Origin of the sequence: Herbiconiux sp. VKM Ac-1786, from assembly GCF_015350805.1 — a bacterium.
GTDB lineage: Bacteria > Actinomycetota > Actinomycetes > Actinomycetales > Microbacteriaceae > Herbiconiux.
Genome location: NZ_JADKSG010000001.1, coordinates 282143 through 393095 on the forward strand (window position 1 = coordinate 282143; position 110953 = coordinate 393095).

The window sequence follows — 110953 nt, forward strand, 5'->3', positions numbered from 1 at the left end:
GAACTCCCACCACCACGATCACGACGATCAGCACCCAGTAGTCGAGCGACAGCGGGAACGGCCCGTACTGCACGAGCCCGCCGCCCACGACAGTCGAGAGCACCACGCCCAGAGCGGTGGCGGCCGTGGTGACGGAGGCGGCCACCCGCGCCCGTCCGCGTTTGCTGAACTCCAGCACGGCCGCACTGGCGGGGCTGAGGGCGAGACCGACCCCGATGCCCATGAACGCTCGGCCGACGAACAGCATCTGCACGTCGAGGGCGACAGCGAAGAGCAGGGTGCCGACGAGCATCCCGGCTACACCGAGCAGAATCGCGATGCGCCGGCCGACGTGGTCGCTGAGGCTGCCCGTGAGGAGCAGGGTGACGACCAGGGCCACGGGGTAGGTGCCGAAGACGGCAGTGACGACGACCGGGCTGAGGTCCCACTCGGCCGAGTAGAGGGGGTACGAGGTGCTCGGTGCGCCGCTGGTCCAGAGGGCGATGAGGGCCACGGCGGCGGCGGTCCAGTAGGCGCCCGCGCGCCCCAGTCGGCGGTGTGCGCGTCCTCCCATGACCTCCACGCTAGAGGGGCGACGTCGGCGACGGCCCCGACAGGAGTCGGAATCGAGTGGGGCCGCATCCGTTCTCTGTGTGCATTCGCGGCGCACCTCGGGCACACTGGCCCAACACATCCCTGCGACGAGGAGTTCGACGATGAGCACTGACGAGATCATTCTGGGCGACCTGCCCGCCGGCATCGTGCGGGCCGACGAGGCGTTCGGCGGCCGCGTCTGGAACGTGCTGGGCCACACCTACACGACCAAGATCGAGAGCGCGAACACCTACTCCTGGCTCTCGTTCGACCCGGCCGGCACCGGCGTGCCGCCGCACGTGCACCCCACGCAGGACGAGTTCATCTACGTCTTCGAGGGCGTCTACACCCTCTACCTCGACGGCCAGTGGACCACCGCCGGCCCCGGCGACCTGGTTCAGATGCCCCGCAACCTCCCCCACGCCTACTACAACAAGCAGGAGACGGATGCGAAGTCGCTCTTCTGGGTGAGCCCCGGCGGCAAGCTGGCGAACCTCTTCAGCCTGCTGCACAACGTCACCGACCCCGACGAGGTCGTGCGTCTCTCGGCGGCGAACGGCGTCGACTTCCTGGCACCGGGCTCGGTCGAGGGCGCGTGACGGCGACGGATGCTCGTCCGCACGGCTTCCTCGAGGCCGACCTCGTGCGGCGGTACGGCCCGCACGCCGACCAGTGGGTCGAGCTCTGGAATCCGGATGCGCGTGCTCTCACCGGCTCGCCCGGCACCGTCGTTCTGATCCACGGCGGCTACTGGCGTGCGCCCTACACCGCCGAGCTCATGCGGCCGCTCGTGCCGCAGTTCACGGCCCGTGGCTGGACGGTGGGGAACATCGAGTACCGGCGGGGCGCGGACGGCTGGGGCGCGCTGCGCGACGACCTGGCGTCGGCGCTGACCGCTATCCGCGCGGAGGGCCCGACGTCGCGACTGGCTCTCGTCGGCCACTCGGTCGGCGGCCAGCTCGCCCTTCTCGGCGGCGAGGCGGGCGACGCGGTCGTGGCACTGGCTCCCGTCACCGACGTCGTCCGCAGCTACCACGAGGGCGTCGGCACCGGCGCGGCCGCCGAGTTCTTCCGCGGCGCCCCCGACGAGCTCCCCGACACCTACGCCGCGGCATCTCCCCTTGCCCAAGGGCCCCCACCTGCTGAGGTACTCATCATCCACGGCACAGACGACGCCCGAGTCCCCATCGCCCACACCCACGCCTACCTCGAGGCAGCCCGCGAGGCGGGCGGCACCGTGACGCTCGTCGAGCCACCGCACCTCGCGCACATGGACGCGATCGCCCCCGAGGCACCGCACTTCGCGGCCGTGCACGAGTGTCTCGACCGCTGGGCCGAGCGCTAGTGGCGGCAGCACCTCTCTCGATCTCGCTAAACGCCTCTCGAGCCCTCGTGCACCGTTAGTTCTAGATCGATGAACGCGGCGATCATCGCACGGTAGGTTCGCTCAACAACCTCGGGTGACGCCCCCGCCTCGTCGGCCAGGGCGCGCACCTTGTCAATGACCTTCTCCACTCGATCCGGCGCCCGCACAGCCTGACGATCCTGCTTCAGCGTGCCCGCTTCGACCACCCACTGCTGCCGCTGAGCGATCAGCTCCACGAGTTGCCGATCCAAAGCGTCGATGTCCGCGCGAACATCCTCGATCCCACGTTCAGCCATGCCGCAACCGTACCCACATACCTCCGCTGCCTTCAGACGCGTCCTGTATTGCGCCTCGACGGCCCCAGGATGACGCATGAACACTTTGGCCCTAGGCTGATCTGCTGCTCGATCGCGAACTGGGAGGTGAAGTCGTGCAGACCATCGTCACCGCGGAGTACGGCTCGCGCGCCATCGGCGTCGCGACTGAAGACTCCGACCACGACCTCATGAGCGTCTTCGTCGAAGCCCCCGAGTACATCCTCGGCATCGAGACGATCGACACCGAGGCATCCTCCACCGCACCCGCCGGCAGCCGTTCCACCCGCGAAGACACCGATACCACGCGATACCCGCTGCGGAAATGGTCCCAGCTCGCCGCCATCGGCAACCCCACTGTGCTGTCGCTGCTGTTCCTAGACCCCATCGAGAGCACCGAGCACTGGAAGCTCTTGAGAAGCATTCGGGATGCATTCATCTCACGCGAGGCCGGCCGGCGATTCCGGGGCTACTCGCTGGGACAGCGGCAGGCGATCGTGGGGGCGCGCAACAAGCGCACCAACAGGCCTGAGCTGATCCACAAGCACGGCTACGACACCAAGTTCGCCTATCACATGGTCCGCACCGCGATGCAGGGCATCGAGCTCATGACCACCGGCGCACTACGCCTCCCCATGGCGCCGAGCGACCTCGAGATTCTCCGCTCGATCCGCGCTGGATCCATCACCAAAGACGCCGTTCTCGCCCTCGCTTCTGAACTCGACGACAACCTCGCGGTCGCCATCGAGCGCACCGAGGCCAACGATCAGCCAGACCGGAGACTCATCAACTACACCCTTCGCCGCATCTACCTCGACTCGTGGGGCTCCCGATGAACCCCGCGGTCATCGTGGACGTCGACGGCACCCTCGCTGACGTGTCGGGCATCCGCCACTACGTCCTCGACAACCCGCACAAGAAGCTCTTCGCCAAGTTCCATGGGGCATCGGCACTCGTGCCCCCGATCGCCGAGGTCGCTGCCGTCACTCGAGCGCTCCACTCGGCCGGCCTCACGATCGTCGTCCTCACCTCCCGCCGCGAGCAGTGGCGGCACATCACCCGCCGCTGGCTCGCAAAGTGGGAGATTCCCTTCCACGCGCTCGGCATGCGGGCCGACCACGACAACCGCCGCGACGACGACGTGAAGCGCGACCTGCTCAGCCAAATGCGGCACCTGTACGACGTCGACCCCGTCCTTGCGATCGACGACAATCCCACCGTCATCGCCCTCTGGCGCTCCCTCGACATCCCCACCGTGCGCGTCCCCGGCTGGGACGAGCAACCGACCACTGCCATGCCACTGGGCCCCAATCACCGACGATAGCGAAAGGAGAGTCCCGATGGCTGCGGATGAGATCGACTACGAGGCCTTGGCAGCCCGGCTCACTGACCCCGAAGTTGAGACGGTAGCCCAGCGGGAACTGTATGGCGAAGAGGCGGCCGCTCATGGCCGGGCCCTCCTGCTGCGGGAGTACGGCTCCGAGGAAGCACTCAAGGCATCGTTGCGACCAGGCAGGCCCAAACTCAGCATCAGAAAGCCGTGACCTTCGCCAGCAGTGCGCACTCGCGCTACTCCGCGACGGCTTCCACTACCGCCCGAGGCCTCACCGAACCCAATGGTGCGACCCCTCCGCGACATCGTCCGTTTCCGCCGATCACGACATCCGTCGGTGAAATCGGCAACGAAGCCTCGATCGAGCGGCGACGATCAAAGCTCCTCGTCGCTTCAGACCGGGTCGAGGGGCCCTCAGGGCAGCAAGTCGAACATCTGCGGTCGAGCCTTCATCGAGTGGATGATGAGCTCGTTCCCACTGTCGAACCGCAGCACCACGAGTTCCAGCAATCGACCGCCGGTATCGAATCCGAGACGGAGCTGGCGGGCGGGACTGTCATCATCGAGGTCCTCGACCCACAACGGCCACGTCGCGGCCTGGATCGAATCATCAGGGTCCACACCATGCTTCAACGCGGAGGGATGAACTTTCATGCGGCCGACGCGGCCAGAGCCTCACGAACCACTTCAGACCGGGACTTCTGCTCGCGTGCAGCGCGTTCGTCGATCTCGGCGAGTTCCTCAGCGGTGAGTCGTATGGCAACGACCTGAGTGGGCTCCGCGCCGCGCCCTGGACGCCCGCGACCGCGCTTCTTAAGCGACTTCACGTCATATCCCGTCTCAGCCTCGGCTGCCCAGGCTTGGATCTGCTCCTCCGTGACAGGAACACCGTCGATCGTCTCTCGCTCATCCATATTCTTTATCGTAATACGAAATCCGCACCCGCGACAGCGCCGAGCGCCCGGGAAAAACCTCTGCCTTGGCGTGGCGCTCGAAGTTCGCCGTTTCGAATCGATCGCAGTAAAGCTGATGAGCATGCCGCCGACTCTATGTGCGCGACACCTGACGATGGCAGCCCCGAGCGCGGCACAGGGAGAGACTCGCCGACACACTTCCGCCCAAGCCCATCTTGAACAAGCGATTACATGCCGTCGGATTCCGTCTGGGCCTCGGTTTCCTTGGATACTGCCTTTTTGTCTACCCGTCGCCTGAAGAGCGACCCGAGCGCATCGTTGACGTTCGACGCTGCGCCCTTGACGGCAGCTCCAGCGTTCTCGGCCGCTACTGCAGCCCTGGCTTTATCCGGCACTCCATCGCCATCGGTGTCGACCGAACGGAACACACCGGATGCTCGGTCGAAGGTCTCGGCGCCGAAGCGTCCAGCGGCGGTGACGCCTCCGGATGCCGTGGAGACCGCCTTGTCTCTCACATCACCAACGGCCTGACCCCAGCGCTTTGCGACCTTCGATTCATGGCCAGACTCGATTCCCAACCGCTGGCGAAAATCGTGCACGCCCGTTGCAAGTTGGTTGCTCGACTTCACAGCGGCAGGGGCATCAAACGGGTTGAGAAGCACAGCGGAATTCGCTCGATGAACGGTCTCATTCATCTGAGTGAGAAGGCGTGCCGTACTGCGGGCGATGAGCTCGACACGATTCCGACGAGCCTTGGCCAAACCAACTCGATGGCTTTCCAGATCCGACGGCGCAGAGTCGAGCACTCGATCGAGTTCGAGGATGAAGACCCCATCCTGCAGCTGGACCGTGCGCGCCAAGACAGCAATCCACTCCTGAACCTTCGGCTCGGCGTCTTTAGTCGCCTTCGCGATGTCTCCGAGATCAGCCTTCTTCTCGAGCTTCTCTGCAATGGCATCAAGTTGACGAAGCGCGTACGCCTGGGTTCGTGCGAGCGTCATGCCGCTCGCCTGAACCTTCGACCAGGTGATCTCAGACACTCGCCCAACCTGGTCTCGCACGGTGAGGGCTTCTTCGATGATCAAGTCCACGCCGATCATGTCTGCCAACACGGCGTCTCTCTGCCCGCGCAAGATGTCATCGACCTTCTCGTTGATCTCCTGCAGGTACTCGACGATCTCATCCATCTGCTCCTGCATCGCGCGCTGCTGCATCATGGTGGACAGCGCCGTCAGGGCGAATGGTCCACTCAGCAAGAGCGTCGGAGCTTGTGCTATCTGAAGCCACTGCTTGATGTCGCCCGCATCTCCGATCATGGCGTGACTGACACCAGGGGTCTTCGTTGGCATCAACCCGAACTTCTTGACAGCCTCTGCCGACTCGGCCGTCAGCTTCACCCACCGTCCTGAATTCGCCGCGATATCTGCACCCACCTGAACCACTGCCGCGCCCGTCCCGGAGAGAGACCAAAGCCGGTGGAGATCTACTGGCCGTGACGGAACGGTCTCCAGTCCAGCCGAAAGGAAGAACCGCTCGACATCGGAGGGTGAGCCGATAGCCACGAGGCCGTCGCCGTCACTCACAAGCTCGACTTCGCCGCTCATCGTCACTCCTGTCGCAAATGAGCGCTCTGGGTGAATCAGCTTGATCCGCGCGTCTCGCTGCACTCTACTGTGACCCGAACGCCGTCAACGGGCTAGGCAATGTTGTTACCCGAACATCGCATTCCTGGCGGCCCACCAACGAACAACGGGGTGCACGAGCCGCCTTCGTGATCCCGCTCCTCCTCACCGGCGCTGACACGCACCGGGCTACGGATCGCCAAGTTGAGCTAACCGCTACGAACGCGGAAGAGCAGAAGCGTCATCCGCCGCACCGACTACAACGGCCCCCCAAGACGTTACCGCGGCAAGACGGAGGGGTTGTCTCATCCGCGTTGCTAGCTCGCACCGTTTGAAATGTGGGCAGTTTCGTCCGCATGCGCGCCGAGGAACTCGACTATTTCGTCATCAGCTACGACTTCGTTGGCGCCTTCCTCAAGTACCCCTGGTGCTCCGGATTCAACGTCGCGAAGCCTTCTCTCGACCGCGCGAGTGCGTGTGCTGACTTCGGTCACGGTGTTTTGAGCGGTTTGAAGCTGCTTACCCAGCTTCTCCCAAACCTTCCCGTACTTTGTAAATTCAACTTTCGCTGCGCTTAAGACTTGCCAAACCTCTGAGCTTCGCTTCTCAATGGCCAGCGTCCGGAAGCCCATCTGAAGACTGTTTAGAAGTGCCATCAACGTCGTTGGGCCAGTAATGAGCACCCGATGGTCATTCTGTAGTCGGCTAGCAAGTCCTGGCTGACGCAGCACCTCGGCGAAGAGCCCTTCGGTCGGAAGGTAAAGAATGGCAAAGTCTGTTGTCGTGGGCGGATTGATGTACTTATCTGCGATCGACTTGGCCTGGACCACGATCGCTCGTTCCAGTCCTTTACTGGCAGCATCGATATCGGCTTTGTCGCCCTTTTCCTGCGCCTGGAGGAGTCGCTCACAGTCTTCCTGAGGAAGCTTCGAGTCGATGGGAAGGTAGACGGTAGAGTCCTGATCTCGTCCGGGAAGGTGGATGGCGAACTCCACGCTCTCCCTCGTCGATGGCTTCACGACAACATTTCTTTCGTATTGTTCTACGGTCAGCGAGTCTTCAAGCTGTCGAGACAACTGCACCTCGCCCCACGTGCCTCGGCTCTTTACGTTGGTAAGCACTCTCTTGAGACCACCGACGTCTGACGCGAGACCCTGCATCTCGCCGAGACCCTTCTGGACCTGCTCTAGGCGTTCGCTGACGAGCGCAAAAGACTCGCCAAGCCGCTTTTCAAGAGTTCCCTGGAGCTTTTCATCAACCGTCTCGCGCATCTTCTCAAGCTTCGCCTCGTTGCCAGTGCGCATTTTTTCGAGTTCAGCTTGGAGCGCGGAGCGCAACTCCTGATGCTTCGTCGAATTGGATTCGATGAGAGCCTTGATTCTCTCAGCGTTGCCTTGCAGAGATTCCGAGTTGGCGGACTGAAGCCTCTCGATCGATTCACGAACTTGCTCCAGTTTCAGTTCGTTGCCGTTTCGTAGCTTTTCAAGCTCGGCACGAACTGAAGACTGAAGGTTGATGTGGTTGATCGCGTTGGCATCACCAAGGACCTTTATCTGATCGGTGCTGCCTTGAAGCGCAAAAGAGTTAGAAGACTCAAGCTTCTCGATGGCCTCGCGGATCTTCTCTAACCGCTCATTGTTAGCCGAGCGAAGCCCGTCAAATGTCTCCACAATCTCAAGTCTGAGCCGGGCGCTGGTCGCCTCTGCTCCCAACGCTTGCGCTTGCAGTTTTTCGTTCACTTTTCGGACTTCAGCGCCAAGCAGGTTCAGCTGGTCCGCTTGCGCCGTGACGGCATGCTGCATGCGAGTGTCGAGCTGATGATGCCCTTGTGAAGTTACCTCGCGCAGCTCGCCCCTTTGCGTGGTCAAATCTTGGCGGAGGTCTCCCGCCATAGTGCGAAGTTCACCCCGCACCACATCTTGAAGCGCGAAAGTGGATTCGGCCGGGCTGCCCTTTCGACCGCGGAAGGAGAGCAACGCGAGCAGCACGAGGCAGACTATGAGATTCCCCGCGATGAGTATGAGGACAAGAACTTCCATTTCAACCTTCCACATGCTGCAAATCGGTCGACCACTCAAGAAAGTGAATCGCCGCATCGAGGGGAACCGCACTAGGACCTCAGCGAGGGGTGCCGCGCGTGATATCCGTATCGCTAGTCGCGGACTGATTGATCGCCAGCGCCCAATTGCTCCTCACCAACCGGAGCGGTGGTCCTCTCATTCTTGATTCCGAATGGAACGTGAACGCTTGGCACCACTTTGGCGGCCGAAAGGAGGTGACCCTCCTGATCATCGAAGAATATGTGGGGTTTCAAGACCTTCAGAATCTCGGCCTTTTCAACGCCGCCAAGGAAGAAAGCGTCGTTGACGGTAACGCCCCACTTCTTGAGGCTCCGGATTGCCCGTTCATGAGAAGGGGCATTTCGTGCGGTAACAAGAGCCACATGCACGCGAATCCGGTAGTCGGGGTTCTCCTTTAGGAGCGCTTCCTCTCGACGCTGAATACGGTTGATGCCCTGCAATAGGTTCATCAGCGGCCCGGTTGGCAGCGGTTCATCGATGTGCTCGACTTCATGCTCATGAAACGCGACCAGACCGTTGCTCGTCATGAAGCGCTCCGATGAGTCATCGGCCAATACGCCATCGAAGTCGAATGCAATTCGGAGGTCGTCACCATTTTCCGACGCCGTCGACGTGTCGAGCACTTGGCCCGCCGGAAGATTCTCATCCACAGCTCTTCGCACATCGTCACCATCTGCCGACAGAAATAGCGACATGTTGAACGCGGGCATGAACTTATGCGGAGAACGCCCCTGCCGGAAGACCGCACGAGTGATCGCCAGCCCGTGATGTGCAACTGATCGCATGACTCGGAGACCCGTGTCTGGGTCATTCTTCGAGAGAATTACCACTTCCACGAATGGCTCTTCACCGACACCGGCGAGGTCGTTGAGCGAGAGCAAGCGCCGAATGAATGGGAAGGCTACGCCCGGTTCAAGAGCATCCGCGATGTGCGCTTCTTGATACTTCCGGTACGACTCTTCACCCTGAGTTCGAAACACTTTGTCCGACGCTCTCAGGTCGAACAAGGCGCTTGACGCTACCCCGATCACCAGCTGATTCGATAGGTCGTGTGGCACCCCAACACCCTCGTTTCGATTCGGATCAAACTGAAGACCGTTACGAGACTACGGTGACAGATGTAGATCAGTATTTGCTCAGGTAAGACGCAAGATTTGCGCACGTCGCCGCCGCAGTAGTGTTCACCTTTCGATAACTAGAACGGCAGCAGCAGAGGCCGAGGCAGCTGCGGACGGCCGCAGAGCTGACTCCGATAACGGCGATCGTGTCGAGAGCGCTCTCGACACGAGCCGCCGTGGCAAGGGTGAATCCATGACCCGGCGTCCTACGCGGACGAGCTGCGTGCATCCGCTGGACTCTCACCATGCACCAGCTCGACCCTGCCGTTGCGACGACGCTTTCAGCCGGGGGCCCGACTCGCTCGACTCGTCTCGGGTCGTGGCTGGTCGAGTTCGCCCTCGCCGTGCGGCTGTGTGCGGGACGCCACCTACACCTCCGATCAGGCGGAACCCATGAAGTCTTGACGCCCAGTTCCATGCGTCGAGTCAGTCCCACCCTGGACGTAGCGAGTAAGCGCGTCACGGACGACGTCACTGACCGTTCGCCCCTCATCTGCGGCCTTTGCCTGCGCGGCTTCGTAGAGATCAGTTGGAATGCGAAACCCTCGCTTGGGTGTCTTGGGCTGATTCGGCACGACGCCAGTCTCTCAGAAGCCGATCGAGGAATCATCATTTCATGCTTGTCAGGTGTGGCCACACCAGATAGAATCGCAGTATGACAGCCAACAGAGTGGAGCTAATCGCCGGGGTTCCCGACCAGCTCGAACGGACGGCTCGTCTTATTGCCGCGGCACGAGGCGAGGACATCAATGCAGTGGTCTGCGCGGCCCTGCGCGATTACATCGGGGCGGTGCCACTGTGAGCACGCACGAGCGGTTCGCCGGCCGGCTTCGGCGCTGCCGGCAATGCGGCATCCGGGTGCCCCGCAGCGAGATGGTCTACGGCCACCGCGCCTGCTCCGAAGACTGCGCCAACAACCTCTGGTTCAAGGAGACGTTCGACGCTTTCGTGGAATAGAGGAAGGACTTGGCGGCGCATCTGGCTCGGTAGCATGAGCGCATGATCGCTCTCGCCTCATCAGCACGAGCGCTCAGAGTGTTCCAAGTCGTGTGGGTGCTCGGCTTCCTCGTGGGAACAACCACTCACACGGCGGATCTGATCGTCGGCGGAGTGAACGCCTACAGCGACTTCCCGCTCGGCGTCAGGCTGTTCTGGGTGTCACTGACGTTCCTGGATCCGGCCACCGCTGCGCTGATCATCTTTCGTCGGCGCTCCGGCATCGTGCTCGGCATCGCCGTGATCGTCGCCGACATCGCAGTGAACTGGACCGTCTTCGTTGTCGTCGGTGGACTCTCGTTGTTCGGCGTCATCAGTCAAAGCCTGTTTGCGGTGCTCATCTTTGTCACGGCTCGCCCCCTGTGGAGATGGTTCGGGCGCATCGGGCGTGGCTCAGACATCTGAACCAGAAGGTCCGTTCTTATGAGTAACTGAGTTAGTCATAAAGTCGACTGATCGGCATTATGGGTAACCGCGGCTCCGATCGTCGCTCCGTGCAGTGTCCGATTCACGACAGCTGGTCGCCCAGATCGACGCGATCAGGAAGAGTTGGCAGAGCCGGCTGACCGCACGACGATCCAGCAACGCCTGGCCGTTGGTCGCCGTAATCGCTCAACGGCCGGTCATCGACTCCGCCACGACTGCCGTCATGAGACGCGAACGCAGCGGAGTGACTAAGTGGGCGCGTCCGAAGCGGCAGCTGAAGTTTCTGCTCAGCTTTTGCTCAAGACGACGGGGCCGACACGCGTGGCCCACTAGCGTTCAGGTGCTGGAGTGGGCCGCATCACCCGTGCGGCCCCGGCGCTGAGCATCCGAGGACCTATGTCGAGATCGACGAGACCGCCGTCCACGAGACGGCGGCAGTGGGGATCCGAGCGCACCCGCACTCCCCTGCCCACCGTGCACCGCCGCCCGAGCGACGCCAAGATCGTGTGGGGGCGCGTGGCCGTCATCGTCACCGTCACCGCCTGGCTGCTGTACCTGGTGACGACGATCGCGCGCCAGATCTTCGAGTACGGCAACCAGGACTTCCGGCTGTCGATGGAGGCGATCTTCTACCTGGTCGTCGTGACCTTCCTCACGTTCTCGGCGCTGATGTACCTCGTCGCCCGGCAGGGTGCGCTTCAGCGGTTCCGTGACCATGTGCGGGTGCCTCGGGCCGAGCTCGACCACCACTTCGCCGCCCCGCATCCCGACGGCATGACCGTGCTCGTGCCCTCCTACGCCGAGGAGCCGTCGGTCATCCGCAAGACCCTCTGGTCGGCCGCGCTGCAGGAGTACCCCGCCCTGCGCGTGGTGCTGCTGCTCGACGACCCGCCGACGCCGAGCGACCCCTTCGTCGCCGCCCGCCTCGAGGCCACGCGGGAGATCTCGGACGACATCGCCCGCGCCCTCGAGGAGCCGGCGGCCCGGTTCGCGGATGCCCTGCTCACCTTCGAGCACGAGCTGCTGCTGACCGGCCGTGTCTCGCTCGACGCCGTCGAGATCCTCGCTCGCGAGTACGAGGAGGCGGTGCGGTGGCTGCGGGCCATGGCAGAAGCCGAGCCGCACGAGGACCACGTCGACACCTTCTTCATCGACCAGGTGCTCGGCGGACTCGCCGACGACCTCGAGCTCACCGCGCTCGCCCTCGACGCAGCGCTGCTCGCCGAGACCGTCGACACTGCCGAGTCCAACGCCGACGCCGAGACCGCCGGGGCCCCCGAGTCACCCGTCAGCGGCGACCGGATGCTCGAACTCCACCGCCGCCTAGTCTGGATCTTCGGCGTCGAGACGGCCACCTTCGAGCGCAAGACCTACGCCTCGCTCTCGCACGAGGCGAACAAGGCGATGAACCTCAACGCGTACATCGGCCTGATGGGCGGCCGCTTCCGCGAGGAGCGGATCCCCGAGGGCGTCGTCCTGCGCCCGGTCGCCGGCGCGCAGTCGGCCGATCTCGTGGTGCCGAACGCCGAGTACCTGCTCACCCTCGACGCCGACTCCCTGCTGCTGCGCGACTACTGCCTGCGCCTGGTCTACCTGCTCGAGCAGCCCGACAACGCACGGGTCGCCGTGACGCAGACCCCGTACTCCTCGTTCCGCGGCGCACCGACCCGCCTCGAGCGGCTGGCCGGTGCGAGCACCGATCTGCAGCACATCCTGCACCAGGGCATGACCGAGTACGACGCGACCTTCTGGGTGGGGGCGAACGCGGTGATCCGGATGGAGGCGCTCGACGACATCCTCGAGATCGAGACCGCCGGCGGCTTTGAGGTGCGCCGCTACGTGCAGGACCGCACGGTGATCGAGGACACCGAGTCGAGCATCGACCTCGGCGAGCACGGCTGGACGCTGGTGAACTACCCCGAGCGCCTCAGCTACAGCGCCACCCCGCCCGACTTCGGCTCGCTCGTGGTGCAGCGCCGGCGCTGGGCCAACGGCGGCCTGCTCATCCTGCCCAAGTTCTTCCGGCAGATGAAGGCGCGCAAGCGTGCCGGCCACCCCGTGCGCCTGACCGAGATCATGCTGCGCGTGAACTACATGGCCTCGATCGCGTGGGCGAGCTTCGGCCTCGTCTTCCTGCTCGCCTACCCGTACGACAGCCGGCTGCTGAGCCCGCTGGTGCTCCTCGCCGCGCTCCCCTACTTCCTGGCGCAGGCCAGCGACCTCAAGGCCTGCGGCTACCGGTACAGCGACATCTTCCGCATCTACGGCTTCAACCTCATCCTCCTGCCCGTGAACCTGGCCGGGGTGCTCAAGTCGATCGAGCAGTCGCTGACGGGCAAGAAGATCCCGTTCGCGCGCACGCCCAAGGTGCGCAACCGCACCGCCACCCAGCTGCTCTACGTGGTGGCGCCCTACGGGATCGTGGCGTTCTCGGTGCTCACCGCCTGGCGCAACGTCATCGACCAGAACTGGGGCAACGCGGCCTTCGCGGCCTTCAATGCGTTCTGCGCCTCCTGGGCCATCCTCGGCAACATCGGCCTGGTCAACTCGCTCGCCGACGTCTGGCTGGGACTCACCGACTGGATGTGGGTCGACAGGAAGCGCCGCGACGACGACCACCACGCGAACGCGAACGCCGGGTTCGACTGGCAGACCGCGCTGTACCACGGACATGCCCCGGCCGGAGCTGCCGGCGGATCGCGGCGGGTGGCGCGGCTGGCAGACCGGCCGGCGCATGCCCGCGCATCAGCCGTACCGACCGCACCTCTCGCGCCCGCACCCCTCGCACCCGCATTCGTCGCGCCCGTCGCGCCGACGGCTTCCACCGCGCGGCATGCGGCATCCCCCACCCCGGGCGACCCGGCCGGCACCTTCCCCGCAGAGAACGAGACCCTACCCGCATGAGCACCCTCCCCCAGCCCGCCGGCCCGCACGCCGGCAAGCGCCTGTCGTTCTGGCGGGTGCTGCTCGGCCTCGTGGTCGTGGCGGCCGTGGCCGCGGTGGCGGTGTTCGGCTTCCGGTTCTTCGTCGTCGACCAGGCCAGGGCGAGCACCACCGCGCCGTGGTTCGCCGGCTATGTGGATGCGACACTCACCCCCGAGTACGCCTTCGAGACCCCCGAGACGCGAGCCCAGGGTGACGTGGTGCTCTCGTTCATCGTGGCGGCGTCACCGACCGACTGCACACCCAGCTGGGGCGCGGCCTACTCTCTCGACGCGGCCGCCGAGGATCTCGACATGGAGCGCCGGATCGCCCGCCTGCGCCAGCTAGGCGGCGACGTCGTGGTGTCGTTCGGCGGAGCGATCAACGCCGAGCTCGCCACCGCCTGCTCGAGCGTGGAGGATCTCACCGAGGCCTACGGCTCGGTCGTCGATCGGTACTCCCTCTCGACCATCGACCTCGACGTCGAGGCCGACGACCTGACCGACTCGGTCGCCGGCGAGCGCCGTGCGACCGCCATCGCGGCCCTGCAGGCCGAGCGGGCGAAGGGCGGCCACGACTTGGCGGTCTGGGTCACCCTGCCCACGATGCCCACCGGCCTCACCGCCGACGGCACCCACCTCGTCGATCAGATGCTCGCCGCCGGGGTCGACCTCGCCGGGGTGAACGTCATGACGATGGACTACGGCATCGACCTCGGCACCGAGACCATGGGCGACGCCGCCGTCGACGCGCTGAACGCCGTGCACGGTCAGCTGTCGCACGCCTACTCGGCGGCGGGCGAAGAGCCCACCGACGCGACCCTCTGGTCGAAGCTCGGAGCGACCCCCATGATCGGGCAGAACGACGTGCCGGGCGAGGTCTTCACGCTCGACGACGCGCACCGGCTGAACGAGTTCGCCCAGCAGCAGCAGCTCGGCCGCCTCTCGGCCTGGTCGCTCAACCGCGACCGCTCCTGCGGCCCGAACTACCTCGACACGATCACGGTGTCGAACCTCTGCAGCGGGGTCGAGCAGGGCGACGAGACCTTCGCCGAGGTGCTCGCCACCGGTCTTTCGGCGGGCGGGGAGGCAGGCACGCCGACCGCTTCGGGACAGCCCGCATCCGGCGACCTTCGCCCCACCCCGACGGCGACCACCGGCGGCACCGGGAGGGGCACGCCCGGCGAAGCGAACCCGGGCCACGAGGGCGAGCCCGCGGCGGACGACCCGGCCACCAGCCCGTACCCGATCTGGTCGCCCGGCACCGTCTATCTGTCCGGCTCGAAGGTGGTCTGGCACGGCACCGTCTACTCGGCCAAGTGGTGGACCAGGGGCGACCGGCCCGACGACCCCGTGGCCGACACGGCCGACACGGCGTGGACGCTGATCGGCCCCGTGCTCCCGGGTGAGACCCCGTACACGCCCCCGACCCTGCCCGCGGGCGCCTACCCCGAGTGGTCGGGCACGAGCATCTACGAGGAAGGCGATCGGGTGCTGTTCGAGAACATCCCGTTCGAGGCGAAGTGGTGGACGCAGGGCGACAGCCCGGCCGCGACCGAGCGCGACTCGGACGGCTCGCCGTGGGTGGCACTCACCGCGGCGCAGATCGCCGAGGTCGCCGCAGCGACCGCAACGCCCCCGGCAGGAGCACCCCCGGCGGGCGGCTGACCCTCGACCCCCACCGCTCGCCCCGATGATGTTCGTGGTCGGTGTTGCAGACGGCGCCTCCCGGAGCATGTACAGATCGAGACCGAGATCCGGTCGACCGAGGGGGATCATGTCCAGCGACGACAGTGCGGGCTTCACCGCCGCGTACGACGCGAACTACGCCGACGTGCTGAGGTACGTCCAGCGCCGCGCACCCGCCTCCCACGTCGACGACGTCGTGGCCGACACGTTCGCCGTGGCCTGGCGCCGCCGGGGTGCGCTCCCGCCCGAACCCCGGGCCTGGCTCTTCCGCACGGCGTCGAACGTGATGAAGAGCACCGCCCGCCGCGAATCCCGGCAGCAGACGCTCGCCGTCCGAGCCTGGGAACCGGGCGCGGGCATCAGCACGGGCGCCGGCACCGACGTCGACAGCAGCCTCGACCTCATCACCGCCTGGCGCGGGCTCTCCCGCAAAGACCAGGAGGCGATCGCCCTGCACGCCTGGGAGGAGCTCACCGACACCGAAGCCGCCACGGTTCTCGGATGCACCCGCGCCACCTACACGATGCGGCTCACCCGCGCGAAGCGGCGCCTCGCCCAGCTGATGAACCCCGCGCACGAACCGGCCATCGCCGAACGGCAGCTCCAGCCGAGAGAAGGAACGTCATGACCCCCTCCGACCTGATCGCCGACGTGCGGGCCCTCAACCCCGCACCCGCGACACCGTTGACCGCTGACGAAGAGCAGCGGATGCGCCACCTCCTCGAGCGCCTTCCGCACGACGCGAGACGGCCGAGCCGCCACCGCACCGCCGAGGCCGAGACCGAGACCCGACCCGCTCGCCGCCGCGCCCTGCCCGTGATCGGCTTCTCCCTCCTGGGAGCCGGTGCGCTCACGGTCGTGCTCGTCGCATCCAACGTCCTGGGTCTGGCCGGCTGGCGGGGTGGCGCCGACTCGGCCGCCGCCAGCGCTCTCGAGTCCGCAGCCGTCGCGTCCATCGAGGCGAGCGACCCGGTCGTCGGGCCCGGTCAGTACCTGCGGATCACGACGAACGCGGTGTACTCCGCCAGCACCGGCGACGGCGCGGGAGGCTTCACCTCGTTCCTCGACGGCTCCCGCGACGAGCTCTACGTTCCCTACGATCGCCAGGGCGACTGGGTCTGGATGCGGCATGCCCGCGAACCGGTGCAGACGTTCGGGCCGGCCTCCGAGGCGTTCGCGGCCGAGATGCACGCCCTGGAAGAAGACGAACTGCTGCGCGCCCCGGCCGGCACCTTCTACGGCGGCTCTCCCACCGAGATCAGCGGCGACTACGACGCGCTCCCCCGAGACCCGAACCAGCTCCTCAATGCGATCTACGCCAAGACGCTCACACAGGGGCAGTCCCGCGACGGGGCAGCCTTCGTCTGGATCGCGGACGTGCTGCGCAACGGCACCGTGCCGGCCGAGCTGCGCGCCGCCCTGTACCAGGCCGCGGCGCGCATCCCGGGCGTGACGATCACGGAGCAGCAGGCGAGCCTCGACGGCACCACCGGCATCGCGATCGGGCGCGTGGAGCCGAGCACGAACATCCGGCAGGACATCATCATCGACCCCGGCACCGGACAGTTCATCGGCGAACGCGAGATCAGCCTCGTCGCGAACAACGGCCTCCCCGCCGGCACGCCATCGGAATCCACGACGGTGTCGATCACCGTCGTCGACACCGCACCCGAGGGCGGCACCGTCTACGGCAACCACCCGCCGGGCGACCAGCTCTGATCGACGCCTCAGGCCGTTGCGGGGCGGTAGAGCAGGGCGATGGCGCCTGAGCGGAAGTCCTGGCGGTCGACGAGCTCGAGCTCGACCCTCTCGCGCAGGCCCGCGAAGAGGGTCGGGCCGTGCCCCGCGATCACCGGATGCACGACGAACGCGTACTCGTCGATCAGCCCCAGCTCGGCCAGCGCCAGCGGCAGCTGCACTCCCCCAACCGACAGGCTCTCCCCCGGCTCCTCCTTGAGCCGCCGCACGGCCTGCTCCAGATCGCCATCGCCCCGCACGAGTTCGGCGTTCCAGTCGACCTCGCCCAGGGTGCTCGACACGACGTACTTCTTGGTGCTGTCGATGCTCTCGGCGAACGGGATGTCGGACTCGCCCATCCAGTCCGGCCACGCGCCCGAGGCCGGCCGTCGCCAGGCGGACTCCATCATCTCGTAGGTGACGCGGCCGTAGAGCAGGGCGTCTGCTCGGTCCATCTCGTCGGCCCAGTAGCGCATCGACTCCTCATCGGGGGCGATGCCCGCCTCGTGATGCACGCAGCCGTCGAGGGTGATGTTGATCCCGTAGCGCAGTGACCTCATCCGTTGTTCTCCTCTGACGTCGGGGCAGTAGGCGACCTCTCGTCGAAGGCGCCCGATTCGGCCATCGCCGCGGTCAGGTCGAACTGCTTCATGATCAGCGCCACGGTGCTCGCGAAGGCGGCGGCGAGTGCGAGGACGATCGACGGGACGAACGCCGAGGCGGGCGGAACCCAGCCCCCGATCACCCACGGCAGCACCACCAGCACCACGACCGCCGCCGTGCACGCCCACTGGTTGACCACGAGGCCGATGGATTCGCCCGAGCCGCCGCGGGCGAGCATCCGTCGCCCCGTATCGATCGTGCAGAGCAGGACGATGACGCTCAGCGCGATGAAGGTCAGCGCGCCCCACAGCGGTTCGAACACCGCGAGAGTCAGGGCCACGAAGAGCGGGAGGGCGTAGACGGCGAACACCCAGCGCACGCTGGAGCGCAGGTAATGGTCGGCCGCGTCGGACGACATCATGACGCGGTGCAGATCGGTGTCGAGGTAGAAGAACACTCCGACGATGAACGTGCCGATCAGGGTCGCGGAGATCCCCGCGACCCCCAGCAGGAACTCGCTCGAATTCATCAGCATCGTCGTCGACCCGCTCACGCTAGATGTTCGGTTGTCGAGAAGGCTAGCGGGTCGTCGCCCTGCCCGGCAGAGCGATCAGCGACACGAGCGCCGTGAGGGTCGAAGCGCCGAGGACGATCCACGCCACCATCGATGTGCCGGCCGCGCCGACGACCACCCCCGCCGCGAGCGTTCCTGCCCCGACCCCGAGCGTCATGGCGCTGACGACCCAGCCGTTCGCCTCGGTGAGGGCGGCGGCGGGGCTGAGCTCGGAGATACGCTCGAAGACCTGGCCGAGCGTCGGCGGGAGCATCAGCCCCGAGATGCCGGCGACGACGACGTACGCCCAGGTGGGGAGCGCGGTCGCGGCGAGCGGGAGATAGCCGACGGCGAGGAGCACGCCGCACACGGTGAGGAGGCGCGCCGGCGTGGAACCGAGCGGACGGATGCCGACGACGGTCGCCCCGACGAGGGCTCCGAGAGCGTTCACGGCGAGCATCCACCCTGCAAGGCCTTCGCTCGAGCGGGCCGCCTCGGACGCCGTCGCGACGATGGTCAGCGCGCCGACGGGCACACCGATGCCGAATGTGAAGACGGCCACGCGCGCAACCGCGGGGATGAGGATGGGCGAACGGTGGTGGGGGCCACGACTCTGCCGGCTCCTCGAGGCCGCGCGCGGGGCGGCGTCGAGCACGAAGGCGACGGCGCCGACCAACCCGAGCGCGCCCGCGAACAGCAGGTTGCCGACCGGACCGAACACCGCGATGCCGACGACGGTGAGCAGCGGGCCGAGGATGAAGATGACCTCCTGCGCGCCGGCGTCCAGGCTGAAGGCCGCCTTCAGCTGCGGCCCGGGCGCCACGAGTCGCGGCCACAGTGCCCGCAGCGCCGGCTCTAGGGGCGGCGTGAACACCCCGGCGGCTGCGGCGAGCGCCACCGCCAGCGCCGGCAGTGGTTCGAGGGTCAGCGCCATGCCCGTGAAGGCGAGAAAGCTCAGGATGCCGCTGACGGTCAGAACGGCGACCTGCCCGAGACGGTCGATCAGTCGTCCGAGAAGCGGCTGCCCCACCGCGCCGGCGATGACGTAGACGGCGGTGATGAGGCCGGCGAAGGCGAAGTCGCCGCTGGTGGCGCGCACGAGCTGGACGATCGCGAGGGCGGCCATGGCGCCGGGGAGGCGGCCGAGCAGCGACGTCGCGAGCAGGTACCCCGTGTGCCTCGCGCGGAGAACGTCGACGACGGGGTAGGAGGTTCTCACGTAGGCAAGTGTGGCAGCAGCCGGCCTGGCGTCGACCGGTATCGGGATCCGATCGCCTCCGCCGCGCGCCTCTGGACGCACGGCGGAGGTGCGGATGCCGGTCAACGTCGCTCCGCAGACCGCCCGGCCGCGATCAGCCTTCGACCTGGACCTGGCCCTCTCAGCGCCGGCCGGAGGGGCGCAGCCGCCGCCGGGAGACGAGGAGCAGCGCCAGACCGGCGAATCCGAGCATCCCGATGCCCGCCACCTGAGCCACGACGGGGCTACCCGTCGCCGCGAGAGAGCCGCCCTTGCCGCTCGACTCGGGCGCCGGAGAGGACCCGGCGGCCGCCACGTCCACCGTCACCGAGACGGCGTTGGCCGGTTCGGAGAAGTCGATCACAGTGACGGAGGCCGAACCGGCGACGGTGGGCGTGCCGGTGATGGTGCCCGTGTGCGGATTCACCGTGAGACCCTGCGGAAGACCCGCCGAAGTTCCTGCGAGACCGAAGTTCGAACGGGTGCCACGGGCTTCGACGAGGTCGGCGCTGTACGGAGCGCCGACGGTCGCGCCCGGCAGCGCGGTGCCGCGGAAGGTCGTCGGGACCTCCGAGACTGTCATCGAGTACGACGCGAAGGTCTCGGGTGCTTCCTCGTCCATGAGGGAGAACTCGTAGCGTCCCCCGATGGTCGGGGTTCCGCTGAGCACTCCGGTGACCGGGTCGAGGGAGAGTCCGGCCGGGAGCTCGCCCTGCACGACCTCTAGTTCCATGCCCGACGGCACCTCCGGTACGAGCGCTTCGGAGAACGCCGAGCCCACGGTCGAGGTCAGGTCCCGGTCGTCGCCGAAGGCCGCGGCGACGTCGTGGACGTAGAGCACGACGGTCTGCTCCTGCGGCTCCCCGCCGTCGGAGGGCGTATCGGTCACGGTGACGCTGTACTGCCCAGGCGTGGTCGGGGTGCCGCTGATGACGCCCGTAGCGGGGTCGAACGTCAGACCGTCCGGAAGTCCGGATGCGACGCCCAGCTCCATCGCGCTCCCCTCGTTCGTGACGAGGTCGAAGCGGTAGGCCTCCCCGCGTCGGGCGTCGTCGGTGGTGCCCGCGAAATTCGTCGGGTAGACCGTTGCCGCCGACGCCGAGGCACCGGTCGTCGCACCGACCGTCACGAGTGGAACGGCTCGGACGGCATCCGACTGGAGTCTGTCCGGGGTTCCGGCCTCCACGATCTCGACGCCGAGGAACCGGGTCACCCCTGTGGACTTCTGCACGGTGAATGTCGAATCGGTGGCTCCTGCGATCTCCTGGGCCTCCTTGCCGTCGCCGTCGGTCACGTACCACTGGTACTCGAAGATCGGGTCGGTGGTTCCAGCGGACGCAGGCACGTCCCACGAGCCGGGACAGGCCCGCAGCACGGTGCCGACCGCGACGGTCGCGCTGGGGGTCGTCGGCGAGGTGCAGGACGAGGCGTCCGTGATCACCGGCTTCGATCCGGCACTCAGGGTGGCCTCTGGCCCGGCGTTGCAGTTCTTGCCGTGGTTCTGGCCCACGACGCGCAGCTTCATCACGTCGGCGGCGCCGACGTTCACCGGGTAGCTGCCGGTTGAGTTGACCTTCCACGAGATGGAGCGGTGCGCGGAGTCGAGGACGTCGATGTTCTTCGCGAACTGCCAATCTCCGGTCATCGTCCAGACGTTCCCCGTCCAGGTCGACATCAGCCACTTGCGGGGCTTGACGGGCAGTGTGAGCGAGCCGGTGCGCGTCTGGGCGTCGGCGTGGGTTATGACCTGTTCGCCGCCGAACTTGAACCCACCCTTGAGTGTGAAGCCCCAGACGTCGAGCACCTTCGACATGTACTCGGCGTCGCCGTGGATCTCCTCGGAGAATTTCAGGTCGAGGCCGTTGCTCACCGTGTTCGAGGTGCCGACACCGATCGTGAGGGTCTGGTCGAAGTTGCTGTTCTGGATCTGCGGGACCATGTTGCCGAACGCCGTTCCGCAGCCGAAGTTCCCTGAGGTCATGTGACCGAGCGCCGAGAGCGCGGAGGGATCCTGAGGCTCGTACCCGGCTGCGGAACCCGCGGCGGCGATGGTGCAGCTCTTCGCATCCTCACCGCAATGAGACGAGGCGTAGGCGGTGGCCAGGTTCAGGATGTTGCCCCACTCGCGGTAGATACCATCGGGGTTGGGGGTTTCGTTATAGATTCGGTACTCCTGGCCCGGGTCACCCTCGGAACAGGTCTTCAGCTGGGGCGTCTCGCGCAGGAAGTCCCCCGTGAAGTTCAGGCCACCGCTGGCACTCCAGACGCACTGGTGCGTCATCGCACTCACCACGTAGAAGTACTGCCCACCGCGATCCATCTTCGGCGCCGACGTGGGGTTGTGGTTCTGGGGCACGAAGTAGAACTTCTGCGTGGGGACGTTCTGGCACTGCGCGGCCCACAGCTGGCCCTGAGGGAACGGAGAGGGCATCACCTGCAGGCAGTCGCTCCCCATCTGGAGGAGCACCGTGTTGTCGCTCTGCACGCTGATGCGGTACGAGAGGTGCCTACCGCCCGGCTCGAAGGGATCGTTGAACCGCTCGAACTGCACGTCCTGGCCGAAGCTCCCGGTGGGAGGGGCGGTGATCGGCACGTCGGGCTGAAGAGGCGCTTCGGAGACCGCCGCAGCCTGGGCCTCGGTGATCGGAGCCACCGGCAGCTCGTCCGCCTGCGCCGTGGTCGGCACGGCGACGAGCGCGGCCGAGGCGAGGGCCAGTGCTCCGAGACCGGTGAGCAGTCGTCGGGCGAGTGATGGGCGTCGTTCGGGCACGGTGCCGCTCCGTTCTTGTGACGACTCGGCGCGCGTCGCCCGTCGATCGGCCCCCAGTGTGTCAGCGTCGCCGACGCGGGACCAGAGGCGCAGCACCCCCCGACGTGGGTAGCCGAGCGAACCGTCACCCGGTCAGTGCGCGGCCGCTCGCGCGAGCAGCGCGTGCACACCCCTCGCGATGGCGAAGAGTCCCGCCCGGCGAGCGCCCCACAGCCCAGCGGCGGCTAGGCGCCCCGCTCGGCCCGGCTGCGCAGGATGCAGAACTCGTTGCTCTCGGGGTCGGCCAGCACGACCCAGCCCGAGCCGTCGGATCGGCGGCGGTCGTCGACCTGCCGGGCACCGAGCTGCAGCAGGCGCGCCAGCTCCTCGTCGCGCGTGCTCCCCGCCTCGGGCTCGAGATCGAGGTGCAGCCGGTTCTTGAGCTCCTTCGCCTCGGGCACCTCGATGAAGAGCAGCCGCTGCGTGCCGTCGCTCGAGAAGATCATGCACTCGTCGTCGCCCGGCACGTTCGGGTCGTCGGGGTCCTCCGCGAAACCGAGCACAGCGCTCCAGAACACCGACTGCGCCAGGGCGTCGCGGCTGTCGATCGTCGTGTGTGAGATGCGGGCTGCCATGCGGCGAGCCTAGCCGCGAGAGCCCTCCAGCCCCAGGGTCAGGGTCACGCTCACGCTCACGCGAGCAGCGCGTGCACCCCCGTCGCGATCGCGAAGATACCGACCCCCGCGAGCGCCCCCACGACCGTCCCGTTGATGCGGATGAACTGCAGATCCCGCCCCACCTGCAGCTCGATCTTCTCCGTCGTCTCGCGCGCGTCCCACCGCTGCACCGTGTCACTGATCACCGACGCGAGGTCGTGGCGGTACTTCTGCACCGCATACCCCGCCGCGTCGGCGATCCACGCGTCGATCTTGGTGGCGAGCATCCGATCGCTGGAAAGACGCGCCCCGAGGTCGACCAGCGCCGACGTCGCCGCCGACCGCAGCTCGCTCGACGGGTCGGCCAGGGCTTCGGCGAGCGTCGTCTTGGCCGCTTCCCAGAGCTGGCCGGCGAACGAGCGCAGGCGCGGGCTTTCGAGGAACTCGGCCTTGATCTGCTCGACCCGCTGCGACATCGCGGGGTCGTGCTGCAGCCGGTCGGTGAGGTCGTCGAGGTAGCCGTCGATGGCCAGGCGAAGCGGATGCTCGGGGTCCTCCCTCACCGCCTGCAGCAGTTTGGTGAGCTCACGGTGCGCCCGGTCGTCGGCGAAGTCGCGGGCGAAGCCGGGCACCCAGCGCGGGATGCGGGTCGAGACGACGGTTCCGAGGGCATCCGGATGCTCTGCGAGCCATTTCTCGGCCGCCTCGACCAGCGCGTCCACGACGGCCCGCTGCTGATCGGCCGCCACGAGCTCGGACCCCATCCGCCCGAGGGCCGGCGCCCACTCCTTCTCGAACAGGTGCTCGCGGGCGAGGCGCTCGATGAGGCTCTCGACGTCGCGGTCGCTGAGGAAGCGGAGCAGGCCCTGCGCCATAACGGCGCCCTCGGTGCTCGCGCGCTGGGCGTTCGCGGGGTCGGCGAGCCAGGCGCCGAGCCGGTCAGCCACGCTGAAGGTCGCCAGCTTGCTGCGCACGACCTCGTCGGAAAGGAAGTTCTCCTCGACGAACTCGCCGAGGCTCACGCCGATCTCGTCCTTGCGGTTCGGGATGATCGCCGTGTGCGGGATGCGCAATCCCAGCGGGTGCCGGAACAGCGCCGTCACGGCGAACCAGTCCGCGAGGGCGCCGACCATCGCGCCCTCGGCGGCGGCGCGCACGTAGCCGAGCCACGGGTACCGGTCTTCGAGCGCGAAGGCGACGGCGAAGATCACGGCCGAGACGATGAGCAGGCTCGTGGCGAGCACCTTCATCCGCCGGAGCGCGGCGCGGCGCTCGAGGTCGGCGGGGCCCAGCTGGGTGGTCGTCGTCATCATGCTCCTCCCTTGTCGCGGCACCCACCACCGTACGCGGCCCGGCGGGCACCGCCGCTCCCGGATGGCCGCCTACGGCCCTGCTCTTCTCGGCCAGTACCCGGTCGCACTAAGGTGATGCCAGCAGCCGGGCCCGACCGGCTCAGGGGGAGGAAACATGAAGCGTCCTGGTGGAGTCACCCTCGTGGCCGTGATCGTCTGGATCTCGGGCGCACTTCAGCTGATCGGCGGCGTCATCGGCCTGATCACCGCCTCGACGACGGCCCAGGTGAACGGCGTCTCGGCCGGGTCGTTCACGACCGGCGCGATCGTGTCGATCGTGCTCGGCATCATCACGATCGTCGTCGGCGCCGCCCTCCTCCGCGGCAGCCAGCTCGCCCGCGTGCTGACGACCATCGTGCTGGCCCTCAACCTCGCGAGCGCGGTCTACACGCTCGTCGCCGTGCCGTCGACGCTCTGGCAGGGCGTCATCAACGCGGCCCTGGCCCTCCTCGGCATCATCCTCCTCTACACCCGCAGCGCGAACGCCTACTTCCGCCGCTGACCCCAAACGGCGCGGCGGCGTCACGCTATCTATTGTTATTTCGTCAGATGTGATGGAAAATCATCACAACCGACGAAGCAGCGAGAGGTGAGCGTGCAGATCCAGTCCCCGTTCCTGGCCGTCACGCGTTCGCTCGACGGAGCGGTCCTCGAGGCCCTCGTCGGAGCGAACGGATCGATGAGCATCGCCGAGATCGCGCGGTCGACCGACAACTCCTACGCCGGCGTACGCAGTTGCGTGCTGCGACTGACCGCTCAGGGAACCGTGGTGGCCAGCCCGGCGGGCAAGCTCACCATCTACGCGTTCAACCCCGAGCACATCCTCGCCCCGGCCATCCGCGAGATCGTCGGCGCGAAGGCCCGGCTCTGGGAGCGCACCTCGATCCTCATCGCCGACACGTTCACCGATCCCCCGGTCTACGCCGCCGTGTTCGGCTCGGCGGCGACCGGCACCATGCGGGAGGACAGCGACATCGACATCTACCTGGAGCGCGCCGAGGAAGCCGATGTCGACGCCTTCGACGTCGAAGCCCACCTGCTCGCCCGGCAGGTGTCCCTGCTGACCGGCAACGAGGTCCGTCCGCTCATCTACGGTGAGAACGAGGTCGCCGGTGAGATGGCCGATCAGCGCGTGCTCGCTGAGATCGCACGCGACGGGGTCACGGTGGCCGGTGACGCCGCCGAGTTCCGCAGCCGCCTGCGCCGCGGTGGCCGATCGCGGGCCCGCGATGTCGCGAGTTGACCGCGACCCTGCCGTCATCGACGGTCGCACCACGAAGATGCGCCAGTTCGTCGAGGCCACCGAGATCCTCCTCGAGCTGGCCGACGACGACGAGCTGCGCGACGCGGTCGTGACCCTCGCCGTGCATGCCGGCATCGCCGCCTCCGACGTCATCTGCCTGCGCCGCCTCGGCTACTACTGGCAGAGCGGCAACCACCACGAGGCCATCGAGCACCTGCAGCGGGCCGAACCGGCGTGTGCGCGGCACCTCACTACGCTCCTCGCCCTCAAGACCCGCGCGGGCTACGGTCACGATGCGATCTCGCCGAGCAACGTGGCGCGGTCCGTCCGCGCGATGCGGCACCTCGCCGACGCCGCCCGCGCTGCCTAGAGGGAGCAGCGCGGGCGCGGCGCCGAGAGGTCTACGGCCGGAAGACCGCCCGCACGCATCCGTCAGTCTTCTCCTTGAACAGCTCGTAGCCCTCGGGCCCCTGCGACAGCGGCATCACGTGGGTGGCGAGATGCTCGGTGACGAGCTCGTCCCGCGCCATCCGCTCGAGCAGCAACCTAGGGACGCGCCCAGCCGACCGCAGGGGGATTCACATCCGCGCGATCAGGAGAGACAATGCTCCGTGCCTAGGAGCGCGGCAGGTCGAACACCGCGTCGACCGCGAACGCCAGCGTCGCCGCCTGATGCACGAGGTAGTCGGGGCGGTGCGGCAGCGCGCGCTCGATCGAGAGGCCGTCGACGACCGTGAGCAGCAGGTGCACGCGCCGCTCGGTGTCGCCGGGCGGCAGCACACCCTCCTCCTCGAGGATGGCGAGCCACGCACCCACCCGGCGCTCGGCCTGCGAGACGATCAGGTCGTAGCCGGCGCGCGCATCCGGAGTCGTGTCGGCGCCCGGGAACGCCTGGAACAGGCTCTGCCAGACCGCGAAGGCATCGGCGTCGTTCGTGCCGAAGGGCTCGAACAGTCGCCAAAGGCACTCGCGCAGCCGTTCACGCGGCGGCAACGCTGTGTCGCGGATGCGCTCGTCGGGCATCGCCGCGTCGTACGTCGCGGTGAGGGCGGCGTTGATGAGGTCGCGCTGGGTGGGGAAGTAGTGGCGCAGCGTGCTCGCGCCGACCCCGGCGTGGGCGGCGACCGCGCGCACGCTGAGGCGCTCGACGCCGTCGCGCATCATCGCCGTGACCGAGGCGAGGATGCGGTCGCGCGTGCTCTCCATGTAGACCTCCGCGTCGAGTCTAAATGGATTTCGGGAAGTTAGCACACCGTACTAGTACAGTGTGCTAATCTCGAGGCATGTCCCCCACGAACCCCGCAGCGGCCGCCGGTGACCGGCTGATCGCCGAAGACGTCCTCCTCGTCCTCTTCCAGCCCTCGTCGGGCACCATCGCCGGCGAGAACACCCTCTTCTACGTGCTCGGAGGCGCCGTGCTGACCGAGCTGGGCCAGCGGGGCCTGGCGTCGGTGCAGGATGCGGGCCTCCGAGGCGCTCTCGTCAGCGCGACCGGCGAGCGCCCCGACGACGAGCTCCTCCGTCCCGCCTGGGACTACGTCGCCACGAAGCCGCGCGGCGTGCAGAGCGTGCTCGCCGCGAGCGGTCCGACCCTGCGCGGGCCCCTGCTCGACCGCCTGGTCGGGCGCGGCGACCTCGACCGGGTCGAGAAGCGGATGCTCGGCCTCATCCCCACCGCCTCCCTCCGTGAAGGCGGCTCGGGCCGACGCGCCGAGCTGATCGCCGCCATCCGTGCCGTGCTCGTCGACGGTGAGGCGCCGAGCGAACGCATCGCCGCCGTCACCGCCCTCGTCTCGGCGAGCGGCGCGCTCCCCGTGCTGCACCCCGAGATCCCGTGGTCGACCGACACGGCCACCCGGGCCAGGGCCCTCGCCCAGGGCGACCAGGCGGCGGACGCCGCCGCGGCCGCTGTCACCCGCACCATGACCGCGGTCGTCACGAACGCGCTGATCGCCGCACTGGTGGCCGGTACCCGCTGACACCACCTCCCCCACCACGCTGCGGGACTCGCAGCGCTGTTCGTCGCGCCTGCGACACCGATCCTCTGGAGAGACCATGGACGTCATCGCGTTCTTCCAACAAGCCATGTCGCACGTGCCCGTCATCGTGCAGCCCCTTCTCGTCGCGCTGGCGGGGGTGATCCCGTTCGTCGAGGGCGAGCTCGCCGCCGTGCTCGGCGTGTGGGCGGGCCTGAATCCCGTCGTCGCGGCGCTCGCCGCTGCGGCGGGCAACTTCGCCTCCGTCTTCGTCGTGGTGTTCTTCGGGGCGCGCATCCGTGCCGCCGTCGTCACACGCCGCGCCCGGAAGGCGGCCGCCGCTCGGGCAGCCGCCCCGGTGCCGGTGGGCGGGCGCCCGGGTGAGACCGCCGAGACGGAGCCCGAGACGACGCCGAAGCCGAAGCCCGAGTCGAAGGGCGTCCAGCGGTTCAAGCGGTTCCTCGTGCGCTTCGGGGTTCCCGGGGCGAGCATCCTGGGCCCACTCGCCCTGCCCACCCAGTTCACCTCGGCGGTGCTGGTGTCGACGGGCGTCGCGAAGGGCTGGGTGCTGCTCTGGCAGGCCGTCGCGATTGTGCTCTGGACCACCGTCACGACCCTCGGCGCCGTCGGCGTGCTGGCCCTGCTCGAGGGCTGACGCACCGCCGCCCGTCGCCCGCGCGCAGTGGTACCGGGCGACCGGCCGCGGGCTGACGGCGCCGCGGCGGTCGGCTAGCCTGGCCGCATGGCGAAGCAGGCACCGATCGACGACGTCTCCATCGGCGGGGAGATGATCCGGCTGGGGCAGTTCCTCAAGTTCGCGGGGCTGCTCGACACCGGCGGGATGGTCAAGGAGGTCATCGCCGACGGGTACGTGACGGTCAACGGCGAGGTCGAGCTGCGGCGGGGGCGGCAGCTCGCGGCGGGCGACGTGGTGGGGTTCGACGGGCGGCTCGCCCGCGTCAGCCCCTGACGCTCCGCCCTTACTCGAAGTTGCGGTGACGGGCCACCAGGTCCTCGAACCGTGCGCCGGTACGGCGGACGAGCATGAGGTAGAGCACGTCCCAGAAGATCCAGAGCGACTGCTCGAACAGGCTGCCCATGGCCTGGATGGTCGGCACGACGTCGCCCTCGGCACCGTAGGTGTGCGCGGGGATGGTGAGCACGATGTCGGCCAGCTGAGCGGTGGGCCCGTCGGGGATCGCCGTTGCCACCAGCAGGGTCGCGCCGGTCTTCTTCACCTGCTCGGCGATGTAGTGCAGGTGCGGGATGTTCGCCGGCCCGGTCGGCATGATGAAGAGGTCGTCGGCGGTGACCGCCGGCGTCGTGTCGTCCCAGCCCCAGTGCACGGTCTTCCCGAAGTGCGTGAGTCGCATGGCGAAGGCCTTGGAACCGAGGCCTTCGCGACCGATGCCCAGGACGAAGATGCGCTGATGCTTCTCGAGGGCGTCGAGCGCGGCCTCGATGTTGTCGAGCGGAACCCGGCGGAACACCTCCCCCAGTTCCTCGACGACGGTCGAACTGATCTCACGGAACTCTGACATCTGCGGTCCTTTCGTTCAGGGTCAGCGTAGGCCGGGCTTGGCGCCGAAGCGGCCGACCAGCAGGGCGATGAGGATCACGGCGCCGTAGACGGCGTTGATCCAGAAGGTCGGCACACCTGCGAGGGTGAGGACGTTGGTGAGGGTGCCGAGCAGCAGCACGCCCATGAGGGCGCCGATGATGCGGCCCTGTCCTCCGGTGAGCTGCACTCCGCCGATCACGGCCGCCGCCAGGGCGCTGAAGATGAGGTTCTCCCCCATTCCGCTCGTGACGGATGCCAGTCGGCCGGCGAGCATGAGGCCAGCGAAGGCGGCCAGGGTGCTCGCGGCCACGAAGGCCGTGATCAGCACGAAATCCACCCGCACACCGGCCGCTTTGGCTGCATCGGCGTTGCCGCCGATGGCGTAGAGCGCCCGACCCCAGGAGGTGTAGCGGAGCACCAGCCCGGCGATGATGAACAGGATGGCCGTGATCCAGATCGCTGCGGGCACACCGGCCCAGCGAGCCGATCCGATGTAGCGGAACGCCTCGGGCAGGCCTGCCAGCGTCTTGCCCTGACTGATCCCCAGCGTGACTCCGCGCAGGAGGATCAGCATCGCCAGCGTCACGATGAACGGATCGAGTTTCACCTTCACGACGAGGAACCCGTTGAACAGCCCGATGCCGGCTCCGATCACCAGGGTGATGAGGATGGCGAGCAGCGGGTCGATCTCGGTACCGAGACCGCCGACCGCGGCCGGGATGACGAGCCAGGCGGCCACCATCGGCGCCAGTCCCACTGTCGACTCGAGTGAGATGTCGAGCTTGCCGGTGAGCAGGATGAACGTCAGACCGATCACGACGATGCCGAGCTCGGCCGACTGACGGAGGATCAGCGTCAGATTGGCCGCCGAGAGGAAGGCCGGGCTGACCAGCGCCCCCACGACGATCACGATCGCGAGGCCGGGCAGCACGCTGAGTTCGCGGACGTTCTGGACGATGCTGCCGACGGCCCGGTTCTTCGGTGCAGGGGCGCCGATGCGCGGCGCGGCGGTGGTGGTGTTTGTCATGGGGTTCACTCCAGGCCTTCGATGGCTCTAACGATGTCTTCTTCGATCGGCTCCGAGAGCTGGGCGGCGACGCGCCCCTCTCGCATGATGAGGACGCGGGAGCTCACGAGGAGTTCCTCCACGTCGTCCGAGATCAGCACCACGGCCACGCCCTCGGCCAGCGCGCGGAGCATCAAGGCGTAGATCGCGTCCTTCGCGGCGATGTCGACGCCGGCCGTGGGCGAGATCAGCACGAGGACCTGGGGCTTCCGGGCGAGCGCGCGCGCCAGCACGACCTTCTGCTGATTGCCTCCGGACAGTCCCGAGACCGCGAGCGCCGGGTTCGGCGGCACCAGGGCGACGTCCTGGATCAGTTCATTGGCGATCGCGGTGCGGTGCCGGGGCGAGAACACCCCGGCCGGCGCGACCTGGTCCATGATGCCCATGGTCATGTTCTCGGCCACGCTCAGCTGCGGTACGTAGCCGTCGCGGTGGCGGTCGGCGGGGACGAACCCGATGCCGGCGCGCTGGCTGGTCTTGACGTTGCCGGTCGCCAGCCTGTCTCCGTCGACGAGGATGTCGCCGCCCGAGGTCTTGCGGAGTCCGGCGATGGCCTCACCGACCGCGTACTTGCCCGATCCGCCGCTGCCACCGATGGCGACGAGCTCACCGGGTGAGACGTCGAAGGAGACATCCGTGAAGGCTCCGCCCTTGTCCGCCAAACCCTTCAGCGACAGGGCCGGGGAGCCGGCCAGCGCGATCGACTTGGTGTCGGCACGATGGCGCTGCTGTTCCTGCCCGGCCAGGAGCGCCTCGACGAGGTCGTCGGACCGGATGTCGTCACCGGTGCGCGACCAGAGCAGCTTCCCGTCGCGGAGCACCGACGCCGAGTCGCAGATCGCAGTCACCTCTCGCAGGAAGTGCGAGACGAACACGAAAGTCACGCCCGACTGCTGCAGCTCCTGGACCTTGTCGAACAGTCGCCGGATCGCCGCCCCCTCCAGCTGCACGGTCGGTTCGTCGAGGAGCACGATGCGGCTGCCCGCCTCGAGGGCTTTGGCGATCGTGAGCATCTGGCGCTCCTCGATCGGGGCGTCGGACAGCAGCGTGCGCGGATTCAGATTGATGTTCCAGGCGGCGAGGATCCGCTCGGCCTCGCTCTGCATCGTCCGCCACGAGACCTTCAACCCTTGGGTCGGAAGTCGTCCCGCGAAGAGGTTCTCGGCGACGGTGAGATTCGCGAAGACCGACGGGCGCTGATAGACACAGGCGACCTGGTGCTGCCACGCCTTCGGGTCTGATGCGGCCGGGGCGGGTTCGCCGAAGAACTGAAGCGACCCCGTGTCGGGCTGCTCCAGGCCGGTGATCATCCGGAGCAGCGTCGACTTGCCCGCCCCGTTACGGCCGATGAGGCCGTGCACCTGGCCGGGGAGCACCGAGACGGAGACGTCGCTCAGCGCTTTCGTCGCCCCGTAGGTCTTGCTCACACCGTCGATCCGGATGGCAGGCACGGTGCTCGGTGAAGTGGTGGTCATGACGTCTCCGTCTCGGATCGGGATCCGGTCGTTCGGGTTGCCGGGGGTGCGGACCAGGGCGGGCCGGATGATCGGCCCGCCCTGGGTTCTACTTCGAGACCCCGAAGGCCTCGAGCGCGAACTCCTTGTTGCCCCAGAGCTCGGGGTCGTCGACGTTGTCCGCGGTCACGACCGGGGTCGGGAGCAGGTCGACCAGGTTGCCGTTCCGCTCCTCGATCACGCTTCCGTGGTCGGTGTCGCCGGCCTCGAAGGTCTCCCCGCCGATGGCTCGGGTGAGGTAGTCGACGCCGTAGTCGATGTAGTCGGTCATCGGCTGCGCCACGGCGGCATCGAGCCAGCCGTCGCGGATCGCGGTCATCGCCATCGGGCTGGCGTCGACCGACACCTGCACGACATGGCCGTCCTGTCCGACGGGGATGAGCTTGCCCAGGGAGTCCAGGGTGTCCAGGATGGTCGGGAAGAACGTCGCGTCGCTCTGGTTGTAGATGCCCGCGATGTTGTCGTACTGGTTCATCGCGGTCTCGATGCCCGATGCGGCCTTGGCCGGGTCCCACTCGGTGGCGACGTTCACGAGCTTCACATCGGGGTACTTCTCAGCCATGCAGTCGTTGAACCCGTTGGTGCGATCGCGCCCGTTCGAGGTGACGGGATCCCCGTCGAGCGTGATGACGGCATCGCCGGCCTTGACCCGCGTGCCCATCTCCTCGCAGGCCAGGGCGCCCATGTTGACGTTGTCGGCGCGGACGATCATGGCGATCTTTCCCGATGCCGGAGCCTCGTCGATCGCGACGATCGGCACCGAGGCGTCGTTGGCGTACTCGATGGCCGGGACGATCGCGTCGGCATCCCCGACCGAGATCACGAGACCCTTCGCCCCCTTGTTGATGAGGGTCTGGATGTCGGTGAGCTGCTGGGACGCGTCACGGTCGGCGTTCGTGGCGGGGATCGTGCCGTAGCCCAGCTCCTCGAAGCGCTGCATCGAGCCGACGTTCTCTGCATTCTGGAACGGGTCGGTGTGCGGCTGGGAGTAGCTGAGCTGGATGTCGGCCTTGTCGGTGTCGGCGCTGATCGCGGTCGTTCCCTCGCTGGAACATCCGGTGAGCATCAGGGCGCTCGCGGTCAGGCCGGCAAGGACGACTCCTGTCTTGGCTGCGGTTCGCATTGCAGACTTCCTCTCTGAAGTGGCAGGACTTGGTACGTCTCCGGCGGGGCGCCGGCCCATCCGTTCAATGTAGTACGGATTGTACGTACGGAACATACATCGCGAAAATTTGCTTTGTAAACCCGTTTCGCCACTTTTGTCTCGTTTTGACCGGTTTGTACGGACAGACTCGACAATACGGACGCCTTGCGCTTACTCTGGCCCTCGAGCAGCGTCTCGCTGTCGCCTCACACAAGGAGTGATCCCATGGCTCTGGTCTCCGGCATCGACGTGATCCAGGAGTGCACTTCCCGCGGTCTGGTCGCGGGTGCGTTCAACACAACCAATCTCGAGACGACGATGGGCATCATCGACGCTGTCGAGCGAGTGGGCGTCCCCACCTTCATCCAGGTCGCGCCGACCAACGTGGCGCTCTCGGGCTACGAGTACATCTTCGACATGGTCGCGCGCCGCCTCGAATCGACGAGCACGCCCGTCGCCCTGCACCTCGACCACGGCAAGAGCATCCGATCGGTGGAAGATGCGCTGGCCGCCCGGTTCACGTCGATCATGATCGACGACTCGGAGGCGTCCTACGACGACAACGTCGCCACGTCGGCACGAGCTCGCGAGCTCACGCCACCTTCACTCGCGCTCGAGGCCGAACTCGGCAGCATCGGCGGCAAAGAGGACGACGTGGCTCCCGAGTTCGCCGCCACCACCGACCCGGCACAGGTCGCCGCCTTCGTCGAGGCGACCGGAGTCGACATGCTGGCCGTCTCGGTGGGCAACCAGCACGGCTACGTCCCGAACGCGAGCATCGATTTCGACCTGCTGGCCGAGGTGCGCGACGCCAGCCCGGTCCCCCTCGTCATCCACGGCGGGTCCGGACTCCCCTCGGAGCAACTGGGCCGGCTGCACCAGTACAACGTGGTGAAGGTGAACGTCGCCAGCGACCTGAGGAATGCGATGATCCGGAGCTTCGGCGAGGCCTACATCGCCAATCCCCAGGAGGTCTCGCTCATCCGGGTGTCGACATCGGCGGTGCAGGCCATCTCCGAGGTGGTCGAAGCCCGGATCCGCACGCTCAACCCGTCCGTCGCCTAGGAGCCACCCGATGCTGTCGACGATCACGATCGATGTGGGTACCACGAGCGTGAAGCTCTGCCTGTTCGATCAGACCGGTGCCCTCCTCGCCTCCGGGCGGCAGTCCACTCCGACCGTGTCGGACCCGTGGGGCGAGATCTACGACGTCGCCGCACTGGAAGGTCTGATCATCCGGTTCGTCGCCGGTCTCCCGGCGGAGCAGCGCGCCGCCGTGAGGAAGATCGCGATCACCGGCGTCGGGGAGTCCGGCGGGCTCGTGCGCGAGGACGGGACGTTGGCGTCCCCGATGATCCTCTGGCACGACCAGCGCGGGGCCGCCCTCCTCGCGGCCCTCGGGCCGGGCGAGCGACACGCGATCTATCGGGTCACCGGCCTGCCCGCCAATGCCAACTACGGACTCTCGAAGACGGCCTGGTCGCTGCAGCAGGCCGGCTCCGCCGCAGCCGGAGCTCTCTGGCTCAACGTCTCCGAGTTCCTGGCGGCGCGGATGACCGGCGAGCGCTGGTCGGAGCCGTCCCTCGCCAGCCGCACCATGGCCCTCGACCTCAGGCGACGGGCCTGGTCCGCGGAGATCGCAGGCCTCCTCGGAGTGCCGGTCGGCACGTTCGCGCCGCTGCGGAACGCGGCCGAGGGCTCACCCCTGACCGCGGCATTCGCCGGATCGGCGGGACTGAGCAGTGTCGTGGAGGTCCACGTGTCCGGGCACGACCACATCGTGGGTGCCGCGGGAGCCGGTCTCAGGCAGGGTGAACTGCTCAATTCGACAGGCACGACCGAGGGCCTGCTCGTCCTTCGCGACTCTCCCAGCACCGACGAGTCCACCGAGCTCACCCGACTCGCCAACGGCCTCGCCTGCAGCGGCGAGGACTTCACTCTCTTCGCCTCGATCCCCACCGGCGGTTCCGCGTTCGCGACCCTTCAGAGCATGCTCGGACTCGATGTCACGGCACTCGCCGCCGTGATCGAGCGGGTGCACGGCAGGTACCTCGCAGGTGAGCTGGTACCGAGCGACTGCCCGCTCGTGCTTCCACAGTTCCGCGGAAGCCCGCCGCCCGACAAGGATGCCCGGGCTCGAGGATTCATCGCCGGCATCGGCACGGCCACCACCCTCGACGAGCTCGTCCTCGGCACCTTCCTCGGCATGGTCCTGCAGTTCGACGAGGTGCTCGCGCTCTTCCCCGAGCGTCCCGACCGGATCAAGGTGATCGGTCCCGCGGGGCGCAACCCGCTCTGGCTCCAGCTCAAAGCAGACCTGCTCGAGGCACCTCTGAGCGTGTCGCTCTTCCCCGAGGTGGTGTCGGCCGGCGCCCAGGCCCTCGCCTCCGCGGGGCCGCGCTCGTGGGATCGGTCCGACCCGCACGAGGTCGCTCCCGATCCCGGCCGCTCGGCGAAGCTCGCCGTCTGGCGCGATGACGTCCTCCCCCTGTGGGACACCCTGAAAGGAGCCGGTCGATGACGCTGGTCGCCGGGATCGATTCCTCCACGCAGAGCTGCAAGGTGACGGTGCGTGACCTGGTCACCGGCCGGTCCCTGCGCCAGGGCAGCGCCTCCCACCCCTCCCAGACCGTCGTCGATCCCGAGGTGTGGTGGACCGCCCTGCTCACTGCAGTGGAACGCGCCGGAGGCCTCGCGGACGTCGCAGCGATCTCGGTGAGCGGGCAGCAGCACACACCGGTCTTCCTGGACGGCGCCGGGAACGTCGTCTGCGACTCCCCGCTCTGGAACGACACCGGATCGCACGCCGCCATGGTGGCCCTGAACGAAGAACTCGGCCGCGAGGAGTGGATCCGCCGCACCGGGATCCCCCTCACGCTCTCCGACACCGCTCCCAAGGTCAGGTGGCTCCGCGACGCCGATCCCGCCGCCGCCGCCCGTACGGAGGCGGTCGCCGTCGTGCACGACTGGCTCACCTGGCGGCTGATGGGTCACGGCATCGGTGACGGGCATCTCGACGACCTCGTCACCGACCGGTCCGAAGCGTCGGGCACCGCCTACTGGTCGCCGGACACGGGCGAGTACACACGGGATCTCTTCGAGCACGCGTTCGGGAAGACCGTCGTGCTGCCGCGCATCCTCGGACCCCTGGAGAGGTCGGGGTACACCGGAGCGGGCATCGCGGGCATCCCGGCCGGCATTCCGATCGGAGTGGGCAGTGGTGACAACGCCGCGGCCGCGCTCGCCCTCGGACTGGCCGAGGGGGACGCGGTGCTGTCGCTCGGCACGTCCGGGGTCGTCTACGCCCGGTCCGCGCATCCGGTGCACGACTACGACGGATACGTCTGCAATTACGCCGACGCGACCGGCGACCACCTCCCGCTGGTGGCCACGTTGAACGCCGCCCGCAACTTCGAGGTCGGGGCGGCCCTGCTCGGCTGTTCCTTGGACGAGTTCTCCGAGTTGGCGTTGCAGGCGCGACCGGGTGCCGCCGGCCTCACCCTGCTCCCGTTCTTCCTGGGTGAGCGCACACCCGACCTGCCGCACGCGCGTGGCACCCTTCTGAACGCCTCGCTGGACAACTTGACCCGGTCGAACTTCGCACGCTCCGTGATCGAGGGGACGCTCGCCGGCCAGGTCGCCATGCTCGGCAGCCTCGCGGCGTGCGACGTGCCGGTGCATCGGCTGCTCCTGATCGGTGGAGCGGCCGCCAGCCCGGCCGTGCAGCAGATCCTGGCGGAGATGGTCTCGATGCCGGTGGCCGTTCCCGACGCCGACGAGTACGTGGCGAAGGGCGCGGCGATGCAGGCCTCCGGGGCGCTGACCGGAGGATTCCCCGCCTGGGACGTCGAGCTCCGGGAGTTGCCGCGTGCTCCTCTGGCGGCTCGGATCACCGATCAGCACGAGGCGGCGAAAGAGCTGATGGGCTATCCGTCGACACGGGCCCAGGCTGCGGTGCTGACGTCGGGATAGGGCACTCTGGGGCCGAGCGCCTAAACTCACGTCCGACTCTGTCGAGTGAAGAGGAGCCCCGTGAGCACCCTGCGAACGCCCGTCTCCTGCGGCGTCGACATCGGGAGCACCAACGCCAAGGTGGTGGCTCTCGACCGTGACGGCACGGTCGTCGCCCGAGCCGTCCGAAGGACGCCGCGCGACCCGGAAGGCCTCTGGATCGACGGAGACGCTCTCTTCGCAGCCGTCGAGGAGATGGTGCTCGAGGTCTGCGGCCAGCGCTTCGAAGTGCACGCCGTCTGCTGCGCGGGCGTGGGCGAGGACGGCGTGCTCGTCGACGCCGACCGTCGCCCGCTCACCCGGGCACTGGCCTGGTTCGATCCCCGGCGCGGCGGGATCTTCCGGGAGCTCGCACCGCTGCTCGACGGCGAGGCCGGGTTCGACACGGAGGCTGATCCGGTGCGCACCCTCGTGGGGTGGAGCTGGGCGCGCCGTCAGCCGGGGAGCGGTGCCGCTTCGGCGTGGGTGGCCCTCAGTGATCTCCCGGGGGTGCGCTGGAGCGGGCATCCGTTCATCAGCGACACGCTCGCCTCACGCACCGGAGCGTGGCGCTCACTCGATCGCGCCTGGGCGATGGACCGAGTCGATCTGACCCTGGGCTCGGGCGAGCTGCTGCCGGTAGTCGTGGCCACGGGTGACACGGTGGGAGCGTTCGATTCGCCCGGGCTGAGGTCGGCGGGCGTGCTCGCCACGGACGCCGTCGTCGTGGCCGGCGGGCACGACCACCCGATCGGCGGGTGGGGCGTCGATCAGCTGGTGCCCGGAGCCGTGCTCGACTCGATGGGGACCGCTGAGGTGGTGGTCGCGCAGGCCCCCGGGCCGGTCGCCGTGCGGCCGGAGGCCGTCGACGTCGCACCGGGCATCCGGTCGCACGGGACGACCCTGCTGCGGGTCGAGGAGCTGAGCCGCAATGTGGAGTGGGCCGCGCAGGACCCGGCCGTGGCGCACCAGCTCCGGGCGCTGCTCGAGGGTGGGGTCGCGCCGCTGCCGCTGCTGGAGGAAGGCCTGTTCGAACCGGGACGCCGAGGAGGCGGGCGGCCGTCGTACGCGCTGGGCGCGCCCCAGGATCCGCTGGCGCGGGCGTCGGCGGTGCTGGGAGCGTTGGCGTGCGCGGGGAGGGATGCCGTGGACGCGGTGCGGGAAGGGCTCGCCGGCGGACGGGAGGTGCGCCTCGCCGGCGGGTGGGTGCGCTCGCCCGGCTGGGTGGAGATCAAGACCGCAGTGAACGGCTACCGCACCGCCGTCATCCTCGAACCCGAGGTGACCGCGGTGGGAGCAGCGCTCCTCGCGGCCCGGGCCCGGGGCTGGCAGCCCGACCCCGCGCGGGCGCTGGGGGGCTCTCAGCTCGCGGCGACGTTCACCTCGAGCGGCACGACGTCGGTGAGCACCCACGTCTCGTAGTAGTCGAATCGGATCGCGTCCTGGTTCCAGGAGAGCGAACCCACGCGGAGTGCCGGCTCGTCCTCGCCGACTCCCAGCGCGGTGGCGATCTCGGGCGGCGTACGCAGCGCGTGGATGACCCGGCGAGCGCCGGCCGTGATGAAGCCGGCTCCGCGCAGCGCCTGGTTGACGGAACCCGAACCGTCGAGCACGTCCTTCGCCGCCGAGACGACCTCGCCGCTCGCCCTCGGGAACCAGTTCGTGCTGTACATCGCCGGCCGCCCCTCGAGGGACCGCACCCTGACGAGTTCGAAGGCGTCGTCGCCCGGCTCCGTCTGGAGGAGCTGTGCTACATGCTCGGGTGGCTCCGTGAACCGCGCACGCAGGACCTCGGTCTCGATCCCGCCCTGTCCGTGCTGGATCTGCGATTCGAGGAAGCCCTGCGAGTCCTGGATGATCCACCCCGACGACTCGCTCGGCTTGGCGGCGAAGACCCCTCGGCGGGGCACCCTGCGGGCGAACCCCTCGGTCTCGAGCTTCAGGAAGGTCTGACGGACGGTCGCGCGCGACAGACCGTACTCCCGGCAGAGCTCCAACTCGCTGGGGAGCCGCGCACCATCGGGGAAGACGCCCCCCGCGATCTGCTCGCGCAGGATGTCGAACAACTGCTCGTAATAGGGAACAGCGGAGTCCCGCTCGATCGTCGTGACCATCAGTCCTCCTCCGCCGGCCTCATCGCAATACCCGCTTGCGTATGGACAGACTAGACAACAGTGGTGCCTGGAAGCGGGTAAATCAAGCACTGGCGGCAGCGGCTCCGTCTACCATCGCACATCGAGCACACTGGAGGGCATGCCCCGAATCACTGCGCGCGTCGCCGCGGGCGCCCTGCTCGTGGTCGCTCTTCCCCTTTCGGGGTGCGGTTCCGCCCCGTCGGCGGCTCCGAGTTCGGCGACCACGACGGCTCCGTCGGCCTCAGCGTCGACGCCTGCACCCGAGATCGACGTGAGCGCGCCGCTGGCCGCGATGGAGGCCGAGTACGGCGTCAGGGTGGGGGTCAGCGCCCTCGCCGCCGACGGCAGTGCCGTCGAGTACCGCGCCGACGAGCGGTTCGGCTATGCCTCGACTCTCAAGGTCTTCGCCGCCGGCCTGCTGCTCGCGACCACGACCCCCGCCGAGCGCTCGGCGACCGTCACGTGGACCCAGGCCGACCTCGACGCCGCCGGCTTCTCCCCCGCCACCACCGAGCACCTCGACGACGGCCTCACGCTCGAACAGCTCGCCGAGGCCGCCGTGCGCCAGAGCGACAACACCGCGCTGAACCTGGTGCTCGAGGCGGTGGGCGGGCCGGATGCTCTGCAGCGGTTCCTCCGCGGCCTCGGTGACCCCACCACCGTGGTCACCGCGGACGAGCCCGAGCTCAACACAGTGACCGAGGGCAGCGACGCCAACACCACGACCCCGGCCGCCTTCACCGCGGCGCTCGAGGCGCAGCTGCAGGACGAGGCGGTGGCCGGCACCCTGCTGACGTGGATGTCGGGCAACGCGACCGGCGACGCCCTCATCCGCGCCGGCGCACCCGCGGGCTGGGTCGTCGCGGACAAGTCGGGCGGGGCGGGCGGCATCCGCAACGACATCGCGGTGGTGACGAGGCCCGACGGCGAGCGCATCCTGCTCAGCATCCTGACCACGAAGACCGATCCGGACGCTGACAACGACGACGCGGTGGTCGCCGAGACGGCCCGGGCCGTTCTCGGTGGGCTCCAGTGAGAAGTCAGTCGCCCCGCGAGAGCGGCTTCCGCCAGATCTGGTAGTCGCAGGCGACCGCGAGCGAGGTGGCCAGGTCGGGGAAGTCCTCGGCGAAGTCCCGGCTGTCCACCGCGCGGTAGCCGGCCCGCGAGTACCAGTCGGCCAGCCGCACCTTCGACTCCTGCACGCGGTCGCCCGGCACGAGCAGCTCGAGCTGCATCTCCGCGGCTCCGGCCGATCGGGCGTGCTCCTCGGCGGCGGCCACGAGGGCGCGGCCGACCCCGGTGCCGTGGACGGACGAGTCGGCGGCGAGCATCCCGAACCCCCACACGGCCTCGTCGAGGCGGTGCACGCGCACGCACCCCACCACGCGATCGTCGACCCGGGCTGCCACGATCTCGGATGCCCGGATGAGCCCACGCAGCTCCTCGACACCCACCCGCTTCGTTCCAGCGACCCACATCCCCGCCTCGCCGACGGCGTAGGCGTGGTTGACGATCTCGACGAGCCGCTCCACGAGTGCCGCGTCCTCCACGACACCCGGATCGAGCAAGTCGGTCACGAGCGTCCCGAGTTCGTCTGCCATGGGGCGACTCTACTGACGTTCGCCCGAACGGCTTGCTTGCGAGGTGGCTACCTGCGGTACGCATCTCGCCGGCGAGTGACGGTCACGATCTCGATCACGACCTGCTGGTCGAGCACGCGGTAGATCACGCGGTACTCGCCGCGCCGCGCCGAATAGAGCGGGTGCAGAGGTTCTCGCAGCTGTTTGCCCACCCGCTTCGGGTTCTCGCGGAGAGCGCCCATGATGAACTCGAACGCCGCCGCCGCGACCTTCTCGGGCAGCTGCTCGGCGAGTGCGCGAGATGCGGCGCGCGTGAAGCGGACCTCGAATGTCACTCGGGGAGCCGCCCGGCGCGACGCATCGCCTCCCGGACGTCCTCGGCCGAGCGGGTCTCGCCGTCGGCGAGGTCGCCGAGGCCGATACGGATGGCCTCCACCGTCTCGCTGTCGCCGAGGATCTCGACCGTCTCGATCAGCGAGTCGTAGTCGTCGGCGCCCAGGATGACGGCGGCCCGCGCGCCGTTGCGCGTCACATCGAATCGTTCATGGGTGGTCGAGGCCGACTCGACGATCTTGGAGAAGTTCGCGCGGGCTTCGGCGACAGGGATGACAGCCATGTACAGAATTCTAGCGCACGGCGTCTTCCGCAGGCGAGGGAAGATTCGTCGATGGTCGGAGAGCGGGGTCTGTCGGGCGTCGGGGGTGGGGCGTAGGTTGATGAGCGACGGCAGCAACCGCCGGCGATTGGAGAAACCCATGGCAATCAACGACGACGACATCACCACCGAGGGTGCAGGCGGCGGCGAAGGCACCGCTGACGGCGGCGCCAACCCCGGCGGCCACGACGGCGGGGCCGATGGCTCGGCTTCGGCCGGCGAGGGCACCGCAGACGGCGGCGCGAACGCCGACGGCCACGACGGCGGAGCCGACGGCTCGGCCGACGAGGGCGAGGGCACCGCAGACGGCGGCGCCAACCCTGGCGGCCACGACGGCGGGGCCGACGGCTCGGCGTGACGATCGACATCGAGCGCGGGTCGGTCGCCCGGCCCGCGCTCTCCCGCTGCATCTCGGTCGCTCCGGAGGAGTTCGACCGGGAGTTCTGGGGGCGGAAGCCCCTCCTCACCAAGGCTGAGAACCTTCCCGAGGGCTTCACCGACCTGATGACCGAGGCCGCGGTCGACGAGCTCGTCAGCTCGCGCGGGCTGCGCACACCCTTCATCCGCATGGCGCACGAGGGCTCGGTGCTGTCCCCCGCGACGTACACCGCGCCGGGCGGCTTCGGCGCCGAGGTCGGCGACCAGGTCAGCTCCGAGAAGGTGCTCCAGGAGTTCGCCGCCGGTGCCACGATCGTGCTGCAGGGTCTTCACCGCACCTGGCCGCCGCTGATCGACTTCACCCGACGGCTCGTCGATGACCTCGGGCATCCGATCCAGGTGAACGCCTACATCACCCCCGCCTCCTCGCGCGGGTTCGACCCCCACTACGACGTGCACGACGTGTTCGTGCTGCAGATCGCGGGCGAGAAGCACTGGCGCATCCACGCCCCGGTGCACGTCGACCCCCTGCGCGATCAGCCCTGGGGCGACCACCGCGCCGAGGTGGCCGAGGCCGCCACGCACGAGCCCGTGATCGATGCCGTCTTCCAGCCGGGAGACGCGCTCTATCTCCCGCGCGGGTGGATCCATTCGGCCGAGGCGCTCGGCGGCACGAGCGTGCACCTCACCATCGGCGTCGCCGCCTACACGCGCGCCGACGTGGTGCAGGCGCTGATCGGGTCGCTCGGTGACGTCGCGTCGCTGCGGTCGTCCTTGCCCGCGGGGCTCGACTTCTCCGACCCCGCTGCGCTGAAGTCGGTGGTCGACGAGACCCTCGCCGCGGTGCAGCAGGCGTTCGCCCAGATGGCCGGCAGCGGCTCCGTTGCCATCGGCGAGGCGGATGCGGTGGTCACCGTCTCGAACAGCCTCGCCTCCCGCTTCGCCTCGGCCACGCGCCCCGAGCCGGTGTCCCCGCTCGCCACGGTCGACTTCATCGCGGCCCTCGACGAGACGTCACGGGTGCGCTGGCGCGGCTCGCTGCACGCCGCCGTCGAGCTGACGAGCGACGGGAAGAGCGTGCGCATCCGCACCGCGAGCAAGACCGTGGCGCTGCCGGCCGAGGCCGAGGCGGCGGTGCGGCGACTGCACGAGGGCGGCGAGCTCGCGCTCGCCGAGCTGCCGGGGCTCGACGCCGCCAGCGCGGTGGTCGTCGTGCGGCGACTGCTGCGCGAGGGCGTCCTGGTTCCTGCGTGACCGCCACCGCGCTCCCCGCGACGGGAGTCGTGCCGCCCGCCGAATGGGCGCCCTGCAGCGACCGCTCGCGCGAGCGCGACGACCCCCTGTTCGCCACCGGGTCGCGCGGGCTGCAGTGGTTCCTCGTCGAGGTGTCGAGCGGGTGGGGCACGCGGGCGCTGCTCGATCCGCCGTTCGACGCCGAGCTGGGGCGGGCGCTGGTCACGCGCATCGAGAGCGCGGGGCTCCGGCCGCTGGCGATCCGGCGCACGGGGCGGAACCCGTCCCGGCTCGAGGCGCAGACGACGTGGCGGTGGGCGTTCGTCGACTCGCGGCCGGGGCACGAGGGCATCCGGTGGGGTGAGGTGGATGCGCCCGAGAAGCTGCTCGAGGTGCCGCTCGACGGAACGGCGGGACGCGCATCCGATCGCCCGCTCTTCGCGGTGTGCGCGCACGGTCGGCATGACCGCTGCTGCGCGGTGCGCGGGCGGCAGGTGGCGTCGCGGCTGGCCGAGGCGTTCCCCGAGGAGACGTGGGAGTGCTCGCACCTCGGCGGCGACCGGTTCGCCGGCACGATGGTGCTGTTCCCGCACGGGCTGTACTACGGGCGGGTCGACGACGGCGATGCCGCTGCGGTGGCGGCGGCGTACGGCGAGGGGCGGGTGGTCGAGGAGTTCTACCGCGGGCGGAGTGCGCTGACGCATCCGGTGCAGGCGGCGCAGCACTTCGCGCGCGAGGCCACGGGCGACGACGGGCTCGAGGCGTTCGCGCCGCTCGACGAGCACTGGAATGGGGTCGAGGGGCCGGGGGCGCGGTGGGTCGTGACGCTGGCCGGCGACGACGGGCCGGTCGTGGTCGAGCTCGCCGAGCATCTGTCGGAGCCGTTGCTGTCGACGTGCGACACGACGCGGCCGGGGCAGGTTCGGCAGTGGGAGCTGGTATCGCTCAGGCGCGAGTGACGCCGGGATCACCCGCCAAGGTTGTCGCGACAAGAGACGTACACTGAGGGCATGTACGAGGTGCGCTGGCTGACGCCCGATCAGCTCCGCGCGTGGATCCGTTTCGAGGCCGTCGTCGAGCTGCTGCCCACCGTGCTCGACTCGCAGTTGCAGCGCGACTCCGCGCTCACGCACTTCGAGTACGTGGTGCTGGCGAAGCTGTCCGAATCGCCCGATCAGGTGCTGCGGATGACCGCCCTCGCCGCCACGACGAACAGCACCCTGCCCCGCCTCTCCCACGTCGTCTCGCGCCTGGAGAGCCGCGGTTTCGTCGAGCGGATGCCCTGCCCGGGCGATCGGCGGGCGACCAACGCCCACCTGACCGACGAGGGGCGCGCGAAGGTCGTCGCCGCGGCCCCCGGGCACGTGAACACCGTGCGGGAGCACGTGATCGATTTGCTCTCGGACGAGCAGGTGGAGCAGCTCGACGGCATCATGGCGACACTGCTGCAGCGGCTCGACCCGACGAACACGCTGCGCATCCTGCCCTGACAGGTTGGTCGGCGCCGCTGGCCCGATGTCTCTGGCCGATGTAACTGGCCCGACGCCGCTGGCCCGATGTCGGCGGCCGGGTGGAGACTGGACGTGTGCCGGAGCTGCCTGAAGTCCACGCCCTCACGGTCGACCTGAACGGTCGACTGGCGGGGCGGCGCGTCGAGCGCCTCGAGCTGGTCTCGTTCGCGGCGCTGAAGACCTTCGACCCGCCCGCTTCGGCGGTCGCGGGCAGCACGGTCGAGCGGGTCGACCGGCATGGCAAGTTCCTCGACCTCGTGCTGCGCACAGCCGACGGCGGCGAACTGCACGTCATCACCCACCTCGCGCGGGCCGGCTGGCTGCGGTGGCGGGATGCTCCGCCGCCCCCGCCCTCCGGCAAACCCGGGCGCGGCGCCCTGGCGGCGCGGCTCGTGCTCGACGACGGCACCGGTTTCGACCTCACCGAGGCCGGCACGAAGAAGAGCCTCGCGATCTACGTCGTGCGGTCGCCCGAGGAGGTGCCGGGCATCGCCCGGCTGGGCCCCGACCCCTTGGACGAAGGCTTCACGCTGGAGGTGTTCGCGGGCATCCTGAAGCAGGCGGGGCGCGCGCAGCTCAAGGGCGTGCTGCGCAACCAGGCGACGATCGCGGGTATCGGCAACGCGTACTCCGACGAGATCCTGCACGCGGCGAAGATGTCGCCGTTCAAGCCCGCGTCGCTGACCCCCGACGAGACGGCGCTGCTCTACTCGACGATGCAGTCGACACTGCGCGGGGCGATCCAGCGGGCGGAGGGCCTCGCGGCGTCGGAGCTGAAGGCCGAGAAGAAGCAGGGCCTCGCGGTGCACGGTCGCACGGGCCAGGCCTGCCCGGTCTGCGGCGACACCATCCGCCAGGTCACCTACGCCGACTCGAGCCTGCAGTACTGCCCCACCTGCCAGACGGGCGGCAAGCCGCTGGCCGATCGCGTGCTCTCGCGCCTGCTGAAGTAGGGCGGCTTCGGCGCGCGGTCAGCCGAGCAGCTGCCGGATGCCCTCCGACTCGACACGGCTCCACCGGAGCCCCGTGCTGTCGACGAACTCGAACGTCGTCACACGCCAGTTCGGGCTGACGGTGAACGGCCGCAGCAGATCGCCGGACGCCTCGATCTCGCGCGCGTCGCTGAGGAAGCCCCAGTCGAACCCCTCGGGCCTATGGCCCTGCCACTCGGCCGTGTAGCGCCCGGGTGGGCAGATGCTCGACGTGAACACGAAGCTGCGGCCCTTCATCGTCGCGTCGACGCGCACGTCGTAGATCGCCTCGCTCGAGGCGTTCAGCAGCACGAGGTGGTTGCCGTGCGGGATGTCCGTGCCGTCGGTGCCCCGCCGGAAGCGGAACGCCACCCACGCGCTCACCCGAGCCGCCTGCCGCTCGAGGTCGCGCTGCACGTCGCGCTCATGATCGGCCGACGACCGCCGGTCGACGCGGTGCGCGATCGCGAGGCTGGCGATCGACAGCACGAGGGTGACGGCGACGCCGCACCAGGCCGCGACGGCTTCGGCGCTCATCCCTCACCCTCTCGATCAGATGAAGCCGAGAGTAGCTCATCTACGACGAGAGGTCAGTACAGGTTCGTGGGGGCCGCGTAGGCGGGCAGCGGATGCTCGGACCAGTGCTCCGCGTTCCAGGTCTGCGAGCGCGCGAAGGCCTTCGCGCAGTGCAGGAACACCTCCTCGACGTCGACGACGAGCGCGAGCGCCGGACGGTGGCCGCGCACCACGAGGCGGTCGAAGAACGGCTCGTCGCGGGCGATGCGGGCCCGGCCCGCCACCCGGAGCGTCTCGCTGCGCCCCGGCTCCACGAACAGCAGCCCGACGCGCGGGTTCTGCAGGAGGTTGCGGAAGCCGTCGGCCCGGCGGTTGCCCGACCGCTCGGCGATCACGAGCGTTCTGTCGTCGAGGACGAGCGCAACGGAGCCCGGGTCGCCTTTGGGCGAGACGTCGAGGCGTCCCTCGGCGTCGGAGGTGGCGATGAAGACGAGCGGCGAGTGCGCGATCCAGGCTCGGTCGCTGTCGTCGAGGCGGTCGCGCACCTTGTTCGCGATGGCGGGGACCGGCGTGCCGATCACCGCCTCCAGCTCCTCGACGCTGCCGACGGGCGGGTTCACGAGGGGGTACGACATGGTGCCCCACTGTAGCGGCAGCCGGCCAGAGGCACGGTCAGCGCGACGCCAGCACCCACGACCCCACGACCTCGGCGCTGAACGGCACCGAGTACGCCATCAGCGCCCCGGCCTGCGCGTCGCGGAAGATGCGCTGGATCGGCGAGCGCGCCAGATACGCGCCACCGCCCCCGACCTTCAGTGCCAGCGCGGCGGCCTTCTTCGCCGCCTCGTTCGCGAGCATCTTCGCCTCGGTGGCGGCCTCCATCGCGAGCGGATCGCGGCGGTCGGCGAGCCAGGCCACCTGCTCCGCCACCAGTGTGGCGCCCCGCAGCTCGGTCCAGAGCATCCCGGTCTCGGCCTTCACCCACTGCTCGTCAGCCAGCACAGCACCGGCAGGGCCCTTCGGGGTGGTGGCCGAGGTCACGAGAGCGTCGACCGCCGACTCGGCGATGCCGATCGAGAGCGAGGCGAAGCCGACCGTGATGAGGTTCGCGTAGTCGGCCGGCGGCGGGCCGCAGCGGCGCGAGGCCGGCAGCACGGTGCCGTCGAAGACGATGCTGCGGCTGCGGGTGGCCCGCATCCCGATGGTCTGGTCGATCGGCGGCAGGCTCATCGTCGAATCGCGGGAGACACCGAAGAACGCGGGGGCGCCGTCGATGCGCACGTTGAGCAGCAGATGGTCGGCGACCTCGACGCCCGAGACGAAGAGCTTGCGGCCGGTGAGCGACCAGCCCCCGTCGATCGGGTCGACGTCCTGCTGGGAGGCGAGGAAGTGGTTGCCGCCCGCGGGCTCGGAGAGCGCGTTCGAGAAGCGGTCGCCGGCGCGCAGCCGCTCGGCGAAGAACGCGGCGGCGGGCGGCGGCGACATGGTCACGAGCCCGTGCGCAGCGCCGATGTGCATCAGCCACACCGCCGCGACGGCCGGATGCGCGGCGGCGAAGAGGCGCACGATCTGCGCGAGGGCGGCGTACGACAGCCCCTCCCCGCCGTGCTCGGCGGGCAGGAACGCGGTGTCGAGGCCGCTGTCCGAGATGGCCTTCAGGTGCGCGAGGGGCAGCTCCCCCGACTCGTCGTCGGCGGCGACCGTCGATGCGAAGCGCGCGGCGAGCGCGGTGGCGACGTCGATCCAGGGCGCCTCGGACGAGGGCACGGAGACCGGTGATGGGCGACGGAGCATGGCAGATCCTTTCGACGAGAAGTCAGGAAGCTAGAACTGGTACCGCGCCGTCGAGAACACCTGCGGCGGCCGGATGGTGCGCATGATCGAGTACGAGACGGTCTTCGGGTCGTGCAGCTCCCGCGCGTGGAACAGCCGCCGCCCGCTCAGCCCGAGCCCCACGATGTCCAGCGTCAGCACGGGCGTGCCCACCGGATGCTCGAACAACTCGGCATCCTCCTCCCCGAGCACCTCGGCCGACGGGGTCGTGATCTCCCAGGCGATCGCCTCCCCCCAGACCTGCTTGACGGCCGTGTAGATGGAGTCGCCGAGGTCGACCTCGGCCCGCGGGAAGGGCAGCGGCATCGTGCCGAACGAGAGCATTGCCACCGAGCCGTCGGCCCGCCAGCGCTTCACGATCCGGGCGGCGGGCCGGCCGGTCTCGGTCATCAGCAGTCCGGCACTCTCCTTGGGCAGCAGCACGTCCGAGATCGACAGCACCTCGACGGTGCTCTCGTACCCCAGCTGCCGGAGCAGGGTGCTGTACTCGAGCTGGTCCTCGAAGCGCACGCTCATCCGCGTGGCCACCGGGTCGACCTCGGTGGCGGCGCCCTGCCGGCGCAGCACGATGCCCTGCTGCTCGAGCGAGGCGAGCACGTCGCGCACCTGCTTGCGGGTGATGCCGAGCCGCTCCGCCATCTCCACCTCGCCGGGCAGGGTCGATCCGGACGCGGCGGCGTCGCGCACGAAGCGCAGCACCCCCGCGAGCACGCGCTGGCTGTCACTGGTCATGCAGGCCTCACTGTCTTGAAGAGCCGTCGCATCTGGCTGCGCGAGGTGATCACGAGCACGACGAGGGTCACCAGGTACGGTAGCGACTGATAGAGCTCGCTGGGCAGCTGCAGCGACGTCGACTGCGACAGCAGCGCGAAGCTCTGCAGGAACGCGAACAGCAGGGCGCCGAGCGCGATGCCGATCGGCCGGCTGCGCCCCATGATCACCACGGCCAGCACGATGTAGCCGCGACCGGCGGTGATGTCGGGGGTGAACGAGCCGATGGTGCCGACCGTGATCACCGCGCCACCGAGCCCGGCGAGCGCCCCGCCGATCAGCAGAGCGGATGCGCCCGTGCGCTCCACCCGCACGCCGCGCAGAGCGGCCGAGGCCGGGTCGGTTCCCACGGCCTGCACTGCGAGCCCGAAGCGGGTGAACCGCATCACGGCCCAGGCGACGACGAGCAGCACGACGGCCAGGTAGACCAGCGGGCTCTGCCCGAACAGGACGGGGCCGACCACCGGCAGCTCGCTCAGCGGCCCGAGGTCGACGCGGGGCACCGTGGCGACGGCGACGTTGGTCTGACCCGACGGCACCCACAGCTGGTAGAGGTAGGTGCTGAGGCCGAGGCCGAGCATCGTGATGCCGAGGCCGATCACGATCTCGTTGGCGTGCAGCCGGTAGACGAGCAGGTTCATCACGACGGCCAGCACGAGGCCGACCAGGAGGCCGGCGACGAGACCGGCGAGCGGGCCCGCGAGGCTGCCGGCCCAGACGCCGGTGAGGGCGCCCATGATCATCATTCCCTCGATGCCGAGGTTGATCCGGCCCGCCCGCTCGACGAAGCCCTCGCCGATGCCGGCGAGCACGAGCGGTGCCGCCAGGGCGAGCGCGCCGGCGATGATGGCGACCCACAGCTCGACGCTCATGCGCGCGCCTCCTCGGCCTCGGCCGCCGCGACGGGCTCGGCGGCCACATCCGCCACCACCGGCTCGGCCGGCGCCACGACAGCCGCCGGCCGCCGCTGGTAGGCCGCGATGCACGCCACCCCCATCAGCAGCACCCCCTTGATCACCTCGGCGATCGACGACGGCACGGTGCCGGTCGCCGACTGCATCCCCACGGCCCCGGCGGTGAGCGCCGAGAAGAACAGCGCGGCCGCGACGATCCCGATCGGCGCGAGCGCCCCGAGCAGCGCCACCGCGATGCCCGAGAAACCCACGCTGCCCGACACCGAGCTGAGCAGCCGATCGTTGACCCCGGCCACCTGGATCCAGCCGACCACGCCCGCACCGAGCCCCGACACGAGCATCGTCGAGTACACCGTGCGACTGCGGGTCGCGCCGAGCCGCAGCGCCAGCTTCGGCCGGCTGGCGAACACGCTCAGCCGGGTGCTGGCCGCGCTCCGCTGCCAGATGAGGAACACGACCGCGAGCACGACGACCAGCAGGATTCCCCAGTGCGCCCGGGTGCCGGGGATCAGGCTCGGCAGGCTCGCGGCGTCAGGCAGCTCGTCGCTCTGCGGGGTGGCGGTCTCGGCGTCGGTGGCGAGCCAGGTGCGCAGCGTCCAACCGAGGAAGCCCGCGGCGAGATAGTTCAGCAGCAAGGTGCTGAGGATCTCGTTCACCCGCCAGCGTACGGCGAGAAACGCGGGCAGCAGCGCCATCAGCCCGCCGCCGACGGCACCGGCGACGAGGCCCGCGACCCAGAGCAGCGGGGCGGGGGCGGCGCCGTCGAGCATCCGGTTGACGGCGAAGACGGCGGCGGTCGCGAAGATCGCGCCGACCACGATCTGGCCCTCGGCACCGACCGAGAACACCCCGGCGCGCAGCGCGGGGATGAGCGTCAGCGCCACGATGCCGATCGGCACCGCCCCGACGAGCACCTCGCCGATGCGGTAGGGCGAGCTCGAGACTCCCTCGACGAGACCCTGCAGCCCGAGCAGCGGGTCGGCACCGGCGAACACGATCAGCGCGCCGGCGATCAGGATGATCGAGACGACGACCGCCGCGGTGAGCACCCACCGCTGCCGGTCGAGAGCCCTCACGAGCCGCACCGGTCGACGGCTCCCGGCAGCAGCACGTCGACGAAGGACTGCGACGCGGTGTCGATCAGTCCGAGTTCGGTGAGCCCGAGGTCGGGCACGACGTAGAGGCCCACGAACGACAGGATGATGTACGGCGAGGGGATGTGGCAGCCGAGGGCGTGGGTTGCGGCGTGGGCGCGCTGCAGAGCATCCGCCGTCTCTTCGAACGGGGCGGCGCTCATCATGCCACCGACGGGCAGGGCCACTCGGCCGACCACCTCGCCCCTGCCGTCGACCGTGACGAAGCCGCCGCCCATGGTGCGCAGCTCTTCGACGGCCCGGAGCATCGCGGCGTCGTCGACCCCGACGACGGCGATGTTCATGTTCGGGCAGTTCATCGTGATGGCGACGGCCCCCTCGCGCAGCCCGAAGCCCTGCACGAAGCCGATGCCGGTCTCGGCCGAGCCGTGGTGCCGGTCGACGACCGCGATCTTCAGCACGTCGGCCGACGGGTCGGTCTGCACCAGGTCGTCGACGACTCGCAGCTCGGCCTCGAACTCGCGCTTGAAGTAGCCCTTGTACATCGCCATGGCGCGCACGCGGGCCTCGTCGCCGCTCGCGGGCACGGCGAACATCGCGGGGTCGAGCACCTCGGGCAGGTGCACGGTTCCGGATGCCCAGTCCGGCAGTTCATCGTCGTTCTCGAACAGTGCCTGGCCGTCGCGGGCGGCCACCCGGCCCTCGACGACGACCACCGAGGGTCGCACCTCGGCGAGCTCGGGGATGATCTGCAGATCGGCCAGGCGCGACGGGGCGAGGAGCCCCAGCACCTGGTCGAGGCGGTAGTAGGCGGCGGGCTGCGTGGTGGCCATGCGGTAGGCCAGCTGCGGGTCGACGCCGAAGCGGATGGCCTGGCGGACGTGGTGGTCGATGTGCCCCTCGATGTGCAGGTCGAGGGCGTGCTTGTCGTCGGCGCAGAAGCAGAGGCTGCGGAGTGCGGGGGCGACCCGGTCGAGGTCGGCGAAGATCGGCACGGTGTTGTCGGTGAGGGAGGCTCCCATGATCGTGATCATCGCACCGAGGCGCACGCGCTCCAGCACCTCGTCGACGGTCGCGGAGTTGTGGTCGTCGCCGACACCCGCGGCGAGGTAGCCCCAGAGCGACTCCTCGGTCTGGGCGGCGGTGTGGCCGGTGATGCGACGGCCGGCGACGAGCGCCTCGCGGAAGCGGCCGGTCGAGACCTCGCCGTAGTCGAAGGGGTTGCCCTCGCCGAGGGTGGTGGTGACCGGGTCCCAGAGGCGGGCTCGCACGACCTCCTCGGGGATGACCGCACCGCCGTGTTCCAGGGTGGGCGAGGCGGGGGTCGTGGGCGAGACCTGCTGGAAGACGTGCAGCGGGGTGCCGGTGCTGAGCAGGAGGTCCATGCCGCGGGCGCCCCAGACGTTGGCGGCGCCGTTCGGGTCGGTCAGCACGGTGCCGGTGCCGCGGGCGACGCTGAGGCGGGCGAGCTCGCCCGGGGTGAGGTTCGTGTACTCGATGTGCAGGTGGGCGTCGATGAAGGTCGGCACGACGTAGGAGCCGGTGGCGTCGATCTCCTCGACTTCGGGCCCGGCGGGCACGTGGTTCCAGGGGGTCAGGGTCGCGATGTGGCGGCCGGCGATGACCACGTCGCGCTCGAGCCACTCCTCGGTGCCGGGCGACTGCACCAGGCCGCCGCGCACGATCAGATCGGGGCGCTCGGTGCCGGAGGCGACGGCCCGCAGGCGGCCGAGCTCGGCGGCCGTGGGGTAGAGGTCGGTCAGCTCGGTCATGGTGCGGGCTCCTCGGGCAGGGTGGGAAGAGGCGTGTCGTCGGCGGGGAGGCCAGCCATGGCGCGGCCGAGGCGCTCGGTGGTGGCCTCGGCGATGGGGAGGTCGGCGACGATGCGGCCGCCGAACATGACCACGATCCGGTCGGCGACCGCGCGCACCTCCTCGAGGTCGTGCGAGGCGACGAGCACCGCGGCACCGTCGGCGGCGAGGTCGACCAGACGCTCGCGGATGGCCTGCGCCGCTCGGAGGTCGAGACCCTGGGTCGGCCCGTACGCGAGCACGGCGCTCGGGGTCTGCGCGCCGCCGAGCTCTCGGGCGGCGAGCAGCTTCTGCTGGTTGCCTCCGGAGAGGCCGGCCGCGAGGAGCTCGGGGCGGGCCGGGCGCACGTCGAAGGCCGCGAGGCGGGCGGCGGGTGCCGACGCGTCGTCGGAGCCCTGGACGGGTGGCCGCGCATCCGCTCGCCCGCCCCGCGCGCTGGAGTAGACCGCGAGGTTCTCGCGGAGGCTCATGGTGGGCACGACGGCGTCGCGGCGGTCCTCCGGAATCCAGGCGAGGCCTGCAGCCCGGAGAGTGCTAGCCGTCGCCCCGCCGCGTTCGGCGGCGGCGGTCGAAGCGCGGCTGCCGGTGATCGTGACGGTGCGGGAGCCGTCGAGCGTGACCGTGCCCGAGCTCGGCGGCACGAAGCCGGCGAGCACATCGAGCAGCAGGTTCTGGCCACTGCCGGCGACACCGGCGAGGCCCACGACCTCCCCCGCGTGCACCGCGAGATCGACCCGGTCGAGGCCCGCGTCGCGGGTCGATCGGGCGACGACGGCTTCGGCCCGCAGTGTGGCGCCCCCGCGGGCCCGGGCTGCGCGGGGGGCGAGCTCGGGCAGCTCCCCCACCATCAGGCGGGCGATCTCGGCCGGCTGCAGCCCGGTCGCCGAGCCGTGGTGCACCTCGAGGCCGTGCGAGAGCACCGTGAGGTCGTCGGCCACCTGGCGCACCTCGTCGAGGCGGTGGGTGATCAGCACGATCGCGGTGCCGAGCTCGCAGAGCGAGCGGAGGTGCTCGAACAGCCCGCCCACCTCGAGCGGACCCAGGCTCGCCGTCGGCTCGTCGAGGATGAGCGTGTGGGCGCCCTCGGCCAACGCCACCACGATCTCGCCGAGCTGCCGGTGGGAGTGGGTGAGCGAGGAGGTGGGGGCGTCGAGGTCGACCTCGACGCGGGCCCGGTCGAGGGTCGCGGCGAGCAGGGAGCGCGCCGAGCGCCGGTTGACGAACGGCCGGGAGCCGACGACGAGGTAGTTCTCGACGAGACTGAGCTCCCCCACGAGGCTGAGCTGCTGGGGCACCATGTTGATGCCGCGGCGCTTTGCCTCGGCCCGGTCGCGCGGGGCGTAGGGCGCCCCGCCGAGGGTCATCATGCCGCTCGTCGGCGGCTCGATGCCCGCGAGCACCTTCGCCAGGGTCGACTTGCCGGCCCCGTTCTCGCCGACCAGGGCGTGCACCGCGCCGGGGCGCACAATGATCGACACGTCGTGCAGCGCCCGAACCGGGCCGTAGCTCTTGGAGACGGACCGCGCCTCGACGGCGCGGCCCGACTCCTGGGGTGAGATGGTCATCAGCCGATCGTGACGGATCCGTCGTTGATGCCTGCGATGACCTCGTCGACCTTGGCCGCAGCCTCGGCGGGGACCTTTCCGCCGACGTCGTTGATCGGGTCGAAGACGATGCCGCCGTTCGCCAGCGTCGAGGTCACGCCCTTGCCGCCGAAGCCGCCGTCGGCGACCTCCTCGACCCAGGCCTTGACGATCGGGTACATGTCGAGGTCGACGGTCGAGACGTTGTTCGCCAGGGCGGCGTCGCCACCGGCGGAGGACACGCCGACGCTCAGCACCCCGCCGTCGGCGGCGGCCGAGCCGACACCCGCGGCGATGCCGTCACCGGTCGTGTAGACGAGCTTCGCGCCCTGACCGATCAGGCCGGTGGTCGCCGCGGCGGCCGCCTGGGCGTCGTCGAAGCTGCCGGCGTAGACGACCGGCAGGAACTCGGCCGCGGGGTTCGCCGCGGTCACGCCCTGCTGGAAGAAGGCGTCGGTCGCGGTGACGAAGTCGAGCTCCAGGCTCTCGACGCGGCCGATCGGCGAAGCACCGGTGGCACCCGCGATGTAGCCGGAGAGGTAGCCGACCTCGGGGGTGCTGTAGGTCCAGGTCTCGACGTTATCGGTGTACTTCTCGAGGATGTCGGGGCCGCCCGACGCGGTGAACTTCACGTCGGGGAAGGTCTCGGCGACCGAGAACACGGCGTCGCCGAGCTCGATGCCGTGGCCGATGATCAGGTCGTAGCCCTGGCTGGCGAAGTCGGCGATGACCGGTTCGCTCTCGGCCGGGTCGCTCATCTGGTCGCGGAGCTCGTAGTCGATCAGCCCCTCGTCCTTCAGCTTCTCGAGCGCATCCGCCAGCGACTGGTTGAAGGCGCCGTCGTTCGTGTTGCCGGGGGTCAGGGCACCGACCTTGATCACGTCGTCGGCGGCGGGGGTGGAGGAGTCGCTCGAGGCCGACGATCCGGAGCTGCAGCCCGCGAGGGCGAGTCCGGCGACGGTGATCAGGGCGGCGGCCGGGAGGAGGGAGGCGCGGCGTCTCATGGTGGTCCTTTCGGGGAGGCGGTGCAGGGGTGGGGTGGTGCGGCGGTGGGGTGGGTGGTGCTGCGTGGTGCGGTGAGCGGGTGGTGCGGTGGGTGGTGCGGCGCGCCGGGGCGCGGGTCAGCGGGCCTCGTCGACCAGGCCCTCGGCGAGGGTCGGTCCGACGAAGGCATCACTGTCGCTCGACCAGTGACCGAGCAGGGCGCCCGTCGCGGTCGAGAAGCAGGGGTCGAGGGTCACCACGGTGGGCGGGTCGAGGGGGTGCAGGCCGGCGTCCGAGACGCAGACGACCGGATGCCCGTGCAGCGTCCTGGCGACGCCCCACTCGGGCAGCCCACCCCGACGCTCGGCCGCGAGCAGCGCCGCCTGGGACAGGAAACCGCGGAGGCCGGGGTCGTCGGCGCAGCGCTCGGGTGCTTTCGTGCATCCGTCGACCCAGCGGACCGTGCCGTCGGCGTCGAGGTGCACCGAGCTCGACTGGACGCCGAGCGGGCTGTTGCCCTGGGCCACGACGTCGATGGTGAGGGCGTAGTCGTCGCCGGTGCGGGTGGAGGTGATGTGCTCGACGTAGAGGGGCTCGGACTTGGTGCCGGTGACGCGGTAGGCGTCGGGCCAGGTGGCGAGGAGCGGTGCGAGCGCGACGGCGGAGCCGTCGGCCGCGGTGGTAGCGGCGGCCGACCCGGTGATGGTGGCCGCCGCGGTGGGCGCCTCTGCGCGCGACGGGGCCGCCGCCAGCACCACGACGGAGGCGACCGCCATCGCGACGAGACCGAGGGCTAGGGCCGCCGGTCGCACCGCGCCGGTCGGGAGCGGGGTCATGGCGTGCCCCCGGGCACCGCGGCCGTGAGGGCGGGGGTCAGCGCCTCGAGCTCGGCCAACAGCTCGCGCTTGAGGTCGTCGTCGGCGAAGGAGGCGCGGATGGACTCGGCGGCGAAACGGGCGAGCTGCGCACGGTCGAAGCCGTAGACCTCGGCGGCGACGGCCCAGTCCTCGTCGATGGTGCAGGCGAGTGGTGCCGGGTCGTCGGTGTTGAGTGTCACCCGCACGCCGGCCTCGACGAGCAGAGGCAGCGGATGCGACGCCCAGTCGGGGTAGAGACCCAGGGTCACGTTGGAGCGGGGGCAGATGCCGAGCGGGACGTCGTCGTCGATCAGCCGCTGGATGAGGGCCGGATCCTCGATCGATCGCACCCCGTGGTCGATGCGTTCGGCGTGCAGGAGGTCGAGGGCGTCCCAGACGCCCTCCGGCCCGCTCGACTCCCCCGCGTGCACCGTGCGGCGGAGCCCCGCCGACTCGGCGAGACGGAAGGCGCCGCGGAACTTCTCGCCGGTGCGGCCGCTGGCCTTCTCGTCGCCATCGACGCTCACGGCGACCACGCGGGCCGGGCGCCGGTCGACGAGATCGCCGATCAGCTGCTCGGCCTCGGCCGCGCTCTGACCGCGGAGCAGCGAGTACGCGATGTTCGCGGAGCCCAGGCCGTCCTGCTCGGCCTCGTCGAAGCCGGCGGCGAGCGCCTCCAGCAGGGTGATCTCGCGGCCGCGCCAGGCGTTCCAGTGCGTCGGGTTCACGATGACGTCGGAGTAGCGGACGCCCGAGGCCGTCTGGCGAGCGGCAAAGGAGTACGCCACCCGCGCGGCCTGCTCGGCGCTGCGCACCAGCCCGCACTGCCAGTCGAGGAAGCGGAGGAACCCGCTCAGCCCCGCGCCGCCGACGCCGTGCGCAGTGCCGCCGGTGCTCACCTCGGGACGGGTGAAGCCGTCATGGGTGCTGACGTCGAAGATCGTGGCGGCCGGGCCGGGGAGGGCGACGCCGTTCTCCTTCGCGAGCCGCAGGATGTCCCCGAGCGCGAAGGTGCCCTCGAGGTGCACGTGCACCTCGGCCTTCGGCAGCAGCCGGATCTCCTGCTCGTCGATGCGAGCGGGAGCGGCGTCGGAGTGGAGCATTCTGGCCCTTCGGTAGGCGGCGGCACGGTCGTAGCCGCGGTGTTCCAGCAGGCTAACCGCCGGTCGCGACTTGTTCACAAGTTGTACGGGAGTTGTAGCAGGACCGTAACGCCGCCGTAACACTTCGTCGTAATACCGGGGTTCGTCTACACTCGCTGTGATCTGTCCAACCGTCTTGTGTACATGTGGAGGTCTGATGAACGACACCGACACCCGACTTCTGCGCGAGAGCCTGCGGGTCGCAGCGGAGTCCCGTGACTCGGGCCGCCATCCCTTCGGCGCCCTGGTCACCGATGCCACGGGCACGATCGTGGCCGAGGCCGGCAACGACTCGCTTCCGCCCACCGGCGACCCCACCCAGCACGCCGAGCTGCGCGCGGTCGCGCTCGCGTTCCGCCGGCTCGGCGCCGAGGGCATGGCCGGCAGCACGCTCTACACCAGTGCCGAACCGTGCGCGATGTGCTCGGGGGCCGTCTACTGGACGGGCGTCGACCGCGTCGTCTACGCCCTCTCGGAGCACCGGCTGCTCGAGCTCACCGGCGACCACCCCGAGAACCCGACCTTCTCGCTCCCCTGCCGCGAGGTCTTCGCCCGCGGCCAGCGCCGCATCGAGGTCTCGGGCCCCCACCTCGAGGACGAGGCGTCAGTGGTGCACGAGGACTTCTGGGTCTAGGAACCGGGCAGGCGGCCGGCCAGTACGCGTCCGCGCGCCACGACCGCGACGATGCGGTCGGGCGCCAGCGCGTCGAGGTCCTCCCACGGGCGGCCCCGCACGACGACGAAGTCGGCGGCGAGCCCCTCCGCGAGCCGTCCGATGCGGTCGCCGTGGCCGAGCGCGTCGGCGGCGTCCGAGGTGGCGGCGACCAGCGCCCGCGAGGCGTCCCAGCCGAACAGCCGGCTCATCGCCCGCAGCTCGTCGAGCTGGCCGCCGTGCCGCACGAAGCGGCCGTTCGCATCCGTGCCGAGCACGAACCGCACACCGGCACGGGCGGCCTCGCGGAACACCGCGTCGCGCCCGGCCACGACCGCCCGCGCCTTCGCGGCGGCCTCGGGGCGGATGCCCGGCCCGCCGGCCGCGACCAGGTCGTTGATCAGCAGCGTCGGGCTCACCGGTATGTTGGCCGCGACCAGCGCCGGGAACTGCTCCGGAGTCATCCCGGTACCGTGCTCGATCGAGTCGACACCCTCCTCGAGGGCGATCGCTATGCCCTCGGCCGTGTGGCTGTGGGCGGCGACGAGCATCCCCAGCGCGTGCGCCTCGTCGACGGTCGCCGCGATCTCGGCCCGCGTCTGGTTGCGCCAGCCCACCTGGTCGCCCATCGAGAAGATGCCGCCGCTGGTGTAGAGCTTGATGCCCGTCGCTCCCTCGCGCGCCCACTGCCGCACGAGCCGCCGGCACTCGTCGGGCGAGTCGGCGACGGGCGGACGGTCGCGCACCCGCGGCGGCGTGAAGAGGTCGCCGTGCCCCGCGGTCATGCCGACGGGGCCGCTGGCGAGCAGACGGGGGCCCTCGAGCACGCCCTGGTCGAGCGCCCGCGCCACCGCGATCTGTACGGGCGACGCGGCGAGGTCGCGCAGCGTCGTCACGCCGTGCGCCGCGAAGCGCAGCGTGTGCGCGGCCACGTGCACCGCCTTTTCCTCGGGCGGTGTGACAAGCGGCCAGGCGTCGCCGGGGCCCGATCCGTCGAGCACGTTCGTGTCGAGGTGCACGTGGGTGTCGATGAGTCCCGGGATGACGCTGAGCCCCGGGTGACGGTCGCCGGCGGGCGCGAGTGCGGTGATGGAGTCGGGGCCGCGGTCGCCGGCTGTGGTCCAGGCGAGCCGGGAGGGCCCGAGCATCCGCTCGCCGTTCCAGACCGTGATGCCCTCGAGCGTGCCGTCCATCGGGTTCCCCTCGTTCGCGCGCCCGGGCGGCGCAGGCACCACCCTAGCCACCGGCCGGTGGACGGGCGGGGCACCGACACCTGCGAGAATCGACGGATGTTCGGTAGCGAAGCGGTCACGGGCCGCACGATCCTCGTGGTGCTCGAGCCGGGCGACCGGGTGCTCGAGGCACTGGTGCAGGCGTGCATCCGCTTCGGGGTGACTGACGGCTACGTGCCGGTGTTCCTGGGGGCCTTCCGCGAGCTCACGCTGATCGGGGCGGGCGAGCCGCCGGCCGACGAGGACGAGCCGATGCCCGAGTCGATCACCGTGCGCAACTGCGAGGGCCACGGCACGGCGAGCGTCGCGCGCGGATCCGACGGGCCGCTCGTGCACCTGCACGCCTCCGTCGGCGCCAAGGGCGACTCGGCGCGGGCGCACTCGGGGCACGTGCTGTCGGGGGTTGTGCAGTATCCGACCGAGGTCGTGCTGGTCGAGCTGCTGTCGCCGGCGCTCGAACGGCGTCCGAACGCGAGCGCCCGGGGGCTCGCGACGCTGACGTTCCCGAACGAGTAGGCGCGCGCGGGCATCCACCCCACCCGACTCAGGCGGAGATCGCGGCCAGGTGCCCGTCGATCTCGTCGATCGAGCGCTCGACGACGTACGCGATGATCGCTTCGCCCTTCTCGGCGGTCGCGGGCCGCGGGTCGCCGAAGACGCCGCTCGGCGAGAGCGTGTCGAAGCGGATCGGTCGCCGCCCGAAGTCGGCGGGCAGCTCGGGGTAGGCGGCGACGAAGCGCTCCGGATGCACGAGCCCCGGTTCGAGGGCCAGCACCATCGAGGTCTCGATCTCGTCGGCGTGGCAGAGACCCGGTGCCGCCCAAGCGGTCTCCTTCACGGTGTCACCGATCTCGGCGAGCCCCGGATAGTCGAGCACCAGCGTGTCGAAGCCCCCGATCGAGAGCTCGCGGGCGGCCGCGTGGACGGGCGCCCGGTTACCGTAGTCGCCGTTCACGACGACCAGGGTCGTCACGCCGAACGACTGTGCCGAGAGGCCGATGTCGCGGCAGATCGCGGTGACGGTCGAGGCGGCGAGGGAGATCGTGCCGGGGAAGCCGCCGTTGTCCCAGGTCTCGACGAAGGGCACGGCCGGTAGCAGCAGGGCCTCGTAGTGGCGGGCGATGCGCTCGGCGACGCCGGCCGCCTGGATCGTGTCGGTCGAGAGCGGGAGGTGCGGCCCGTGCTGCTCGAGAGCACCGAAGGGCAGCACGGCGAGGGTGCGGCCGGAGGCGATGTGCTGCTGCACGTCGGTCCAGCTGGCGGAGGCGAGGTCGGTCATCGGCATGCGGTCACAGTACCGCCGCACGTCGGCGAGCCGTCCGCCACCCGCAGCGCCACGACGAACGTCGACCCCCCGCCCGGCGTCTCCTCGTACTCGAGCGTGCCGCCCATCCCCTCCACGAAGCCCTTCGAGAGGGCCAGCCCGAGGCCGAGTCCCGAGCTGTTGTCGGTGTCACCGAGCCGCTGGAAGGGCACGAAGATGTCCTCGCGCCGGTCGGCCGGCACCCCCTTCCCCCGGTCGATCACGCGGATCTGCACCCCGTCGAGGAACGCCGACGCCGCCACCACCACGGGCGACTCCGACGGCGCGTGCTTGAGGGCGTTCGCCAGCAGGTTCACCAGCACGCGCTCGAGCAGCACCGGGTCGGCGCGCATCGCCGGCAGTTCGGCGGGCAGGTCGAGCTCGACGGCCGACGGCCCGACCTCGAGCTCCTCCAGGGCGGCGGGCACGACGTCGGCGAGGTCGACGTCGGCGAGGGTCACGGCGAGCGCCCCCGCCTGCACGCGGCTGACGTCGAGCAGGTCGGTGAGCAGCCGGGTGAGCTGGCCGAGGCTCGTCTCGGCGGTCTCGAAGAGCTCCTCGCGGTCGGTGGGGCTCAGGATGCCCGTCGAGCTGCGCAGCCCGGTGACCGCCGCCGTGGCGCTGGCCAGCGGGCGGCGGAGGTCGTGGCCGACGGCCGCGAGCAGGGCGGTGCGCACCCGGTCGGCGGCGGCCAGCGGTGCCATCTCGCGGGCGGTCTGCTCGAGGTCGGCGTTCTCGAGGGCCGAGGCGAGCTGGGTGACGATGATGCCGAGCAGCCGCCGGTCGGACGACTGCAGCGTGCGGCCGTGCAGTTCGAGCACGGCCCGCTCTCCCACGGCCACCCGATCGACCGATATGTCAGATGCTCCCGGCCCGTCCACCGGCTCCCCGTCGCTCGCCAGCACCCGCTCCCCCACCACGACCCGCACCCCCGTCAGCCCGAACGCCTCCCGCGTGCGGGTCACGAAGGCCTGCAGGGCGTCCTGCCCCCGCAGCACCTCGCCCGCGACCCCCGCGATCAGCTCCGACTCGGCCGCCGACCGCCGCGCCGCCCGCGAGCGGCGGGCCGCCTGGTCGACCACGATCGACACGAGCACCGCGATCACGATGTAGAGCAGCAGCGCCAGGAGGTGCAGCGGCTCGTCGACGGTCACCGTGTACAACGGGTCGACGAAGAAGAAGTCGAGCGTCACCCCCGACAGGAGCGCCGCGAACAGCGCCGGCCAGATGCCGCCGACCAGCGCGACGACGACCACGAGCAGCTGGTACGCCAGCACGTCCGAGGTGATCGAGTCCTCGCTCCGGAACGCCGTCAGCAGCCAGGTGAGCAGCGGCCCGCCCACCAGTGCGATCGCGGCGCCGAGCAGCCGGCGCCGGGCGGTGAGCGATCCCCCGACGCCCGGGAGGCGCATCCTGAGCCGGCCGCCGGCTGCGGCATGCGTGACGATGTGCACGTCGATGTCGCCCGACTCGCGGATGACCGTCGCCCCGATGCCCGCCCCGGTGACCAGCGCGGCGAGGCGGCTGCGCCGCGACACCCCGAGCACGAGCTGGGTGGCGTTCGAGGCGCGGGCGAACTGCACGAGCGCCTCGGGGATGTCGCTGCCGACGACCTGGTGGAAGGTGCCGCCGAGGCTCTCGACGAGGGCGCGCTGGGCGGTGAGGGCGCCGGGGTCGACCGAGCGCAGGCCGTCCTGGCTGGTGACGTGCACCGCGAGCAGCTGGCCGCCGGCCGAGCGAGCCGCGATGCGGGAGCCGCGCCGCAGCAGGGTCTCGCCCTCGGGGCCGCCGGTGAGGGCGACGACCACGCGCTCCCGCGCCTCCCACTTCTGGCCGATGCCGTGCTCGCTGCGGTAGCGCTGCAGCGAGGAGTCGACCTCGTCGGCGAGCCAGAGCAGCGCCAGCTCGCGGAGGGCCGTGAGGTTGCCGAGCCGGAAGTAGTTCGACAGGGCCGCGTCGATCCGGGCCGCGGGGTAGACCACGCCGGCCGAGAGGCGGTCGCGCAGCGCCTGGGGCGCCAGGTCGACGACCTCGATCTGGTCGGCGTCGCGCAGCACGGCGTCCGGAACCGTCTCGCGCTGGGGCACGCCCGTGATCTGCTGCACCACGTCGTTGAGCGACTCGATGTGCTGGATGTTCACGGTCGAGATCACGTCGATGCCTGCGTCCAGCAGCGTCTCGACGTCGCGCCAGCGCTTCTCGTGGGCGAGTCCCGGCGCGTTGGTGTGCGCCAGCTCGTCGACCAGCGCGACCTGCGGGGCCCGGGCGAGCACGGCGTCGAGGTCGAGCTCCTCGAGGTCGACGCCGCGGTGGGCCACGCGCAGCCGCGGCACGATCTCGAAGCCGAGGGTCATCGCGCGGGTGGCGGCGCGGCCGTGCGTCTCGACCACGGCCACCACCACGTCCCGGCCCTCCGAGCGCAGCCGCCGCCCCTCCTCGAGCATCGCGTAGGTCTTGCCCACGCCGGGGGCGGCCCCGAGCAGCACCCGCAGCCGTCCCTGCTTCATGCGCGCACCCCCGCCACCACGACGGCTGCCGGCCAGAACGCGAACCCGGTCACCGGATGCTCAGCCCGCGAGCTCGGACAGCGCGACGTTCAGCTGCAGCACGTTCACGGTCGGCTCGCCGAGGTAGCCGAGGTCGCGACCCTGGGTGAACTGGTCGACGAGCGACTGCACCTCGGCCTCGGGCACGCCCCGGGCATCCGCGATTCGAGCGACCTGCTCGTTCGCGTATTCAGGGCTGATGTGCGGGTCGAGGCCCGAGCCCGAGGTGGTGAGCGCGTCGACCGGGATGTCGCCGGCGTCGACCCCGTCGCTCGCGGCGATGGCGTCGCGCCGAGCCTCGATCTCCTCGAGGAACGACGGGTTCTCGGGCCCGTAGTTGCTCGCGACCGACGCCGAGGCGTCGTAGCCGGCCGCCGAGGGGCGGGACTGGAACCACTCGGGCAGGGCGGCTCCGTCGGCGTCGGTGAACGACTGGCCGATCAGCGACGAGCCGACCGGCTCGCCGTCGACGGTCACGATGCTGCCGTTGGCCTGGGCGGGCAGCGCGAGCTGGCCGATGCCGAGCACGGCGACGGGGTACGCGATGCCGAGCACGACGGTCGCGACGAGCATGTAGCGGAGGGCGACCCAGTAGGGGCGGGCGAACCCGCGGGTGGTGGCCATGGTGATGTCCTGTCTGTAGACGATGCGGGAGGGGCTAGAAGCCCGGGATGAGGCTGACGACGAGGTCGATGATCTTGATCCCGATGAACGGGGCGATCACCCCGCCCAGCCCGTACACGAGGATGTTGCGGGAGAGGATGCGCGACGCCGACATGGGCCGGTACTTCACGCCCCTCAATGCCAGCGGGATCAGCGCGATGATCACCAGCGCGTTGAAGATCACCGCCGAGAGGATGGCCGAGGCCGGCGAGTGCAGCCCCATGATGTTGAGCAGCCCGAGCCCCGGGAACACCGCTGCGAACATCGCCGGGATGATGGCGAAGTACTTCGCCACGTCGTTCGCGATCGAGAAGGTCGTGAGCGCCCCGCGGGTGATCAGCAGCTGCTTGCCGATGGCCACGATGTCGATGAGCTTCGTGGGGTCGGAGTCGAGGTCGACCATGTTGCCGGCCTCCTTCGCGGCGGAGGTGCCGGTGTTCATCGCCACGCCGACGTCGGCCTGCGCGAGCGCCGGGGCGTCGTTGGTGCCGTCGCCGGTCATGGCGACCAGCCGGCCGCCCTCCTGCTCCTTCCGGATCAGGGCGAGCTTGTCCTCGGGCGTCGCCTCGGCGAGGTAGTCGTCGACCCCGGCCTCCTCGGCGATCGCCTTGGCGGTGAGGGGGTTGTCACCCGTGATCATGACGGTGCGGATGCCCATCGAACGCAGCTCGGCGAAGCGCGACGCCATGCCCTCCTTGACGATGTCCTTGAGGTAGACGACGCCGAGCAGCCGGGCCGGGGCGCCGGGCTCGCGCACCGCGACCACGAGCGGGGTTCCGCCGAGGCTCGCGATGCGGTCGGTCGACTCCTCGAGCTCGTCGAAGAGCTCGCTGCCCGAGGTTCCGCTCTCCTTCGCCCAGGCGGTGACGGCCGAGCCGGCGCCCTTGCGGATCTGGCGGCCGTCGGCGAAGTCGATCCCGCTCATCCGGGTCTGCGCGGTGAAGGGGACGATCTCGCCATCGACCGCCGCGGGCCTCACGAAACCGTCGGCCGAAGCCAGATCCACGATCGACTTGCCCTCGGGTGTGGGGTCGGAGAGCGACGACAGCGCCGCGGCCTCCCGCAGCTCCCCGGCCAGCACGCCCTTCAGCGTGCGGAACTCGGCGGCCCGGCGGTTGCCGTAGGTGATCGTGCCGGTCTTGTCCATCAGCAGGGTGGTCACGTCGCCGGCGGCCTCCACGGCGCGTCCCGACATGGCGAGCACGTTGTGCTGCACGAGCCGGTCCATGCCGGCGATGCCGATCGCCGAGAGGAGGGCGCCGATGGTGGTGGGGATGAGGCACACGAGCAGGGCGACCATCACGGCGATGGAGGGTGCGGCATCCGAGTACCCGGCGATCGGGCCGAGGGTGAGCACGACGATCAGGAACACGATCGACAGGCTCGCCAGCAGGATGTTCAGCGCGATCTCGTTCGGCGTCTTCTGGCGCGAGGCGCCCTCGACGAGGCGGATCATGCGGTCGACGAAGGTCTCGCCGGGCTTGGAGGTGATGCGCACGACCACGCGGTCGGACAGCACCCGGGTGCCGCCCGTGACCGCGCTGCGGTCGCCGCCCGACTCCCGGACGACCGGGGCGGACTCGCCCGTGATCGCCGACTCGTCGATCGAGGCGATGCCGTCGACGATGTCGCCGTCGCCCGGCACGAGCTCCCCGGCGACCACCACGACGGTGTCGCCGAGGGTGAGGTCGGCCGAGGCCACCTGCTCGGTCTCGGCCTTCAGCGCGGCCGGATCTCCGGCCGGGTCGTACCCGACGACCCGCGCCGCCATCGTGCTGGTGCGGGTGGAGCGGAGCGTGGCGGCCTGCGCCTTGCCGCGCCCTTCGGCGACCGACTCGGCGAGGTTCGCGAACAGCACGGTGAGCCAGAGCCAGACGGCGATCGCCCAGGTGAAGGCGAGCGAGTCGGAGCCGCCGACGAACGGCTGCGCGATGGCGAGCACCGTGGTGAACGCGGCGCCGACCTCGACGATGAACATGACGGGGTTCCGCCACATCAGCCGCGGGGACAGCTTGCGGAGCGCCCCGGGGAGCCCCGCGGCGATCTGACTGGGGAGGTTGGACATTACTGAAGCCCTTCGGCGAGAGGTCCGAGTGCGAGCACGGGGAAGTAGGTGAGGGCGACGACGATGACGATCACGCCCACGAGGAGGCCCACGAACTGCGGGCGGTGGGTCGGCAGGGTGCCGGCGGTCACGGGCACCTTGCCCTGCGCGGCCAGCGAGCCGGCCAGGGCGAGCACGAGCACGATCGGCACGAAGCGTCCGAGCAGCATCGCGAGGCCCAGCGCGGTGTTGAACCACGGGGTGTTGGCGGTGAGGCCGGCGAAGGCCGACCCGTTGTTGTTGGCCGCGCTGGTGAAGGCGTAGAGCACCTCGGTGAAGCCGTGCAGGCCGGGGTTCCAGATCGAGGTGCTCTCGACGTCGGCGCGCACCGGCGGGATCGCGAAGCTGAGCGCGGTGCCGACGAGCACGAGGGTGGGCGTGGCGAGGATGTACAGGCTCGCCAGCTTGATCTCGCGCGGGCCGAGCTTCTTGCCCAGGTACTCGGGCGTGCGGCCGACGAGCAGGCCCGCGATGAACACGGTGATCACCGCGATCATCAGGATGCCGTAGAGCCCCGCCCCGATGCCGCCCGGCGCGATCTCGCCGAGCATCATGTTGAACAGCGTCATCATGCCGCCGAGCGACGTGAAGCTGTCGTGCATCGAGTTGACCGCGCCCGTGGAGGTGATGGTCGAGGTCGTGGCGAACAGCGTCGACGCGGCGATGCCGAAGCGCTGCTCCTTGCCCTCCATCGCGCCGCCGGCGAGCTGCGGACCGGTTCCGGCGCCGCCGATCTCGAAGGCGGTGAGCGCGGCGAGCGAGGCCACGAAGAGCACGCCCATCGCGGCCAGCACGGCGTAGCCCTGACGGGTGTCGCCGACCATCTTCCCGAAGGTGCGCGGCAGCGCGAACGGGATGGCGAGCATGAGCACGACCTCGAACATGCTGGTCCAGGGCGTGGGGTTCTCGAACGGATGCGCGGAGTTCGTGTTGAAGAAGCCGCCACCGTTGTTGCCCAGCATCTTGATCGCCTCCTGGGAGGCCACCGGCCCGCCGGGAACGGTCGCGGTGCCACCCGTCAGCGTGGTCACCTCGGTGAAGCCGCTGAAGTTCTGGATGACGCCACCCGCGATCAGCACGATCGCCGACACGACGGCCAGCGGCAGCAGGATGCGCAGCACGGCCCGGGTCAGGTCGACCCAGAAGTTGCCGAGCGTGCCCGTGTTCCGCCGCGCGAAGCCGCGCACCAGGGCGATGGCGACCGCGAGGCCGACGCCGGCCGAGACGAAGTTCTGCACGGCGAGGCCGGCGATCTGCACGGTGTAGCCGAGCGTGACGTCGGGCGAGTACGACTGCCAGTTCGTGTTGGTCACGAAGGACGCGGCCGTGTTGAACGACAGCCCCTCGGGCACGGCCGGGAAGCCGAGCGAGTAGGGCAGCACGGCCTGAAGCCGCTGTAGCGCGTAGACGAACAGCACGCCGATCAGCGAGAAGGCGAGCACCCCGCGGAGGTAGGCGCCCCAGCTCTGCTCGGAGTCGGAGTCGACCCCGACGAGCCGGTAGAGCCCGCGCTCGACCCGGAGGTCCTTGGCACGGGTGAAGGTCCAGGCGATGTAGTCGCCGAGGGGGCGGTGGATGACCGCCAGCACGAGCACGAGGGTCGCCAGCTGGGCGACCAGGAGCCAGGCTTCCATCTAGAACCTCTCCGGCTTCACGAGGGCGACCACCAGGTACGCCACTCCGGCGACACCCAGCAGCGCGGCGGCGAGTTCGAGCACGATCACAGCTTCTCGACCCCCTTCGCGACGAGGGCGACGACGCCGAAGGCGGCGAGGATCGCGACGATATAGATCACGTCGAGCACGGTGTTCTCCATCCGATGGGCGCCCCCGATGGGCGCGCGGTACGGATGCGAGTGTGCTCGCCGAGGGGCCCGGTTCCGGCGGTCCTAACGCTTTCCTGACGGCTCGGGGCGGTCGGTGCGGTGAATCCTCACGCGATCCGAACGCGGGGTCGCCTGAGCCCCGTTCACGCGGGTGCCCGGGCGGGCCGCTCCGGATGCGCTAGAGCGGGTAGGCGGTGGCGTCGTCGGCGGCGAACGAGAACCACACGGTCACCCCGGGCGCGAGGTCGAGTTCGGCCGCGTCCCGCGGCGAGACGTCGGCCGCGAGCGTGCCGGCGCGCACCCGCACCGTGTCGCCGCGCGGCTCGACGTCGGTCACCCGGCCCGGCACGGTGGTGCGGCCGGACGCCCCGGGTGGCTGCTCCCGTGCGGCGGAGACCGCGGCGGGCCGCAGCGAAACCGCCACCGCACTCCCGGGCCGCAGCCGCTCCACCGGGCGCACCGCCAGGCGATGTCCGTCGGAGGTGAGCACCACCGCCGCCCCCTCGGCGACACCGGTGAGCAGATTGACCCCGGTGAGCCCGGCCGCGAAGGGCGTGCGCGGCCGTTCCAGCACGGCGGCCGTCGGGCCGGAGTCGACCACCCGGCCGGCGTCGAGCACGACGACCCGGTCGGCCAGCGTGAAGGCGTCGAGCACGTCGTGGGTGACGATGATCGTGCTGCGCCCGGCGAGCACCGTCCGCAGCGTGCGCCGGAGCGCCGGTGCGACCGAGACGTCGAGCGCCGCCATGGGCTCGTCCAGGAGCAGCAGCGCCGGGTCGGCCGCGAGGGCTCTGGCCACGGCGATGCGCTGCGCCTGGCCTCCCGAGAGCTGGGCGGGGCGGCGATCGGCCAGCTCGGCGGCGTCGACGCGTTCCAGCCACTCGGCCGCGCGGGCTCCGGCCTCCGCGCGCGATCGCCCGCGGCTCCGCGGGCCGAACGCCACGTTGTCGCGGACGCTCAGGTGCGGGAAGAGCAGCGCGTCCTGAGCCAGCATCGAGACGCCACGGGCGTGCGGGGGCAGCCAGTGGCCGCGGCCGGTGCCGCCGACGTCGAAGAGCCGCCGGGCATCCAGTCGGGCGTGCCCGCGGTCGGGGCGGAGCAGTCCGGCGATGACGTCGAGCACGGTCGATTTGCCGGAGCCGTTCGGCCCGAGCACGGCGATCGTCTCTCCCGGTCCCACCTCGAGCGACACGGACACGTCGCGCTCGAGCACCGTCGCCTCCAGCTCGAAGCTCATCGCGCCCGCCGCCTCAGGCGGAGTCCGGCGGGCTCGCCGGCGCGGTGCGCGACGGCCACGACGACCACGGCGACGACGACCAGCACGAGCGAGAGGGCGACCGCCGCATCCGGATCGGTCTCGCGCTGCAGGTAGATCTCGAGCGGCAGCGTGCGCGTGACGCCCTGCAGCGAGCCCGCGAAGGTGAGGGTGGCGCCGAACTCGCCGAGCGCGCGGGCGAACGACAGCACCGCGCCCGAGACGAGGGCGGGCAGCACGAGCGGCAGCGTGATGCGCCGCAGCACTGTGGTGGGCCGCGCGCCGAGCGTCGCGCCGACGGCCTCGTAGCGGGTGCCGACCGTGCGGAGCGCCCCCTCGAGGCTGAGCACCAGGAACGGCAGCGCCACGAAGGTCTGCGCGAGCACGACCGCCGTGGTGGAGAAGGCGATGGTCACGCCGAAGGCCTCGAAGCCCTGCCCGAGCAGCCCGCGCCGCCCGAAGGTGTAGAGCAGCGCGATGCCGCCGACGACCGGCGGCAGCACGAGCGGCAGCAGCACCAGCGAGCGCAGCACCTTCTGCCCCCAGAACCGCGTGCGGGCGAGCACGACCGCCATCGGCACCCCGAGCATCACGCAGAGCGCGGTCGAGGCGAGGGAGGTGCGGAGGCTGAGGCCGAGGGCGTCGAGCGAGGACTCGGAGGTGATCAGCGGCACGAAGTCGGCCCAGTTCACCCGCAGGAGCATCGCCACGAGCGGCAGCACCACGAAGGCGGCGCCGACCGCGGCCACCGCGGCGACCCAGCGCGGCACCCCGCCGTACGTGCTCCCGGACATCGCGGCCTAGGGGGCGCCGAAGCCGGCGGCGGCCAGCACGTCGCGGCCCGCGCTGCCGGTGACGAGCTCGACGAACGCCCGGGCCGCCGCGGGGTTCTGGGCGCCGGCGACAGGAGCGATCGGATAGGTGTTGACGGCTTCGGCCGACTCCGCGATGTCGATGCCCTCGACGGCGTCGCCGGCGGCCACCACGTCGGTGACGTAGACCAGTCCCGCGTCGGCCTCGCCACTCGTGACCTTGCCGAGCACGTCGGTGACGGAGGACTCCTCGCTCACGGCGGGGATCGTCACGCCGGCGGCCTTCTCGAGGGTCTCCGCGGCGGCGCCGCAGGGCACCTGGGGTGCGCAGAGCACCGTGGCGATGCCCGGGTCGGCGAGGTCGGCGAGGCGCGCGACGCCGCCCGGGTTGCCCGGGGGCACGGCGATCGTGAGCACGTTGGTGGCGAAGTCGACCGGTGCCGCGGCGTCGACCACACCGGCGTCGATGAGCTTCGCCATGTTCTTCTCGTCGGCCGAGGCGAACACGTCGGCCGGCGCCCCCTCGGTGATCTGGGTCACGAGGTCCGAGGAGCCGGCGAACGAGAGCTCGACGGTGACTCCCGGATGCGCGGCCTCGAACTCCTGGGCGAGCTCGGTGAAGGTGGCCTTCAGCGAGGCCGCCGCGAACACGGTGACGGTGCCCTCGAGGGCGGCCTCCGTGCTGCCGGGGACGGCGGAGGATGCCGGGACGTCACTCGCCGGGGCGGCCTGGCCCGCGCATCCGCTCAGCAGCAGCAGCGTGGCCGCGGCCAGCACCGCCGTCGTCGCGCGGCGCATCAGGCCCGCCCGCCCGGGGTCTCGATCATCACGGTCGTGGCCTTGACCACCGCGATGGCGATCGAGCCGGGCTCGAGGCCCAGTTCGCGCACCGCTTCGCTGCTCATCAGCGAGACGATGCGGTGGGGGCCGCACTGCAGTTCGACCTGGGCCATCACCGTGTCGGCGACGACCCCGGTGACGACACCGACGAGCCGGTTGCGCGCCGAACGGCCGATCTCGGACGGGTCGGCGGGCAGCACGGCGTTGCGGCGGGCGAGCTCGGCCATCGCGAGGCCGTCGACGACGCTGCGCCCCGCCTCGTCCTTGCCGCTCGCCAGGAGGCCCCCGTCGATCCAGCGGCGCACGGTGTCGTCGCTCACCCCGAGGAAGCTCGCGGCGTCTCGGATCCGTATCTGCGTCATGGATGCCACTCTAGCGCCGGATCTGCGGATTTCTCCTGTCGGAACAATGCAGATCCGGGCGCTCCCGCCCGCGACCGGGCAAGGTGGGACCGTCAGCCCCGGACCCCGGACCCCGGCCGACGTCGCGCCGTCGTGCGCACCGGAAGGGGACCGTCATGGCCGAGCTGACCTCGTTCGACCGTCTGCCGTGGAGGCACGGCGACACCGTCGACTACGAGCACCGCGGGAAGAGCTACTTCCTCGCCGCCTCGAACGGCACCACCTGGGTGCTCGGGGATCGCGAGAGCGGTCGCACCCTCGCGATCCTGCGGCTCGACGAGAACCAGGGCCCTCCGCTCTGGACCCTCCGCGGGCCCTCCCACGACCTCGCCGGGGAGAGCTGGATGCTGCTGCTGGCCGCAGCGTGAAGGCCCGGCCACGAAAGGGTGGCGCTTTTCGCGGCGGGGGTGGAGTGTGGGAGCATCCCTGCCCCGGGAATCCTCGAAAGGACCCACCATGGCCAAGAAAGAGATCGAGAAGGTCGGCTTCGACCCGATCGAGTTCGCCCACGGACTCGGCATCCAGAGCAAGCACGCGTACCTCGCGGGCTTCGCCTCGATCGTCGTCTCCCTCATCGCGTGGCTCGTGTCACGCGGCAAGAAGACCGACGACAAGGCCCAGTCCGACCGCTGGGGCATCTTCATCGGCCACTGGGCCCCGACCTTCTTCGCGATCGGCCTCGCGCTGAAGACCGAGGAGTAGTCGACGCGGAATCGCGCAGCTGCAACGACGAAGGGCCCGCCTAGGCGGGCCCTTCGTTCGTTCCTGGGGAACGGATCTGGTGGAGCTAAGGGGATTCGAACCCCTGACCTTCTCATTGCGAACGAGACGCGCTACCAACTGCGCCATAGCCCCGCTGACGTCGAAACGACAACCCCGATATTCTACGACGAAAGCGGCGCCGATTGCGAACCGGGCCGGCCCGTCCCCGTGGCCGTCGCGGCCGGCACCGCCTCCCGGGCCCGCCAGCGCCCGAGCATCAGGATCGCGGCCGAGAGCAGCACCACCCCGATCACGGCGGTGGGCAGGTCCATGAAGAACTCCATCACGAGGAACGGCGGCACGAACGCCAGCACGGTCGCCACCGCCACCACCGGCGTCGGCGGGGTCGGCCCCACCTCGCGCGGCGCCTCCCAGCGGCCCACGAGGAACGACAGCCCGAACACCGCGGCGAGCACCAGCACGAACATCACCGGCCGCGACCACCACCAGGCCGGGCTCGCCGGCTCGGGCGAGGCACCGGGGATCAGCAGCAGCGCCCCCGAGACCAGCAGGATGACGGGCAGGTGCCAGAGGTAGATCGTCATCAGGCGGGTGCCGACGAGGAACACCACGGCCCGGGCCGCGTGCGTGTTCATCAGGCGGGCGAGGGCCGGTTTCAGCAGCCTCAGGATGCACGCCTGGGCCACCGCGAGCGCCACCAGCGGCAACGTGGGCGGGTTGAGGTTCGTCAGCATGTCGTCGGCGTACGGGCCCCAGACGGTGAGCGGCACGAGCGCCGCGTAGGCGAGCGCCGCGATGCCGACGAGGGTGTACCAGCGCCGGGCGGCGAACCAGCCGTCGGCGTAGAAGAAGCCGAGCTGCTGCACGAGCAGCCAGACGAAGAACAGGTTCAGCAGGCCGATCTCGGTGATGCCCGTGGAGTAGCGGAGGGCGTCGATCGCGATCGCCCCGGCGAGCAGCACCACGAGGGTCGCTCGGGGGGCCCGGGCGTGCCACCCGGCCATCAGCGGCACGAGCGCCTGGCAGAGGGTGTAGGCCGCGAGGAACCAGAGCGGAGAGGCGGCACCGACGACCGCCACGTCGATCAGTGCGGGGTCGACGCCGAACAGGCGCGCTCCCCCGATCACGACCGCGTAGAAGACGAACAGCGGCAGGGCCGGCTGGGCGAGCCGCAGCACGCGGTTGCGCACGTAGCCCGCGGCCGTGCCGCCCCGGCGGGTGAGGCTGCGCCAGGCGGTGAGGGATGCGAATCCGCCCACCACGAAGAAGAGGGGCATGATCTGGCCGGCCCAGGTGACTGGGGCGAACCACCACTGCTCCTCGAGGGGCCGCGAGACGATGATCGAGCCGTCGGGGCCGGCGCCCACCCCGACCATCAGCAGGTGGATCAGCACGACCAGCAGCACGCAGAACACCCGGGCCAGGTCGAGCGTCAGGTCGCGCTTGGACAGGTCGATGGCGGCGGCTCCCGAGGCCGACCGCGATCTCGAGGCGGGGGCGCGGACTCCGGCGTCACTCATGTCGCCATCCTAGGAGCGGAGCCCATCGCCGCCCGGGCATACCACGGGCAGGTCGACGGATGCGCGTGCCGCACCCGTCGCCGCGAGACGATCGGGCGAGTTCAGCCCGCGCGACGCCGCGCGAGCACCGCGTCGATGTCGAGGTGGGCGTCGGTGTCGCCGTCGACGATGCCCATGCGCGCGAAGCGGGACGGCACGGCGGGGGCCACGGGGGCGTCCGGCGCCACCGGCTCCGCGACGGGCAGCGACGCGACCGTGGCCGACTCGGCCTCCAGGCGCGCCCGCAGGGCGGCCTCGGCCAACGCGGCGGCCCGGCGCAGAGACTCGTGGTGGTCGGGCTCGGCGCGCTCCCGGGAGGCGCGGGCGGTGGCCTCGGCGAGCTCGGCGGTCTTCACCGTGTCGAGACGCTCGGGCACGTCGACCTCCGCCGGCTGGTCGAGACCGAGCGGCAGGGCCGTGCGCGAGAGGTAGAGGGGCCGCGGCACGGCGACGGGGACCCAGCCCGAAGCGCGATCGCCGGCCGAGCGGCCGTCATCCTCCGCCTCGACGGCGGCGGGCGCGAAGGCGTCCTCAAACCCGTAGTCGACGAGCTCCGGCGAGGCCAGCGGAACCCCGTTCGGAGCGAGCGAGGCGGGCAGCCGCAGCCGGCGCCCGGCGCGGGCGAGCCGCACCAGCATCGCGATGCTGACGACCGAGGCCAGCGCGCCACCGATCAGGATGATCCAGGCTCCCGTGTAGACGGCCTGCATGCCGCCGAGCACGGCGACCGACAGCGAGACGGCGAGCACCAGTGCGGTGACGGCACGCGAGCGGCGCAGCCGGTCGGCGGTGCGCACGGCGCTCGGCACGGCCGAGAGCGACTGCTGCTGCGCCCGGTGCTTCAGGATGCGCTCCTGCTCGGCGATCGACCGGGCACTCGCCTCGACCCGGATCTCCTCGGGCACCTCGGCGGTCTCGGCGAGGATGCGCAGGGTCTGCTGCAGCCGCACGGCGTTCCGCTCCGTGGCGAGGTACTGCCGCGAGCGGAACCAGGACGGCAGCAGGTACGCGAGCCACAGCACCGCCGCGAGGGCGATGATGAACCCTCCGCTGAGCCAGTCCGTCGTCATGGCTCTACGGTAGGGGCGCACGCCGCCCGCACCCCTCAACGCGGGACGTGTGTCGGGTGGGAATCGGCTCCGCGTGAGCCGGCCGGCCTCAGGCGCGGGTGATCGGGATGGCCCGCTGCGCCGCGATGCGCTCGCTCTCGGGCACGACGCCGTCGCCCTCGGGCACCGCGCCCTCCTGCCACCGCCGCAGCACGCCCACCGGCAGCTCCTCGCGCACCAGCGCGAAGCAGAAGTGGTCGCGCCAGTCGCCGTTGATGTGGATGTACCGACGCCGGAGCCCCTCGTACCGGAACCCCAGCTTCTCGACCACGCGCAGACTCGGCCCGTTCTCGGGCCGGATGCAGATCTCGATGCGATGCAGCCCCACCGAGAAGAAGCAGTAGTCGCTCGCGAGCGCGGTGCTGATCGGCGTGATGTTCTTGCCCGCGAAGCGCTCCGACACCCAGTACCCGATCGAGGCCGAGGCCACGGAGCCGTAGGTGATCGACGAGACGTTCAGCTGCCCGGCCACCTCGCCGTCGTACTCGATCAGGAAGGGCAGCCCGAACCCCGCGCGCGCGTTGGTCTGCAGAGAGCGGATGCTCGCGCGGGTGTCGAAGGACATCGGACCCTGCGGGTTGGTCGCCTCCCACGTGCGCAGCCACGACCGGTTCTCGATCAGCTCGCGCTCGAGGGTCTTGGCGTCACGCACCCGGATGGGCCGGAGCGTGACGGGCCCCTCGGTCAGCGTGGGTACGAACATGGCTGGAACACTACCGCGCCCGTCGAGTCGTTCAGAGTCCGGACACGAACTCCTGCAGCCACGGCCGGAGGTCGGGGCCGAGGTCGCTGCGGTCGCTGGCGAGCTGCACGATCGCCTTGATGTAGTCGAGCTTGTCGCCGGTGTCGTAGCGGCGGCCGCCGAAGACGACGCCGTAGACGCCGCCCGCGATCGAGTCGTCGTCGGCGAGGGTCAGCAGAGCATCCGTCAGCTGGATCTCGCCACCCTTGCCCGGAGGGGTCTTCTCGAGGATGTCGAACACCTCGGGCTGCAGCACGTAGCGGCCGATCACGGCGAGGTTCGAGGGCGCGGTGCCCTCGTCGGGCTTCTCGACGAGGCCGGTGACCTTCACCACGTCGTCCTCGTCGGTGGCCTCGACCGAGGCGACACCGTAGAGGTGCGTCATGGAGGGGTCGACCTCCATCAGCGCGATGACGGTGGCGCTGCGCGTGTCCTGCACCTCGAGCATCCGCTTCAGCAGCGGGTCGCGGGCGTCGATGATGTCGTCACCGAGCAGCACCGCGAACGGCTCGTGACCGACGTGCATGCGCGAGCGCAGCACCGCGTGGCCGAGGCCGAGCGGGTCGCCCTGACGCACGTAGTGCATCTCGGCGAGGGCGGTGGACTCGTTGACCACCCGGAGCATCTCGCCCTTGCCCTTCTGCTCGAGCGTCGACTCGAGTTCGTAGACCCGGTCGAAGTGGTTCTCGATGGCCGCCTTGTTGCGGCCGGTCACCACGAGCACGTCGTTCAGGCCGGCACCGACGGCCTCCTCCACGACGTACTGGATGGCGGGCTTGTCGACGACCGGCAGCATCTCCTTCGGCATCGCCTTGGTGGCGGGAAGGAAGCGCGTGCCGAGACCGGCGGCCGGAATAACTGCTTTGGTCAGTGGTGTCCCCATGTCCGAGAGCATATCCAGGTTCGCGCATCCCTCACTCCACGCGGCTCTAGAATCGATCTCATGGCCACCGACCGCAGCACCGACAAGCGGGCCCTCCGCGCCGAGCTGCGCGAGCGCCGGCGCACCCGCCCCGCCCACGTCGTCGACGCCGCCGAACTGGGCTTCACCGAGAACCTCGTGAAGATCGCCACCGAGACGGATGCGCGGGTCATCTCCGCGTACCTGCCGACGTCGTTCGAGCCGAACACCCGCCCCTTCATCAACTGGGCACTGGCCGACGGCCGCCGCGTGCTCCTTCCGATCGCCCGTCAGGACGGTCTGCTCGACTGGGCCGAGGCCGACGGCGAGACCGAGACCGAGGGGCTCTACGGCCTTCCCGAGCCGGCCGGCGGCATCCTCGGCCCGATCGCCATCAACGACGCCGACCTCATCGTCATCCCGGCCTCGGCCGTCGACGAACGCGGCACCCGCATGGGCTGGGGGCGCGGCTACTTCGACCGCACGCTCGGCTCCATGGAGAACTGCCCGCCGGTGTTCGCCGTCGTGTTCGACGACGAGATCCTCGACGAGGTGCCCCGCGAGGTGCACGACGCCCCCGTCGACGGAGCCGTCACCCCCACCCGCATCATCCGTTTCGCGCGCTGACCGCGCGCGAAGCACGTTCCCGGAGGCTCCTGTGCCCACCTACTCCTACCGCTGCACCGAGTGCGACAACGCCTTCGACATCCAGCAGGCCTTCACCGACGACACGCTCACCGAGTGCCCCGTCTGCGGCGGCAAGCTGCGCAAGGTCTTCAGCCCCGTCGGCGTGACCTTCAACGGCTCGGGCTTCTACCGCACCGACTCGCGGGCGAAGTCGTCCGACTCGACGCCGGCCTCGAGCTCGTCGTCCTCGTCCTCGTCGAAGTCCGACTCGGGCAGCGGGAGCTCCGGCGGCGGCTCGAAGTCCGACTCCTCGGGCTCCTCGGGCTCGAAGTCGACTCCCGCGGCCACGTCGACCCCGTCGAAGGCGGCCTCCTCCTAAACTGAACCCATGTTCAAGGGATTCAGGGAGTTCATCCTCCGCGGAAACGTCATCGACCTCGCGGTCGCCGTGGTCATCGGCGCCGCCTTCACCGCGGTGGTCAACTCGATCGTCGCGAACATCTTCAACCCGGTCATCAGTGCGCTGTTCCAGGCCGACAGCCTCGACAACGCCGGCATCGTCGGGATCGGCGACGCCCAGATCAAGTTCGGCGCCGTGCTGGGTGCGATCATCCAGTTCCTGATCGTCGCCGTCGTGGTCTACTTCGTGTTCGTCGTGCCGATCAACCACCTGAAGAAGGCCGCGTTCGCCATCAAGGGCACGCCCGCCGAATCGCTCGAGGAGACGAACGAGGAGCTGCCGCCCACCGAGACGGAGCTGCTGATCGAGATCCGCGACCTGCTCGCCGCCCAGCGCGCGGCCGCCGCGGGCGAGCCCCCGGCGACGGGTCACACGCCCAAACACTAGCGGTCACCAGTGCGGTGGCACGTCCTGCTTGAGCCGCTCGTCGTTGGCTCCGGCTCCGGATGCGCCACCGCCGCTCGCGGGCGTGCTGACCCCCCACGCCTGATCCGTGTCCTCCGCGGCGCGCACCGGCTCACCGTCCGGGCCGGTCTGGGGCGTCGGGTCGCTGCCCGGCACGGCCGAGGTCGCCACGCGACGACGGCCGACCTTCTTCACATCCATGGCACCAGGGTACGGCGCAGGGGCCGGGACGCGGCTCAGAGCGAGATCGGCGAGGTCTCCACGAGCGACAGCTCGCGCACGCCGATCACCGAGGCGATGCGGGCCGCCACGGCCTCCGGGTTCGTGAACAACTCGAAGGAGTGCACCCGCAGGTAGTGCCAGCCGAGACGGCGGAGCATGTCGGGCCGCAGGCGCAGTGACTCGCGGAGCGAGGTGGAGTGCACCACCGCATCCGTCTCGATCGCGATCGCGCGACCGTCGTGCGAGGCCACGAGCGTCAGCTTGCCGCGGTGCTCGAAGGCGACCTCGAGGCCCCGCGCACCGAGGCGGCGGGCCAAGTCGATCAGCAGCGCGTCGCCGGGGCTCGAGAAGGTGTCGGGCGTCGGGCCGGTCTCGGCCTCCTGCAGGATCTGGCGCAGCGCCACGACCCCGTAGTTCATCCGCTCCTCGTCGATGTCGGCGGGCATGAAGCAGCTCACGATGTCCATGGATCGACGGGCCCTCGTCATACCGACGGCGAGCAGACGCTCTCCCCCGGGACGAGCGAGCCCGCCGAAGTTGGTGAGCACGCGGCCGTGGGCGGTCTTGCCGTAGCCGACCGAGAAGATCACGCGGTCGCGGCTCTGCGCCACCGACTGCTCGAGCGTGGCGACCATGAACGGCTCGGCACGCTCTTTCAGGATGAAGTCGGCCAGGTCGCTGCGCTTGGCGAACGCCGCCAGCACGGCCTGCTGCACGCGCACGGCGTGCTTCGGCGACGCGGTGATGACCATCAGCGACTCGCGCGGATAGTTGATCGCGTGGTCGAGCACGAGCGAGACGACCTCGTCGACCTCGGCGTCGACGCTCTCGACGGCACCCGTCTCGGAGTCGGGCATGCCGCCGCGGCCCTCGACGTAGTGCAGCGCGAGGCTGCCGTGGCCGAGGAAGGTGCCGGCCCAGGGCAGCGAGTCGATCTTGCCGCCGTAGAAGCGATGGTTGACGAGCTCGGCCAGGTCTTCGCCGCCCGCGCGGTAGCTGCGCGTGAGCGAGAGGGTCGGCACGAGGTCGGCCAGGCGGGCGAGCGCCGAGTCGGCGTGCAGCTCCTCGACCAGCTCGGCGTCGACCGCCGTGCGGGTGCGGGAGTCGTCGAAGGGCCGGATGGCGACCTCGAAGTGCGACGGGGTCTGCGTCACCGGGTCGCCGAAGGCGACGACCTGGCGGCCGCGGCGGATGGCGCCCACGTTCTCGGCGAGGGTGGTCGCCCCCGCGTCGACGAGCACGACCGTGTCGAAGGTGATCGCGTCGGTGATCTGCGGCACCTCGTAGGGCGAGGCGAGCCAGACCGGAGCGAGCGCCTTGCCGAGGTGCGGAGCGGCCTCGTGCAGGCTCGCGGAGGTGACCTTGTCGGTGCGCAGCAGCTCCTTGAGCGCCGTCGCCTCGGTGGGGTGGTCGACGAGGCCGACGCTCCAGGTCTCGGCGAGCTGCCACGACAGCAGCTGCCCGTTCATCGAGGCGTGCGCCTCGTCGACGAGCCGGAAGTCGCCCTCGAGGCGGTCGAGCACGCCGGTGTTGGCGCCGAGCAGGGCGCGGTCGCCCTCGAGCATCAGCTCGAGCACCGACTGCCACCAGGCGAGCTCGAGCTCGTCGGGCACGGCCGACTCGGGCACGTGGCGGTTGGACAGGTCGACCAGCAGCGGGTCGAGCGAGTGCTCGTGCAGCGAGTCGAGCAGGGCGGTGCGCTCCTGGAGGTTCGCGAGCACCTCGGACTCGGCGGCCAGGCCCTCGACCATGCCGATCAGCTGGTCGATCGGCAGCGCGGCGAGGTGCTGGGCGGTGCCCGAGCGACCGAGCGGCAGGTCGAGCTGCGCCAGGTCTTCGGTGACGCGCTGGAACGCGACCTGCACGTCGTTGATGCCGACGGGGATCTCCGGCGGGATGCCCGCCGCGGCGTAGCGGTACCAGAGTGTGCGCTGCTGCTGGATACGGCGCAGCGACTCGTTGATGTCGCCGATGTGCACGCCGGGACGCACGTACTCGCGGGCCAGCGCCTTGAGCCGGCGGCGCGAGGTCGACGACATCTGCGGGGCGTCACGGCGCGGCGAGGTGGCGGCGATCAGGTCGGTGAGCGAGCGGTCGAAGACCACGGGCAGGAACTTGTCGAGCGTCTCGCGCAGGTCGGCGAGCAGGCGCAGGTAGGTGCCGAGCTCGTTCAGCGAGGTGAACGGGCGCATGCGGGTCTGGCCGATGAGCTCGTAGGCGCCGGTGAGCAGGCGCGGCAGGTCGGTGCGGTCGAGGCGCTTCGCGAGCTGGTGCGTGCGGTGGGCGTCGTCGCTCGAGGAGAACTGGGCACCGTACCAGGGCGAGTCGTCGGGGCCGTAGCGGAACTGACCGAGCTCGGCCGCGCGGCTGAGCGTCTTGGCGGCCTTGGCGCGGCCGGTCGCGAGCGACTCGAGTGCGGCCCGGTCGAGCCGGGCCGTCGTCGAGGGCGGGTTCGGCAGCAGCGCCAGCCGGGCGAGCTCGCGCAGCGCGTCGAGCACCGAGACCTTGAGGGTCGGGTCGACGCGCGACATCGAGGAGCGGTAGTCGAGCAGCACGCCGCGCAGGCGCACGAGGGCCTCGTCGATGTCGGCGACCCGGGGCTGGGACGCCTTCTCGTTGCGGCCGATCGACTGGATCAGGTCGCGCCGCAGGGTGCGCGGCGAGACGGCGACGCCGGGCAGGCCCACGTCGCTCAGCCGGCGGCCGATGCCGCTGAGGCTGAGGCGGCGGGGGCTGACGACGAGCACGCGCTTGTTCTGCGCGACGAGGGCGCCGATGGCGTTCACGATGGTCTGGGTGCCCCCGGTGCCGGGCAGGGTCTTCACCACGATGGAGTTGCCGCCCGAGATCTGGGCGATCACGTTCTCCTGCTCGCTGTCGGCGTCGAGCAGCAGGGTGTCGGTGCTGGGGGCGCGGTGGTCCTGCGGCGAGGGCTCGACCGGGTGGTAGCCCTCCTGCACGGCCCGACGGGAGCTGAAGTTGCCCGCGAGGGCGTCGAGCACCGGATGCGCGAGCTCCACGCTGTCCGCCAGCATGGCGCTCGACACGTCGGCGAACGACGACACCACGAGTCGCGGCTGCACGGCGAACCAGGGCAGGTGGGAGGTGAGGCTGCGCAGCCGGTCGATCACGGGCTGCGGCTTGAACACGCCGCTGGACTGCGCCAGCGCCACGAGGCTCTCGCCGTCGAGCGTGATGCCGAACTGCTCCTGCAGCGCACGCACGAGCACCGGGTTCACGAAGGGCACGCCGCGGAGCTTCAGCTCGAAGTCACGGCCGTAGCGGCGCACCGAGATGGGACGCAGGAGGACGGGCGCGCGGAACTGCTGCGCGCCGGCGTCGCCGACTCCGGCCGGGCTGCCGTCGGGGTTCGGCGCTCGCCACTCGGCCAGGCCGATGGCGAGGTGCACGGAGTCGATGCCCCGCACCGAGCGGAGCTCGACGCCCTTGTCGGTGATGGCGCCCGCCGCGATGCGGGCGTTCCGGAGCGCGAGCTCGTCACGGATGAGGCTCGACAGCAGCGTCGAGTTGCCCGTGATGAACTGGGCGAGACCACCGGGATGGGTGGTGCTGAGCTCGATCCGCGAGCGGGGGGTGTCGTCGAAGACGATCAGCGGGGACTCGCCGCCGAGCGCCGCGATCTCCGCGCGCCACTCGTCGCGGGCGGGTTCGACGAGACTCTCCGTCGTGAACACCTGTCCGATCGGGCCACCGGCAGCGGACTGCCCGTTGCGGCCCCAGGCCGACTCGGCAGAGTCGGGGGCAGACGTCGGATCGTCTGCTTCTCGTTTCTTATCGGCACGCCACACACCGCCACAGTACGTGCGACCTCCCGGAATATCGCGCAACCACAGGCGAGTTTCGGAATAAACGGGGGCACGGAGCCGCTGAGAACAGGGACATGGCTGCTCTCTCGGTACTCGACCTCATCCCCGTCCGCTCCGACCAGACGACGGGTGACGCCGTCGCCGCCAGCCTCGCGCTCGCCCAGGCGGCCGACCGGCTCGGCTACACGCGGTACTGGATGGCCGAGCACCACAACATGCCGTCGGTGGCCTCGACCTCCCCCGCGACCCTGATCGCGCACTTCGCGGCGGGCACCTCGCGCATCCGGCTGGGCTCGGGCGGCGTCATGCTCCCCAACCACGCCGCCCTCACCGTGGCCGAGCAATTCGCCCTGCTCGAGGCCATCCACCCGGGCCGCATCGACCTCGGTCTCGGCCGCGCGCCGGGCTCCGACCCCGTCACCGCCTACATGCTGCGCGGGCAGCGCTCGGCGAGCGACAGCGACCCCGCGGCCTCGTTCCCCACCGACGTCGAGACGGTGGCCGCCCTGCTGGGTTCCGACCGGGCGGCCGACTGCCCCTTCGGCGACGAGCAGCCCGGCGTCGGCCTGACCGTCGGCGGCCGGTCCTACGAGCTGAAGGCCACGCCCCGCAGCAGCTCGGCACCCGAGCTCTGGCTGCTCGGCTCGAGCGACTACAGCGCCGCCCTGGCCGCGAAGCTCGGCACGGCCTACGTCTTCGCCAACCACTTCGGCCAGCCCGGCATCGACCGCGCCCTGGCGCTCTACCGCGACGGCTTCCAGCCCTCCGAGGCCCTCGCGGCGCCGAAGACGCTGCTGACGGTCAACGTCTCGGTCGCCGGCACCGTCGACGAGGCCCGCCGCCGTGCGCTCCCCCAGCTGATCGCCATGGCGCGGCTCCGCACGGGCGGCGTGCTCGGTCCGCAGCTCACCGTCGAGGAGGCCGAGGCCACCGTCCTCAGCCCGATGGAGGAGCAGTCAGTGCTCGAGCAGGAGCGGCACTGGCTGATCGGCACCGCCGATGAGGTCGAGTCGCGCATCCGCTCACTGATGCAGCGCCACGGCGTCGACGAGGTCATGGTCTCCCCCGTCGCCGGCTCGCTCGGCGCCGACGGGCCGCGCGAGGCACCGGCGCGCGTCGAGTCGCTCGAGCTGCTCGCCACCCGCTTCCCCGAGCTCACGTCGGAGCTGCAGCCGGCCTGACCCCGCCGGTCCCGTCGCCGGATGCAGCCGGCCGGCGGGGAGAACGAGTGTTCCGTTAGGATTGCCGCGTGTCCACCGCTCTCGACGTCGATCCCGCCCCGGCTGCCGCCGGGCGCGTGTCGGTGGCGCGGGAGCGGCTCGTCGCGGTGGCGTCGGAGCTGTTCTACCGCGAGGGCATCCACCGGGTGGGCATGGACCGGGTGCTCGCCGAGGCGAACGTCACACGCGCGACGATGTACCGGCACTTCACCGGCAAGGAGGCGCTCGTCGCCGCCTACCTCGAGCGGGAGGACGCGGGGGTGCGCGGCCTGTTCGCCACCGTGGCCGTCGCGGCGGGCGACGACCCCCGGCGGCTCGTCGAACTGCTGATCGAGGCGATCGCCGACGACGTCGCCGAGCGGCACGACCGCGGCTGCCCGTTCATCAACGCGGCGGCCGAGTTCCCGGATGCGGCGAGCCCGATCCGGGCGATCGTCACGCGGCACCGCGCCTGGTTCCGCACCACGGTCCGCGACGCGCTGGTGGCGGCGCACGGCCCCGAGGTCTTCGACGCCGACGAGGCGGCCGCGACGCTGGTGCTGCTCCGCGACGCCGCGCTCGTCGGCGCCTATCTCGACGGCTTCGAGCTCGTGCGCCCCGCCTTCGTCAGCCGCGCCCGGGCCGCCGCCGCACTCTGACCCGGCGACGCCCGCGCGTCAGAAGTGGGTGACGCCGTACACCGGGGCCACCGGGGCGAGCAGCGACCGCAGTCGCTGCACGCCGCCCGCCGCGCGCTCCTCCAGCCGTCCGGCCGCCGCCAGCACGCGCGGGTCGACCCCGCCGAGGTAGAGCGAGCCGAGCGCCGAGGCGTCCACGACCACGTCGGGCGCCGCGTCGTCCCGTCGTTCCAGGCGCTCGACCGACCCGACGCCCCCGGCGACCCGCAGGCGGAAGGTGCCGGCGGCGTAGCCGAGCGCATCCGTCACGTCGAGCACCGCCTCGCCGTCGTTGAGGTAGCCACGGGCCGCGAAGGCGCGCTCGACGTCGAGCACCCTGAGCCAGAGCCAGTCCTCGACGAACGTCGTCTTCACCAGGCGCGAGTCGGTGAGCGCGAACGGCAGCGGATCCTCGAGCGGCGCGAACTCCCACTCGACGCGCTCGACGAGGTCGACCGAGCCGAGGAAGTCCCAGAGCCCGAGGTACGCTTCGTCGTCGGCGGCCACCAGGTCGATGATGCCGAGGGTGAACGGCTCCTTCTCCCAGCCCTGGAACTTGTAGGCCACGTAGCCGTCGATCGCCCCCGACTCGTCGTAGTGCACCGCCGCGTGCACGGCGTCGTCGGGCTCGCCCTTGTCGTCGGCGAGGCCGGCCGCCCGGTCCCAGTACTTGGCGTGCCGGTCGATCGATCCCGGGTGGGTGGCGTGGAAGCGGGCGAAGATCTCGGGGCCGATGGTGCGCAGGGTGGCCGCCTCGATCAGCTCCGCGCGGCCGCGGGGCTCGCCGAGCATCCGGAACCGGCTGTCGGTCGTGACCGTGACGTGCCGCACCCAGGTGGCCTCGCCGAACCCGAAGCGCCGGTAGATGCCCGCCTCGGAGGCGGTGAGGCCGGCCAGGGCGTAGCCGTCGTCGACCGCCTGCTGCAGGTCGGCGGTCATCAGGGTGCGCAGGAGTCCGCGGCGACGGTGGGTCGGACGCACGGTGACGTTCGAGACGAGGTGCACGTCGAGCGGTGCGGCCGCGCCGGTGTTCAGGGTGCCGGGGAACCAGGCGAAGGTGGCGACGGGCACCTCGACGCCGAGCGCGCCGGTGGGAGCGGTGCGGGCGTAGACGCCGGTCAGGCGGCGGCCGTCGGCGGTGAGGCGCTCGACCGAGCGGGCGAGCACCGTCTCGCTCTTCCGCGGATCGTGGAAGCCGCGCGTCTCGGCCTGCAGCCAGGCGGCCGACGCCGGGTCGGGCGTGCCGTCCTCCGCCACGGCGGCGGGGAAGGTGCGGAAGTCGTACTCGTCATGCGAAACCATGACTCCAGGCTATTGGCTGCGACGCACAGGGAGCTGGGCCCACGACGGCGGAAACCGCCCGTTAAACGTTGGTGGAGAGGGCCGAAGCCCTCCCCGCAGATGACTATAGCGGTCTGTCGGCCCCGGCGCCAATCGCTCAGCGGGTCAGCAGGCCGGCGCGCTCCGGATGCTCGTCGAACCACTTGCCGACGTACCAGCACATGGGCACCACCCGGTACCCGGTCGTCGCCTCGACGTCGTCGACGGCGTAGGTGACGATCTCGCCGGCATAGCCCTTGCCGCGCTGCTTGGGGTCGGTGAAGGTGTGGGTGAACGAGATCTGCTGCCCGCCGACGACGTAGTCGACCGCGCTGACGAGCGCCCCGTCGACCCGCAGTGCGTAGCGCTTCGCGTCGACGTCGTGACTGAATTCGCGTGCCATGGCCTCACCCTACGCCCGCCCCGGAGCCGCCCGGTGAACCGTCGCTGGCGCCGGGACGCCCGGATGAATAGTGTGAGCCCTATCCACAGGAGCGAGGTGATCGCGGTGAAGAAGCCGAGCGAGACCAGGGTCGTCGAGTACGACCGCACCGGAGACGTCGACGTGCTCGAGAACCGCACGCGGCCGCTCGCCCCACCGCCGCCCGGCCACGTCACGGTCGAGGTGATCGCCACGGGCATCAGCCACATCGACATCTTCATCCGCGACGGCCGCGAGGCGACCTGGGAGGACGAGCCGTTCCCCCGCCGCTCGGGCAGCGACTTCGCCGGCATCGTCGTCGACTCGGCCGACCCCCGGTTCCCGCGTGGCTCCGACGTCGTGGGGCACGTGCGCTCGGGCGCCCACGCCACCTACCTCACCGTTCCCGCCACCGCGCTCGTCAAGAAGCCCTCGCGGCTCAGCTGGGAGACGGCCGGCGGCCTCTACCTCGCCGGCGTCACGGCGCTCGACACCCTCGACGACCTGCACATCGGCGCGGGCGACACCGTCGTCATCTCGGCCGCCGCGGGCGGCGTCGGCAGCATCGAGGCGCAGCTCGCCAAGCACCGCGGCGCGAAGGTCATCGGCACCTGCGGCGCCCGCAACTTCGACTACCTGCGCCAGCTCGGCATCACCCCGGTGGAGTACGGCCCCGGCATCGCCGACCGCATCCGGGCGGCGGCCCCCGGTGGCGTCACGGCGTTCATCGACAACTTCGGGCAGGACGGCCACGAGCTGGCCCGCGAGCTCGACGTGCCCACCGAGCGGTACCGCTCGAGCGCCGACCGCCGCGAGGTCGAGCTGGCCCTGCTGCGCGACGACGAGGAGTCGGTCGCCCACGGCACCCGCCAGCTCGAGACCCTCGTCGGCCTCGCCGAGTCGCAGGCCTTTACGCTGCTCATCTCGGGCTTCTACCCCCTCACCGACGTGGTGCGCGCCTACGCCGACCTGCAGCGCCTGCACTCGCGCGGCAAGGTGGTGCTCGGCACGCAGCCCGTCTCGACCTCCCGCCACCTCAAGGCGCGCGACGTGGCCGACGCCCGCACCTGACACAGGGCCGCCACCCGACGCAATCCCCTTGGAGGTCTGGCGTGCGGCGAGGGCACGGTGCTGCTCGAGCGGAGCGGGTGCGAACCGCTGCCCGATCTCCCCGGCCATGAGCTCTTCGACAGCGGCTGCCCCCTCCTCGACACCGTTCGGGGTCGCCTGGTCGAGGGTGAGCTGCACCTGGCCTTCCTCTGGCCGACGGGCGGCGCAGCCGACTCGCCGCAGCACGTCCGGGTGTCCTACCTGGCGTCCACCGAGCCGCCCCGCTCGCGCCGACTGGGCGTGGTGCTGCTGTCCCCCGTGCGGGTCGACCACGGCCTGACCCACCGCGAGCTCGAGGTGCTCGGGCTGCTGGTCGACGGATGCTCGAACCAGCAGATCGCGGAAGGACTGCTCGTGACACCGCGGACGGTGGCCACCCACGTCGAGCACATCCTCGTCAAGCTGGCGTCGCCCACCCGCACCCACGCGGCGGTCCTGGCGCATCGCGAGGGGCTGTACGTACCGGCCTCGGGGAGCCGGGCGGTCTGACCACCGCCCTTCAGTCCGTCTCGAGCAGGTCTCTCCCCGAGCCGATGCCCTGCAGATCGGGCAGCATCGGGATGCCCTCCTCCTCGGCGCGGGCGAGGAGGAGGGCGCGCCGCTCCTCCAGCGGGGAGCGCCGATCGGGCGGGGCGACCTCGATCAGGTCGTCGAACGCGGCGAGCAGCCGCCGCACCACCGGTGGGGACGATCGGGCGACGAGCACGACCTCGTCGAACGCGATCGCGACATAGCCTCGCCAGGCGAGTTCACGGGTCACCAGCCGCAGGACGCCGGCGGCGTCGTGATGCTGCGAACCCGGCAGCTCCCGCAGGCACAGCTGCCGCATGGCGTCGTGCAGCCGATCGATGGCCTGCACGGCCGTGGCGGGATCGTGCTGCGGGCTCGAGGCGATGCTCCGCTCGGTGATGTCGACGAGCTTCCGGAATCCGTACGCCGCGTCTCCCACATGGCTGCGCTCGTTGTCGAGCACGACCATCCGGCGGATCGCCGACTCGTCCAGGGGCCGGTCGCCACTGTGCCGCAGCACGGCCCCTCCACGCGGCACGAAGTCGCCGACCGCGACGAGCATCTCGAAGCGGTCCCCGGCGCGCCGGGCCCGGTCGATCAGCCCGGCGACGTCGAGCATCACGACGACGCCCGACTCCGGCATCGTGATCACCCGCTCCCCCGTCACCGGAGGTGACGTCAGAGGGAACGCCCGCTCGATCTCCTCCTGCAGGTTGTCGCCCACCAGGTCGATCAGGCCGGCGACGCGCAACGACTGCCCGGCATGGTGCACGTAGCCCACGAGGGCGATCAGGCTCGCGAGCAGCAGCAGGTAGGCGACGGCGACGGTGACGCTCGGCACCTGGTCACCCGGCTGCGCCGACTCGTCCACCTTCGCCACGGCGATCATGCAGTAGAGGAACGTGGCCGCGAAGAGGCCGTGTGCGAGCTGGCTGCGCCGATCGGCCAGCAGCGCCCGCACGATCCGGGGCGAGAACTGCTGCATCGCCAGCTGCACCCCGAGGATCAGCACCGTGAGCACGATCGTGGTCACGGTGAGCATCGCCACGATCGCACCTCGGGCGATGCACAGCAGCGGCACGATCCAGAGGCTGTTGGCGCGCCAGCGGTACTGCGACTCGTGCCGGCGATCTCCGCTGGGTTCCGGCCGGCGTGCCTCCGACCGGGTCGCGCCCGCCGGCATCAGACGGCCAGACCGGGCTTCAGCACGACCTTCGTCCAGCCGTCCTCGCGGGCGTCGAACCGCTCGTACGCCTCGGGGGCCTGCTCGAGCGGCAGCTCGTGGCTGACGATGAACGACGGGGTCGCACGCCCCTCCGCGATCAGGTCCCGCAGCCTCCGGTTGCACTTCTTGACCGGGGCCTGTCCGCTGCCGAGCTGCTGACCCTTGAACCAGAACATCCCGTAGTCGAAGGCGAGCTGTCCCCGCTTGGCCAGCTCGTCCGAGGCCCCGGGGTCCTGGGGCACGTACACCCCCACGCAGCCGATCCGGCCGGTGAAGCGCACCGAGGAGACCAGCCGGTTCATGGTGAGGTTCGGATGCTCGTCCCCGCCCGGCTCGTGCGCCTGGTACCCCACGCACTCGCAGCCGTTGTCCGCGCCGAGCCCCATCGTCTGCTCGAGCACCGCCTCGACCGGGTCGACCTCGGAGTCGTCGATCGCGATCGCCCCGATCGATTCCGCGAGGGCGAGCCGATCCGGGTGCCGATCGACGACCATGACCTTGGCGGCCCCCCGGATCGTCGCGGACAGCGCCGCCATCAGTCCCACCGGCCCGGCCCCGTAGATGACGGTCTGGTCTCCCGGCTGCACCCCGGCCATCTCGGTGGCGTGGTAGCCGGTGGGGAAGATGTCGGCGAGCATGACGTAGTCCGACGCCCGCTCGTCCGCGTCCTCCCCAGCCGCAGGCAGTTGAAGTCGGCCCAGGGAACCCGCAGCAGCTCGGCCTGACCGCCGGCCCAGGGCCCCATGTCGGCGAAGCCGTAGGCGGCACCCGCGAAGGCCTTCTCGGGCTGAGCGGTCAGGCAGTAGTTGGTGAGCCCGCGCTCGCAGTTCTTGCAGTGACCGCAGGCGACGTTGAACGGCATCACCACTCTGTCCCCGACCCGCAGCTTGTCGACGCCGTCGCCCACCTCGACGACCTCGCCCATGTTCTCGTGCCCGAACCAGCGACCCGGTTCGAAATCGGTGCGCCCCTCGTACATGTGCAGGTCGGACCCGCAGATGTTCGTGGTGGTGATGCGCACCAGCGCATCGGTGGGGCGCTCGATGCGGGCGTCGGGAACGTCCTTCACGCTCACCTGACGCGGACCCACGTAGACGACTGCTCTCATGGCCTTCTCCTCCCCGACGACGACGTGGTCCCACCATTCGACGCCTCCGGTCCCCACCGGCACATCGGCAGGACTGCCGATCCCGTTCGGGTTCGGGCGCTACGCGGGCCGGTACCCCGTCGTCTCGGGCGGCGCCGCGTGCCGGATCATCAGGTGCCGCGTCACCGAGTAGTCCAGCAGCGGCTCGATGCTCATGTCCTTGCCGAAGCCCGAGCCCTTCACGCCGCCGTGAGGGGCCTCCGAGGCGATCGGCAGGTGGTCGTTCACCCAGGTGACCCCCACGTCCAGCAGCTGACTGACGCGGATGGCCCGGGCGACGTCGTTGGTCCAGACCGACGAGGCGAGCCCGTACGCGCTGTCGTTCGCGAGCCGAACCGCGTCGGCCTCGTCGTCGAAGGGCAGGGCCACGAGCACCGGCCCGAACACCTCGCCCTGCACGATCTCCGAGCTCTGCGCGGCCCCGACGATCAGCGTCGGCGGGTAGTACGAACCGGCTCGCTCGAGCGGAGATCCGCCCACGAGCACCTCGGCGCCCTCCGTGACGGCGCGGCTGACGAAGCCGTGCACGCGGTCGCGGTGCTCGGCCGAGATCAGCGGCCCGACGTCGGTCTGATCGCTCATCGGGTCGCCGACGCGGATGCCCGCGAGCTCGGCCCGGAGCGCGGCCACGCCGTCGTCGAACCGCTCCCGCTGGATGTAGACCCGGGTCGCCGCGGTGCAGTCCTGCCCGGTGTTGTACGTCGAGCCGAGGGCCAGCGCGTGCGCCATCGCCGCGATGTCCGCGTCGGCGAAGACCAGCGCCGGCGCCTTGCCGCCGAGCTCGAGGTGCACCCGCTTGACTCCCTCGACGGCGCCGCGCATCACGGCCTGTCCGGTGCGGGTCGACCCCGTGACGCTGACCATGTCGACTCCCGGATGCCCGGCGAGCGCCGATCCCACCTCGGTGTGTCCCGTCACCACGTTGAGCACGCCCGCGGGCAACCCGCACTCGGCGGCGAGCTCCGCGAGCCGGAGGGTGGTGCCCGGCGTCGGCGGCGCCGGCTTCAGGATGCTCGTGTTGCCGGCGGCGAGCGCCGGCCCCGCCTTCCACAGCGCCATGATCAGCGGGAAGTTCCACGGCGTGATGCCGGCCACCACCCCGACCGGGCGCCGGGTGAGCACCGAGGTGAAGCCCTCGCTGAAGACGCCCGCACCCGTGCCGTCGAGCGAGCGGGCGGCCCCGGCGAAGAAGCGCAGGTTGTCGGCCGCGAACGGGATCTCGCCGTCGAGCCCCGTGAGGTAGGGCTTGCCCGACTCCCGGGTCTCGATGCGCGCGAGCTCGTCGGCGTGCTCCTCGATGGCGTCGGCCAGCTTCAGCAGCACGCGCGCCCGGGTGCCCGGCGTCTGCGCGGCCCAGGCCGGGGCCGCGGCGCGTGCGGCGGCGACGGCCTCGTCGACGTCGGCCGCGCCGGACAGGGCGATCTCGCTCGCCTGCTCGCCCGTCGCCGGGTCGATCAGGGGGGCGGTGCCGCCCGTGCCCGGCCGGTACTCGTTGCCGATGAAGGTGCCCGTGGTGCCCGTGGTCATGTCTGTCGTCCGTTCGTGAGGTGCGGGAAGGAGAAGCGGGTGGTGCGCCCGGTCAGGAGTTGAAGCCGAGGCCCGCGGCGTCGAGCGCCCGGAGCCACAGGCCCCGGCGCCCGCCGTTGTCGTCGGCGGCGATCATCCGGGACCGGGTGAACTGCACGATCGGGTTGCGGAACGGCTCGGGCGGGATGGGGAAAGGCCGCTTGCGCACGATCTCGAAACGGGTGCGCGAGGTCGGCGCGCCGCCGAGGAGGTCGAGGGCGACATCGGCCGAGAAGCGCGCGGCCCCGACGCCGAGACCGGTGTGCCCGGCCGCGTACGCGACCCGCCCGCCGAAGGCCGTGCCGTAGGCGGCCGTGAAGCGGGTCGTGGAGTCGATCGGCCCGGCCCAGCGGTGACTGAACGAGATGTCGGCGAGCTGCGGGAAGGTCTCGAAGAACTGGCGGGCGAGCAGCTCGTGCGAGCCGCCCTCCTGCTCCAGCGCGGGGTCGACGCGGCCTCCGCGGTAGTAGAGCGCGTCCCAGCCGCCCCAGAGGATGCGGTCGTCGGCGCTCAGCCGGTAGTAGTGGAACTGGTTGCCGGAGTCGGTCAGCCCCTGCCGCTCGCCCCAGCCGATCGACTGCAGCTGCGAGGCGGTCAGCGGCTCGGTCATCAGGGCGTGGTCGTACAGCGGCATGATCCAGGTGCGCAGCCGCTTCAGCGGCGAGGGGTACGCGGCTGTGGCGATCACGGCCTGGCGCGCGGTCACCGAGCCGGACGGGGTGGTGAGGCGGAGCCCCGCCCCGCTGCGCTCGATCGACCGCACCGGGCTGCCCTCGGCGATGCGCACCCCGCGCGAGCGCAGCACCGCGGCCATGCCCCAGGCGAGACGGGCGGGGTCGACCATGACGTTGCCGGCGCGCGAGCGAAGGCCGGCGAGGTACGTCGGCGAGTGCACGTCGGCCTGCACCTCCTCGCGACTCTGCAGCTCGACCGTCTCCCCGAACTCACGCGCGAGCTCGGCCGACTCGGCGAGGGCGTCGACCTGCCACGGCTCGACCGCCAGGGCCGTCTTGCCGGCGAGCCGGAGGTCGCAGTCGATGCCGGCCTCGGTGACCTGGCGCACGAGCTCGGCGAGGTTGTGCTCCCCCTCCTCGTGCAGGGCGGTCAGCTCATCGGGCCAGAGGTGCCGGCCGTGCGCGAGCCCGTGGGTGAGCGAGGCCGAGACGAAGCCGCCGTTGCGGCCGCTGGCGCCGAAGCCGATGCTCTCGCCCTCCAGCACCAGGATGCCGAGGCCGGGGTCGCGGTCCAGCGCCCGCCAGGCCGACCAGAGTCCGGTGAAGCCGCCGCCGACGACGACGAGGTCGGCGTCGGTCGCGCCCGAGAGCGGTTCGCCGGGTTCCGGGGCGCCGGGCTGGTCGGTCCAGAAGGCGGTGGGACGGGCATCCGCCAGTGATCGGGCGATCTGCGCCCCGTCGGCGAGCGGCAGCGTCATGACAGCACCGCCGTCGGGACACCGCGGCGCTCGAGGGCGGCGGCCTCGATCAGGCCGGCCGCGCGGCGCACGCCTTCACCCGCGCGGATGCGCCGGCCGATCGCCTCGATCCGCTCGCGCAGGGCGGTGTCGGCGAGCAGGTCGGCGAGCGCCGAGGTGAGCTCCCCGGCTGTGAAGTCGTAGCTCGCCAGGCGGCGCCCGAGTCCTCTCTCGTGCACGCGCTGGGCGTTGTCGTACTGGTCCCAGAACAGCGGCAGCAGGATCATCGGCTTGCCGAAGTGCAGTGCCTCGGTGACCGTGTTGTTGCCGCCGTGGGTGATGACCAGGTCGACGAGCGGGATGATCGAGGTCTGCGGCAGGAACTCGGCGCCCCACATGTTCGGCGCCAGTTCGAGCTCGTCGTGCAGCGGCCCCATCGAGACGATGACGTCGTAGGGCAGCTCGGCCAGCACGGCGATGACCCGCCGCATCAGCGAGACGTCGGCACTGCCGAGCGAACCGAGGCTGAAGTAGACGAGCGGGCGGCCGCCGAAGCCCTCGGGCAGCTCGAACGGCTCGTCCGTCGCGCGCACCGACGACTCCAGCCGGTGCCAGCTCGCGTCGAGGGGGCGGGCGTCGGCGTAGTCGAGCTCCTCGGGGTAGACGTAGAGGTTGAGGTCGCCGGCGGGCAGGAACTCGAGCTCGGGCAGCGGGGCGGCTCCCTGCTCCTGCACCCACGCGTCGAACGCCTGCCACAGGGCGCGGTGGGTGCGGTCGTACTCGGCGCGGAAGCGCGCGTGCCCCTCGGCGTCGTCGTCGGCGAGGCCCGAGAACGCCGGGGCGATTCCGTCGCCCGGCACCTCGAGCGGGTTGCACGAGACGATCCGCACGAACGGCACGCCGGCGGTGACGAGCGCGGGGAAGAGCACGACATTGTCCTCGACGATGACGTCGGGCCGGGTGCGCTCGATGATCGCCTTCAGCGCGGGCTCGCTGTACTTCGCCCCCTCGATCAGCTCCTCCCAGATGGGCCGGATCACGGTCTCGAGCTGCGCCTCGGTGGGCTTGGCGAACTCGGGCGCGATGCTCCGGATGTAGTCCTTCCAGAACGCTCCGGCGTCCGCCTCCTCGCCGTCGGTCTCCTCCGCCGGCGGGGCCAGCTCGACGAGGTCCTCCTCGAAGCCCAGGCGCTCGAGCTTCCCGGCCCAGCTCGCCTCGGCGGCGAACACGACCCGGTGCCCGCGCGCGAGCAGCTCGGTGCCGATGCCGATGCAGTTGTTCGTCGGTCCGTATGCGCTCTCGGGCATGAAGAGGACGGTGAGTCGCTCGTCGGTCATGAATCAGCTCCTGACTCGTTGTTTGAATTGCTCTGAAAAGAATGGATGCGCGTGGGTCGTCGATATGACGGGCGAGCGCGGCCTAACATTGAACCGCGCCCGAAACAGCGGATGCGCACCGAACCACCACCGCACCGAGGAGCCCCATGGCCCGTCCCAAGCGTCAGGAGCAGCGGCGCAGCGAGATCGTCGCGGCCGCGCAGCGCACCATCGCCCAGCACGGTCCCGACGGGGCCCGGCTGAACCGGGTGGCCGAGGAGGCCGGCCTGACGAGCGGCGCGGTGCTGTACTACTACCCCGACATCGACGAGCTCGTGATGGAGGCGAACCGGGCCGGCATGGAGCGCTTCTACGAGGAGCGGGTGCGCATGCTCGAGAGCCTCGACGACGACCCGGTGCTGCGACTGCTGGCTCTGATCGACTCGGGCCTGCCGAGCGACTCCACCGATCCCGAGGTGCGGCTGCTCTGCGAGCTCGGTGGCTCGGCGGGCCGCAACCCCGTGATGGCCACCCTGCTGACGGCTCTGTACGACCGCCAGGTCGGCATGTACCAGATCGTGCTGGAGCAGGGCGCCGCGCGCGGCATCTTCGCGCTCACCGCCCCGTCGCTCGCCATCGCGCGCAACCTGGTGGCGCTCGAGGACGCGTACGGCTACCGCATGGTCGCCCGTCACCCCACGATCGACCACGTCGGCGCCCGTGCGCTGATCGTCGAGTACGCCCGGCAGTCCACCGGTCATCCCCTGAGCTGACCGGCCCATCAGGCGGGCTCGGTTCCGCGGGTGTCGGCCACCACCACCGAGCGGGTGTGGTCGATGCGCAGGCCGACCGCGTCGCCGCGGCGGGCGGTGCTCGTGGCGTGCACCGTGCATCCGATCGGCTTCTCGCGGCCGGGCACCGCCACCGAGACGGTCGAGCTGCCGCCGAGGAAGTAGGTGTCGATCACGACGCCCTCGAGCAGGCCCGCACCGCCGGGGGCGACGACCTCGATGTCCTCGGGCCGCACCACCAGCGTGACCGCGGAGCCCACGGGCAGCGCGTGCGCGGCGGGGAGCACCGCGAGGCCCGGCACGTCGACGCCGCCCGCCGTGGCCGTGCCGTCGAACAGGCTCGACGAGCCGATGAACTCGGCCACGAAGCGGGTGCGCGGGGTCGAGTAGAGGCCCACGGGGGTGTCGAGCTGCTCGACCCGCCCGGCGTCGAGCACGGCCACCCGGTCGGCCATCGACATGGCCTCCTCCTGGTCGTGGGTGACGACCACGAAGGTCATGCCGACCTCGTGCTGCATCCGCTTCAGCTCGAGCTGCATGTCGGCGCGCACCTTGCGGTCGAGCGCCGACAGCGGCTCGTCGAGCAGCAGCAGTCTCGGCCGCTTCACGATCGCGCGGGCGAGCGCCACGCGCTGGCGCTGACCGCCCGAGAGCTGCGACGGGCGCCGGCGCGCGAAGGTGCCGAGCCCGACGGTCTCGATGGCTTCGCCGACGCGCCTCTTCACCTCCGCCTTGCCGAGCCCTTCGGCCTCGAGCCCGTAGGCGACGTTCCGCTCCACGCTGAGGTGCGGGAACAGCGCGTAGGACTGGAACATCATGTTGACCGGCCGCTTGTGCGCGGGCGTGGAGACCAGGTCGACACCGTCGAGGGCGATCGTGCCCGCCTCGGGTGTCTCGAAGCCGGCGATCGAGCGCAGCAGCGTGGTCTTGCCGCAGCCCGAGGGGCCGAGCAGCGCGAAGAACTCGTTGTCCCCGATCGTCAGGTCGATGTCGTGCAGCGCCCGCACTCCGCCGTAGGAGTGGCTGACGCCGCTCAGCACGAGCAGCTCGGGGCGCACGGAGGCGTCGGTGCGGGCATCCGCTCGGCCGGCGGGGGCGTGGGTGTCCATGGTCATAGGGCTTCCGTGACGCGGGTGAGGCGCTGAGCGCCGAGGACGGCGACGACGCTGACGAACAGGAGGACGGTGGCGAGCGCGTTGATCTCGGGTGTGACCCCGAAGCGCACCATGGAGTAGATGACGATCGGCAGGGTCGGCGTGGTGGGCGCCGAGGTGAAGAACGCGATCACGAACTCGTCGATCGACAGGGTGAAGCTGAGCAGCGCACCGGCCACGATGCCCGGGGCCAGCTGGGGCAGCGTCACCCGGGTGAAGGTGCGCACCGGCCCCGCGCCGAGGTCGCGGGAGGCCTCCTCGAGACTCGGGTCGAGCTGACTCAGCCGCGCGAGCACGATCGCGGTGACGAACGCGATCGAGAAGGCCGCGTGCGAGAGCAGCACCGAGTAGAGCCCGAGGGTGAAGCCGAGCAGCGAGAACACGCTCAGGATGCCGATACCGAGCAGCAGGTCGGGCAGCAGCGCGGGCGCCAGGGCGAAAGCCCGGATGAGGCCGCCGCGGGTGTGCCGCTGGATGCCGACGGCGAGCAGCGTGCCGAGCACGCAGGCGATGGCGGTCGAGCCGGTGGCCACGATCAGCGTGTTGACGAGCCCCTGCAGGATCGCCTGGTCGCTGAACAGCACCCCGTACCAGTCGAGCGTGAAGCCCTTCCAGACGAAGAGGTTGGACGAGTCGTTGAAGGAGATCACGACGACGACCACGATCGGCAGGTAGAGGAACGCGAACGTCAGCCAGAACGGGATGCGGATGAAACGGGACTCACGCATCGCGGCGCACCTTCTTCCCCTCGGCCTGGGTCTTGCCCTCGGTGAGGCGCTTGGACAGCCGGCTCTGCAGCACGAGCAGGAGGAGCAACGAGACGGTCAGCACGAGCGCGAGCGCGGCGCCGAACGGCCAGTCGCGGGCCTTCAGGAACTGGTCGCGGATGAGATTGCCGACGAGCACCGTCTTGCCGCCGCCGATCAGCTCGGGGATGACGAAGTTGCTCATCGCCGGCACGAAGACGAAGACGCAGCCGGTGAGGATGCCCGGGATCGACAGCGGCACGGTGACCGTGCGGAACACCCGGAACGGACTCGCCCCCAGGTCGGTGGCGGCCTCGCCGAGCTGACGGTCCTGGTGGGCGAGCGCCGAGTAGAGCGGCAGGATCATCAGCGGCAGGTACATGTAGAGCAGTCCGACCACCACCGCCTGCGGCGTGTAGAGCATCGAGATCGGCTCGTCGGTGATGCCGAGGGCCTGCAGCGCCTGGTTGATCCAGCCTGCGTTGTTCAGCAGCAGGATCCAGGCGTAGGTGCGGATCAGGAAGTTCGTCCAGAACGGCAGCAGCACCGCGATCAGCGCGACGGTGCGCCATTTCGGCGACAGCCGGGTGATCATCAGCGCGGTCGGGTAGCCGATCAGCAGGGCGAGCAGGGTGACGACCGCGGCGATGACGAGGGAGTTGCCCACCACGGAGAGGTAGAGCGGGTCGAACAGCCGGGCGAAGTTCTCGAGCGTGAAGGTCCAGACGACGCCGCCGAAACGGCCGCGCTCGAAGAAGGAGTAGACGGTGATCAGGGCGACCGGCACCAGCACGAGCAGCGTGATGTAGAGCGCACCCGGGCCGACGAGCGGCACGGCGGCGAAACGGGCCCGGGCCCCCGGCCTGCGCGCGGGGGCGGCAGGCCGGGTGGCGGGGGGCGGGGGTGCCGGGCGGTTCCGCACGGCACCGGCAGGAGCGGTCATGGGGCGGGGCTCGGTCAGCCGGCGGCCATGATCTCGGTGGCGAGGCGGGTGTACTCGGTGCCGAACTCGCCCACGTCGACCACCGTCTCACCCTTCAGCAGCTCCGACGGCGGCAGGGCGAGGTTCGGGAACTGCTCGACCAGCGCGGGGTCGAGGGAGTCGATCGCCGCCTTGTTCGGCACGGAGTACAGGATCGACTCGGCGACGTACTTCTGCACGTCGGCCTCGAGGATGTAGTTCACGAAGGCCATCGCGGCCTCCTTGTTCTTTGAGCTCTTCAGCACCGTCATGGTGTCGACCCAGAGGTCGCTGCCCTCCTCGGGCACCACGAACTCGACCGTCGGGTCCTCGGCGATGGCGTAGTTGCACCAGCCGTCCCAGGCCTCGACCATGGCCGCCTCGCCCGAGACGAGCTTGCTGTAGAAGGTGGTGTCGTCGAAGGCGAGCAGGGTGTCCTTCGTCGACTCCATCTGCTCCTTGACCTTCTCGAGCACGGCCGGGTCGGTGGAGTTGACGGACTCGCCGAGCACCTTGAGCGCGGGCAGCGCCATCCAGCGCTCGGTCGAGAGCATCGTCGTCTTGCCCTCGAGCTCTGGCACCGGGTTCAGCAGGTCGTTCCACGAGGTGGGCGCGAAGCCGGTGAGGTCGGGCCGGTAGCAGAGGCCGGTGGTGCCCCAGGCGTAGGGCTCGGAGTAGACGTTGCCCTCGTCGTAGGCGAGCTCGAGGGCCTCGGGGTAGAGGTTCTCCTCGTTCGGGATGAGCGACTTCTCGAGCTCCTGCAGCAGCCCCGCCTCGTTCAGCGCCTGGGCGTACTGCCCCGACACGAAGGCGACGTCGATGCCGGGGTCGCCGCTGGCGGTGAGCTTCGCGACGATCTCCTCGTTGGTGGCGTGGTTCACGATCGTGACCGGGATGCCGGTCTCGGCCTCGAAGTCCTCCGCGAGGGTCTCGGGGTAGTAGTCGGCCCAGATGCTGACGACGAGACTCTGCTCGCTGAGGTCGGCCTCGGGGTCGATGGCCTCGGAGGAACTGCTCGCGCACGAGGACAGCGAGAGCGCGGTCACCGCCGCTCCGGCGAGCACTGCTGCGGACTTTCGGAAACGCACGGTTGCCTCCTGGTCGGGTCGCGAGAACTGAGTTGGCCGATTGTTGCACCGTCGAGCAAGGAATCACAATGCCCACGAGACGCCTGATCGGCGGAATTTACATGATTGTTCGAATTGGGGTTCAAGGAATGGATAGCCTGGGCGGGTGGACATCCGCCTTCCCACCGCCTCGGGCGCGGTGACGCTGACCGGGGCAGAGCTGCGCGTCGTCGACGGCTCGGGAGCCGCAGCCCGGGCGGGCTCGGGCGTGGGAGCGGAGCTCGTCACGATGGCGCTGGGCGGGCATCCGCCGCTCGTCGACGCCGGCACGGCACGGGTCGTCGCCGCCGGCCCGCCGCGACCACCGGGGGCGGGTGTCGAGCGCGACCTCGGCGTCGACATGACGAACTGGGCCGTGGTCGTCGACGAGGCGTTCCTCGTGAAGGTCGTGCGCGACTGGGGCGGGGCCGAGCGCTCGGTGCGCCAGCTCGACCGGCTCGCCGCCGCCGGCGCCGATTTCGTGCCGCGAACCGCGGGGCGCATCGAGTGGACGGTGCCCGGCCTCGGCACCACCACCGTCGCCGTCGTGAGCGAGTACGTGGCGGGCGCGAGCGACGGCTGGACCTGGGCGGTCGACGACCTGCTCGAGCACCTAGGCGGCGGGCCGGCGCCGTCGTGGCCCGCGGAGCTCGGCGCGCTGACGGCCCGGCTGCACCTGGCTCTGTCGGCAGGTCACGTCGCGCCGTCCGCGGCCACGAGTCCCGGAGGACCGATCCGGCACCGCGTGCACGCCGCCCTCGACCGGGCCGCCGAGGTGGCGACAGGCGACACGTCGGTGCGCCTGGCGAACCGGATGCCCGCCCTGCGCTCGCTCGCCGACACACTGCCCGACACGGTGGCCGGGCGCCTCATCCCCGTGCACGGCGACCTGCACGTGGGGCAGTTCCTGCGCCGGCCCGATCCCGCCTCGCCCCGCTACCTCGTGGTCGACCTGGACGGCGATCCGCAGACCGTGCCCGCCTCCCTGCTCGTCGACGAGCTCGAACCCGCCGCGGTCGACGTCGCCCACCTGCTGGTGTCGGTCGACCTGGTCGGCTCCATCGCCCAGCGCCGCCTCGGCCGAGCGGATGCCCGGGCCACCGCCTGGGCCTTTGACGCGCGGGCGCAGCTGCTCGCCGCGTACCGCACCGGACTGCACGACGCCGGCGCCGATGACCTGCTCGACGACCGGCTCCTGCCCGCGCTCGAGGTGGAGCAGTTCGCTCGCGAGCTCAGCTACGCGGCGCGCTTCCTGCCGCGCTGGAACTACGCCCCCGACGCGGGGATCACCGCGCGCTGGGCCCCGACCGCCGACCGAGAGGACCCGCCGTGGACCCCGCCCGCTTCGCCGACGACCTGACAGCCGTCCCGGGCGCCCTGCGCCGCCTCGCCGACGCGCTCACCGACGGACTCCCGGGCCTCGAGCGCGCCCGCACCCTGCTCGCGTCGCCGCGGCTGCGCGTGCTCGTCCTCGGCATGGGCTCGAGCGCCTACGCGGCGGCCGTCGTCGCCCGTGAGGCGCGGAGCCTCGGCCGCGACGTCGTGGTCGAGCTCGCCAGCACGGCGCTGCTCCCGCCGCCCGCCGACGACCTCGTGGTCGTGGCCGTCTCGGCCACCGGGGGCAGCGCCGAGGTGCTCGAGGCCATCGAGCCGTATCGCGGAACCGGGCGACTGATTGCGGTCACGAACGTCGACGACTCACCGCTCGCCGTCCGCGCCGACCTCGTCGTGCCGCTGGTCGCCGGGGTCGAGGCGAGCGGGGTGTCGTGCCGCACCTTCCGGCACACGCTCGTGGTGCTGGGGGCGCTGCTGAGGCCGGCCGTCCCGGCGGGGCGCGCCACGACCGCCGGGCCCGGCGTGCCGGAGCTGCTCGGGGTGCGCGACCCGGCCACCCTGGCGCGCGACGCCGCGGCGAGCGCCGACGAGCTGCTCGGCTCGGCGGCATCCTGGATCGACGACGCCGACCGCCTGCTCGGCGGCCCCGACGGCACCTTCCTGCTCGCCCCGGTCGAGCGTCTCTCGTCGGCGCAGCAGTCGGCGCTGATGCTGCGCGAGGTGCCGCGCCGGCCCGCCTGGGCGAGCGAGACCGGGGACTGGTCGCACGTCGACGTCTACCTGTCGAAGACGCTCGACTACCGGGCGCTGCTGTTCGCCGGGTCGACATGGGATGCGCCGGCGCTGGAGTGGCTCGACTCGCGCCGGGCGACGGTCGTGCTGGTGGGCTCCTCCCCCGTCACGTCTGCCGGCCTGCACGTGCGCTACCGCGGCGACGACGACCCCGCGGTCGCGCTGCTCGTCGAACCCCTGGTCGCCGAACTCCTCGCCGCCCGCTGGCACCGCGCCGACCCGGAGTTCGGCTGGAGCCGCTCACTCAGCTGAGCACCGAGCGGTCCTCGCGCCTAGAGGTCTTCGCTCCACGACCCCGCGTCGTCGTCGCTTCCACCCTCTGACGGCGACGACGACGCCCGGCCGCCCGGGGAGCCGAAGCGCAGCCGCAGCATCTCGTCGCGGAAGTGGGCGATCAGCGGCTCGTCCTCGATCTCCTCGAAGCCGCTCGGCTCGGTGTCCGACACGAGCTGGCTCGCAGGCCCCACGAGGAACGTCGAGCGGCCCACTCCCCCGTCGCCCAGCCGCGTCGGGATCTCGACCGTGGCCGAGGTGCCGGCCTTGGCCAGCGCCTCCGCGTACTCCAGCAGCGCCTTGGCGATCGCCGTGCCCGTGAGGATCGAGTCGCCGGCGTAGAAGATCCTGTCCATGCCTCCACCCCACCTGGAACGCCGTCTCGCTCCAACAGGGTTGACGCCTCCCGCCGGCAGACGCTACCGCGCCTCGTCACACAGCCTCAGAGCGAGAACCCGAGGGCGGCCGCCGAGACGGAGAGGAAGCCGACGACCCCCGCGTCGATCAGAGCCGGCCCCCACCTCCGCCCGCGGATCAGGTCGGCAGCATCGACACTGGCCGTGCTGAACGTCGTGTACCCGCCGAGCAGGCCGGTACCGATGACGGCCACCCACGCCGGCGCGTAGGAGGTGGTCGCCGAGCTCATCACCAGGCCGAGGAGGAACGAGCCCGACACGTTGATCACGGCGGTGCCGATCGGGAATGCCATCCCGGAGCACTCCTGGATGTGGCCCCCGACGACCAGCCGGGCGACCGCGCCGACCCCTCCCGCCAGAGCGATGGCGAGGACGGTCAGCAGCGTGAACGACGTCACGACGACCCCGGCGTCCGCGCCCCGGCGGCGTGCGCTCGGCCGCGGGTGATCCGCTCCACCAGCGCCCGGCCGGCGAGAGCGGCTGCGACGCCGGTGACGAGGCTCCCGACGGCGTACAGCGCGGCGTCGCCCACCGACCCGCGAGACGCCGCCGCGGCGGCTCCCACAGCGAACGACCCGTACGTCGTGAACCCGCCCATGAACCCGGTGCCGACGACGAGCCGCACCCGGCGCCGGAACATCGGTGTGCCCCGCCGCGCGACGAGCGCCGCGTAGACGACCGCGAGTGCGAACGACCCCACGACGTTGATGACGAACGTCGTGTGGAGCACGAGATCGTGCGGCGTCGCCAGGTCGAGCGACTCCCGCGCGACGGTGCCGACCGCTCCGCCGACGAACACCATCGCGACCGCCGACCACGAGCGGTGGTCGGGCGTCATCCCGTGCGGGGTGGGGGCCATCGTGCCCGTGGGCGGTGCCGCCGTGATCGATCCCGATGCCCGCACCATCAGCAGCCCCCCGTGTCGTCGTCACGACCATCATCGGAGGAGCGGCACGACGGGCCACCCGACAAACGTCGGGACTTGGACCGCCGAGGCGGTGCCCCTGGAGGGACTCGAACTCGTTAGGTAGGCCCGCGACACCTTGGCAAACCCGCAACTTCCGCGTATTTCCGCGGTTCTTGAATCATATCGATGCCCCTGAATCAGGCTTTCTTGAAACCAATTGTGGGCAAAATGTGGGCATGGAATCGAACGCTTCGTCCTGTTACCATCGTGACGCATCAGGACATCGCTAACGTCCGTTAGCAAGTCGGGATCCGTCTGGGCCACGAGAATTCCTGAGGGCTTTGCCTCCTTAAACAGTGCGGACAATGGAACTGATGCACGCAAAGAGGCGCAGTCGGTCGCCTTGTAGATTCCTCAGCTGGAAGACCTAGCTTCAGCGCAGCGCGTCTGCCGCACTGCGCGCGACTGCAAGCGCGACCGGAGCGGGAACTCCGCGCTTCAAGTGCCGAATCGCGTGCGCGTACGAGACGGCCATGAACTGCTCGCGCCCCGCTTCCCTCACCCCCCACTCGCGACAGCGAGCACGAGTCTCACGGAGTTCACCGTTCGGCAAGTAGTCGCCGTCCGCCCAGCGCTCATAGTCGAACGAACTTCCACGTGCCACCAGAGGCGAGCCAGGATGGAACATGAGGCTCATCTCGAGGGTGATCGGATCTTCGCCTGCCGGCCCATTTCCTGTGTAAGCGAAATCGACCATCATCGGCCGACCTCCATCCACCACGAGAACGTTCTCGCCGTGAAGATCTCCGTGACAGACGCGCGATCTCATGTCAAGAGTGAGCGATTCCACATCCGAAAATTCGTCAACCGAGGCTCCCGCCGATATCAGCTCGGCATCAGACAGATGTGCACGTCTAAGGTCTGCAACGGTCACGCTCGACGTGTCGCCGACGTTCCACGGCACCAGCGTCAGTTGAAGTTTGCTAATTACGCTCGAGCCCGCACCGTCGTCGACTGCAGCCAGGTCGAAGAGAGTCGTCGGATTTGACGCCAAGCTTGAGAAATACGCAGCGCGGTCACGGAGTCCTGCACTGAGAGTTTCAATTGTCGGCGCCCAGTTGCTCGCATCCAGATAGCCCTCGACCCACAAACGCCGACGTTCCAATTCGTCGAGGACCCACTCTCTCGCGTCGGCCTTCACAAAGGCACGCATTTCGGGCGCGCCGAGGCGCCGCATGGTGACAATCGCGTTTGTCGATCCGGATAGCCCGCCCGCACGGGTGACTTCAACCTCCGTCATCCCACGATCCACCGCGAACTGTGAGATGGCTCGCCGGAGGAGCAAGTCGAGGTCGGTCGGGGCCGTGAATTCAAGCCCAACAATCTTCAACTGTCCCTCTTGAATCGGTCTTAGCCGATTGGTGAATTCGCCCTCGACGCCTTTGACGACGGCTTGGCACATGCGCAACGCTGGGACACCATGGGCTGCAGCAGGCGATGCTCCGGAGGTGTAAGGCTCAGTGTCTTCGATTGTGCCGAACGCCGACAGAATGATGACAGGCGTACCTGGCTGAGATTCGCGCAGTTTTGCCACAACCGCGAGCCCGTTCGTCTCACTGAGTGAAAGATCGCGGGGTTTAGCCGGAATTCTCAAGTCGCACACCGCGAGGTCGTAGACATTCGCCGCCATAAGCTCCAGGGCGGACTGAGTATCGCCCGCCCAGTGCACTACCGCGTCGGGCATCATGTCGGCGATGTCCGCCTCGGCTGCCCTGCGGCTGTCCGCATTGTCTTCGACCAGCAGTACGTCGAATCGATCCGGGCTCATTGTGGCCACCTTGCTTCTGCGGACGTCCCCGCATCCTTTCGTGGGCGCAGCATGATGGTGCCCCCCAAAGACTTCATCGCTTGCACGGCCGTCGGAAGGCCGAGGCCGAAGTGGCCAGCTTCACTGCGGGAAGTTGTCCCAATTTCTAAGGCTGCGGCCAAGCCGTCCGGGGGAAGACCCTCACCGTCATCTAGCACTGCAATCCAGGCTTCTGCATCATTCCGCCCCCAGTTGATTACGACCAAATCCCTGACCGCGGCGCTAGCCTCGACAGCGTTCCTTATAAGGTTGGCGAAGGCAAGTGAAATCAAAGTTGGATCGCCTTCGACGAGGACGGGGTCGGACCGGCCAAGGATGACCTCTTTCGCCAGCCCCTCGCTACTGACCTGGGACGCGACCACTTCACTCAGATCAAACTGCGTGACCCGCGGCGATTGTGCCGCCTCTCCTAGATCTTGCAGCGCCTCAAGGAGTTCACCCATTCTGACTAATTCGACACGAATCGCGCTCGTTTCATAGCCATCGCCGACGTCACTTTTGGCGGCGCGGCCGATCGCCTGCACCACGGGGCGAACTTCGTGAAGCACCCGCTTGGTAGCGATCTGCAGCGCTTGCGCCTGCACCGCAGGCACCCCTTCCTGGGCCGTCATAGATTCAGTCGTGACATCTGGCAGCAAAGCCCCCGTGCTGAGCATCGATATCACTCGATCCAGCACTCGTTGAGTCCAGGAGTCCGTCTCGCGAGCGCGAGACGTCGCAACGAGGTCCAGATCCTCTGCTACCGCACACTCCAGTAGCGAGCGAGCGGCGCGCAGCCGAGTCGTCGCGGAGTCGTCCCTTAGTGCTTCGATGGCTTCAACGCGATTCACCTCGCAGCGCCGCCGAGGCCGTAGAACTGGGCTCGCGTTTCGAAGGCCGCGCGCCCACCCTCCATCAGCTCCGAGATGGCGCTGACGATTGGTGAATCCTCCAGCGATCCCGATGCAGCCGCTCTTCCTCGTTCTCCGTCGGAATCCATAAGAATCACGCGAGCCGCGTCGCCAAGTACCGGGATGTTGGCGTTATGCGACGAAAAGATTGTCTGAGCGCTCCCGCGGCGTTCGCGTACCGCTGCTATCAGGGTCGACACGATGAACGCATTGTCTAGATGGTCTTCCGGCTGATCCACTACAAGCACGGTATTCGGCAACGCAAGAAGAATTGGTAAGACCACGGTGCATCGTTGGCCAATCGACAGATGCTGGATTGGTTTGTACTCCGGGCCGTCAAGCAACTCGAGTGAGACGTCGTCTTCGACGTCGATCGCGACTATGGCACCGACCCCACCTTGTTTCAGGGCCGCGAGGACAGAAGAAGCGCGGTCAGCGGGAAGACCAGTCGCTCGAGCAAGATCCTCGAATGCACCAGTCTCAGTCCATTCCACCAGTTCGAATGGAGCGACAGATGTGGCAAGTGATGGGGCCAGGTTGTTGTAGTGGAGGCCACTCCCACGTAACGACGCGACGATCGCCGAAATGTAGGATTCGAGACGTTCCCCCGCGGACACTTTCACACGAATCTGTGGGCCCAGTTGAGCGTTGAGCAATTCGGCTACACCCTGTCTCGAGGTGAGCCGATCCGCCCGCTTTGCTGAAAGCGACTCGTAGGAAGCCCGGCGCCGTTGCTTCGTTAGATCGAGCCGCCTCACGAATTCGGATCGCCTTGCATGGAGCGCGTCAAGCTGTCCTTTAATCTCTTCAAGCTGTTGAACGCGCCGCGTCGCCTGGCTAAGACCGTCCTGGGCCGAGTCGAGTCGTTGTCGAAGTGCGCGTGAACTCGCGTCAAGCTCGGCGCGGTGTCCAACCACGGTTTGGGCTTCGCGAGTCAGCGCGGAGACAGCTTCCTCGAACTGGACCGCGGCTTGTTCTAGCAACAGCCGCGCGCGATTGACGCGCTCGGCGCTAGCTGTCTCTGAAACGGTATTCGCAATACTTTCAGCTACCTCTACAGCGCGATCCCGCGTCTCAGAGGCCCGAGCACTTAGCTCGACTACCGATTCCCTCGCGTAGAGAAGCGCGTTCTCGCGACGCGCGAGCTCGGCGAGGCGGGTCTGTGCGCCAGTGAGGGCTTCCTGGTCAGCAAGTGTTGCGGTTGAACTCGAAAGAAGCGCCTCCTGGGCGCCACGTGCTTCCCCCAACTGGGTGTCGACCGCAGTGGCGCCGGATAGCGACTCGTTTGCCTTGTCCAATTCCGCCAGACCAGACGCGATCTCGTCCGTTAGCGAGGCGGCGAGGGCGCCGGCAGCGAGAATTTCGGCTGCGGTATCCCGCGCAGTGGGCAGGAACCGATCCAACAGAGCGATTCGACCGTCAGGGCTGACGCCGATTGATTCGATCTCACTCTGGGCCAGAACAGTGCAAGCAGGCGAGACGGTGCCCGAACTAGTCACGCCCTCCGCAGTCCTCGTGAGCGTCCAACGCTCGTCACCCTCCCTCAGCGTGAGCGTTACCGCGCCGCCATCAAGTGTCGCTACAGCTTGCTGCTCGCCCTTCGTGCCGGCATCAGTTGTGAACGAGCCCGCGTCCAACGCGTATCTGATCAACTCGATGACAGACGTCTTGCCAGTGCCCCGTGCGCCGATCAAGACGTTGAGAGCCGGATCCAGGGAAACATCGAAATCGGCAAGAAATCCTTCGTGCTCAACTTCGATCCGCTCGATGAATGCCATTTTCGCCCTCCACTGGTCTAGGACAACATCCTTCCATTTAGATTCCTCAGCCGCGCGCTACGGACGATCACTATCGAAATGAGCTCCGTCGTTGCAGAACCGTCACGTCGTCCTCCAGAGGAGAAGTCGCGTTGTGGTCCGTTGGGGCCGGACCTTCGAGCAACTTCGGATCTCCTCACTCACGGAGACGCTGCCGCATTATCGCCGGTGCCGTGTCTTAACACAGCGAGTGCTTCGCGAACCCCCGACCGGGCTCCGTCGGAACCGGTATTCGCCCGACGGCCTCATCATCGAACGCTGGCGACAAATGCGCCCTATCGGTCGCGTTTCGGCGATGATCGACTTGGAGAATGCCACATTCAATCACGGAGTAGGAGTGCGTACGTGGTGCTTGCTGGGGGTGCAGCCGACAAAGTCGGTGGAGTAATGGAGAGCACGTGGACCGTCTTGCGTATGACCGAGATCCTCGACGGGACAGCATCTGCCATGACGGTGGAACCCGTCGCAGGCGATGGAGCAGAGCTCTGGGTAGACCACGCCGGCCAGAGGAGCTTCGATCAGGTCAAGTTCCGGTCGTCGCGTTCCTGGACGATCGGACGTTTGACTAGCGACGGAGTACTGCCGAAGGTGCTTCCCCACCTGCGTGCGGGAGCCGCGATTACTCTCGTTATCACTAGCGCGTCCGATGAACTCGATCGACTGATCGCTTACGCGAAGGCGTCCGAAAGTTCTGCAGTCTTCGAGAGTGTCGCGTCCGAGAACCGTATTCTCGTCGACCGACTTTCCTCGTCATGGCATGCAGAGATCGAGGAGACTTGGCAGTATCTCCGCTCCATCACAGTGAGACATGAGAATCTCGAACGGCTCGAGGAGCTCGTCCGGCTGAAGCTCGGAACACTGATCCGCGGCGACGGCCGAGAGGTCGCCGACCTACTGGCTTCGTGGATACCCAAAATCTTGCATCGCGAGATCACTGCGCGGGACATACTCGACATGCTCGAGAAGCGCGGATTCCCCGCAAAACCGGCCGCTGACCACGGAAGCGCCATGCTGAAATTGCGCGAGACGGTACAGCGGCAGGTAGCGCGAGTGCACGATTCGCTTCCTCCACTCGGCGCCATCGAACGACACGAGAAGTCGATTATCATCGATCACCTCACGCGAGAGAATGGACCGCGAATAGTCATCGTTCACGGCAAGGCCGGGTCCGGAAAGTCAGCACTCACTGCAGCAGTCGCATCAGATATCTTCGACCGCGGCCACCCAGTGGCAGCGGCGCGCATGGATCGCGTTCCCGAACACGTGTCGACCGCGCGGCAACTCGGCGGCATCATCGACTTGGATGACTCACCCGTGATCCTTATCTATGAGGCACGCAGGGATAGCCGTCCGGGCCTTCTTCTCGTCGACCAACTCGACGCCGTTAGCACGTATAGCGGCAGGATGCCCGACACCTTCGACGCCGTCTCAGACCTAATCCACCAGAGTCGGGCCCTTCGACACGTCAAACTCCTCCTGGCCGTTAGGACGATCGACCTCGAACAGGACCCGCGGATGCGTCGTCTCGCGCAGGACTCGGACGTGGAAACCGTCGAGGTTGGCGACCTCGATCCCGAGGACGTTGCAACCTACCTTCGTGACCTTGGGTACGACCCGACCACGCTAAGCCCACAGACTCTCGATCTACTCCGAGTGCCGATCCACCTGTACGTGTTCTGTCAGCTCGAGCGTGAAGACCGCACACAGGCATTTCAAGCACTGCCCGACCTATATTCGTCCTACACAACGACGTTCCGAAACCGACTGCATCACCGCGGTCTCGATGACCACTGGGCAGCGACTTCGAAGATCCTTGTGGAGAGAATGAGTCAGGACGAAACGCTGAGCGCCCCGAAAGCGATACTCAACGCGCTCCCACCGTTGTACATTGATGCGCTGATTTCCGAGAACGTGCTCATCGACGACAACGGACGGGTCGCATTCTTTCACGAGACATTCTTCGACTTTCTGTTCGCTCGATCTTTCAGCCATCGTGGTGAGGATCTGGTCCAATCGTTCGTCGCGAGCGGACAGGGTCTATTCCGGCGCTCGCAGCTTCGCCAGGTTCTGGCCTATATCGCGTCGCGGGAGCCGCTGATTTTGACATCTCAGGTCCTCGCGATCGCGCGGAGCGAAATGCGTCCGCACCTCGTCGCGACGGCTCTCACCGTGCTACCTCAGAGCACTCCACAGGACGGTGACTGGGACTTACTGGAGCCCACGCTCATGAATCCCGGGCTGCTCGGGGAAGCGGTCCAAGGCCTTCTTCGAGTGCCTGCTTGGTTCGACGAGGCCGATCGGCTAGGACGCATCGAGGCACTACTAGACCAAGAGGACTCCGCTCACAGCACGCTCGCTGCGGTAATCACGCACGTGTCGAGGGTGTCCGGTCGCGTCCGAGCATTGATCGCCCCGCTACTTGCTGAGGCCACGTCCTACACGTCGGCCCTTCGGCAGGTGTTCGACCATGCCGAGTCGTCCGCATCAGTGGATTATGCCCTCGAGTTGCTGAGTAACGGCGCCCTCGATGGAGATGACGGGGACTTCTTCGATCCCCTGGGAGCCAGGCTCTTCTACCGCCTGAATGAGTCTTCTCCTCTGGGAGTTATCGAGCTTCTTAGGGTCGTCCTTGAGCGAGCGATCCGGATTGCAGACCAACGGGGTGAATTTGATCCGTTTGCAGCGGGGATCGTGTCAGGCAAAGTACGGATCAGAGGCCTGAAGGAAATCGCAGCGGCCCATCCCATGGAATTCGTAGGCGCAGTGGGTCCACTGGTCCTCCGCCTCGGCGACGAGCGCCAAGACTCAATTGAGCGAGCGTCCGGGACACGATGGAGATGGGTCATCAGGTCCAACCACCATGAATTCGTCGACGAGCTGTTCTTTGCCTACCGGGAAGCTCTCCGAGAACTCGCCCGCAGGAAGCCCGATGCGCTCTGGCCGATTCTCGATGACTTCGACCAACGGCGATCGCGCGCATTTGATTTCCTGACCGCGTTCGCACTTCGATCCGCTCCAGCAGACAAAGCTGTGGACTGGTTGCTTGCGGATGAGTCACACCTGCAGGTCGGATGGTCGGACAGTTCACATTGGGAGTCGCGACGATTGATCGAGCGAGCAAGTAGACGCTGTTCGGAGGTGTCTTTTCGCGCACTCGAAATCGCGCTGATGAACTATGTGACGCCGAATGAGCGCCGCGCACATAACTTGCGCTGGCGAGGGATGACGGAGTTAGAGTTTCTGACCGCGCTATCCGCGGAGCGCATCCAGGACTCAACTTCGTCGCGCATTGCCGAGCTCCGGAGAAAGTTCCCCAACTGGACGCCCCGTGCACCACGAGGGGTAATTAGCGGCACAGTCGCTTCTCCAATCCCTCCGGGTGCTCCAGAAAAGATGACTGATACCCAATGGGTATCAGCTCTCCAGCGCTACCCCGATCAGCACGACAGTTCCCGATGGCTAGCAGGCGGCTCATGGGAACTCTCGCAGGACCTCGCTCGTGTCGCTGGAGCCGACCCGCCGCGCTTCACAGCACTTGCCCTCACCTTCCCCCCGAGTATGGTTCCCGAATACGGCGCGAGCATTCTACGCAGTGTGGCCGATCACATCGACGAACGCTCACTGACTCAGTTGTGCTGGAAGCTCGTCGCAGACCACCCCGCGCACGCAAGCCGCCCGATCCTCGACGTCATCGATACGCTCTCGGAACCGCTCAGTGATGACATGCTTGATCTACTCCGGCTCGCTGCGGCGGACAGCGATCCAGACGCGCCCGAATCGGGGGAGGCCGCGTCCGACGCATCGGAAAGCGATCTCACCACCATCGGCCTGAATTGCGTTCGCGGCCGGGCGGCGTGGACCATTGCGCGCCTGCTATTCAGAGACCCAAGTCAGGCCAGCCGTTTGGAGCCACTGGTCAGCGAACTCGTCGGTGACATCGTCCCCGCCGTCCGCGTCATGGCGGCAGAGGCCATACTTGCACTCTCAAACGCAGACCGCGTGCGAGCACTCGAACTCGCCCGGAGGATCCTGAACGGTGACGATGAACTCTTCGCCGCACGGCCCGTCCTTCAGCTGCTTCGTTACTGCGTCCTCTGGGAGCCGGATGAGTTCGCATCCGCGCTCGACAGAGCACTCGTGGGCCCTGACCAGGAAGCTGCAGGAGCCGTGTGGGTGAACAGTCATGTCAACGGCGCGATCCGCTCGACCCGCTTCGGCGCATTCGCCGATTTGAGCGAGTCTGCACGCGCGGGCGCTGCGGCAGCACTCTGCAGAAATCCCGCGCTTGACCCAGACCTCGTAGTCGATATTTTCTCAGATGAGTCCTCGGTGGTGCGCGGGAAGGCGACGGCCGCGATCCAAGAACTGGACTCGATAGATGAGAAACTCGCGAGTGAATTGTTGACGCGATACATAGAAAGCGAGGCTCTTCCAAGCGCCATTGAGTTCGCGCTCGCCGCCCTTGAAAGTGCAACATTCCTCCTCCCGTCGGTCTCCCTCAATCTGTGTAGTCGTGCCCTCTCGATATTGGAAGACGCACCAAAAGAGCAGCGTCACTGGATCGACTGGTCTCACCTCGTGACTGTGCTCGTGCGGTTGTACCGGCAGAGCCCGAGCCTCCGGGAGGACTGTCTAGATCTGATCGATCGGTTGGTTCTACTTCGTGCATGGGGCATTGAACGCGAACTCGACTCACAAAGCGACTCATGAAAGACGCTTCCAAGTCCCGTATCTCCGCGGCTTTTTGAGTAGGGGCGGGAAACATGGACGAAGTCGGCCGCCCTGAGCAAAGTCCGTTCTGCTTGACTGGCCAAGAGCCGCGGCCTGACTGGCCAGATCGAACGCCCGATCAGTCGATCTGTGGCCTGCAGCGGAGGAGCACATGAATCTCATCGACCGAGTGCGCACGGGACTTGCGAATCCGAGATCGACAGTGGATCCAGTCGTGTTCGAGGAATTCGCTACTACCGTTCTCGGGGAGATATACCCCAATCTAGTTCCGGTCCGAGGTGGAACCGACTGGGGCTCAGATGCCGACCTCATTAGCGACTCAGGTGACCGAGTCTGGATGACCATCACCAGCTCT

The 110953-nt window shown here is 69.6% G+C and carries 114 protein-coding genes and 1 tRNA gene (2 of these 115 cut by a window edge); 44 read left to right on the top strand and 71 right to left on the bottom strand.

Features of this window, described 5'->3' with window-relative positions:
• Window positions 1–553, bottom strand: the start of a protein-coding gene (locus tag ITJ64_RS01320) for an MFS transporter (protein ID WP_194678966.1). The gene continues 692 nt to the left of window position 1, outside the view; only the first 553 of its 1245 coding nucleotides appear in the window; it begins with the start codon at window positions 551–553; its stop codon lies beyond the left edge, outside the window.
• Window positions 554–695: 142 nt separating this feature from the next.
• Between ITJ64_RS01320 and ITJ64_RS01325 the strand changes: the two genes are divergently transcribed.
• The gene (locus tag ITJ64_RS01325) at window positions 696–1172 is read left to right on the top strand and encodes a cupin domain-containing protein (RefSeq protein ID WP_194678967.1); all 477 of its coding nucleotides are present in this window, start codon (window positions 696–698) and stop codon (window positions 1170–1172) included.
• Window positions 1169–1918 carry a prolyl oligopeptidase family serine peptidase gene (locus tag ITJ64_RS01330; protein ID WP_194678968.1) on the top strand — a complete coding sequence of 250 codons (750 nt, stop codon included), beginning with the start codon at window positions 1169–1171 and terminating at the stop codon, window positions 1916–1918. Before ITJ64_RS01325 ends, ITJ64_RS01330 begins: the two co-directional genes overlap by 4 nt.
• 26 nt (window positions 1919–1944) lie before the next feature.
• Here ITJ64_RS01330 and ITJ64_RS01335 read toward each other — a convergent pair whose 3' ends face one another.
• Window positions 1945–2235 (bottom strand): chorismate mutase, encoded by a 291-nt coding sequence (locus tag ITJ64_RS01335; protein WP_194678969.1) that lies wholly within the window; start codon window positions 2233–2235, stop codon window positions 1945–1947.
• Between the two features lie 134 nt (window positions 2236–2369).
• Here ITJ64_RS01335 and ITJ64_RS01340 point away from each other — a divergent pair, with 134 nt between their 5' ends.
• From ITJ64_RS01340 to ITJ64_RS01350, 3 genes are read left to right on the top strand one after another with little or no spacing between them, the layout of a single operon-like run.
• Window positions 2370–3089 (top strand): DNA polymerase beta superfamily protein, encoded by a 720-nt coding sequence (locus ITJ64_RS01340; RefSeq protein WP_194678970.1) that lies wholly within the window; start codon window positions 2370–2372, stop codon window positions 3087–3089.
• Window positions 3086–3577, top strand: a complete 492-nt coding sequence (locus ITJ64_RS01345) for a hypothetical protein (RefSeq protein ID WP_194678971.1) — start codon at window positions 3086–3088, stop codon at window positions 3575–3577. The genes ITJ64_RS01340 and ITJ64_RS01345 overlap by 4 nt, the downstream gene beginning before the upstream one ends.
• 16 nt (window positions 3578–3593) lie before the next feature.
• A complete protein-coding gene (locus tag ITJ64_RS01350; RefSeq protein WP_194678972.1) occupies window positions 3594–3797 on the top strand; it encodes a hypothetical protein in 204 nt (67 codons plus the stop codon).
• A gap of 203 nt (window positions 3798–4000) precedes the next feature.
• Here ITJ64_RS01350 and ITJ64_RS01355 read toward each other — a convergent pair whose 3' ends face one another.
• From ITJ64_RS01355 to ITJ64_RS19225, 6 genes are all read right to left on the bottom strand, one after another.
• On the bottom strand, window positions 4001–4240 hold the full coding sequence (locus tag ITJ64_RS01355; RefSeq protein WP_194678973.1) for a toxin: 240 nt from the start codon (window positions 4238–4240) through the stop codon (window positions 4001–4003).
• A complete protein-coding gene (locus ITJ64_RS01360; protein WP_194678974.1) occupies window positions 4237–4500 on the bottom strand; it encodes a ribbon-helix-helix protein, CopG family in 264 nt (87 codons plus the stop codon). The genes ITJ64_RS01355 and ITJ64_RS01360 overlap by 4 nt, the downstream gene beginning before the upstream one ends.
• 227 nt (window positions 4501–4727) lie before the next feature.
• Window positions 4728–6104 carry a hypothetical protein gene (locus ITJ64_RS01365; protein WP_228507613.1) on the bottom strand — a complete coding sequence of 459 codons (1377 nt, stop codon included), beginning with the start codon at window positions 6102–6104 and terminating at the stop codon, window positions 4728–4730.
• Window positions 6105–6439: 335 nt separating this feature from the next.
• Entirely contained in the window at window positions 6440–8161 is a 1722-nt protein-coding gene (gene rmuC / locus ITJ64_RS01370; protein ID WP_228507614.1) for a DNA recombination protein RmuC, read from the bottom strand.
• A 113-nt stretch (window positions 8162–8274) separates the two neighbouring features.
• Window positions 8275–9261 (bottom strand): 5'-nucleotidase, encoded by a 987-nt coding sequence (locus ITJ64_RS01375; protein WP_194678975.1) that lies wholly within the window; start codon window positions 9259–9261, stop codon window positions 8275–8277.
• 440 nt (window positions 9262–9701) lie between these two features.
• Entirely contained in the window at window positions 9702–9896 is a 195-nt protein-coding gene (locus ITJ64_RS19225; RefSeq protein ID WP_194678976.1) for a ribbon-helix-helix protein, CopG family, read from the bottom strand.
• An 80-nt stretch (window positions 9897–9976) separates the two neighbouring features.
• Between ITJ64_RS19225 and ITJ64_RS01385 the strand changes: the two genes are divergently transcribed.
• The 7 genes from ITJ64_RS01385 to ITJ64_RS01415 all read left to right on the top strand — a co-directional run bounded on the left by ITJ64_RS01385 (window position 9977) and on the right by ITJ64_RS01415 (window position 17072).
• Complete coding sequence (locus tag ITJ64_RS01385; RefSeq protein ID WP_194678977.1) at window positions 9977–10123, top strand: hypothetical protein; 147 nt, start codon at window positions 9977–9979, stop codon at window positions 10121–10123.
• The gene (locus ITJ64_RS01390) at window positions 10120–10278 is read left to right on the top strand and encodes a hypothetical protein (protein WP_194678978.1); all 159 of its coding nucleotides are present in this window, start codon (window positions 10120–10122) and stop codon (window positions 10276–10278) included. Before ITJ64_RS01385 ends, ITJ64_RS01390 begins: the two co-directional genes overlap by 4 nt.
• A gap of 42 nt (window positions 10279–10320) precedes the next feature.
• Window positions 10321–10722, top strand: coding sequence for a hypothetical protein (locus ITJ64_RS01395; RefSeq protein WP_194678979.1), 402 nt, complete (start codon window positions 10321–10323; stop codon window positions 10720–10722).
• A 417-nt stretch (window positions 10723–11139) separates the two neighbouring features.
• Complete coding sequence (locus ITJ64_RS01400; RefSeq protein WP_228507615.1) at window positions 11140–13647, top strand: glycosyltransferase family 2 protein; 2508 nt, start codon at window positions 11140–11142, stop codon at window positions 13645–13647.
• Window positions 13644–15332: a chitinase gene (locus ITJ64_RS01405; protein WP_194678980.1), complete on the top strand. Its 1689-nt coding sequence runs from the start codon at window positions 13644–13646 to the stop codon at window positions 15330–15332. Before ITJ64_RS01400 ends, ITJ64_RS01405 begins: the two co-directional genes overlap by 4 nt.
• 109 nt (window positions 15333–15441) lie before the next feature.
• Complete coding sequence (locus ITJ64_RS01410) at window positions 15442–15981, top strand: RNA polymerase sigma factor (protein WP_194678981.1); 540 nt, start codon at window positions 15442–15444, stop codon at window positions 15979–15981.
• Window positions 15978–17072: a CU044_5270 family protein gene (locus ITJ64_RS01415; protein ID WP_194678982.1), complete on the top strand. Its 1095-nt coding sequence runs from the start codon at window positions 15978–15980 to the stop codon at window positions 17070–17072. The genes ITJ64_RS01410 and ITJ64_RS01415 overlap by 4 nt, the downstream gene beginning before the upstream one ends.
• An 8-nt stretch (window positions 17073–17080) precedes the next feature.
• Here the strand turns inward: ITJ64_RS01415 and ITJ64_RS01420 are convergent, their stop codons facing one another.
• The 6 genes from ITJ64_RS01420 to ITJ64_RS01445 all read right to left on the bottom strand — a co-directional run bounded on the left by ITJ64_RS01420 (window position 17081) and on the right by ITJ64_RS01445 (window position 24198).
• Window positions 17081–17650 carry a dihydrofolate reductase family protein gene (locus ITJ64_RS01420; RefSeq protein ID WP_194678983.1) on the bottom strand — a complete coding sequence of 190 codons (570 nt, stop codon included), beginning with the start codon at window positions 17648–17650 and terminating at the stop codon, window positions 17081–17083.
• A complete protein-coding gene (locus tag ITJ64_RS01425) occupies window positions 17647–18222 on the bottom strand; it encodes a hypothetical protein (protein ID WP_194678984.1) in 576 nt (191 codons plus the stop codon). The genes ITJ64_RS01420 and ITJ64_RS01425 overlap by 4 nt, the downstream gene beginning before the upstream one ends.
• Window positions 18223–18271: 49 nt before the next feature.
• Window positions 18272–19465 (bottom strand): MFS transporter, encoded by a 1194-nt coding sequence (locus ITJ64_RS01430; RefSeq protein WP_194678985.1) that lies wholly within the window; start codon window positions 19463–19465, stop codon window positions 18272–18274.
• 160 nt (window positions 19466–19625) lie between these two features.
• Window positions 19626–22253, bottom strand: a complete 2628-nt coding sequence (locus ITJ64_RS19230) for an Ig domain-containing protein (protein ID WP_194678986.1) — start codon at window positions 22251–22253, stop codon at window positions 19626–19628.
• A 224-nt stretch (window positions 22254–22477) separates the two neighbouring features.
• Window positions 22478–22867, bottom strand: a complete 390-nt coding sequence (locus tag ITJ64_RS01440) for a VOC family protein (protein ID WP_194678987.1) — start codon at window positions 22865–22867, stop codon at window positions 22478–22480.
• Window positions 22868–22923: 56 nt separating this feature from the next.
• Window positions 22924–24198 carry a DUF445 domain-containing protein gene (locus ITJ64_RS01445; RefSeq protein ID WP_228507616.1) on the bottom strand — a complete coding sequence of 425 codons (1275 nt, stop codon included), beginning with the start codon at window positions 24196–24198 and terminating at the stop codon, window positions 22924–22926.
• A 157-nt stretch (window positions 24199–24355) separates the two neighbouring features.
• Here ITJ64_RS01445 and ITJ64_RS01450 point away from each other — a divergent pair, with 157 nt between their 5' ends.
• From ITJ64_RS01450 to ITJ64_RS01460, 3 genes are all read left to right on the top strand, one after another.
• Entirely contained in the window at window positions 24356–24742 is a 387-nt protein-coding gene (locus ITJ64_RS01450; RefSeq protein ID WP_194678990.1) for a hypothetical protein, read from the top strand.
• An 87-nt stretch (window positions 24743–24829) separates the two neighbouring features.
• On the top strand, window positions 24830–25483 hold the full coding sequence (locus tag ITJ64_RS01455; protein ID WP_194678991.1) for a nucleotidyltransferase domain-containing protein: 654 nt from the start codon (window positions 24830–24832) through the stop codon (window positions 25481–25483).
• Window positions 25470–25853 (top strand): hypothetical protein, encoded by a 384-nt coding sequence (locus tag ITJ64_RS01460; protein WP_228507617.1) that lies wholly within the window; start codon window positions 25470–25472, stop codon window positions 25851–25853. Before ITJ64_RS01455 ends, ITJ64_RS01460 begins: the two co-directional genes overlap by 14 nt.
• A gap of 31 nt (window positions 25854–25884) precedes the next feature.
• On the opposite strand, the gene ITJ64_RS01465 is transcribed toward ITJ64_RS01460, so the two are convergent.
• Together ITJ64_RS01465 and ITJ64_RS01470 are read right to left on the bottom strand one after the other, a co-directional pair.
• On the bottom strand, window positions 25885–26028 hold the full coding sequence (locus tag ITJ64_RS01465; protein WP_228507618.1) for a hypothetical protein: 144 nt from the start codon (window positions 26026–26028) through the stop codon (window positions 25885–25887).
• 70 nt (window positions 26029–26098) lie between these two features.
• Complete coding sequence (locus ITJ64_RS01470; RefSeq protein WP_194678993.1) at window positions 26099–26689, bottom strand: TetR family transcriptional regulator; 591 nt, start codon at window positions 26687–26689, stop codon at window positions 26099–26101.
• 77 nt (window positions 26690–26766) lie between these two features.
• Between ITJ64_RS01470 and ITJ64_RS01475 the strand changes: the two genes are divergently transcribed.
• From ITJ64_RS01475 to ITJ64_RS01485, 3 genes are all read left to right on the top strand, one after another.
• On the top strand, window positions 26767–27462 hold the full coding sequence (locus ITJ64_RS01475; RefSeq protein ID WP_194678995.1) for a GPP34 family phosphoprotein: 696 nt from the start codon (window positions 26767–26769) through the stop codon (window positions 27460–27462).
• A 76-nt stretch (window positions 27463–27538) separates the two neighbouring features.
• On the top strand, window positions 27539–28114 hold the full coding sequence (locus ITJ64_RS01480) for a small multidrug efflux protein (protein ID WP_194678996.1): 576 nt from the start codon (window positions 27539–27541) through the stop codon (window positions 28112–28114).
• Between the two features lie 87 nt (window positions 28115–28201).
• Window positions 28202–28429, top strand: a complete 228-nt coding sequence (locus tag ITJ64_RS01485; protein WP_173183618.1) for an RNA-binding S4 domain-containing protein — start codon at window positions 28202–28204, stop codon at window positions 28427–28429.
• A gap of 10 nt (window positions 28430–28439) precedes the next feature.
• Here ITJ64_RS01485 and ITJ64_RS01490 read toward each other — a convergent pair whose 3' ends face one another.
• From ITJ64_RS01490 to ITJ64_RS01505, 4 genes are all read right to left on the bottom strand, one after another.
• Window positions 28440–29000 (bottom strand): SIS domain-containing protein, encoded by a 561-nt coding sequence (locus tag ITJ64_RS01490; RefSeq protein WP_194678998.1) that lies wholly within the window; start codon window positions 28998–29000, stop codon window positions 28440–28442.
• A gap of 21 nt (window positions 29001–29021) precedes the next feature.
• The gene (locus ITJ64_RS01495) at window positions 29022–30047 is read right to left on the bottom strand and encodes an ABC transporter permease (protein WP_173183616.1); all 1026 of its coding nucleotides are present in this window, start codon (window positions 30045–30047) and stop codon (window positions 29022–29024) included.
• Window positions 30048–30052: 5 nt separating this feature from the next.
• Window positions 30053–31561, bottom strand: a complete 1509-nt coding sequence (locus ITJ64_RS01500) for a sugar ABC transporter ATP-binding protein (RefSeq protein ID WP_194678999.1) — start codon at window positions 31559–31561, stop codon at window positions 30053–30055.
• An 88-nt stretch (window positions 31562–31649) separates the two neighbouring features.
• On the bottom strand, window positions 31650–32723 hold the full coding sequence (locus ITJ64_RS01505; RefSeq protein WP_194679001.1) for a sugar ABC transporter substrate-binding protein: 1074 nt from the start codon (window positions 32721–32723) through the stop codon (window positions 31650–31652).
• Between the two features lie 246 nt (window positions 32724–32969).
• On the opposite strand from ITJ64_RS01505, the gene ITJ64_RS01510 reads away from it, so the two are divergent.
• From ITJ64_RS01510 to ITJ64_RS01525, 4 genes are read left to right on the top strand one after another with little or no spacing between them, the layout of a single operon-like run.
• Complete coding sequence (locus ITJ64_RS01510; RefSeq protein WP_194679002.1) at window positions 32970–33809, top strand: class II fructose-bisphosphate aldolase; 840 nt, start codon at window positions 32970–32972, stop codon at window positions 33807–33809.
• Window positions 33810–33819: 10 nt separating this feature from the next.
• On the top strand, window positions 33820–35265 hold the full coding sequence (locus ITJ64_RS01515) for an L-fuculokinase (protein WP_194679004.1): 1446 nt from the start codon (window positions 33820–33822) through the stop codon (window positions 35263–35265).
• Window positions 35262–36716 carry an FGGY family carbohydrate kinase gene (locus ITJ64_RS01520; RefSeq protein WP_194679006.1) on the top strand — a complete coding sequence of 485 codons (1455 nt, stop codon included), beginning with the start codon at window positions 35262–35264 and terminating at the stop codon, window positions 36714–36716. Before ITJ64_RS01515 ends, ITJ64_RS01520 begins: the two co-directional genes overlap by 4 nt.
• A 60-nt stretch (window positions 36717–36776) precedes the next feature.
• Window positions 36777–38156 (top strand): FGGY family carbohydrate kinase, encoded by a 1380-nt coding sequence (locus ITJ64_RS01525; protein WP_194679007.1) that lies wholly within the window; start codon window positions 36777–36779, stop codon window positions 38154–38156.
• Here ITJ64_RS01525 and ITJ64_RS01530 read toward each other — a convergent pair.
• Complete coding sequence (locus ITJ64_RS01530; RefSeq protein WP_194679009.1) at window positions 38096–38848, bottom strand: GntR family transcriptional regulator; 753 nt, start codon at window positions 38846–38848, stop codon at window positions 38096–38098. The genes ITJ64_RS01525 and ITJ64_RS01530 overlap by 61 nt on opposite strands.
• A 139-nt stretch (window positions 38849–38987) precedes the next feature.
• Here ITJ64_RS01530 and bla point away from each other — a divergent pair, with 139 nt between their 5' ends.
• The gene (gene bla, locus ITJ64_RS01535; RefSeq protein ID WP_194679010.1) at window positions 38988–39905 is read left to right on the top strand and encodes a class A beta-lactamase; all 918 of its coding nucleotides are present in this window, start codon (window positions 38988–38990) and stop codon (window positions 39903–39905) included.
• Window positions 39906–39909: 4 nt separating this feature from the next.
• Here the strand turns inward: bla and ITJ64_RS01540 are convergent, their stop codons facing one another.
• The 3 genes from ITJ64_RS01540 to ITJ64_RS01550 are packed head-to-tail and all read right to left on the bottom strand — an operon-like array spanning window position 39910 to window position 41065.
• The gene (locus ITJ64_RS01540) at window positions 39910–40470 is read right to left on the bottom strand and encodes a GNAT family N-acetyltransferase (RefSeq protein ID WP_194679012.1); all 561 of its coding nucleotides are present in this window, start codon (window positions 40468–40470) and stop codon (window positions 39910–39912) included.
• Between the two features lie 47 nt (window positions 40471–40517).
• Entirely contained in the window at window positions 40518–40784 is a 267-nt protein-coding gene (locus ITJ64_RS01545) for a type II toxin-antitoxin system RelE/ParE family toxin (RefSeq protein WP_194679014.1), read from the bottom strand.
• Window positions 40781–41065: a type II toxin-antitoxin system Phd/YefM family antitoxin gene (locus ITJ64_RS01550; RefSeq protein WP_194679016.1), complete on the bottom strand. Its 285-nt coding sequence runs from the start codon at window positions 41063–41065 to the stop codon at window positions 40781–40783. The genes ITJ64_RS01545 and ITJ64_RS01550 overlap by 4 nt, the downstream gene beginning before the upstream one ends.
• A 139-nt stretch (window positions 41066–41204) precedes the next feature.
• Here ITJ64_RS01550 and ITJ64_RS01555 point away from each other — a divergent pair, with 139 nt between their 5' ends.
• The 5 genes from ITJ64_RS01555 (at window position 41205) to ITJ64_RS01575 (ending at window position 45179) form a co-directional block, all read left to right on the top strand.
• Window positions 41205–41462 (top strand): BatC protein, encoded by a 258-nt coding sequence (locus ITJ64_RS01555; protein ID WP_179547636.1) that lies wholly within the window; start codon window positions 41205–41207, stop codon window positions 41460–41462.
• On the top strand, window positions 41459–42736 hold the full coding sequence (locus ITJ64_RS01560) for a JmjC domain-containing protein (RefSeq protein ID WP_194679018.1): 1278 nt from the start codon (window positions 41459–41461) through the stop codon (window positions 42734–42736). Before ITJ64_RS01555 ends, ITJ64_RS01560 begins: the two co-directional genes overlap by 4 nt.
• Complete coding sequence (locus ITJ64_RS19235) at window positions 42733–43674, top strand: sucrase ferredoxin (protein ID WP_370544985.1); 942 nt, start codon at window positions 42733–42735, stop codon at window positions 43672–43674. The genes ITJ64_RS01560 and ITJ64_RS19235 overlap by 4 nt, the downstream gene beginning before the upstream one ends.
• A 51-nt stretch (window positions 43675–43725) precedes the next feature.
• Window positions 43726–44205, top strand: coding sequence for a MarR family winged helix-turn-helix transcriptional regulator (locus ITJ64_RS01570; RefSeq protein WP_194679020.1), 480 nt, complete (start codon window positions 43726–43728; stop codon window positions 44203–44205).
• A 95-nt stretch (window positions 44206–44300) separates the two neighbouring features.
• Window positions 44301–45179, top strand: coding sequence for an Fpg/Nei family DNA glycosylase (locus tag ITJ64_RS01575; RefSeq protein ID WP_194679022.1), 879 nt, complete (start codon window positions 44301–44303; stop codon window positions 45177–45179).
• A gap of 18 nt (window positions 45180–45197) precedes the next feature.
• Here ITJ64_RS01575 and ITJ64_RS01580 read toward each other — a convergent pair whose 3' ends face one another.
• From ITJ64_RS01580 to add, 11 genes are all read right to left on the bottom strand, one after another.
• Window positions 45198–45734, bottom strand: a complete 537-nt coding sequence (locus ITJ64_RS01580; protein ID WP_194679023.1) for a hypothetical protein — start codon at window positions 45732–45734, stop codon at window positions 45198–45200.
• A 53-nt stretch (window positions 45735–45787) separates the two neighbouring features.
• Window positions 45788–46348: an MSMEG_1061 family FMN-dependent PPOX-type flavoprotein gene (locus ITJ64_RS01585; RefSeq protein ID WP_194679025.1), complete on the bottom strand. Its 561-nt coding sequence runs from the start codon at window positions 46346–46348 to the stop codon at window positions 45788–45790.
• 37 nt (window positions 46349–46385) lie between these two features.
• Complete coding sequence (locus tag ITJ64_RS01590) at window positions 46386–47507, bottom strand: acyl-CoA dehydrogenase family protein (protein ID WP_194679026.1); 1122 nt, start codon at window positions 47505–47507, stop codon at window positions 46386–46388.
• A gap of 30 nt (window positions 47508–47537) precedes the next feature.
• Window positions 47538–48278, bottom strand: a complete 741-nt coding sequence (locus ITJ64_RS01595) for a GntR family transcriptional regulator (RefSeq protein ID WP_173183599.1) — start codon at window positions 48276–48278, stop codon at window positions 47538–47540.
• Complete coding sequence (locus ITJ64_RS01600) at window positions 48275–49189, bottom strand: ABC transporter permease (protein WP_194679027.1); 915 nt, start codon at window positions 49187–49189, stop codon at window positions 48275–48277. The genes ITJ64_RS01595 and ITJ64_RS01600 overlap by 4 nt, the downstream gene beginning before the upstream one ends.
• Window positions 49186–50307 carry an ABC transporter permease gene (locus ITJ64_RS01605; RefSeq protein ID WP_194679029.1) on the bottom strand — a complete coding sequence of 374 codons (1122 nt, stop codon included), beginning with the start codon at window positions 50305–50307 and terminating at the stop codon, window positions 49186–49188. Before ITJ64_RS01605 ends, ITJ64_RS01600 begins: the two co-directional genes overlap by 4 nt.
• Complete coding sequence (locus tag ITJ64_RS01610) at window positions 50304–52097, bottom strand: adenine deaminase C-terminal domain-containing protein (RefSeq protein WP_194679030.1); 1794 nt, start codon at window positions 52095–52097, stop codon at window positions 50304–50306. Before ITJ64_RS01610 ends, ITJ64_RS01605 begins: the two co-directional genes overlap by 4 nt.
• Window positions 52094–53701 (bottom strand): ABC transporter ATP-binding protein, encoded by a 1608-nt coding sequence (locus ITJ64_RS01615; protein WP_194679031.1) that lies wholly within the window; start codon window positions 53699–53701, stop codon window positions 52094–52096. Before ITJ64_RS01615 ends, ITJ64_RS01610 begins: the two co-directional genes overlap by 4 nt.
• Window positions 53701–54723 (bottom strand): BMP family protein, encoded by a 1023-nt coding sequence (locus tag ITJ64_RS01620; protein WP_173183594.1) that lies wholly within the window; start codon window positions 54721–54723, stop codon window positions 53701–53703. The genes ITJ64_RS01615 and ITJ64_RS01620 overlap by 1 nt, the downstream gene beginning before the upstream one ends.
• Before the next feature lie 117 nt (window positions 54724–54840).
• Window positions 54841–55539, bottom strand: a complete 699-nt coding sequence (locus tag ITJ64_RS01625; RefSeq protein ID WP_194679032.1) for a hypothetical protein — start codon at window positions 55537–55539, stop codon at window positions 54841–54843.
• A complete protein-coding gene (gene add / locus ITJ64_RS01630; protein WP_194679034.1) occupies window positions 55536–56663 on the bottom strand; it encodes an adenosine deaminase in 1128 nt (375 codons plus the stop codon). Before add ends, ITJ64_RS01625 begins: the two co-directional genes overlap by 4 nt.
• 196 nt (window positions 56664–56859) lie before the next feature.
• Here add and ITJ64_RS01635 point away from each other — a divergent pair, with 196 nt between their 5' ends.
• Window positions 56860–57336 carry a nucleoside deaminase gene (locus ITJ64_RS01635; RefSeq protein WP_194679036.1) on the top strand — a complete coding sequence of 159 codons (477 nt, stop codon included), beginning with the start codon at window positions 56860–56862 and terminating at the stop codon, window positions 57334–57336.
• Here the strand turns inward: ITJ64_RS01635 and ITJ64_RS01640 are convergent.
• Complete coding sequence (locus tag ITJ64_RS01640; protein WP_194679038.1) at window positions 57333–58547, bottom strand: amidohydrolase family protein; 1215 nt, start codon at window positions 58545–58547, stop codon at window positions 57333–57335. The two genes, ITJ64_RS01635 and ITJ64_RS01640, sit on opposite strands and share 4 nt — an antisense overlap.
• 96 nt (window positions 58548–58643) lie before the next feature.
• Here ITJ64_RS01640 and ITJ64_RS01645 point away from each other — a divergent pair, with 96 nt between their 5' ends.
• Window positions 58644–59102: a PPC domain-containing DNA-binding protein gene (locus ITJ64_RS01645; RefSeq protein ID WP_194679039.1), complete on the top strand. Its 459-nt coding sequence runs from the start codon at window positions 58644–58646 to the stop codon at window positions 59100–59102.
• 28 nt (window positions 59103–59130) lie between these two features.
• Here the strand turns inward: ITJ64_RS01645 and ITJ64_RS01650 are convergent, their stop codons facing one another.
• The 10 genes from ITJ64_RS01650 to ITJ64_RS01695 form a co-directional block, all read right to left on the bottom strand.
• Window positions 59131–59871: a creatininase family protein gene (locus tag ITJ64_RS01650; protein WP_194679041.1), complete on the bottom strand. Its 741-nt coding sequence runs from the start codon at window positions 59869–59871 to the stop codon at window positions 59131–59133.
• Window positions 59862–62396 (bottom strand): ATP-binding protein, encoded by a 2535-nt coding sequence (locus ITJ64_RS01655; RefSeq protein WP_194679043.1) that lies wholly within the window; start codon window positions 62394–62396, stop codon window positions 59862–59864. Before ITJ64_RS01655 ends, ITJ64_RS01650 begins: the two co-directional genes overlap by 10 nt.
• Window positions 62397–62456: 60 nt before the next feature.
• Window positions 62457–63059: a potassium-transporting ATPase subunit KdpC gene (kdpC, locus tag ITJ64_RS01660; RefSeq protein ID WP_194679045.1), complete on the bottom strand. Its 603-nt coding sequence runs from the start codon at window positions 63057–63059 to the stop codon at window positions 62457–62459.
• A 34-nt stretch (window positions 63060–63093) separates the two neighbouring features.
• Entirely contained in the window at window positions 63094–65163 is a 2070-nt protein-coding gene (gene kdpB, locus ITJ64_RS01665) for a potassium-transporting ATPase subunit KdpB (protein WP_194679046.1), read from the bottom strand.
• Entirely contained in the window at window positions 65163–66836 is a 1674-nt protein-coding gene (gene kdpA, locus ITJ64_RS01670) for a potassium-transporting ATPase subunit KdpA (protein WP_194679048.1), read from the bottom strand. The genes kdpB and kdpA overlap by 1 nt, the downstream gene beginning before the upstream one ends.
• On the bottom strand, window positions 66837–66926 hold the full coding sequence (locus ITJ64_RS01675) for a potassium-transporting ATPase subunit F (RefSeq protein ID WP_173183582.1): 90 nt from the start codon (window positions 66924–66926) through the stop codon (window positions 66837–66839). It lies immediately after the preceding gene.
• A gap of 279 nt (window positions 66927–67205) precedes the next feature.
• Complete coding sequence (locus tag ITJ64_RS01680; protein WP_194679049.1) at window positions 67206–68264, bottom strand: sulfate/molybdate ABC transporter ATP-binding protein; 1059 nt, start codon at window positions 68262–68264, stop codon at window positions 67206–67208.
• A complete protein-coding gene (locus tag ITJ64_RS01685) occupies window positions 68261–69076 on the bottom strand; it encodes an ABC transporter permease (RefSeq protein ID WP_194679051.1) in 816 nt (271 codons plus the stop codon). Before ITJ64_RS01685 ends, ITJ64_RS01680 begins: the two co-directional genes overlap by 4 nt.
• A 6-nt stretch (window positions 69077–69082) precedes the next feature.
• A complete protein-coding gene (modA, locus tag ITJ64_RS01690; RefSeq protein ID WP_194679053.1) occupies window positions 69083–69892 on the bottom strand; it encodes a molybdate ABC transporter substrate-binding protein in 810 nt (269 codons plus the stop codon).
• Window positions 69892–70296: a molybdopterin-binding protein gene (locus ITJ64_RS01695; RefSeq protein ID WP_194679055.1), complete on the bottom strand. Its 405-nt coding sequence runs from the start codon at window positions 70294–70296 to the stop codon at window positions 69892–69894. The genes modA and ITJ64_RS01695 overlap by 1 nt, the downstream gene beginning before the upstream one ends.
• Window positions 70297–70451: 155 nt before the next feature.
• Here ITJ64_RS01695 and ITJ64_RS01700 point away from each other — a divergent pair, with 155 nt between their 5' ends.
• Together ITJ64_RS01700 and ITJ64_RS01705 are read left to right on the top strand one after the other, a co-directional pair.
• Complete coding sequence (locus ITJ64_RS01700; RefSeq protein ID WP_194679057.1) at window positions 70452–70703, top strand: hypothetical protein; 252 nt, start codon at window positions 70452–70454, stop codon at window positions 70701–70703.
• An 88-nt stretch (window positions 70704–70791) separates the two neighbouring features.
• Complete coding sequence (locus ITJ64_RS01705; RefSeq protein ID WP_173183577.1) at window positions 70792–71037, top strand: hypothetical protein; 246 nt, start codon at window positions 70792–70794, stop codon at window positions 71035–71037.
• Between the two features lie 77 nt (window positions 71038–71114).
• Here the strand turns inward: ITJ64_RS01705 and ITJ64_RS01710 are convergent.
• From ITJ64_RS01710 to galU, 5 genes are all read right to left on the bottom strand, one after another.
• Window positions 71115–71190: transfer RNA gene (locus tag ITJ64_RS01710), tRNA-Ala, on the bottom strand.
• A gap of 29 nt (window positions 71191–71219) precedes the next feature.
• Window positions 71220–72578 (bottom strand): acyltransferase, encoded by a 1359-nt coding sequence (locus ITJ64_RS01715; protein WP_194679059.1) that lies wholly within the window; start codon window positions 72576–72578, stop codon window positions 71220–71222.
• 101 nt (window positions 72579–72679) lie between these two features.
• Window positions 72680–73687 carry a hypothetical protein gene (locus ITJ64_RS01720; RefSeq protein ID WP_194679061.1) on the bottom strand — a complete coding sequence of 336 codons (1008 nt, stop codon included), beginning with the start codon at window positions 73685–73687 and terminating at the stop codon, window positions 72680–72682.
• 88 nt (window positions 73688–73775) lie between these two features.
• A complete protein-coding gene (locus tag ITJ64_RS01725; RefSeq protein ID WP_194679062.1) occupies window positions 73776–74429 on the bottom strand; it encodes a GNAT family N-acetyltransferase in 654 nt (217 codons plus the stop codon).
• A 31-nt stretch (window positions 74430–74460) separates the two neighbouring features.
• Entirely contained in the window at window positions 74461–75351 is an 891-nt protein-coding gene (gene galU / locus ITJ64_RS01730) for a UTP--glucose-1-phosphate uridylyltransferase GalU (protein ID WP_194679064.1), read from the bottom strand.
• Between the two features lie 60 nt (window positions 75352–75411).
• On the opposite strand from galU, the gene ITJ64_RS01735 reads away from it, so the two are divergent.
• Genes ITJ64_RS01735 through mscL form a run of 3 tightly spaced genes read left to right on the top strand, consistent with a single transcriptional unit; the run spans window position 75412 to window position 76843 of the window.
• Complete coding sequence (locus ITJ64_RS01735) at window positions 75412–75996, top strand: 5-formyltetrahydrofolate cyclo-ligase (protein ID WP_194679066.1); 585 nt, start codon at window positions 75412–75414, stop codon at window positions 75994–75996.
• 31 nt (window positions 75997–76027) lie between these two features.
• A complete protein-coding gene (locus ITJ64_RS01740) occupies window positions 76028–76375 on the top strand; it encodes an FmdB family zinc ribbon protein (RefSeq protein WP_194679067.1) in 348 nt (115 codons plus the stop codon).
• 9 nt (window positions 76376–76384) lie between these two features.
• Window positions 76385–76843, top strand: a complete 459-nt coding sequence (gene mscL / locus ITJ64_RS01745; protein WP_194679069.1) for a large conductance mechanosensitive channel protein MscL — start codon at window positions 76385–76387, stop codon at window positions 76841–76843.
• A 3-nt stretch (window positions 76844–76846) separates the two neighbouring features.
• Here mscL and ITJ64_RS01750 read toward each other — a convergent pair whose 3' ends face one another.
• Both ITJ64_RS01750 and ITJ64_RS01755 read right to left on the bottom strand, forming a co-directional pair.
• On the bottom strand, window positions 76847–77062 hold the full coding sequence (locus tag ITJ64_RS01750) for a hypothetical protein (protein WP_194679071.1): 216 nt from the start codon (window positions 77060–77062) through the stop codon (window positions 76847–76849).
• 35 nt (window positions 77063–77097) lie between these two features.
• Window positions 77098–80778 (bottom strand): AAA family ATPase, encoded by a 3681-nt coding sequence (locus tag ITJ64_RS01755; RefSeq protein WP_370544986.1) that lies wholly within the window; start codon window positions 80776–80778, stop codon window positions 77098–77100.
• Window positions 80779–80984: 206 nt separating this feature from the next.
• Here ITJ64_RS01755 and ITJ64_RS01760 point away from each other — a divergent pair, with 206 nt between their 5' ends.
• Both ITJ64_RS01760 and ITJ64_RS01765 read left to right on the top strand, forming a co-directional pair.
• On the top strand, window positions 80985–82091 hold the full coding sequence (locus ITJ64_RS01760) for an LLM class flavin-dependent oxidoreductase (RefSeq protein WP_194679075.1): 1107 nt from the start codon (window positions 80985–80987) through the stop codon (window positions 82089–82091).
• 68 nt (window positions 82092–82159) lie between these two features.
• A complete protein-coding gene (locus ITJ64_RS01765; RefSeq protein ID WP_194679077.1) occupies window positions 82160–82768 on the top strand; it encodes a TetR/AcrR family transcriptional regulator in 609 nt (202 codons plus the stop codon).
• 18 nt (window positions 82769–82786) lie between these two features.
• Here the strand turns inward: ITJ64_RS01765 and ITJ64_RS01770 are convergent, their stop codons facing one another.
• Window positions 82787–84088, bottom strand: a complete 1302-nt coding sequence (locus ITJ64_RS01770) for a GNAT family N-acetyltransferase (RefSeq protein ID WP_194679079.1) — start codon at window positions 84086–84088, stop codon at window positions 82787–82789.
• 136 nt (window positions 84089–84224) lie between these two features.
• Window positions 84225–84509 (bottom strand): GNAT family N-acetyltransferase, encoded by a 285-nt coding sequence (locus ITJ64_RS01775; protein WP_194679080.1) that lies wholly within the window; start codon window positions 84507–84509, stop codon window positions 84225–84227.
• A 72-nt stretch (window positions 84510–84581) separates the two neighbouring features.
• Between ITJ64_RS01775 and ITJ64_RS01780 the strand changes: the two genes are divergently transcribed.
• Together ITJ64_RS01780 and ITJ64_RS01785 are read left to right on the top strand one after the other, a co-directional pair.
• On the top strand, window positions 84582–85598 hold the full coding sequence (locus ITJ64_RS01780; protein ID WP_370544987.1) for an NADP-dependent oxidoreductase: 1017 nt from the start codon (window positions 84582–84584) through the stop codon (window positions 85596–85598).
• A 57-nt stretch (window positions 85599–85655) separates the two neighbouring features.
• A complete protein-coding gene (locus ITJ64_RS01785; protein WP_370544988.1) occupies window positions 85656–86126 on the top strand; it encodes a response regulator transcription factor in 471 nt (156 codons plus the stop codon).
• A 10-nt stretch (window positions 86127–86136) separates the two neighbouring features.
• Here the strand turns inward: ITJ64_RS01785 and ITJ64_RS01790 are convergent, their stop codons facing one another.
• From ITJ64_RS01790 to ITJ64_RS01810, 6 genes are all read right to left on the bottom strand, one after another.
• Entirely contained in the window at window positions 86137–87330 is a 1194-nt protein-coding gene (locus ITJ64_RS01790; RefSeq protein WP_194679084.1) for a DUF2254 domain-containing protein, read from the bottom strand.
• Window positions 87330–88010 (bottom strand): zinc-binding dehydrogenase, encoded by a 681-nt coding sequence (locus tag ITJ64_RS18735; protein ID WP_228507620.1) that lies wholly within the window; start codon window positions 88008–88010, stop codon window positions 87330–87332. The genes ITJ64_RS01790 and ITJ64_RS18735 overlap by 1 nt, the downstream gene beginning before the upstream one ends.
• Window positions 87908–88480 carry an alcohol dehydrogenase catalytic domain-containing protein gene (locus tag ITJ64_RS18740; protein WP_228507621.1) on the bottom strand — a complete coding sequence of 191 codons (573 nt, stop codon included), beginning with the start codon at window positions 88478–88480 and terminating at the stop codon, window positions 87908–87910. Before ITJ64_RS18740 ends, ITJ64_RS18735 begins: the two co-directional genes overlap by 103 nt.
• 99 nt (window positions 88481–88579) lie before the next feature.
• The gene (locus ITJ64_RS01800) at window positions 88580–90046 is read right to left on the bottom strand and encodes an aminobutyraldehyde dehydrogenase (RefSeq protein ID WP_194679086.1); all 1467 of its coding nucleotides are present in this window, start codon (window positions 90044–90046) and stop codon (window positions 88580–88582) included.
• A 52-nt stretch (window positions 90047–90098) separates the two neighbouring features.
• Window positions 90099–91517 (bottom strand): FAD-binding oxidoreductase, encoded by a 1419-nt coding sequence (locus tag ITJ64_RS01805; protein ID WP_194679088.1) that lies wholly within the window; start codon window positions 91515–91517, stop codon window positions 90099–90101.
• Window positions 91514–92833, bottom strand: coding sequence for a glycosyltransferase (locus tag ITJ64_RS01810; RefSeq protein ID WP_194679090.1), 1320 nt, complete (start codon window positions 92831–92833; stop codon window positions 91514–91516). Before ITJ64_RS01810 ends, ITJ64_RS01805 begins: the two co-directional genes overlap by 4 nt.
• A gap of 146 nt (window positions 92834–92979) precedes the next feature.
• Here ITJ64_RS01810 and ITJ64_RS01815 point away from each other — a divergent pair, with 146 nt between their 5' ends.
• On the top strand, window positions 92980–93585 hold the full coding sequence (locus tag ITJ64_RS01815) for a TetR/AcrR family transcriptional regulator (protein ID WP_194679091.1): 606 nt from the start codon (window positions 92980–92982) through the stop codon (window positions 93583–93585).
• An 8-nt stretch (window positions 93586–93593) separates the two neighbouring features.
• Here the strand turns inward: ITJ64_RS01815 and ITJ64_RS01820 are convergent, their stop codons facing one another.
• From ITJ64_RS01820 to ITJ64_RS01835, 4 genes are read right to left on the bottom strand one after another with little or no spacing between them, the layout of a single operon-like run.
• Window positions 93594–94712, bottom strand: coding sequence for an ABC transporter ATP-binding protein (locus ITJ64_RS01820; protein ID WP_194679093.1), 1119 nt, complete (start codon window positions 94710–94712; stop codon window positions 93594–93596).
• 2 nt (window positions 94713–94714) lie between these two features.
• Window positions 94715–95485: an ABC transporter permease gene (locus ITJ64_RS01825; protein WP_194679095.1), complete on the bottom strand. Its 771-nt coding sequence runs from the start codon at window positions 95483–95485 to the stop codon at window positions 94715–94717.
• Complete coding sequence (locus ITJ64_RS01830; protein WP_194679097.1) at window positions 95478–96446, bottom strand: ABC transporter permease; 969 nt, start codon at window positions 96444–96446, stop codon at window positions 95478–95480. Before ITJ64_RS01830 ends, ITJ64_RS01825 begins: the two co-directional genes overlap by 8 nt.
• A gap of 14 nt (window positions 96447–96460) precedes the next feature.
• Entirely contained in the window at window positions 96461–97552 is a 1092-nt protein-coding gene (locus tag ITJ64_RS01835) for a spermidine/putrescine ABC transporter substrate-binding protein (protein WP_370544989.1), read from the bottom strand.
• A 145-nt stretch (window positions 97553–97697) separates the two neighbouring features.
• On the opposite strand from ITJ64_RS01835, the gene ITJ64_RS01840 reads away from it, so the two are divergent.
• Window positions 97698–98930: a hypothetical protein gene (locus ITJ64_RS01840; RefSeq protein ID WP_194679099.1), complete on the top strand. Its 1233-nt coding sequence runs from the start codon at window positions 97698–97700 to the stop codon at window positions 98928–98930.
• Window positions 98900–99949, top strand: coding sequence for an SIS domain-containing protein (locus tag ITJ64_RS01845; protein WP_194679101.1), 1050 nt, complete (start codon window positions 98900–98902; stop codon window positions 99947–99949). Before ITJ64_RS01840 ends, ITJ64_RS01845 begins: the two co-directional genes overlap by 31 nt.
• Window positions 99950–99969: 20 nt before the next feature.
• Here the strand turns inward: ITJ64_RS01845 and ITJ64_RS01850 are convergent, their stop codons facing one another.
• The 6 genes from ITJ64_RS01850 to ITJ64_RS01875 form a co-directional block, all read right to left on the bottom strand.
• On the bottom strand, window positions 99970–100326 hold the full coding sequence (locus ITJ64_RS01850) for a hypothetical protein (protein WP_194679102.1): 357 nt from the start codon (window positions 100324–100326) through the stop codon (window positions 99970–99972).
• Between the two features lie 86 nt (window positions 100327–100412).
• The gene (locus ITJ64_RS01855; protein WP_370544990.1) at window positions 100413–100784 is read right to left on the bottom strand and encodes a CrcB family protein; all 372 of its coding nucleotides are present in this window, start codon (window positions 100782–100784) and stop codon (window positions 100413–100415) included.
• Window positions 100781–101293 carry a CrcB family protein gene (locus ITJ64_RS01860; protein ID WP_194679104.1) on the bottom strand — a complete coding sequence of 171 codons (513 nt, stop codon included), beginning with the start codon at window positions 101291–101293 and terminating at the stop codon, window positions 100781–100783. The genes ITJ64_RS01855 and ITJ64_RS01860 overlap by 4 nt, the downstream gene beginning before the upstream one ends.
• Window positions 101294–101726: 433 nt before the next feature.
• Complete coding sequence (locus ITJ64_RS01865; RefSeq protein WP_194679106.1) at window positions 101727–103121, bottom strand: response regulator; 1395 nt, start codon at window positions 103119–103121, stop codon at window positions 101727–101729.
• Window positions 103118–103771 (bottom strand): HAMP domain-containing sensor histidine kinase, encoded by a 654-nt coding sequence (locus tag ITJ64_RS01870; RefSeq protein ID WP_194679108.1) that lies wholly within the window; start codon window positions 103769–103771, stop codon window positions 103118–103120. The genes ITJ64_RS01865 and ITJ64_RS01870 overlap by 4 nt, the downstream gene beginning before the upstream one ends.
• A 215-nt stretch (window positions 103772–103986) precedes the next feature.
• Complete coding sequence (locus tag ITJ64_RS01875; protein WP_194679110.1) at window positions 103987–105828, bottom strand: hypothetical protein; 1842 nt, start codon at window positions 105826–105828, stop codon at window positions 103987–103989.
• A gap of 453 nt (window positions 105829–106281) precedes the next feature.
• Here ITJ64_RS01875 and ITJ64_RS01880 point away from each other — a divergent pair, with 453 nt between their 5' ends.
• Together ITJ64_RS01880 and ITJ64_RS01885 are read left to right on the top strand one after the other, a co-directional pair.
• Window positions 106282–110577 (top strand): NACHT domain-containing protein, encoded by a 4296-nt coding sequence (locus ITJ64_RS01880; RefSeq protein ID WP_194679112.1) that lies wholly within the window; start codon window positions 106282–106284, stop codon window positions 110575–110577.
• Between the two features lie 358 nt (window positions 110578–110935).
• Window positions 110936–110953 carry the beginning of an ATP-binding protein gene (locus ITJ64_RS01885; RefSeq protein WP_194679114.1) on the top strand. 3231 nt of this gene lie beyond the right edge of the window, so 18 of the gene's 3249 nt are visible here — the first part of the coding sequence; its start codon is at window positions 110936–110938; the stop codon falls past the right edge of the window.

Coding starts and splice junctions, on each gene's coding strand:
- ITJ64_RS01580 (WP_194679023.1), bottom strand. CDS start 45,734: ATGAGCGCCGAAGCCGTCGCGGCCTGGTGCGGCGTCGCCGTCACCCTC.
- ITJ64_RS01800 (WP_194679086.1), bottom strand. CDS start 90,046: ATGACCACGGGCACCACGGGCACCTTCATCGGCAACGAGTACCGGCCG.
- ITJ64_RS01485 (WP_173183618.1), top strand. CDS start 28,202: ATGGCGAAGCAGGCACCGATCGACGACGTCTCCATCGGCGGGGAGATG.
- ITJ64_RS01610 (WP_194679030.1), bottom strand. CDS start 52,097: ATGACCGAGCTGACCGACCTCTACCCCACGGCCGCCGAGCTCGGCCGC.
- ITJ64_RS01870 (WP_194679108.1), bottom strand. CDS start 103,771: ATGACGGCCCAGGAAGGGGTGCCTGCGGTGCAGGCGCAAGCGCTGCAG.
- ITJ64_RS01555 (WP_179547636.1), top strand. CDS start 41,205: ATGGCAATCAACGACGACGACATCACCACCGAGGGTGCAGGCGGCGGC.
- ITJ64_RS01680 (WP_194679049.1), bottom strand. CDS start 68,264: ATGAGCTTCGAGCTGGAGGCGACGGTGCTCGAGCGCGACGTGTCCGTG.
- ITJ64_RS01640 (WP_194679038.1), bottom strand. CDS start 58,547: ATGGACGGCACGCTCGAGGGCATCACGGTCTGGAACGGCGAGCGGATG.
- kdpC (WP_194679045.1), bottom strand. CDS start 63,059: ATGGCCACCACCCGCGGGTTCGCCCGCCCCTACTGGGTCGCCCTCCGC.
- ITJ64_RS01515 (WP_194679004.1), top strand. CDS start 33,820: ATGCTGTCGACGATCACGATCGATGTGGGTACCACGAGCGTGAAGCTC.
- ITJ64_RS01830 (WP_194679097.1), bottom strand. CDS start 96,446: ATGACCGCTCCTGCCGGTGCCGTGCGGAACCGCCCGGCACCCCCGCCC.
- ITJ64_RS01395 (WP_194678979.1), top strand. CDS start 10,321: ATGATCGCTCTCGCCTCATCAGCACGAGCGCTCAGAGTGTTCCAAGTC.
- ITJ64_RS01400 (WP_228507615.1), top strand. CDS start 11,140: ATGTCGAGATCGACGAGACCGCCGTCCACGAGACGGCGGCAGTGGGGA.
- ITJ64_RS01335 (WP_194678969.1), bottom strand. CDS start 2,235: ATGGCTGAACGTGGGATCGAGGATGTTCGCGCGGACATCGACGCTTTG.
- ITJ64_RS01655 (WP_194679043.1), bottom strand. CDS start 62,396: ATGAAGCAGGGACGGCTGCGGGTGCTGCTCGGGGCCGCCCCCGGCGTG.
- bla (WP_194679010.1), top strand. CDS start 38,988: ATGCCCCGAATCACTGCGCGCGTCGCCGCGGGCGCCCTGCTCGTGGTC.
- ITJ64_RS01470 (WP_194678993.1), bottom strand. CDS start 26,689: ATGGAGAGCACGCGCGACCGCATCCTCGCCTCGGTCACGGCGATGATG.
- ITJ64_RS01590 (WP_194679026.1), bottom strand. CDS start 47,507: ATGCTCCGTCGCCCATCACCGGTCTCCGTGCCCTCGTCCGAGGCGCCC.
- ITJ64_RS01820 (WP_194679093.1), bottom strand. CDS start 94,712: ATGGACACCCACGCCCCCGCCGGCCGAGCGGATGCCCGCACCGACGCC.
- ITJ64_RS01805 (WP_194679088.1), bottom strand. CDS start 91,517: ATGACGCTGCCGCTCGCCGACGGGGCGCAGATCGCCCGATCACTGGCG.
- ITJ64_RS01585 (WP_194679025.1), bottom strand. CDS start 46,348: ATGTCGTACCCCCTCGTGAACCCGCCCGTCGGCAGCGTCGAGGAGCTG.
- ITJ64_RS01490 (WP_194678998.1), bottom strand. CDS start 29,000: ATGTCAGAGTTCCGTGAGATCAGTTCGACCGTCGTCGAGGAACTGGGG.
- ITJ64_RS01530 (WP_194679009.1), bottom strand. CDS start 38,848: ATGGTCACGACGATCGAGCGGGACTCCGCTGTTCCCTATTACGAGCAG.
- ITJ64_RS01770 (WP_194679079.1), bottom strand. CDS start 84,088: ATGGTTTCGCATGACGAGTACGACTTCCGCACCTTCCCCGCCGCCGTG.
- rmuC (WP_228507614.1), bottom strand. CDS start 8,161: ATGGAAGTTCTTGTCCTCATACTCATCGCGGGGAATCTCATAGTCTGC.
- ITJ64_RS01385 (WP_194678977.1), top strand. CDS start 9,977: ATGACAGCCAACAGAGTGGAGCTAATCGCCGGGGTTCCCGACCAGCTC.
- ITJ64_RS01685 (WP_194679051.1), bottom strand. CDS start 69,076: ATGTCCGGGAGCACGTACGGCGGGGTGCCGCGCTGGGTCGCCGCGGTG.
- ITJ64_RS01365 (WP_228507613.1), bottom strand. CDS start 6,104: ATGAGCGGCGAAGTCGAGCTTGTGAGTGACGGCGACGGCCTCGTGGCT.
- kdpB (WP_194679046.1), bottom strand. CDS start 65,163: ATGTCCAACCTCCCCAGTCAGATCGCCGCGGGGCTCCCCGGGGCGCTC.
- ITJ64_RS01495 (WP_173183616.1), bottom strand. CDS start 30,047: ATGACAAACACCACCACCGCCGCGCCGCGCATCGGCGCCCCTGCACCG.
- ITJ64_RS01625 (WP_194679032.1), bottom strand. CDS start 55,539: ATGACCCCGCTCCCGACCGGCGCGGTGCGACCGGCGGCCCTAGCCCTC.
- ITJ64_RS01810 (WP_194679090.1), bottom strand. CDS start 92,833: ATGACCGACGAGCGACTCACCGTCCTCTTCATGCCCGAGAGCGCATAC.
- ITJ64_RS01700 (WP_194679057.1), top strand. CDS start 70,452: ATGGCCGAGCTGACCTCGTTCGACCGTCTGCCGTGGAGGCACGGCGAC.
- ITJ64_RS01550 (WP_194679016.1), bottom strand. CDS start 41,065: ATGGCTGTCATCCCTGTCGCCGAAGCCCGCGCGAACTTCTCCAAGATC.
- ITJ64_RS01355 (WP_194678973.1), bottom strand. CDS start 4,240: ATGAAAGTTCATCCCTCCGCGTTGAAGCATGGTGTGGACCCTGATGAT.
- ITJ64_RS01410 (WP_194678981.1), top strand. CDS start 15,442: ATGTCCAGCGACGACAGTGCGGGCTTCACCGCCGCGTACGACGCGAAC.
- ITJ64_RS01875 (WP_194679110.1), bottom strand. CDS start 105,828: ATGGCATTCATCGAGCGGATCGAAGTTGAGCACGAAGGATTTCTTGCC.
- modA (WP_194679053.1), bottom strand. CDS start 69,892: ATGCGCCGCGCGACGACGGCGGTGCTGGCCGCGGCCACGCTGCTGCTG.
- ITJ64_RS01360 (WP_194678974.1), bottom strand. CDS start 4,500: ATGGATGAGCGAGAGACGATCGACGGTGTTCCTGTCACGGAGGAGCAG.
- ITJ64_RS01415 (WP_194678982.1), top strand. CDS start 15,978: ATGACCCCCTCCGACCTGATCGCCGACGTGCGGGCCCTCAACCCCGCA.
- add (WP_194679034.1), bottom strand. CDS start 56,663: ATGCTCCACTCCGACGCCGCTCCCGCTCGCATCGACGAGCAGGAGATC.
- ITJ64_RS01600 (WP_194679027.1), bottom strand. CDS start 49,189: ATGAGCGTCGAGCTGTGGGTCGCCATCATCGCCGGCGCGCTCGCCCTG.
- ITJ64_RS01720 (WP_194679061.1), bottom strand. CDS start 73,687: ATGACGACGGACTGGCTCAGCGGAGGGTTCATCATCGCCCTCGCGGCG.
- ITJ64_RS01790 (WP_194679084.1), bottom strand. CDS start 87,330: ATGCCGGCGGGCGCGACCCGGTCGGAGGCACGCCGGCCGGAACCCAGC.
- mscL (WP_194679069.1), top strand. CDS start 76,385: ATGTTCAAGGGATTCAGGGAGTTCATCCTCCGCGGAAACGTCATCGAC.
- ITJ64_RS01540 (WP_194679012.1), bottom strand. CDS start 40,470: ATGGCAGACGAACTCGGGACGCTCGTGACCGACTTGCTCGATCCGGGT.
- ITJ64_RS01725 (WP_194679062.1), bottom strand. CDS start 74,429: ATGTTCGTACCCACGCTGACCGAGGGGCCCGTCACGCTCCGGCCCATC.
- galU (WP_194679064.1), bottom strand. CDS start 75,351: ATGGGGACACCACTGACCAAAGCAGTTATTCCGGCCGCCGGTCTCGGC.
- ITJ64_RS01635 (WP_194679036.1), top strand. CDS start 56,860: ATGAACGACACCGACACCCGACTTCTGCGCGAGAGCCTGCGGGTCGCA.
- ITJ64_RS01405 (WP_194678980.1), top strand. CDS start 13,644: ATGAGCACCCTCCCCCAGCCCGCCGGCCCGCACGCCGGCAAGCGCCTG.
- ITJ64_RS01595 (WP_173183599.1), bottom strand. CDS start 48,278: ATGACCAGTGACAGCCAGCGCGTGCTCGCGGGGGTGCTGCGCTTCGTG.
- ITJ64_RS18740 (WP_228507621.1), bottom strand. CDS start 88,480: ATGAGAGCAGTCGTCTACGTGGGTCCGCGTCAGGTGAGCGTGAAGGAC.
- ITJ64_RS01345 (WP_194678971.1), top strand. CDS start 3,086: ATGAACCCCGCGGTCATCGTGGACGTCGACGGCACCCTCGCTGACGTG.
- ITJ64_RS01645 (WP_194679039.1), top strand. CDS start 58,644: ATGTTCGGTAGCGAAGCGGTCACGGGCCGCACGATCCTCGTGGTGCTC.
- ITJ64_RS01825 (WP_194679095.1), bottom strand. CDS start 95,485: ATGCGTGAGTCCCGTTTCATCCGCATCCCGTTCTGGCTGACGTTCGCG.
- ITJ64_RS01450 (WP_194678990.1), top strand. CDS start 24,356: ATGAAGCGTCCTGGTGGAGTCACCCTCGTGGCCGTGATCGTCTGGATC.
- ITJ64_RS01775 (WP_194679080.1), bottom strand. CDS start 84,509: ATGGCACGCGAATTCAGTCACGACGTCGACGCGAAGCGCTACGCACTG.
- ITJ64_RS01440 (WP_194678987.1), bottom strand. CDS start 22,867: ATGGCAGCCCGCATCTCACACACGACGATCGACAGCCGCGACGCCCTG.
- ITJ64_RS01480 (WP_194678996.1), top strand. CDS start 27,539: ATGGACGTCATCGCGTTCTTCCAACAAGCCATGTCGCACGTGCCCGTC.
- ITJ64_RS01475 (WP_194678995.1), top strand. CDS start 26,767: ATGTCCCCCACGAACCCCGCAGCGGCCGCCGGTGACCGGCTGATCGCC.
- ITJ64_RS01510 (WP_194679002.1), top strand. CDS start 32,970: ATGGCTCTGGTCTCCGGCATCGACGTGATCCAGGAGTGCACTTCCCGC.
- ITJ64_RS01420 (WP_194678983.1), bottom strand. CDS start 17,650: ATGAGGTCACTGCGCTACGGGATCAACATCACCCTCGACGGCTGCGTG.
- ITJ64_RS01650 (WP_194679041.1), bottom strand. CDS start 59,871: ATGCCGATGACCGACCTCGCCTCCGCCAGCTGGACCGACGTGCAGCAG.
- ITJ64_RS01615 (WP_194679031.1), bottom strand. CDS start 53,701: ATGACCATCTCACCCCAGGAGTCGGGCCGCGCCGTCGAGGCGCGGTCC.
- ITJ64_RS01570 (WP_194679020.1), top strand. CDS start 43,726: ATGTACGAGGTGCGCTGGCTGACGCCCGATCAGCTCCGCGCGTGGATC.
- ITJ64_RS01860 (WP_194679104.1), bottom strand. CDS start 101,293: ATGGTGCGGGCATCGGGATCGATCACGGCGGCACCGCCCACGGGCACG.
- ITJ64_RS01750 (WP_194679071.1), bottom strand. CDS start 77,062: ATGGATGTGAAGAAGGTCGGCCGTCGTCGCGTGGCGACCTCGGCCGTG.
- ITJ64_RS01500 (WP_194678999.1), bottom strand. CDS start 31,561: ATGACCACCACTTCACCGAGCACCGTGCCTGCCATCCGGATCGACGGT.
- ITJ64_RS01325 (WP_194678967.1), top strand. CDS start 696: ATGAGCACTGACGAGATCATTCTGGGCGACCTGCCCGCCGGCATCGTG.
- ITJ64_RS01460 (WP_228507617.1), top strand. CDS start 25,470: ATGTCGCGAGTTGACCGCGACCCTGCCGTCATCGACGGTCGCACCACG.
- ITJ64_RS01760 (WP_194679075.1), top strand. CDS start 80,985: ATGGCTGCTCTCTCGGTACTCGACCTCATCCCCGTCCGCTCCGACCAG.
- ITJ64_RS18735 (WP_228507620.1), bottom strand. CDS start 88,010: ATGCTCGCCGACATCTTCCCCACCGGCTACCACGCCACCGAGATGGCC.
- ITJ64_RS01865 (WP_194679106.1), bottom strand. CDS start 103,121: ATGAGCCCGGATCGATTCGACGTACTGCTGGTCGAAGACAATGCGGAC.
- kdpA (WP_194679048.1), bottom strand. CDS start 66,836: ATGGAAGCCTGGCTCCTGGTCGCCCAGCTGGCGACCCTCGTGCTCGTG.
- ITJ64_RS01695 (WP_194679055.1), bottom strand. CDS start 70,296: ATGACGCAGATACGGATCCGAGACGCCGCGAGCTTCCTCGGGGTGAGC.
- ITJ64_RS01715 (WP_194679059.1), bottom strand. CDS start 72,578: ATGAGTGACGCCGGAGTCCGCGCCCCCGCCTCGAGATCGCGGTCGGCC.
- ITJ64_RS01705 (WP_173183577.1), top strand. CDS start 70,792: ATGGCCAAGAAAGAGATCGAGAAGGTCGGCTTCGACCCGATCGAGTTC.
- ITJ64_RS01620 (WP_173183594.1), bottom strand. CDS start 54,723: ATGAGACGCCGCGCCTCCCTCCTCCCGGCCGCCGCCCTGATCACCGTC.
- ITJ64_RS01445 (WP_228507616.1), bottom strand. CDS start 24,198: ATGACGACGACCACCCAGCTGGGCCCCGCCGACCTCGAGCGCCGCGCC.
- ITJ64_RS01815 (WP_194679091.1), top strand. CDS start 92,980: ATGGCCCGTCCCAAGCGTCAGGAGCAGCGGCGCAGCGAGATCGTCGCG.
- ITJ64_RS01735 (WP_194679066.1), top strand. CDS start 75,412: ATGGCCACCGACCGCAGCACCGACAAGCGGGCCCTCCGCGCCGAGCTG.
- ITJ64_RS01505 (WP_194679001.1), bottom strand. CDS start 32,723: ATGCGAACCGCAGCCAAGACAGGAGTCGTCCTTGCCGGCCTGACCGCG.
- ITJ64_RS01850 (WP_194679102.1), bottom strand. CDS start 100,326: ATGGACAGGATCTTCTACGCCGGCGACTCGATCCTCACGGGCACGGCG.
- ITJ64_RS01520 (WP_194679006.1), top strand. CDS start 35,262: ATGACGCTGGTCGCCGGGATCGATTCCTCCACGCAGAGCTGCAAGGTG.
- ITJ64_RS01880 (WP_194679112.1), top strand. CDS start 106,282: ATGACCGAGATCCTCGACGGGACAGCATCTGCCATGACGGTGGAACCC.
- ITJ64_RS01425 (WP_194678984.1), bottom strand. CDS start 18,222: ATGAATTCGAGCGAGTTCCTGCTGGGGGTCGCGGGGATCTCCGCGACC.
- ITJ64_RS01350 (WP_194678972.1), top strand. CDS start 3,594: ATGGCTGCGGATGAGATCGACTACGAGGCCTTGGCAGCCCGGCTCACT.